The following is a 100,466-nucleotide window of genomic DNA, read 5'->3' as shown; positions in this document are numbered from 1 at the left end:
GCTGCGGAGCGAGCGCCGCCGCGAGCTCGGCCGTCAGCCGCTCGGCCGCGGCCAGCGCCAGCTTGCGGTAGGCCGCCTTTGCTTCAGCGGCAATCTGCTTCGAATACGTCAGCGTGTATTCGCCCCCGAACACCGCCGCTTCGTTCACCTGTGCGGCCAGCCAATCCGGCGCCAGGTCGAACGTCACCTCGTCCGCGACAAGCTGGACGCGCTCCTTCGGCAGCCCTTGCCCGTCCAGGTGCCGCTTCAACGTCAGCTGCACATGGCGTTCGATCTGCGTCTGCACCTGCGAGACGAAGTCCTGATGCAAGGCGGCCAGCCGTTGCTCCCGTTCGGCAGCCGTCTTCGCCGCCGAACCGAGCCAGCCGACCTTGAAGCCGGGCCGGCGGCTCTCCAAATACGCGTGTGCGAGGTCGCGCGTCGCCGCCGGGATGACGTTGGCGTTGTCAAGCAGCGCCGTCACATCCTTGCGGAGTAGAGTGAGCAGCGCATGGGGCAGCCCTTCCAACCGCTGCAGCTCGGCGGCGGCCTCACCGTATTCACGCTGCGCCGATTCCGCTTCTTCGTCTTCAGCCAAACGCGCATGCAGCGCTTCCTTGACCGGCTCGTTCGCCTCGGCCTGCTTGGCCGCATGAGCGAGCGCAAGCGCGCGGGCGGACTTCTCCAAGCTTTGCGCCACGAGTCCCTCACGCCGGCCGATCAATTCGCCGATCAGCCAGTCAAGCTTGCTCCATTCGCTGGCCGGATGATCGGGGACCTTGACGGACGTGTAAACGATCCCGTCCGGCCGTACGCCCCAGCTCGCGAACGCTTCCTGTACGCCGGCTTTATAGGTCTCAAGCTTCACTTCGTGCTCGCGATGTTTATCGATCATATTCACGATCAAATAGAGCGGCTTGCCCCATTCGGTCATTTTTTTCGTAAACGCCAAATTGACTTCCGATTGCACATGATTGTAATCCATCACATAGAAGACGACGTCGGCCAGATGAAGCGCCGATTCCGTCGACATTTGATGCGCGTCATCCGTCGAGTCGATCCCCGGCGTGTCGAGCAGCGCGGCATGATCCTTCAGGAACGGGATCGGGTACGTGATTTCTACCGTTTCAATCTGTTCCCCGTTGCGGCAATGAGCAGCCAGATCTTCCAGCGGCACCCGCTCGGACCGGGACGCATCGGCAGCTCCAGGCTCCGAATCCGTTCCCCCCCGGTACACGACTCGCGCTCCCGCCTCCCCGCTTGCGATGCTGACGATGTTTGCGCTCGTCGGGATGGGACTTGAAGGCAGCAGCGGATGCCCGCATAGCCTGTTGATCAAACTTGATTTTCCTGCGGAAAAATGCCCGCAGAACGCCAAATTCAGCCGTCCGCTCTCGGCTTTCGCCAGCAGCTGCTTCAGCTTGTTCGCGTGCTCGTAGTCGCCCGCTTGTTCCATAATAGCCAGTAACGCGTTAACCGCTTCAACGGGCGAAGCCATGACTGCCGGCTTATCGCCTCCCTGAATCGCGGCCAGGTCCGATGATGTTGTCAGTACGCTTTTCATCCGATTGTCTACCCTGCCCTCTCTCTGATCGAAACGATCCGTACGAAGAAAAAACGAAAAGAAAAAAACCGAATCGCTTCGGTTTTAGTGTATCACATTTTCCGTCTCGGGAATAAATATTTCGAACACGTCGCGGTGTTGTAAAATCGTGATGTCCTTATCCTTCACTTTCATCACTACGACTTCCGGGCGCTGTTTCATGCGGGTCAAATAGTTTTCCGGCACGCTGCCGGATTCGGACACGATAATGCCGTCTACCTGCAGCTCTTCATTTTCTTGAAGCGGTGTCTGGAGCACCTTTTCGTAAATATCTGAAAATACCTCAAAGTCGTTCGTATACACCGAAATGCATTTCATTGTAATCCTATCCTTTCTTCGCTTGAATCTCGCGTTTGGTTTCTCGTTTAGTTTCTCGTTTGGGTCCCTTTGGTATAGGTTTCCTGTTTGAGCCCGTTTTCATACGTTTCTTTCCTTCACGGCATACTTCGACGAGCGGACAAATCTCGCATTTCGGCGTCTGAGCCTTACAGTGGTAACGACCGAAAAAAATGAGCCGGTGGTGCGTCTGCGTCCATTCCTCGCGCGGAACGATCTTCATCAGCTTCTTCTCGACTTCAAGCACCGAGTCGTTCGCGCCCGCCAGTCCAAGCCGCTTCGAGACTCGTTCGACATGCGTGTCCACCGCGATGGCGGGAACGCCGAAAGCGTTCGAAACGACGACGTTAGCCGTCTTGCGTCCAACCCCGGGCAGCTCCACCAGCTGCTCGTGCTCATGCGGCACTTCCCCGCCGTGCTTGTCCAGCAATATGGCGCACAACGCTTGAATATTCTTCGCTTTGTTGCGGAACAACCCGATCCGGCGAATGTCCTGTTCCAATTCCTCCAGCGGCACGGCCAAATAATCTTCCGGTTTCTTGTACTTCTGAAATAACGTCGCGGTCACTTTGTTAACCGTCTCGTCGGTGCACTGTGCTGAAAGCAGGACGGCAATCGTCAACTCGAACGGATTGGAATGAGTAAGCTCGCAGTGGGCGTCGGGAAACATTTCTGCCATCGTGTCCAGGATCGCTCGCACTTGTGTTCGATTCAATGGCATCCCGCCCCCTCCTTCGAAGCTGCTGTCTATTTAGTTTACCGAATCATGGAACCCGAATCAATGAAATCTGATAAGAAAATAAGAATTTTTTACGAAATTCGTGTTAATCAGCGAAAAACCGCCTAACCAGCAGGAAATCCTACTAGCTAGACGGTTCCAATGCGTAAAAAGTTTCAATAAAGTGCGGTTAAGGCTTCTCAATTTCAACAATTTTATCGTCGATCACGAATACGTTCACTTCTTCGCTGTCGGCGAATGCGCCTGGCGTTACGGTTTGGGCGCCTTTATGCAGATAAGCGCGGGCAAACAAGTTATAACGATCTTTGCTGCCGTTTCCGATCGGTTTGAATACGACCTGATTCAAGACGCTGTCGAAGGAGGCGAAGGTTCGTTTCGCTGCGGCTGCAACGCGGAGGATCGTCTTCTCGCTTGCATCTTTCACGATCTCGACACGATCGTTTGCTTTCAACGAGGTCAAGGTCGCCGTGACGGTGCCGTCCGCTTGTTTGACCGTAAAGTTTTGTCCGAGCGGCAGCACGTGTACGCCGCCCTGGAAGTCTTGAACCGTTACCGTGCCGATGGACGCATCAACCGCGTTCACTTTCCCGCGAATCGTATACAATATCGTAAGCTGATCCAGCTTGGCGCCGGTGAAGCTCACCTTCACATACTCATCGGTCAGAATATCTTCGAACGCGGCCGCAGGTTTATACGGGTTGACGATTTTATCGAGACTGTCCACCGTGAACGTCACCAGACCGCCGCCGTTCTCATCTTTTACGCTAACCTGTTTCGTGTTCGCATTCGTCACTTGCGTTTTGTACAGACTCGATTTCTTCACGGCGAATGAACCGATCATATCCTGCGTGAACAGAAGCGTTGCGCGTACGGGATCGCCTACCTTCAGATCGGCCAGCGTGCCGTTTGCTTTATCCTGCATTTCGACGGTAGCGCCCGGCGCTTTAAAGACCAGGCTCTTGCCGCCCGCCGTACGGATCGTCACTTCGAAGGTCGCCGTATTCACTTGCGTGACCGTCGCATCCAGCGTTTGAGTCATTTCGAGGGCTACGATACGTTTTTTCGATACCTTCAAGTTGACTTTCTTGTTACGGTCCGTGTTCGTTGCGCCCGACTGGGTTCCAATAAACGTCGTTTGGAACTGCGAGACCGGCAGCGTCGAACCGGCATACTTGATCGTCGTTTCATCGGTGATCTGGAATGCATCGACCTCATCGTTGCCTTTGGTCACCGTCAGCACTTTAGACGTCGGTTCGTAATTGATAATGCCGGCGAACTCAATCGTTTCAACTTCGCGGCTTGTCACCGACACCTTCACGACCTTGTCGTTCAGCAAATCAAGCGTAAGCTCGTCGCCTTTCTCCAAATCGAACAAGCTTGCGGCCGATAACCCGTTGATGGACACGATCGCGTTATCGTTGACGAAATAAGAAGCGAGCGAGCTTCCTCCCGACTTCGTGATCGTAATGATTCGCGAATCTTTGCTGACATCGGCCGTGAGCGTCCCTTGTACCGTCGTCACCACGTCCGCCTGTTTCTTCACGGAAACGGACACAAGCTTATTCGCTTTCACCTCATACCCGACCGAATCGCCCACATGAAGCCTCGATAAGTCGGCCGGCGTTCCGTCCTGCAGCGTCACGAGAACGGGATCGACCAGGGAATACGTTTCGCTTTGGCCGCTCGTTTTCTCCAGCAGACTGATCACGTTCTGCGTCTTGTCGACGCTGAGCACCGTGCCTTCCGCCGTCTTGCTCAGCGGCACCTGCTTCACGACAATATGCGTAATTTTCGTTTCCTTCAGCAGCGTATTGCGCTTCAACTCGATGACGCTGCCGAGCGGAATGGAGCCAATGCTTTGGCCGCGACCGTCCTTATCCGTAACGGATACATTGGATGAAAGCTCGAACAGCTTCTTCTGATTGCCCTGCTGGACCGATACGATCATCTGATCCAGGAATACGTCGTTCAGGGTCGCTTCGACGATTTCCATTTTTTCCGATTCGTCCGTCAGTTCCACATACAAGGCGTTATTCAAGTTCTGCACCAGATACACTTGATTCGTCAGCTTGATTTGCGAAAGCGGTATGCGGCTGTCGTCTTTCGCATTGTAAATCACCGTATCGGCCGAAAGGTTGTATGTAATCGTTTCGTTTTTATCGTTCAGGACACTGATTTTCTTATCCGTCAGCTCCATCACGTATCCGATCGTAACACGCTCGGAACGCGTCGTCAGCTCTTTGTCCGCCCGGCTCAAGAACGTGGCCATCTGCGCCCGCGTTACTTTCCCGCCCGGTTTAAAGCCCCCGTCCTCGAAGCCTTGCACGATGCCGAGCAGCACAGCCGCATTCACGTAACCTTTAGCCCATGCCGAGAAATCGGCTGCGTCCGTGAACGGCACGGTCGAACTCGCGTGCTGCTTCGCCAAATCCGTTTTGTCGATTGCGCGGATAACCAGCTTGGCCACCCATTCGCGGGACGCATCGCGGGAACCCCAGACCGACTTGGCAGGCGTGCTCTCAAGCTCTTCCGCCGGCAAAATCAAGCCTTTGTCGAAAGCGTACGCGACGTAAGGTTTGGCGTAGTCGCTGACGAGCACCGGAAGCACGGTTTCCGCTTTGTTCGCCAGCGCTTCGTCCTCAAGCCCCATCATGCGGATGGCCATGATGATGACGTCCTGCTGGGAAACCGTATTCTCAGGCCGGTATTCCGCTTTCTCGTACCCTTGTATGATACCGAGCGACGCCAGCTTGGTCACGTGTTTGATCGCCCAGTGACTGGCTTCGACGTCGGAGAAGCGCAGCACGAGGCCGCTGCTGCTCGACGTCGTTGTCGGAACCGGATCCGCCGCGAAAGCGGATCCGCTGAAAGCCAGCGTCAGCGCCAGTACGGCAGCCGTCAGCTTGCGGGTTTGTTTCTTTTTCTTTCTGTTCATGTAAGGGCGAACTCCTCTCGGTCTCTTCGGATGTCAGTTATCGGATGGCTCTTACGGCTATCGTTTGATAGGATGCGGAAGCTCCATATGCCCCATCAAGCTTTCGACTTGTTTGCCGTCGAGCAAAATTTCAATCGTCTTCACTTCGCTGAATTGAAATAACGTTTTCTTCAAAGCGTCCAGCAGCATTTCTTCGCCCGGCGAGCCAAGACGCGCCGCGTCCGGCAGGGAGAGGTCGACGGTGACTTGACCGTCTTTCAGCACGGCCGACTTGAACGAGATCTCTTTGCACAAGGAGATCGTTGTATCGTCCGGCGTTTTTTTCAACTGATTCAACGCGGCCAAATATTGATCGGCCTCGTTCTTGAACTCGATCTTGGCTTGCTGCTCTACGAGCTTCGTGAACTCGGCGTCGCTGTAATACGTTTTAATGACCTTCGATATCTTGGACTGCTCGGACGCTGCGGCAGGCGCTTGTGAGTTCGAACCGCCGCCGGACGTTTGGCCTTGTTCCGTTTGGTGGGCGGGCTGCTTAGCCGTTTGGTTCGATTGTGTTCCGTTTAACGGTTTGGCTTGTCCGCACCCCGACAGCACGACCGAGAGAATGGCTGCGGCAGCTAAGGTATGACGCCAATGGTTTTGCATGGAAAACACTCCTTATTCCAGGTGAAGCTGCTTCTTGATGCCTCGTACGATGGCTGCAGCTACCTGGTTTTGAAAAGCATCTTGAAACATCAGTTCTTCTTCGGTCTTGTTGCTCATAAATCCGATTTCCAGCAGCACCGACGGCATGGTCGTTTCGCGGACGACGTGCAAATCCCCGAACTTCACCTTGCGGTCCGGGAAGCCTGTGGCGTTCAGCAGTTCCTGATGCATAATCTTTGCAAAAGGCAGGCTTTGCTCCGTGTTATAGAACGTTTCCGTTCCGCCGATTGATTCTTTGCTGCCGGAGTTGGCATGGATCGATACGAACAGATCGGCGTCCGCATTGTTCGCCATCGCGACACGGTCCTGCAATTTCACGAACGTATCGTCCGAGCGCGTCATGGCAACCTGAATGTTCGGCTCCTTCTCGAGCAGCGCGGCCACCTTCTTGCCGACCGCAAGGACGAACGTCTTCTCTTGACGTCCCGTCGCTTTAGAGCTCGTGCCCGGATCTCCGTCTCCATGACCCGGATCTACATAGACGAGAAACTTCGAACGCCGCTCCGAGAATTGAATCGAGAACTGACCCGGCTTATCGGAAGGCGTATAGCTGAATGGAACCTTCTTAGCCAAATCTACTACTATTCTAACGATAGAATCTTCTTTTGAAAATAGAGAGTAACGAATTTTTGATACCTTATCGTTCGCAAGCGCCAAGATTCCTTCGGATTGGCCGTTCATTACAGCCGTTAATGCGGTATCGAGCTCTACGCCGGGCACGTCGATAACAAGACGGTCCGGATTTGATAAACGGAAAATTTTCGGGTTTAACACGCTCTCGCTTGACGTGTGTACGACAAGCTCGTCGTTGTTCAGGGCAATCGCATAAACCGCATTCGGCAAAGTCGCGGCGTTACCCGCCCCGACCGGCAGCTCGCCTGCCTTCACCGGCTGTCCGTCCGGTACGGGCAGCACCGCCGTTTGATCTTTGCCTGCTCCGCCGCTCGCCGGGAGCTCTTGCTGCGATCCGCTTCCCCCGCCGTTCGGTTTCGGGTCGTCTTTCGCCGCTGGCGGCTGTCCCGAATTCGGGCTGCCCGGCTTTGAGGCAACGCCTCCGGCGTTAACGTCCGGTTGACCGGCTTCAACAGGCTTGGCGCCGCTGTCTTCTTGCTTGTACATAAAGACCGAGCGCGTCAGCTCGTCCCACGTCACTTTCGTATTCAATTGTTCGACCACAAAACGAAGCGGCAGCATCGTATTCCCGCCAATAATGACCGGCGGCGCTTCCAACTGATGCGTTTTTCCGTTCACCACGGCGGATGTTTTGTCGATAAACAGCTGGATACTCGTTTGTCCTTGATCGACGCTGACCTTCCGCTGCTTGGCATCCCAAGACACCTTGGAACCTAGAGATTCTGCGATAATCCGGACCGGCACGATCGTATTGCCGTTGACGATGCGGGGGGATACTTCGGGGACCAACTGCTTTCCGTTCATAAACAATTGAATCGACGGCGATTCGGCAAAAACGGCCGGAATCAGCAATAACGACAGCAGCAGCAGCGTAAACCAAGACGTTAGAAACTTCATCGTACACCTCGAACCTCAAAAATTTGACAATTTCTATTACTCTATTAGACTATGATTCGCCAAAAAAGTTGCAGGTTCGGTCATTTTTTTTGATTTCGCCGGAAATCATGCGAAAAAGGGGCAATCTCATCGGATTGCCCCTTGTTATTGTCTAAAATCTATGCGGTTTGCTGTGCAGCTTCAATCTTCTTGAGCAGTTCGCGGAACTGATCCCCGGACAACACTTCCTCAGCGGTCAAAATGTCCAGCGATTCCATGAACACCTGGCGATGACGCTCCAGCAATTCGCGCGTCGACTGCGTCAGCTCGTCCAAAATCGCCGCATTCTCCCTCATCAGCTCCTGCTTCGTCACCATATTGCGGTCGATGATCCCGAGCTTCGTCAAACCGGAATCCATCATCGTGCGAACCATCTGCAGCGCCTGCTCGAAATCGTTGCGCGAGCCGGTGCTGCGGCTACCGTAGAACATCTCTTCGGCCACGGAACCGCCAAGCGCGATCATGATCTGCTCTTCAATTTGCTGTTTCGTGTACAAATACTGGTCGGCCTGCGGATTGTGCCGTACGAATCCGAGCGCCTTGCCGCGCGGACTAAGAGACACTTGAGATACCGATCCCGGGCGAACGCATTCGGCCACGATGGCGTGTCCAAGCTCGTGCAGCGCGACCCGGTCCCGTTCCTCCTTCGTCGATTCGCGGTCCGTCTTCTCGCCCAGCATGACTTTATCGACGGCGAGCGACAAATGCCGGGCTTTGATCGTCTCGGATTGTTCGCGCATCGCATAAATCGCGGCTTCGTTCATGACACTCTCAAGCTGCGCGCCGGAGAACTGGAACGTCTCTTTCGCGACCGCCTCCAAATCGACATCCTCGGCGATCGGTTTATTTTTCGCGTGAATCTTCAGTATATGCAGACGCCCCTTCTTATCGGGCAAATCGACCTCAATATGCCGGTCAAATCGGCCGGGACGCAGCAAAGCGCTGTCGAGCATCTCTTTGCGGTTCGTCGCGGCCATAATCAGCACGCGCGGACTTTCAGTCGTATGAATACCGTCCATTTCGGTAAGAAGCTGGTTCAAGGTCTGGTCATATTCGCGTTGTTGACCGCCTTCCCGCTTCCCCCCGATGACGTCAATCTCATCGATAAAGACAATCGCGCTTTCTTTATTTTCCTTTACGGCGCGAGCGCGGGCTTCTTTAAATAAATCGCGAATTCGGCTTGCCCCGACACCGACATACATTTCAACAAACTCACTGCCGGAAGCCGCCATAAACACAGAATTCGTATAGTGCGCGGCCGCTTTCGCCATCAACGTCTTCCCCGTTCCCGGAGGTCCTGTCAGTAATATGCCCTTCAACGGCCGTATGCCGAGCTTCTTAATATCTTCATGCCGAATAATAAAATCAAGCGCTTCTTTCAGTTCCCGCTTCGCCCGCTCTTGTCCGCCAATGTCGTCGAACGTCATAAATACCGGAGATTTCGCTCTTGCCTTCCGGTCCGAGCTGAGCCCCATGCCGCTGCGGGCACGGCTCATATACAGGAAGGTACCCAAAATGACAGACATAAATACAATCGGGATGATGTTCACACCCAGGAAATATAAGAAAAAGATCACGACCGGCACGGCGCCGATCAAAATTTCTTTACCGTACTTACTCACTTGGCCACACCCCCATTTTCGCAGGCGTTCTAGGCAGCATGATATATTTGCTCGATTCACCGTCCGTTAACGTAATATAAACATACCGATCGTCCATTTCAGTCGTCGCGCGGATCCCGTTCGGGTCAGCTTCCGTATGCGCCTGCAGCGTCTTCGGAATTTGCGCGTATTGCTTCGTTTCCATCGCTTGCGCGACCTCGAACAACACCGAAGACCACCAGGCATCAAGCCGCGGCGAAGAACCGTTTTGCACCTTGATCTGAAGCTCGCGGTCGCCGATGACCGGCTTTCCTTCCGTTTGAATGGTGCTGTACACTTCCCGCAAGCTCTTGCCCGCGGCCAGTTTCACGTCAATGGCAGCCTTGTCCGCAGTCAAATGTGTAGATACTAGCTCAACGCCCTCAATCCCGTTGACGATCTTCTGCAGCGGATTTTCCATCGCATAGCTTTGATAGGCGAAATACCCTCCAAACAATAACGTAGAGGAGATTACAACGCTCAATATGACAGGTAAGAGACGTAACTTCATAAGCTGACGTCCCCCTTTCTTTGAATATATTTAATTGGGTGCCGCACAATTCGTATATCAACATTTCTGTATTGAAAGTATATCATATAATATATACGAGTTGTGTATACAAAGTGTGGCAATTCCAAAGCAACGCAAAACCGCCTCGGCTCGTGCATATGCACGAACCGAGGCGGCTGAGACCGGACTTTATTGGATGGACAAACGCCATGTATCGATCCAGGCGCCATCCTGAAACTGATAATAATCGTAAAAATGCTGTTCGCGATCTTGCCCTTCCGGTGTCAGCTTGTAGAACACTTCCCATACCGGCTTGTCGTTCATGATGCCGGGTGTCGCCCTGAGTATAGTCGCCGAAGGGTGCTTGGCCGTTACTTTAGCCGCAGCCTCGGACATCGGGATGCCGCTGGCAGCCATCTCCGTACGTATCTCGTTCTCGCCCACCCATACGTATACCGGCTGACCGAGCTTATTTTCCCCTGTAATGACCGTATACGACTTATCGCTTATAAACCTCTCGACCTTAACTGCTTTCGTCAGTACGGTCTTCTCATAAGCGCTGATTACAGCTGCGCGCTGTACGTTCCACTCATCGGCCGACACCGCGCGGTACAGCCAATTGAAACCGACCGCGGCGACAATCAATATAGCGGCCGCGGATAGCGACCATTTCCATCGTTTACGCACGGACGGCGCTCCTTTCTGGCGTTCGTTACACGCTCGTCAAACGTTCGAAACTGCGCTGCGCCTCAGCTTTGATTTTCTCTTCGTCCAACGTAAGACATTCCCCCTTGCGCACGACCCAGCGACCGTTAATGCAAACATCGGTCACATCGCGCGAACTTGCAGCGTACACCACATGAGAGATGACGTTCGTGCGCGGATAATAGTGCGCTTGGTCCAGATCCAGCGCGATAAAGTCAGCCTTCATCCCCGCGCTTAACGCGCCCACGTCGTTCAGCCAAATCGATCTCGCCCCGTCCAGCGTCCCCATTCTTAACGCTTCCGCAGCGGAAACCGCAACCGGATCACCGGATACCCCTTTATGAATTAACGCTGCAAGACGCACTTCTTCGAGCATGTCCAGATTGTTGTTGCTCGCCGCGCCGTCCGTTCCGAGCGATACCAGTACGCCCGCTTTCATTAAATCCGGCACACGCGCTACCCCGCTCGCCAGCTTAAGATTGCTGCCGGGGTTGTGAGAGACCCGGACGTCGTATCGCTTCAGAACGGCGATCTCCTCATCGGTCAAATGAACGCCGTGCGCAACGAGCGTCGGCCGCGAGAACACGCCGAGCTTCTCCAAGTGAGCAACCGGCCTAGCTCCGTACTGGTCCACATTGTCCTGCACTTCCCGGGCCGTTTCGGACATATGCGTATGAATCGGCAAATCAAGATCGTGCGCCGCCTGCACAATTCGCTCAATATAGTCGGGCGGGCATGTATACGGACCGTGAGGCGACATCATCGCCGTAATGCGTCCTTCGGCTTGTCCGTGCCAATCTTTGGCGAATTGGACGGCTTCAGCTAATTTAGCGTCCTGCACATCGCGCGGACATAAACCGATCACCCCGCGCGTCAGGCAAGCGCGAATTCCGCTTTCCGCGGACGCCTGAGCCACTTCGTTCATATGATCGTACATGTCGACGAAGGTCGTCGTCCCGCCTTTAAGCATCTCCAGTATCGAAAGCAGCGTCCCCGCGCGAACGTCCGCCGCAGTGAACCTGGCTTCCATCGGCCACATTTTTTCCTGAAGCCATACCTGCAGCGCCATATCGTCACCATAGCCGCGAAGCAGGGACATCGCCGCATGACCGTGCGTGTTGACGAATCCGGGCATAAACAGCTTGCGGCTGCCGTCGACCGTTTCGTCGAACGAATCGCTTGGATCCGGCGTGCCTTCCCCAATATGTACAATTCGCTCTCCTTCTACAATCATAAATCCGCGAACGAGCGGCTGCCGTTCATCCATTGTAATAAAAAGTCCGTTCGTAATTACCGTTCTCTTCATCGTTTCCGTTCCTTTCCTCTTCGCTACATTCCCGTTATCAATGTACAATTTCAACGACGCAAAATCAAGCAGCAAGCGGTGCGAGAGCCTTTCGCACCTTCACATGGAAGGATGCACATCATCATAGACGATTCTGGAGAAACTAGGATTGCATTCCGACATTCGAGTGTGTTATTTTTAATTTTGTGTTAATTTACCCCTTATTTCTACATAAACCGTAGTTACAGTATTTATATATTGTAAATTTACGATAAATTTAGGAGGCGAAAGCCATGTTGTTTACAAAAAAGAACGATACCGATTTTTTACTGCTGCTCATTAAGGCTTCTGAAAACACGCTGCAGGCCGCTCAAGTTTTCCGAACCGCCATGATGGGATCGGAGCCGCCGGCGAACTTCTACCCCCAGCTGCGGGATTTGGAGCATGCCGGAGATCAAATCACGCATCAAATTTTCAAGGGCTTGAATAAAGTGTTCATTACGCCTTTGGACCGGGAAGACATTATGGAGCTCGCTTCCAAGGTCGACGACGTGCTCGACGGAATTGAAGCATCGATCGCACGTTTTGACTATATGAACATTACGTTTACCGATAAATATATGAAGGAATTTTCTGCGGTGCTCGTAGCCAGCTGTCAGCATATCCTCGATGCCTTCAAGCTGCTGTCCAAGAAAAAGTATATGCAGCTGACGGAGCATACCGTGCAAATCAACAGCTTGGAAAATGAAGGAGACCGTTTAATGCGCGAGGGCATCCGTGAAATTTTCACCAATCCGAAAGATCCTTACCACGATTTTAAATTGAAAGAAATGTACGAACGCCTTGAGCAAACGACCGATGCCTGTGAAGATGTCGCCAACATCTTGGAGAGCGTTGTGCTGAGATACTCTTAACCTTGCCGGCCAGTCCGGACCGGTTAGTGGTAATATGCACAATGACTTAGGAGGAAATTATGTTAACCATATTGATTGTAGTCGTTGCTTTGGCGCTTCTGTTCGATTTTATCAACGGATTTCACGATACGGCCAATGCTATCGCTACTTCTATTTCAACCAAAGCGCTGTCACCGAGATTCGCCATCATCTACGCGGCCGTTTTGAACTTTCTCGGCGCAATCTACTCGTCAGAAGTCGCTAAAACGGTGGGCGGTAAAGTCGCGAATCCGGCTACCATTGAGAACGGTATTTATATCGTCATCGCCGCCTTGATTACGGCTATACTTTGGAACTTGCTCACCTGGTATTACGGCATTCCGTCCTCTTCTTCCCACACACTTATCGGCTCGCTTGCCGGCGCCGTCATTGCAGGCGCAGGGATGGACGCTTTAAACTGGTCCGGGTTTCGTGAAATCATTCTGATTCTTGTCTTATCGCCAATTGTCGCGTTCGCTACCGGTATCGTGATTATGTGGATTATCCGGTTCTTTATTATGTCGACCGGTAACCAATCGCGTTCCAAGCTCAATCGCACGTTCCGCATTTTCCAAATTTTCTCGGCGGGACTGCTTTCCTTTTCCCACGGCGGGAACGACGCTCAGAAAGCGATGGGGATCATCGTATTCGCCTTGGTTGCGATGAACCAGCAAGACACGCTGGACGTTCCGCTCTGGGTTAAATTAGCCGCTGCAACCGCTATGGGCCTCGGAACCTCAATCGGCGGATGGCGCATTATCAAGACGATGAGCCGTAAGCTGCTGAAGATCGAGCCGATCAACGGCTTCGCTTCCGACTTGAACTCATCGATCGTCATTCAAACGTCGACCCATCTCGGGATGCCGTTATCGACAACCCACGTCATTTCCTCCTCGATCATCGGAACAGGTTCCGTGATGAGATTCCATGATGTCAAATGGGCAACGGTAACACGAATGATCTTGACCTGGATCATCACAATTCCGATCAGTATGGTGATTGCGTTCCTCATCTACAAAATCATTTACGCATTCGTATAATAATAGGACAAGCCCGTGCCGGTTCGGCACGGGCTTGTTGTTATTCATTTATCGGATAAATTAATCCAAATAATAAGCGAGGCTTTGCAGGTCCGTCGTGAAATCCGCATGGTGTACCCGTACATCGCTCGGCACTTTAATAATGAGCGGCGCAAAGTTCAAGATCGCTTCGACGCCCGCTTCGGTGAACTGGTTGGCGACCTGCTGCGCTTCCGGCGCAGGAACGGTAATAATCCCGATCCTGATCTGCAGCTCGCGAATCGTCGTCCCGAGCTCTTCCATCGGCTTTACTTTTAAGTTATTGATCGATTCGCCGATTTTGTTCGGTTGCGCGTCAAAGACAGCGACAATTTTCATGTTGTCTTTTAAATAAGCGTTGTAATTGCATAACGCGCGGCCCAAATTGCCCGCTCCGACCAGCGCGACGGGAATCACTTTATCAAGCTTCAAAATTTGTCTGATTTTCTCGATTAAATAATCGACATCATACCCGATGCCCTTCTTGCCGAATTCACCAAAATAAGCGAGATCTTTACGGATTTGGGCCGGATTCAGATCAAGTTTTTGTCCAAGATCCTGTGAAGATACGGTTGAAATATTTTTCTTGCTCAGCTCATTCAAGAATCGCAAGTAAATCGGCAGCCGTCGGACGACCGCCTCGGAAATTTTCATCGTTTTCATGCTTCGTTCTCCTCCATCCACCGCTTAATACGTGGAACCAACTGATTCGCAGTCATATGCTCGATCTTAGGTCCCGGCAGCGAATACAAGAAGTATTTCCCATAGTTCGTATCGATGACCCGGGTATCGTAAATAATGACGATCCCTTTGTCCGATGCGGTACGAACCAATCTTCCGAATCCCTGCTTGAAGCGAATAACCGCCTGTGGTACCGACAGCTTCATGAACGGATTCATATTCTTGGCCTTAAGCTTTTCCGTCTTCGCTTCCACAAGCGGATGCGTCGGCGGCTGGAACGGCAGCCGGACGATGGCCAGACAGGTGAGCGCGTCGCCCGGAATGTCGACGCCTTCCCAGAAGCTGCTCGTGCCCAGAAGCACGCAAGCAGGACTGCTCTGGAACATGCGCGTCAGCTTGCTTCGATTGCCGCTGTCCACGCCTTGTCCGAGCACGTTCACGCCGAACGGCGCCAGCATTTCCTTCAAACCGGCATGAACCGTCTTCAGCATGCGATTGGAAGTGAAAAGAACCAGCATGCGCCCTTTCGTTTCCAGCGCGACTTCGGCCAGCGACGGAATCAGGCGGTCGATAAACTCTTTGTCGCCCCCGCTTCCGCCGCGCAGCCCCGGAAAGTCCCGGGGGATAGCGACAAGCGCCTGCTCCCGGTAATTGAACGGCGAGGGAAGCTGCACCGTTCTCAATTGTCCGGATGGCTGCGATTCGTTCAGCCCCAGCTGTTCGCAGGTGTAAGCGAACGATTTGCCTACCGAGAGTGTGGCCGAGGTCAGTATTACGCTATCTTTCGGCTCGAAGAAATGCTGCTGCAGCAGCGAGCTGACATCGACCGGCACGCAATGCAGCTGAAGCGAGCGATTTTTGTTGTACAACCCGCCCTCTAACCAATACACATAGTTGTCGTCCGGCATCGTCATAAAGAAATGGAGCGCATCTTTATAACGATGAAGTTCTTTCACGGTGCCGCTTAAGTCGGTTACGACGCTCTGCACTTCGAATTCGTCCTGCACCTCTTTCAGCTCGCTGACGACCTTATCCAGCTTCTTAAGCGCTTCAAGCGCGTGCAGCTGAAAATTCTCTTCAAGCACCGCGAGCTTATCCCACCCGAGGGGCAGCGCGTCCTTCCTCACCCGAAGCACGAGGCCGCCGCCTTCCTGCTGAGCCGCCGACTCCCCGCTGCGCGATGTCAGCAACTGATACAGCAGTTCCGTCAGCTGCTCCCACTCTTCTTTCATCTCCATCACTTTCTCGACCGCGCGGTCGATCTCAGCGCTCCAGCCAGCCACGCGCGGATCTTCGTCCGCCTTCTGCAAACGAAAGCGGAGGCTTGACAATTGCCCGGAACGGCCGTCCTTATACAGCCAATGAAGCGTGTTCATTAACCCGTGATAGTGAAGCTCGATCCCCAGATGCTTGCTCGCCACTTCTTCAAAATGATGAGCCTCATCGATAACAAGATGCTTATAAGCAGGCAGCAGGCGGTTGTCCGCTTTCATATCCGTAAATAAGAGCGAATGATTCGTGATGATGACGTCGGCCGTGTTCGCCTCGTGGCGGGCTCGATGGTAAAAGCATTTTTTAAACCAGGGGCAGGCGCGATTCAGGCAAGAATCGGTGTCGCTTTCCACCGTATGCCAAAACGGCTTTCCTTTGTTGGCAAAGAAAAGCTCCTCGTCGTCGCCGTGTTTCGTTTCCCCGAGCCACACGAGCATCTGCCCGGCGGTAATCCGGTCTTCCTTGCCGTTCTCGAAATCGAGCGTGTTGATTTTGTGCTCGAACTTGCGCAGGCATAAATAGTGGCTTCGCCCTTTCAACAGCGCGGCCCGGAACCCGATCGGGAACAGCTCGTGCAGCAGCGGAATGTCGCGTTCCCGCAGCTGCTCCTGCAAATTGATCGTATGCGTGCTGACGAGCACCTTCTTATCGTGCTTGAGTCCGTAGTACAGCGAAGGAATCAAATAAGCCAGCGATTTGCCGGTACCCGTGCCCGCCTCCACCATCAGATGATGTCCCGCTTCAAAAGCGCTCTCCACCTCGCTGAGCATCGTCACCTGGGCTTCCCGCTCTTCATAAGCGTCAAACCGCCGTTTAAGCACATCCTTCAGCTGCTCGTAAAAGGCGGAGAAAGGCTCCTTCAACGTCTTCGCCTCATCCTCTTCGCGAATCGATTCCTCTTCGCCCCAATCGCCGACGCCCAAAGCGAATTGGCGGAAATACCGGTCCGCATCCGGATCGAGCGGCTGGTGCAGCTCCCGGTATTGCAGCATCTCATGCACGATCCAGCCGAAGTCGTTGGTGGATTCGGCAAAGATCATATCCAGCCGCTGCAGCGTCAACAAAGGAAGCCCCTGCAGCCGCTCCATGCAGCGAATCCAGATAAGCGCCGTTACTTCGGCGTCGCTGTCCGCTTGATGCGGCCGCTCGTGTTCGATGCCGAAAGCGTGAGCCACCATCGACAGCTGCAGGGTCGACAGCCCCGGGTACAGGACGCGCAGCGCATCGAGCGTGTCGAGCACGCGTCCGTCGAACGAGAAATAACCCGTTTCATCGAGCGCCCGCTGCAAGAACCCCAAATCAAACCCGATATTATGGCCGACAAGCGCCGTATCTTGCAGCAGCGGCACCATCTCGGCCATAACCGTGTCGATTGACGGCGCATCCTTCACCATAGCGTCATCAATGCCCGTAAGCGTTGTAATAGAAGAAGGTATACTCATACCCGGATTGACGAGGGAAGTATACCTATCCGTTATTTGCATATCCTCTATAATCATGAGTCCGACTTGGATAATCCGATCGGTTGCCAGACTCCCCGTCGTTTCAAAATCCAAAACCGCAAATTTCATCGGTGCCTTTCTCAATCCCTTCCTCCACTGTTCTCAATAAGCATACCACACAACGTGGAAAAAGGAATAGCAAACTTATTTCCGCAGCACAATCGGATGAGCGTTCTAAAGCGGCTGGCCCGACCTGCGGGACTGCGAGAACGTGAAGTGAAGCCCGCCCTGTTTCTCCCGGCACACGCCCAGGTCGATCAATGGCTCGACACTGGAAGGGTCAGTGCGGTAAGCTAAATTGAACAGCTCGCAAGCTTTTTCCAGATTGTTCTGCTTCACCTGAATACACCCCATCGCGTTTAACGAGATGGCTTTCAGCTTCAGGTTTTCCGTTAACTGCGACAAAAATTGGAAATGGGAATAGCTGTCTTCCGTATGTCCTTGATGAAAATACGACATGGCGAGGTAGATCCGGGCTAGCGTGAAGTCAGGCTGATTGTGCAGCAGCTCGGCAAACTGATCGATCGCTTCGCTATACATGTGCAGCTTGTAAAAGCCTTGCCCGCGCACGAATAGATCTGATCGTTTCGCCGCAAATTCCGGATCGAGCGGATCGGCGCCGCCCAGCAGGGAAACCATGCCGGTCGCCTGCATCATTTGGCCCAGCTTCTCTTCGAACAACAGCCATTCTTCAATACAGCTGTCACTCATTGCCTTCAAAGCCCGCAGCTTTTCCTTCAAATGCTTCCGCTTCACAGCGGTTGAGGACGGGTATTCCGACATCACTTCATCCAGCATTTCATTCATCGATGCAAACAGATGCTTGAACATACGCACATCCCACCTTTACGCCGCTTGGTAACATGGTATCTTCATTGTGCGTCTCCCCGTCCCGTTTCATTCGGCTTAGAGCACGGTGGAATGAATTTCTTCCTTCAATACGCTGACGACCTCGTTGCCTTCGCCCATAATGGCGATGCTCGGGGTATGCTTGCGCGCTTCTTCGTCCGTCATCATGGCATAAGATAAAATAATGACTTTATCCCCCGGCTGCACCAAGCGAGCCGCGGCGCCGTTCAGACAAATAACGCCCGAACCTCTCGAGCCTGGAATAATGTACGTTTCAAACCGGGCGCCGTTATTATTATTCACGATTTGCACTTTCTCGTTCGGGAGCATATCGAGCAAATCCAGCAGGTCTTGATCGATCGTAATGCTCCCGACATAGTTCAGATTCGCTTCCGTCACGGTAGCGCGGTGTATTTTCGCTTTGAGCATCGTGCGAAACACGGCGTTCGCCTCCTTATAGTTGGGTGTCCGCCGGCCTCTCGGGCCGGGACATGGGATAGGTGTAGGTTAAGGAATTCGGACGATACAATTATCGATCAAACGTGTCTTACCGAATTTGACCGCCAGCGCCACAATGATGCGTTCACCTTGTGTGAACGATTCGAGCGGTTCAAGCGAAGGGAACGCGAGAACCTCGGCATAATCGATTTCGGCTAACGGCGACCGGCGGATATGCGTTCGCACGTTCTCGATAAGCTGCTGCGGCGTTAAGCCGACGCCGCTCTCGGCAAGCGCCGTCTCCGCTTCGCGCAGCGCGGCCGACAATACGGTCGCCTGCTTCCGCTCCTCTTCGTTCAAGTAAACGTTCCGCGAGCTCTTGGCCAAGCCGTCCGCTTCGCGAATCGTCGGACACGGGACGATCTCCACCGGCAGGTTGAGGTCGAGCACCATTTGCTCGATGACGGCGACCTGCTGCGCATCCTTCATCCCGAAAAATGCGGCATCCGGCTGTACGATATGGAAGAGCTTGGCGACAACCGTCGCCACCCCGTCAAAGTGACCCGGCCGCGAAGCTCCGCAAAGCCGTGTGGTGACCTCGCGCACCGACACCATCGTCTTGATCGGCTGCGGGTACATTTCGGCGACTTGAGGCAGGAAAACGATATCCGTTCCAGCCTGCTCGGCAACGGCCAAGTCCCGCTCTTCGTCGCGGGGATAACGTTCGAAATCTTCGTTCGGACCGAACTGCAACGGGTTCACGAAGATGCTCAGCACCACGATATCGCAGGAGCGCCGCGCCGCTTCGAGAAGCGAAGCATGTCCTTCGTGCAAAAAGCCCATTGTCGGCACGAAGCCGACGCGAAGGGACGGCTGCTCCGCTCTCCGCGAGCGGATGCTCTGCCGTAAGTCTGTTATATGCTGGATGACTTGCATCGTTATCGGATTCTCCCTCCGCCGTACAGATGGCTCGCTTCCTCTTCCGTCATGCGGAACGAGTGTCCTTCAGCAGGAAACTGTCTGGCCTTCACTTCATGCACGTACTGCTGCAACGCACCTCGTATCGTCTCACCGACGTTCGCGTAAGCCTTGACAAACCGCTTCGGCTGAACGTCCGCTCCGTAACCGAGCACATCGTGAAAGACCAGCACTTGCCCGTCACAGGACGCGCCCGCCCCGATCCCGATCGTCGGTATGGTCAACCGCTCGGTGAGCTGCTCCGCCAACTGGTCGGTCACCAGCTCCAGCACGATGGAGAACGCGCCCGCTTCTTCCAGTGCCCGGGCATCCTCCAGCAGCTTCTGAGCCTGCTCGCTCGTCTTTCCCTGCACCTTGTAACCGCCGATTTGATGAATCGATTGCGGCGTTAAGCCGACATGTGCCATGACCGGAATGCCCGCCTGCACAAGCGCCTTCACGACAGGCGCAATTTCCGCCCCGCCCTCCACCTTGACGGCTTTCGCAAGCCCTTCCTGCATGATGCGGGCGGCGTTGCGCAGCGTCTGGTCCATACTGCCGTGATACGTCATGAACGGCATATCCGTGACGACGAAACTGGATTGAACGGCTCTCGTCACGGCCTTCGTATGATAAATCATGTCATCCAGCGTGACCGGAACGGTCGATTCGTAACCGAGCACAACATTGCCGAGCGAATCGCCAACCAGAATGACATCGACGCCGGCTTGGTCGGCCAGCATCGCGGATGGGTAATCATACGCGGTAATCACACTAATCGGCGTTTTCTCTTGTTTCATTTTCCGCAGCTTGGCGGTAGTAATCGGTTTGCGCGTTTCCATGGGCAGCACCTGCTTTCTTCCGATTTTCGTCCGATGAACATAGTATTGCGATTCTTTGCCGGATTGTTGCGGAAGAACAAAAAAACCTTCCAGCTTGCCCGGGAAACGGGAGCTCAAAGGTTCACATGTCTAATTTCATATGATCCTTCTGTCTCGGTCCAATAGGCTCAGAGCAGAATCCGACATATTGCAAAAAAGTATGAAATTTTCGGTACATCATTCCATCATACCGTGAACACGGAACAAAGTGCAGTTCCTGCGAGGATACCGCCTTCGTTACTGCTCATTATATCAAACTTAACATGAAAAGTCATCTAAATTCAACGTCGCCCGAAAACATTTTGCGCACGCTGCCATCGTTTAGCCGGACGAGCAACGCCCCTTGCTCGTCGATCGCCTCGGCAAACCCTTCAACCGTCTCCTGCGGCATTCGGCACACGATCTCCCGTCCGAGCGAAACCGTCAACGCTTCCCACAGCAGCTTAATGGGCGCGAAGCCTTCCGAGCGATACAGCGCGTACAAGCGCTCCCATTCCGCCAGGAGCTCCACGAACAGCAGCGAACGGTCGATTCGACGACCGGCCGCGATCGCGAGCGATGTGGCAATTGCACGAATGTCGGGAGGATAGTCGTCCTCCGTCAAGTTGACGCTAATGCCGATGCCGGCGACAACGTGCTGCAGGGTGCCGTTCTCCACGTTCGCTTCCAGCAAAATCCCTGCGACCTTGCGGCCGTCGATCAACAAATCGTTCGGCCACTTAATCCCCGCATCGAGTCCGGTCACCTGCCGGACGGCACGGCATAACGACACGGCTGTCAACAGCGTAAGCTGCGGCGTTTGGGAAAGCGGCAACCAGTCCGGACGTAAAATAAGGCTGAACCACAGCCCCTTCCCTTTCGGAGAATGCCAGCGTCTGCCCATGCGGCCGCGGCCGGCCGTTTGCAATTCGGCAAGCACGACGGCTCCCTCCGGCGCTCCGGCTGCCGTAAGCTGCTGGGCGACGATTTGGGTCGAGTCGACTTCATCGCGAAGATGAAGCTGCCTGCCGAACCGCTCCGTACGCAGGCCGGCCAGCAAGGAAGGCAAATCAAACTTCTCCGGCGCCGACAGAAGCCTGTAGCCTTTGCGTGGAATCGCTTCGAATTGAAACCCCTGCTGCTTCAGCCGCTCAATCTGCTTCCAGACGGCCGTGCGGCTAATGTTCAGCTTACCGCTAAGCTCCTCACCCGAGATATAATCGCGGTCCGACTGCTTGAACAGCTCCAATAACCGATCTGTCATCGTATTCCCTTCTCCTGCATTTCGCCGTATAGTTCCCTTGCCGCTTGGATTAACGCTTCCTTCCGATTCGGCAGCGAGCCTAAAGCCGCCTGCCGGAGCAGCGCTTGCAGCAGCTTGCCCGTCCAGGGACCGGCTTTGCCCTGCAGCGCCTCCAGCACCTCTTGCCCAGTTACCGCCAAATCCCGCAGCCGCGCAACGGGCATTTCTGCAAGCCACGCTTCGCCATGCCGAATCCACTCCGTGAATATGGGGTGCGTCACCGTATCCGTACCGGCAGCGTGGCGTATATTCCGGTCCAACTTATAAATAGTTCTTAACGTTTGCAATCCGTCGATCCCATATAGAAGCGCCGCTTCCACCCATAGCTCTCTGGCCTCATGACTCGGTTCTCCAGCATCCCTCACCGTGTATGCAGCCAGTTCATGCATAAGCCAGGCATTCGCCTCCACGATACGGCCGACCTCTTCGATTTGTTTCTTGGCGAACGTCAGCTTCCGCATATCCGTGTCATAGTCGCCTTGACCGGCGCCCAGTTTCAAGTACAGGTAAGCCAGACGATCCTCAAGCCGCGTAAGCTTCCTCAGATCAAGTTCTCCGACGCTATCGATCTCATCCAGTCTTGCCCAGCAAAGCTTTTCTTTGGTATGCGCAAGCAAACGGCAATCCTTCAGCAAGAGCATGGCTCCGCTCGGGTCGCTTCCGGTCAGCATCCGTTCCAATTCGGCTCGAATGCGTTCCATGGCGATATGCCTAAGCAGCGGCGCAGCCCCCAGCAAAGCCAACCAGGTGCCGGACTCCGGCTTCAGGCCGTACTCCGCGGCGAACCGAATACAGCGAAGCATCCGCAGCGCGTCCTCGGAGAACCTTTCTTGCGCCGAACCGACGCAGCGCAGGATGCCTCGCTCCAAATCCGCTTGTCCGCCGAACGGGTCGATCAGACGCCCGTTCAAATCCATCGCCATGGCGTTCATCGTAAAATCGCGCCGCTGCAAATCTTCGTGCAGGCTGTCGATATATTCGACCGAATGCGGGCGACGATAATCGGAATAATCCCCTTCTTTACGGAACGTCGTGACCTCGAACGGCTGCCGATGGACGACAACCGTAACCGTTCCGTGCTGAAGTCCGGTCGGCACGGTGCGCTGGAAAAGCGCCTCCACCTGCTCCGGCCGCGCCGATGTAGCGATGTCGTAATCTTTAACCGGTCGGCCGAGCAGCTCGTCCCGCACACAGCCGCCGACGAAGTAAGCTTCGAAGCCGGCTTCATTCAGCCGGGCCACGATTCCGAGCGCATGTTGTTTTAACGCCTGCCCCTCCGTCTCTTTCATGCCGCACTCATCCCTCTTAGCATTGTAGCGGCTTCTCCTGAAGCTCGCTCGGTACCGGTTTGCCCAAAACCCGGTAATACAGCGCTTCATACTGTCTCGAAATCACATCGTTACAGAACGTATAACGCGCCCGGTGCAAGCAAGCCTCCCTCATCGTACGGTAAGCTGACTCATTCTTCAGCAGGTTGATTGCAAGCTGTGACATCTGCTCTACATCGCCGATTTCGGCGAGATATCCCGTTTCCCCATGCGTAATAAGCTCTGGGATGCCGCCTGCATTGGAAGCAATCGTCGGCACGCCGCACGCCATCGCTTCGAGCGCCACCAGGCCGAAGCTCTCCTTCTCCGAAGGCAGAAGCATCAAATCGGCCAATGACAGCAGCTGCGCGACATCATCCTGTTTGCCGCAAAACGTTACGCGATCCAGCAAGCCGAGCTCCTTCACTTTGCATAACACCTTGGACAGCTCCGGACCTTCTCCGACGAACAACAGCCGCGCAGGCATTTCCTTGCGAACCCGGTCGAAAATTTCAACCACATCGGTCACCCGTTTAACCGGGCGGAAGTTGGAAATATGTATCAATATTTTTTCGTCCGGATGCGCAAACTCCTTGCGTAAGCTCGTCACCTCGCGCGGATAATACACCCGTTTGTCGACAAAGTTGTAAGCGAGCTCAATCGGCTTCTCGATCCCAAGCAGCTGTCTCGTCTCTTGAATCAAATCTTGGGAAACGGCAGTCACCGCATCGCTTTCATTGATCGCGTACCGGATCAGGTCGCTGAGCGATTCATCTTGGGCGAGCACGGTAATATCCGTGCCGTGGAGCGTGGTCACGACCTTCAGCTCCGGCCCTACCATTTGCTTCGCCAATAAAGCGCAAACCGCATGCGGAATCGCATAATGGACATGCAGCAGGTCCAAATCCTCCAGCTTCACGACTTGCGCCAGCTTACTGGCGAGCGATAAGTCGTAAGGCGGGTATTTAAACACGTAGTAATCATTAACCTCGACTTCATGATAAAAAATGTTCTTATCGAATTTACCGAGCCTAAACGGCATGCTGTGGGTAATAAAGTGCACTTCATGCCCTTTTTCCGCAAGCAGCTTGCCGAGCTCTGTCGCGACCACCCCGGAACCTCCGAGCGTAGGGTAACAGGTAATCCCGATCTTCAACCGCTCCATGGGCGCTGCCTCCTTCTGCTAACGCTGCGATTCGCTTGACGTCGTTGGTTATAGTAGCTCCGTCATATAAGGCAGTTTGCTCATAAAGCCTTCGGCATACAACACCGAGCGTTTCTGTCCCAGCAGCAAATCGCGCGCTTCCACGCGTTCCATATAACCTTGATTCAACGGAGTGCTTACATAATCGCCGCCCGGCGCCGCCGTGAACTGCGTGCGGTAAGCTTGTAAAGCCAATCGTTTCGTATCGTAATAAGCGGTTACATCGACCATTACGTCAGGATCGATCGTATCGTTAATGAAATAGAAATAAGTCTCTGCAACTTGATGCGCCGGGAGCTCCGGCATGTAACGGCGAAGCTTGGCATTGAATACCGCCTCCTGCACCAGCTTGCTACAGGCGATATGATCCGGATGCCTGTCCTCCCAGTAAGGCGCAAATACGACGCGCGGCTTGCGCAGCCGTATTTCGGCCACGATCCGATCGATGAAGTCCGAACGTAAAGTAAGACCCCGATCCGGAAGCTTCAGATTGCTGCGGGCGGATAGACCCATAATGCGCGACGCCTCCTCGGCTTCGGCCTGCCGCGTATCGACTGTGCCGTTCGACGACATTTCGGCGAGCGTCAAGTCGCATATTCCGATCCGGTAACCGGCTGCCGCATGCTTGGCGATCGTGCCGCCCATGCCGATTTCCGCATCGTCGGGATGCGCCCCGAATATTAAGAAATCGAGCGTATCCGTCATTCTTCAATACCCGGCTTATATTTATGTACGAGCTCACGCCAGGCGAAATCGCCGCGGTCGAGCGCTTTAACCAATATTTCGCCCGTGGCGATATTGGTTGCGCACGGAATGCCCTGCACGTCGCACAAACGAAGCAGCGCGATAATATCCGGCTCGTGCGGCTGAGCCATTAACGGATCTCGCAGAAAGATGATCAAGTCCATTTCGTTGGTGGCAACCATGGCGCCGATCTGCTGATCTCCCCCAAGCGGACCGGACATGAAACGGTTGATTTGCAGCTTCGTCTTCTCCATAATGCGCGTGCCGGTCGTGCCGGTCGCAAACAGCTTATGATGCTGAAATACATGTTCATAGGCGGTCACGAAATTGACCATTTCGTCTTTTTTGCGGTCATGCGCAATGAGCGCGATATTCATTGTCATACGGATTTAGCTCCCCCTTAGGCTGTTGCAAACGGTGTTTTCGCGGTTCAAAAACGATTGGCATCGGGGCGAAACCGCAAAGATCGGCCTTGTCCCCGACTTCCGTCAATCGATGAAATGCTCGAAGCCGTAAACCATGCCTGCATATGTCATCACTTTCTTCACCGCAACGTTCACGCCGGGCATGTAACCCGCCCGGTCGTACGAATCGTGCCGGATTTTCAGGGTTTGGCCGAAAGCGCCGAACACCACTTCCTGCTGCGCAAAAATCCCTGGAAGCCTCACGCTATGTATCCGAAATCCGTCGTAGTAGCCGCCTCTCGCCCCTTCGATCGTTTCTTCCTCTTTCGGGTTGCCTTGTCTCAACTCGCCCCGCACTTGCGCAATCATCTCCGCGGTCTTGACGGACGTGCCTGAAGGAGCGTCAAGCTTCTGATCCCCGTGGTATTCGATAATTTCCACATGTGGCATATATTTGGCCGCTTGCGCCGCGAATTTCATCATCAGAATCGCGCCAATCGAGAAGTTCGGCGCAATCAGCCCTCCGATCCCGGCAGCTTTACACTGCTTGTCCAGCGCTTCGATGTCTTCCGGGGTGAAGCCTGTCGTGCCCATGACCGGACGAACCTTGTGTTTAATGGCGAGCGCCGTATTAACGACGGCCGATTGCGGCGTCGTGAAGTCGACCATGACATCCGGGTTCGTTTCCACAAGCGTTAATTCCAAGTCGTTCGTCACCATGACGCCGCACGGATCGAGCCCGACAAGCCGGCCCGCATCCGTGTTCTTCGTCGATCGGTCCATCGCCGCTACGAGCTCGAGTTCCGGATCGGCAAGAACCATTTTTACAACCTCTCGTCCCATACGGCCGCTTGCGCCGGCAACCGCTACTTTAATCTTCGTTTGTCCCATAATCTCTTGTGTCCTCTCCTTCTGCACTCCCTAGGATGAAGTACGCCTCATATATTGTTTCCATTTGTGTTCATATTCCGAGAGCAGCCGGTTCCCGATCGAGTGCCCGGGATCAAGCTTCAGCAGCTCTTTCACGGCCCCGATCGCCAAGCTGTATTCGTCAAGCCGCGCATAAGCGATCCCTAGCAGCAGGTAAGCTTCTAACGACAGCGGGTCTTTCTCTACCGCTTGTTTCACTAAAGCAACGGCCAGCCAGAGCCGCTCATCCGATTCTTCGAACAATTTTTCCGCCTCAACCAACAACGCTTTTGCGCGCAGATGCTGCAAATGAAACGTATAGTGCTCATCCGTCGGCTCGAGCTTCACCGCTTGTTCCGCATGCCGGATCGCCTTCGACAATTTATTGCTGCGCGCGTAGGTAATCGACAGCTTGTAATGGTAAGAAGCGTTATTGGGATTCAAGGCGATGGCCCGTTCGAACCAACCGATAGCCTGTTCGAAATCGTGATTTAAGATCGATTCGTACGCTTTTTTAATTGCAAGTTCGCCATCCATTCCCCCATCTCCTTCCTACGTGCATACGAGCCGGCGCATGGTACGACCGTACGGAAAAAAGGGTGATGGTACAGCATTATGTAAGACGTTACGAATCGGTGTCCACTTTAGTCCAACGGTCGGCGTCCCGCGTACGGAATTTATGCATGACTTGATCATGCGCCTTCGTTAGATCGATGCCAAGCGAATTGGCAAAGCAAATCGTTATGAAAAGAATGTCGCCGAGCTCCAGCTCGATTGAATTGTCCGCTTCCGTCGGCTTTTTCGGTTTCTCGCCGAACCGGTGATTCACTTCCCGCGCCAGCTCGCCGACTTCTTCCGACATCCTTGCCAGCATCGTCATCGGACGGAAGTAACCTTCCTTAAATTGAGATATGTATGCATCCACCTCCTCCTGGAGGTCTTTAAGCGAGCGTTCCTTGTCCATGGTTCGATCCGTCACCAGCCTTACTTTGGGTTCTGATGCTTGCATCACCGCAGAACATCAATACCATGTTAACGCAAATGGAGGTTCCGTGACAAATTATTTTTGTCGCGAAGCATACCGCCATGAACGGCGAGCCATATTAGGGAGGAACAGGAGGTGTTTCCGCCATGCTCTCCCCCCTATGGACGCCGCTTCGAAACCTTTTGCCTATCGCCATGGGGACTGCCGTTTATGCATTCGGTCTCCACTATTTCGTCATTTCCAACGAGTTCATGGAAGGCGGCATCACCGGTATCGCCCTATTGCTGAACTATATATTCGGCTTTCCCCCTTCCCTGACAACCCTTGTCATCAATATCCCGTTATTTGTTCTGGGCTGGCGTATCCTGGGCAAATCATCGATGTTCTATACGATTGCCGGTACGCTGCTGCTTTCATTTTTTCTTTGGTTAATGGAGCATTCCATTCGTGCGGGATGGATTGAACCGTTCCGGACGGAACATGATTTTTTTCTCGTATCCGCCTATGCCGGATTTACGTTAGGCATCGGACTCGGACTAGTGTTTCGGTACGGGGGAACGACCGGCGGCTCCGATATTGTGGCGCGCATCGCTCATAAGCTGAGGGGGTGGAGCGTCGGACGCATTATTTTATTCTCCGACGCGATCGTGCTTGCGCTTTCGTTGTTTTTTTTGCCGAAGGAAAAAATTATGTATACGCTTGTAGCCGTGTTCATTACGACCAAAATGATCGATATCTTCATCGAAGGTGCCTACGCGGCCAGGGCATTCACGATAATCAGCGAGCGCGCCGACCGGTTGGCCGACGAAATTACGAACAGCTTGGACCGCGGGGTTACGCTGATTCCGGCGATCGGCGCCTTCTCCAAGCAAAGCAAGAACGTCGTCTACTGCGTCGTTGCCCGCAGTGAAATGAGAAGGCTTAAAGACCTCGTCCGAGCCGTCGATCCCCGTGCGTTTATTATCATCACAGAGGTGCACGACGTCGTCGGCGAAGGCTTTAAGCCTCTTTCCTAGCATCACAAGCTTATATGTAGCCGTCTTCGTTGCGGCGTACCGTAACAATCCCGTCGTTCTTCTTCGATAAACGCCAACCGGCGAAGCACAGGGCGGCCAAGATGACCGAACCGAAGGCAAGCGTCCATAGAATCGGATTTTGTGGCTCCGGATACGGCAAGTAAGCCGTCGCTTCGCGCTTCATAAACAATTTGTCCAACATTTGCCGCATTGGCGGGACCGCGTTTAACACGTTACGGAACGGCATGCCTTGACTCATCGATTGCGATTTCACAAAAGCGACAAGCGAATCCATTCGCTCGACATCTTCGGCGGGCCGGCTGATCAGCAAGCTCGGGTGAATGATGCTGTAATGCTGCTCGAAGTGTGCGCTGGCATGCTGCAGGGACGTTTTATCGCTAGCTTTGGCCGTCTGTTCGATCACATTCACGTCATCCTGCAGCTGCTTGTAATATTGCAGCCAGAGCGGTTGGCTCGCGTGCGTAAGGGAATCGGTCGCCAAGCGAACTTTGGCCGCGGATATTTTCCCTGCATCCGGGTTAAATTTAACCGCTTGAAAGACGCGTTTAGCTTCGGTGATCGTATCAGTCAGCGCGTTCAGACCTTCCACCGACGTGATGCCCTCGAACCGTATTTGCGTGACCTGGTCGCTAATCTGCTGCAGCACCGCGCGGCTTCCCGGAATATCGCCCTGCTGGACCTTCTGGTACATCGTTTCCGCCGTTTCATTCAACAGCTTCACCTTCTGGAGCTGCTCTGGCGTCGGCTTAACGGCTGCCGCAGCATCCTGCTTGGCGGATAATGCGCAGCCCGCCAATAGCGGCAAAAACAATATGAGCGCCATACTTACCCCGATCCACTTCATTTTCCCGAATCCGATCATCGGACATCCCCTCCTAAGTACAATTTATGGAGGGGTTGTCTCATTTAGACCGATTTGTGCTGTAAAATCCGTCCGTGCTTCCTATAGCGGATCAGCCAGATGATGATCGCGATTGCAATGCCGATGAAGCTAAGTCCCATTGTAAACAGTCGAATGGCGCCAAGATCGTCCAGCAAGGTTTCCGGCAGCCACGGAAATACCCCGGCGCCGTAATCCATCGCATCGTTCCAAAGCGTCCAGGCGGCGACGATCAACACCGCCCAAGGCGTATACCGGTAAAATCTCGCATAGAGTAACGCTTCGGCGGCCATCCCCAGATGAGAAATCGTCAGCATCCAATCCTGCCAAACGATGCCGTCCCCTTGATAAGCGCCCGCCCAAATCATCGCTACGGCCCATACGCCGTATTTGAACGAAGTAATGAGCGCGAACGCTTCTATACATCCGCGCAGCCATCCGGCCCGTTCGGGCGGCACCGCTATACCGGTCTGCTTATCGACATTCCACAGCAGGAACCCAATAAAACAAGTAAAGAACAGGCTGGCCGTAGGACTATCCGGCACGAAGGGCAAGTACGCGTTGCCGAAATTTTCGGATGTAAAGAGGAGCTGCTTCCAATACCATTCATACCCGTAGACCGTGCCGAGGAGATTGATCACAAACAAGCTCCAAAGCATCAGCCTACTGCCCAAGAACGGCGTTGAAACATAGTACGACAAACGCCAATTGGTCAACGATAACCCTCCCAGCTTACTAAAAAACCTGACCGCTGCAAGCGATCAGGTTTTGTTCATGGTTATTTCTTCTGTTTGGCCAACCAATCGGCCAATTTGTCCATATCGTCTGCGGAAAGGCCTTTGGCGATGTTGGCGTCGTATTGCGCCGTCATATTGCCCTGGCCATTCTTGATGATACCGATGATTTCATCTTTACTATGCTTGTCGCCGATGCCGCGAAGGGCAGGAATTCCAGCGGAAGGCATTCCTTTCAACTCGCCGCCATGGCATTGCAAGCAAGTTGACTTCTGATAAATCGCTGCTGCCGGGTCATCCGGAGCGACGATTGCCGCAGCCTGCGCAGCGGGCTTCTTCGCCCCTCCGCCGCCAGCACCGCCGGCACCCTTGGACGCATGCATCTCTTCCTCGCGCTTAATGTGCTCCGGAACGAGATTTTTCTCTTTCAGCTCATGCTGATAGTGCTGCCAGGAATAAACCGTCAAGTAGGTGCATGCAATCAAGCTTACGAACATCAACGTCGAGGCGATTGGACGTTTGTAGAAACGTCTTTCTTTACCGGTATCGAGGAATGGTGCGAGCAACAAAGCACCGAACAAGATACCCGGAACGCCGACCGTACCGAGTACGACGTAATCGCCGGACGTGTATGGATATTTCAACAATTGGTACATAAACAGGAAGTACCAGTCCGGCATCGGAATGATTTGCGTGTTGGTCGGATCCGCCGGATAACCAAGCGGCGCCGCTTCGGACATAACCAGTACCAGAATGCCGAGCAAGACGACAACCCCTACCATCCACTCTTTCAACAGGAAGTTAGGAATGAACACTTCCGATTTACCGGGATAAGCGGAGAAGTCTTGCGGAATCAAGCGCGTATCTTTCGCCCGTACGCGAGAGTCTCCCACGTAAACGATTTTTTCGTCAGATTTAGGTCCGTGAGCCACGTATCGCCCCTCCTTCTATTTTTTTCATGAACCGTAAACGGTGATCGTTCCTCCCCATCTTAGAGCGGCCCGGAAATCCCTTGCTTACGGATCATCAAGAAGTGTCCGGCGAGCAGACCAAGCAGGGCAGCCGGCAGGAAGAACACGTGTAAGGCGAAGAATCTCGTCAACGTTTGAGCTCCTACGATCTCGCCGCCTTGCAAGAACGACTTGGCGTAAGGTCCAATATACGGAGCGGATTCCACAATCTTCAACGTAACGCTTGTCGCGAAATAGGCTTTGTTATCCCAAGGAAGGAGATAGCCTGTCAACCCGAGACCCAACATAACGAAGAAAATCAACATACCTACAACCCAGTTCATCTCGCGAGGAGCTTTATACGAACCAGTGAAAAAGACGCGGAGCGTATGTAAGAACATCATCACGATAACCAAGCTCGCACCCCAGTGGTGCATCCCGCGAACGATAACGCCGAACGCCACTTTATGCTGCAGATAGTCAACGCTTGCATAGGCGTTGATAATATCCGGCACGTAATACATCGTTAAGAACATACCGGACAAAATTTGTATAACTGTGATAAAGAACGTCAATCCGCCGAAACAATAAACGAAAGCAGAGAAGTGATGAGCCGGGTTAACGTGCTCAGGCACCTCGTGATCCGCTACGTCCCGCCACAGCGGCGTGATATCCAGGCGTTCATCGATCCAGTTATAGACACTTTTAAACATCTGATGTTACGCCTCCTTATTACACCCGTTTGTTCGGACCAAGCTGACCGAGGTACACAAAGCCTTGCTCCACTTTCACTTCATACTCATCCAGCGGCGCCGATGCGACAGCCAGCTGTTTGCCGTCCGGCGTGTAGTGCGCACCGTGACAAGGACAATAATATTGATCCTTGTATTCCGGATTCGCATTCCAGTTTACGGTGCAACCTAAATGTTTACAGGTCGGATTCAACGCAAAAACTTTGCCGTCCTTGCCTTTCGATATCCACGCTTCCAGCTCGGGGTCGCTTTCAAACCAACCGTCGACCTGATGCACCGCGAATTTGAAAGATTTCGGCTCGTTCGTAATCTTGGATTCTTCCACAACCTTCACCCAATCGGCTTTCTTCTTAGGTTGAAGGACCGGATCCACCGCAAACCGAACCATCGGTACCAGCATCCCGGCACCCATGAAAGCTCCTGCGCCGCCAAGGGTGTAGGAAAGAAACTGGCGTCTGGACATTTCCCGACGTTTCACCGGTTTCTCGCCATGATGCTGCGAATCGTGATTCGTGTGATCGTTCATTCTCGTTCTACCCCCTTTTGCAACATATATCAGTCGTTCGACATAACTTTACACCATATACTAGGACATAACTAATAATAGCTTACGTCACTGGGTGCGTCAAGAATGGAGACATGACTATGCGCCTTGGAAAACGAGGCGGATCAAGCAGTTTTAACATAATTGTCACAACTGCTGCCGGCCGCCTCCAGCGTGCTCTTACATAGAATTTACACCCTTGGCGCAGAACATACATCGTTTACACCGATTGCCTGTCCCGCCAAAGCTCCGTCAGCTTGTCAGCGACCGAACGCCTCGCTTCTGCGCCTAACGCCGTCAGTTCTTCCTTCGTCATGGCTATGATCAGATCCGCCCCTTCCGCACCCACCGGCAGTCCGGCTTCCGCATGCCGCGATGCGGACACAAGCACGACATATCGGAACCCCGCGTCCTTTAGCCTTGCGCAGACGTCCTCAATCAGCTTTCGTGCCGAAGCAGCCGCTTGTCCCGTACCGATATAATGCATCGCCGGAAACGTCACGATCCGTCCTTTGAAAGGAATTTCGATCAGGTCCAGCACATCGCGCAAATCTTCCAGCGCCGCCGCGGCTTCCCAGGGAGATTCGGAACCGTCAAGTCCCGTAACAGGCAGCACGCACGTGTCCAGATAGGGCTGAAGCTCCGACCAGTTTCCCGATTCGATTTCACTGAATTTCATCCGTTTCACCTTCTTTCCCGTTCCTTACTTTAACACAAAAAAAAGACATATGAAGGGGTTTCATATGCCTTTCGATAAAATGTCACGATTTGCCTTCTCTAGCAAGCCTGTATGAAGAGATCATATGCCCTGGGAGCGCAGCGTGTTTAGTTCGGTCGTTAGGGCAATAAAGGATTGTTCGTCACCCGCAGCCAAGGCCTGATCGATTTCGTTGTACAGCTTCTTTTCTCGATAGTCGCGTATAGCTTCATCAAGCATCATTTCAGCAAACAAACTTAGCATCATGTCGTTTGTCACGTTCATTTTGCCCATGAGTACCTACCTCCAAACCGGGTCATAATGAAATTTCATCTTTTTCCGAAAGCGGACGGGCCGCCTGCATTCCATTCAGGCGGACAACGGATTACGCCTGCAGGTTGCGATATTCCTCGCGCTTGAGGCAGTAGCTTTCCATCGTTCGTTTCATCCTGGCCAAGTCCGGTTCTGCAAGCTCGCGGACAACTTTGGCCGGCGAACCGAGGGATAGCGTGTACGAGGGGATCGATTTGTTTTCCGTAATTAGCGACCCCGCTCCTATTAAAGCATATTCACCGATCGAGGCACCGTTAAGTACAATAGCTCCCATCCCGATTAATGTGCCTTTGCCTATCCGGCAGCCGTGGATAATGGCGCCGTGTCCGACGGACACCTCCTCCTCGACAATAAGCGGTTCATCCTTGTTCACATGGCCGATACAGCCGTCCTGAATATTGCTCCGCTTGCCGATCCGTATGGGGGCCAAATCGCCCCGGAGCACCGTGTTGTACCAGATGCTCGCCCCTTCTTCAATCACCACATCGCCGATTACCTGAACGCCTGCGGCCAAAAACACGCTCTCGTGCACTTGCGGAAAAATCCCGTTGTAACTATGCAGCATTCCAACCACTCCATTTCATATATAAATTGGAGTGATTGTAGCAAGCCGATACCCGCTTGTCAAACATCCAGCACGAGGGGGTTCTCATCCGGCACATACGTGCCTTCAATGATACGGGATCCAAGTTTGGATATTTGGATCACCGTGCCCTTATGCTCGTCTTCCCCGATCCGTAGAAGCCCGAGATGCATCATCATCTGCAAGATACGCTGTTCCAGAATAGCGTCCGCTGAATCGTAGTAAAACGGCCGGATCAACGGACCCAGCGTCTCTTTCAGCGACGATAGCGTCACCCACGAGCCGCCTAGCCGGTTCAGCCACTGGACGATGGACTGCAGCTGGGGAATAGGCCCTTTATAGAGCCTTAACCAGAATCGGTACACGTGAACCGGATCTTCCTTCCGATTCTCGATTACGGCCGCTTTCCCGCGCTCGGTCAACGCCAGCACCTGATGATGCTCGGTAATGAGATCGCTGAAATAGCAGTAATCGTAAATAAACGAGAAGCGGTTCGGATAATCCCGAAACATGCGTCCGTACCCGAAACGCCATGCCGTTTTGCCGACAGGCTCCTCCCGAACGGCCAAACGCTCGAGAATCTGCTGCAAATTGCGCTTGTACATAACCAGCTCCGAGGTTAACATCACCTCTTGATCTTGCAAATAATGCAGGAAATGCCAAATGTCGTCCAAAATCAGCTTCTGTTCGTCACGATAGACGGACGGCTCATCCGTCAGCAGCATCCTCTCCTCGAACCGCTTCGAGAGCGCGGTAATAAATCTTCTCTTCAAATCCGCAGGAATCTGAAACAAATAGCGGGTTTGCTGCGAGTGCCCGTTGAACAACCAGCCGCGATGCTTAAACCTTGTAATCATCTCTCGCGGATTCCAATCGGTGTCCGCCTCATCTTTAACAAATTTGCTTTGCTGCACCCTCGCGAGCAATTCTTCCAAGCTGAATGAGCCTCGTTGATCGAACAGCAGCGAGTTCAGGAACCGGATGTCCTCGATGGTCAATTCATCAACGTACCGCTCGAACACGTCGCTTCGTCCCACTCGGGATAAAATCGACTGGATCAGCTCATGTTTGGAATGGTCGTTACATTCGCAATCATACGTGCCGGCTATGCGGCTCAGATCATGAATGTCCGCGTAACTCAACATGTCGGCTAAATTCATGCTTGAATTCCCCCTAAACCCTCCTCCTGCACCTGCTGGAGTCGTTTCAACCTTACTATCCATTATGGGAATTTGTGCCGTTTTTAAACGTAGAAAAACAAACAAAGCTTTCACCTGCTTCATAAAGAAGCTGGTGAAAGCTTGAGTAGTCGTTATTTACGCGGGTTTACGGGCTAGTTTTAAGCGATGCGAGGTGTGCCGTACAATTAAGAAGACGGAGCCGCCATCCGTCGTCAATCCGTTCCATGACCGTCAACGACGTATTCATGAGATGGCTTTCAAGCGTCAGTCGCCCGATCGATTCGATCACCGGTACGATATAACCGCCATGGCTGACGATTAAGATCCGTTTCCCGCCATGATCGCGTTCCAAATCGCTCAAGAACGACTGCCACCGCATCAGTAAAAGCTCGTCGCTTTCCAATCCAAGATCAAGCTGACGCCATTGTTCGCCCCAACGCGCCAATCGCTCATCCAGCGTCGTTCCTTCGAGCTGCCCGAAAGCCCGCTCTCGCAGCCGCGCATCGACGCCCAGCACCGGAGTACCTGTCGCTTGCGCAATTCGTTCCGCCGTTTCTCTTGCTCTCATTAAATCGCTGGTTACGATGCCATCCCAGGGCTCGCCTCTCAGCCGTTCGCCCAGCAGCCCGGCTTGAACCCGTCCGACCTCCGCCAGCGGCGTGTCCATCTGCCCCTGCATCCGTCCCGCCAAGTTCCATTCCGTCGTTCCGTGACGAATAAATCCGATGGTCGTCATGAATTACACTCCTTCTTTCAGTAACGGGTCCGGGATAACCAGTTCATAATGAGCAGCGTACACGTCAACCCGAGCAACGACAGAAAGAGCATATAATCCTGAAACGTATGAATCGGTCCGACCTGGTACATGAACGGTTTGTTGAACCCCTTCAGGCTGGCTACCGCCGTCGGCATCGCGTGGACATTCAACGACTCCGCTTGGCTGGATGCGACTACGACCGGATCGCCGATGCGTCCGAACACGGACGACTCCGGAGCGGCTGCTGTATCGTAGTGATGCTGCTCGTTGTTCAGGGATATCCAGAACGTAAACATAAACACGGTCACGCAAACGATAATGGCTGCCGTCAAATTCCGGCGAAGCTTCGCGGAAAAGTGATACAACCGTTCATTAACCGGAGTGCGCCAGCCTTCCTCTTCGAAAATCCGGCTCATAACGGCTGACGAGACGGTGCGTTCGCTCGCTCCGGCGGATTCCTCCACCGCAACGGATCGGATCAGCATCGTGCTTTCCTTCCATATGATATACTCTTCAGAGCAGCATTCGCAGTGCCTCATATGCGCATCCGCCGCCAGCCGTTTCGGATCGTCCTCGTGCAAATCCCAATACACGCCGAACAGCTCTTGAATGTCTTCGCATTTCATCGTCGATTCATCCCCTCATACTCCTCAAAGAGCGGTTCAAGAAAGTATGGCTCCAACTGGAGCTTGACGCTAGCTCTCGCCCTAAACAACAAAGATTTGACCGAACTGACCGTCTGCCCCAAAATATTCGCGATCTCCTGATAATCGAGCTGATCGTATTCCCGCAATATAAGGGCCGATCTTTGCTTCTCAGGTAAATTGTTGATCGCATCTCGAACCATCGTTACTTTTTCGTTCCGCAGCACCGTTTGCTCGGGCAGCGCTTCAGCCGCCGTCTGGGGAACGTAGCCGCTTTGCTCGAGCGAAACCTTGATGTTTTTATGTTTACGCAGCTCGCTTAGAACCGTATTGCGTGCAATGGTATACAACCAGGTGGAGAAGGTCGCCTCGACTTCCCGAAACGAATGCAGGCTGCGATAAGCCTTGTAGAACGTTTCGTTGCAAAGATCCTCTGCCAATGATTCCAATTGCGCGCTTTTCAGCATGTGAAAGATGAATGCCAATATTTTACGTTCATAGCGGCGCATCAATTCGTTATATAGTTCGACGTTTCCGTCTTTAATTTCTCGGATCAACTGGGAATCGGTCATGCCCTCGGCGACCCTCCTTGTGATTCCCCGCCTGCTCCCTTCGTCGCCACATGTTTGTACCGTCCGGGGAGCCAAAAAGTTGCGGTGATTCTTAAAAAAAATTTAGAATTCGTACTTCTATTCCGTATTCATTCGAGATCGGCAGTTAAAAATCCTGCTTTATCGACAGAAACAAGTATTTCTCATAAAAAAAGACCGCCTGAATATCAGGCGGTTGCACACAGTGCCATTATTCGGATAGGAGTGGAGAGAAACCATACTGTACTTTTATTATATGTATCCGTTTTCATTTTGTCAACGTTTTTTTTGAAAACGTTTCCTTCCCAGGTGTAACGGGTTGTTCCGGCCAGCCGGACCTCCGGGTTCCATGGCAAAAGCCAAGAAGAAAGACTACACGTGAACCGCGTAGTCTTTCTTCAACAGCTCGAGCGCCTTGTCCATATCGGCTTCCTCGCGGAAGGATAAACGCAGTACGCCCGGCACGTCTTCCCGGCTTTCAATGATTTGAATATTGCTCAGGTTTACCCGATGACTGCCGAGCTGCGTTGTGATTTGACCGATCACGCCCGGATGGTCGGGGACGTCGACATAAATCTCGTAGAAGGAATGAATAACGCCTTTACGCCGCTCCGGAAGCCCGTTACGGAATGCCCCCGCACGCTGGAACTCCCGTTCGATTCCCGGCCCGTCCTCCTGCTCGATGAGCCGTATGAACCCAGCGATCTCCTTGTTCCAATCCTTCAGCAGCTGCAGCACGACTCCTTTATTATTGAGCAAAATGTCGCGCCAAATGATCGGATCGCTCGAAGCGATCCGCGTAATGTCGCGAAATCCGCCTGCCGCCAAAATTTGGTACAGCTCGTTCGATTCGTTGTAACGCGCAATCTGATTGACCAGCGCCACCGCTATAATATGCGGCAGATGACTGATCGCGCCGACGATCTCGTCATGCAGCACCGGATCCACCTTAACCAAATGCGCGCGCGTATGCTGCAGCAGCTCGGCCAGCCGATCGTAGGCGGCTTCCGGTGTAGAAGGATCCGGCGTCAGCACGTAGAATGCGTTCTCGAACAAGCGGGAGCTCGCCGCCTCGACGCCGGACTTTTCTTTACCTGCCATCGGGTGGCCGCCGATAAAGTGGGCGCCGCTGAATTGCAGCGCGGCCGCGCATGACGCAACCGACGCTTTGGTGCTGCCGACGTCGGTGATGATGCAGCCCGGCTTCAGCGGAAGCTTCGCAAGCCGGTGCAAATATTCTTCCAGCTTGCCGACGGGGACGCACAAAAAGATGAAATCGGCGTCCAACGCCGCCTCTTCCAGCGAGGTCGTCGCATAATCGACAACCTCGCGTTTTAAATATTTCTCGATAGAGCCAGGGTTGTTGGAATGACCCACGACTTGCAGTCCGGGCTTCCCTTTGAAGGAAAGCGCCAAAGAGCCGCCGATCAAGCCTACCCCGAATATGGCGATTCTCGTCATGAAACCGCCACTTCACGGAGCGCCAGCTTAAGCGCGTCTACAAACTTGTCGTTCTGTTCTTCGCTGCCTACCGTTACCCGAATCATGGTCGGATAACCCCAGCTCGGGTCATGGCGGACAATGATACCTTGGCGCAGAAGGCTTTGGAATACGTCATTCCCCGGACGCTTGACATCAACCATAATGAAGTTGCCGTTCGCGTCGAAATACGGCAGGCCCATTTCATCGAAGGCAGCGGTCAGCTGCGCAATGCCCTTGGCGTTTGCGTCACGGCAAAATTCGATGAACGCTTTATCTTTCACCGCAGCCAGCGCCGCTTTCTGCGCGTAACTCGTCGTATTGAACGGCTCGCGCACTTGATTGACGGAACGGATGACGTCCGGGTGACCGACGCCATATCCGATCCGCAGCGAAGCCAGGCCGAATATTTTGGAGAACGTGCGCAGCACGACGATGTTTTTATACTTATTCAGCAGCGCGATGCTGTCCGGAAATTGTCCGTTTACCGTGTATTCGACGTATGCTTCATCGAGCACAACCATCACATGATCCGGAACGGCATCCAAGAACGAAACGATTTCTTGCTCGTTCAGTATCGTCCCTGTCGGATTGTTCGGATTACAAATCCAGACGATCTTCGTACGCTCGTTCACCTTCGCCAGCATCGCTCCGAGGTCGTGCTTCCCGTCCGCATCGACGGAAACCTCGATCACGGTCGCCCCCTCCACCTCGGCATTATGCTTGTACTGCGGGAATGTAGGGAAAGCGGCAATGGTCTCGTCCTGCGGCGTCAGGAACGCACGGGCGATCATCAGAATAACTTCGTCCGAGCCTGCGCCGAAAATAATTTGGTTCGGCTGCACGCCGAGCTCGGCCGCTACCGCTTGAGTCAACTCGACGGCTCCGCCGTCGGGATAAATGCTCGTTTGTTCGACGGCGGCAATAATCGCTTCCTTCGCTTTCGGCGAGCAGCCGAACGGATTTTCGTTGGACGCGAGCTTAATGACCTCGGTCAGACCGAGCTCCCGCTTCACTTCGTCAATCGGTTTGCCCGGTTGATAGACGGGAAGATGCATAATATTTTGTTTAGGCTTCACTTCGTAAGTCACCTCATCGATCATAATCCGAACTGGGACCAGTTCCCTATCAATTCTCTCATAACTGCGGCTAAATGTTAAGCATTATATAAAGGCTCACCGGCATTGCCGTTTACGAAGCAGGCCCATCGGGTTTCGTTTATTCGATCAAGGCTTTGACGAAATTGCGAATTTGCAAGAGTCCTTCCGATTTGGCGTTCGGATCGGTAAGCTGAGGCAGCGCCTCTTCGATCTGCCGGACCAACGCGCTGCCGACGACGATACCGTCGCAAACCCCTGAGAAACGCTTAAACTGCTCGTTGTTCGAAATGCCGAAGCCGATGGCGACCGGCAAATCGGTCGAAGCCTTCACCGTGCTCAGGAACTCGTCGATCCCCGTATGGAACTCCGTGCGCGTGCCCGTCACCCCAAGCGACGATACGCAGTAGACGAAGCCGCTTGCGCGGGAAACGATTCGCTGTACGCGTTCTTTGGACGTCGGGGCGACAAGCGGTATCAAGTGGATGCCATACTGCGCGGCCATCGCACGCACCTCCTCGTCCTCCTCCATCGGCAGGTCGGGGATGATCAAACCGCTGATATCGCTCTCCTGCAGCAGCGGGAATATGCGTTCGAGCCCGGTTTGCAATACCGGATTAAAATAGGTGAACAAGATGAACGGCAGCTCGCAGCCTTCGCTGCGCGCCTGTTTCGCCACCTGAATGCAGTCGAGAATGGAGATGCGGCCGCCTTGCAGCGCGCGCAGCGAGGAGCGTTGAATGACAGGTCCGTCCGCTAGCGGATCGGAATACGGAACGCCCAGCTCCACCATGGCCGCTCCCGCTTCCTCCAATGTTTTGACGATATCGACGGACGTCCGCAAATCCGGATCGCCGACCGAGATGAACGGAATAAACCCGGACTGCTTCTTCTCACGCAATTCGGCAAACTTCTGGTCAATGCGATTCATGCGCGTTCCCTCCCAAATAGGACATGATCGCCTCAACGTCCTTGTCACCGCGTCCGGACAAGCTTACGACAATGATCTGATCTTTGCCGAGCTGCGGTGCGCGTTTGATCGTCTCGGCAATGGCGTGCGCGCTCTCAAGCGCCGGGATGATGCCTTCCGTACGGCTGAGCAGCTGCAAGGCGTCCAGCGCTTCCTGATCGGAAATCGGTACGTACTCGGCGCGCCCGGTATCCTTCAAGTGCGAATGCTCCGGACCGATGCCCGGATAATCGAGACCCGCGGAGATCGAATGCGCTTCCTGCACCTGACCATACTCGTCCTGCAGCAAATAACTGTACGAGCCTTGGAAGACCCCCTTCGTCCCGCGCGTCATCGTTGCGGCATGCTTCTCCGTCTCCACCCCGTGCCCGGCGGCTTCCACGCCGACCAAACGCACGTTCTCATCTCCGATGAACGGATAGAACATACCGATTGCGTTGCTGCCTCCGCCTACCGCGGCAATGACCATATCCGGCAGACGTCCTTCCAGCTCAAGAATTTGTTTGCGCGATTCGTCTCCGATGATCCGTTGGAAATCGCGCACCATAAGCGGATAAGGATGAGGTCCAGTGGCCGAGCCCAAAATGTAGTACGTATCGTCAACGTGGCTTACCCAGTAACGCAGTGTTTCGTTGCAAGCGTCCTTCAGGGTGCGCGTCCCCGAAGTGACGGGCACGACTTCAGTGCCCAGCAGGTTCATCCGGAACACGTTGAGCTGCTGACGCTTAATGTCCTCTTCGCCCATGAACACCTTGCATTCGAAGCCGAATAAGGCGGCAACCGTTGCCGTCGCGACGCCGTGCTGGCCTGCGCCCGTCTCGGCGATAATTTTCGTTTTGCCCATCCATTTGGCGAGCAGCCCTTGTCCTAGGGCGTTGTTGATTTTGTGCGCGCCCGTATGGTTCAAATCTTCGCGCTTCAAATAAATTTTGGCGCCGCCAAGCTGCTCGGACAAGCGTCCGGCATAATAAAGCGACGTCGGACGGCCGGAATAACGATGCAGCCAGTAGTGAAGCTCTTCTTTGAACTTGTCTTCCTTCGTATACGTTTTGAAGGCTTGCTCCAGCTCGATCAACGCATTCATCAGCGTTTCCGGGACGTAGCGTCCCCCGAATTTACCGAAGCGGCCATGCTCATCAGGACCGTTAAACAATCGATTTCACCCTTTCGACGAACGTCTTTATTTTCATCAGATCTTTGGCCCCGTCGGTTTCCACCCCGCTGGAAACGTCAACCCCGTCGGGATGGTAAGCGTCCAGCAGGCTGCCCACGTTATCCGGCCGCAAGCCTCCGGCCACGAGCAGCGGAATTCCCGCTTCGCGGCTCCACGCCAGATAGGACGGAATGACATGCCAGGCGAACGTCTTGCCCGAACCGCCGCCGTATAAGGGATCGAGCGTATCGAGCAAAATCCCGTCTATCGTCCCGAGATAAGGGTTAAAGCGATCGGCTATCGCCGAAACATCCGGCCCTGCCCCGGACGGTCCGTCCCCCGCTGCCGCGGCTTCATGCGGCAAAGAGAAGGCCTTTATCACTTCCACGCCGGGGTAGCGCTCCTTCACCGTGTGGCAGTAGTCGGGCGTTTCTTGCCCGTGCAGCTGCAGCACGTCAAGCGGCGCCTCCCGGAGTACGGCATCCAATTCCTCCAGCGCCGGATTGACGAACACGCCGGCCGCTTTCACGCGCCTCTCCGGGCTGGCTTCCCGCATCGCGGCGATCATCGCGCCCGCCTGCGCCGCGCTCACCTGCCGTTTGCTTCGGGCAAACACGAAGCCGACGTAGTCGACGGGGAGCCTGGCCACCTCGGCAGCCAAATCCGGCGTTTGCAGCCCGCATATTTTCACCAAGGCCATCTTCCGCTCACTCCTTGGACAACGCAGCGCCGCTCAGCGGGCCCATCAAGCCGTGCACCGCTTCCGTTACGTCGGGCTGACGCATGAAATATTCACCGACCAGCACCGCATGGGCGCCTGCCGATTGCAGCCGGCCGATTTCGGCCGCCTGCATAATGCCGCTTTCGCTGACGACCGTCACACCGCTCGGAATATAGCGAACGAGCTCTTCCGTCGTCACAAGGTCGGTGACGAACGTTTGCAAGTTCCGGTTGTTGATGCCGACCATCGATGGCCCAAGCGTCAGCACGCGATCCAGCTCCTCGCGGTCGTGCACCTCAATCAAGACATCCAGTCCGATCGAACGGGCAATCGCCTGGAAGTCGCGCAATTGCTCCGTCGTCAGAATGGCCGCAATCAATAAGATCGCGTCCGCTCCGATGCAGCGGGCTTCGTAAATTTGCAGCGGATCGATCGTAAAATCCTTGCGCAGCAGCGGTACGTTCACCGCCTGCCGAACGCGGCTCAAATAATCGTTTGCGCCTTGAAAGTACGGCGCGTCGGTCAATACGGAGATGCAATCCGCTCCCGCCGCTTCATAGGCTTGCGCCAAACCGACAGGATCGAAGTCCTCGCGGATCAACCCCTTGGAAGGCGAGGCCTTCTTCACTTCCGCGATAAGCCCCATCGGGCGTCTCCGGCCCGTACTTAACGCGCGCTCGAACCCGGCGCACGGCGCCAGACCGGCGATCTGCTTCTCCATTTCGGCGATCGTTACCGATTCCTTTAATAAAGCGACCTCTTCGCGTTTCGTCGCAACGATTCGATCAAGAAACATGGCTCACGTCTCCCGTAAATTGAACTAGTTGGTCCAGCTTCAGCTTGGCCGCGCCGCTGTCTATCGCCGCTGCAGCCAGCTCTACCCCATGGCGGAGCGAGTCGGCTTTGCCGGTTACATAGAAGCAAGCTCCGGCGTTAGCCAGCACGATATCCCGGCATGCGCCCCGGCTGCCGGATACGATATCGCGGATAATGCCCGCATTCGTCTTCGCGTCTCCGCCGACAACATCTTTCATCTTATAACGAGACAGCCCCAGCTCTTCAGGCGTCACTTCAAACGTGCGAATGTCGCCGTCTTTCAACTCGGTCACCTGTGTCGCGTCGGAGACGCTGATTTCATCGAGACCGTCCAGGCTGGCGACGACCAAAGCGCGCTTCACGCCAAGCGCCTGCATGACGTGGGCAATCGTTTCCGTCTTGCCGCGGTCGAATATCCCAAGCACCTGCCGGTCCGCCCCGGCCGGGTTCGTCAGGGGCCCGAGCAGATTGAAGACGGTACGGAAGCCCAGCTCCCGGCGCGGTCCGGCAACATGCTTCATCGATTGGTGATAAAGCTGCGCGAACATAAAGCAAATACCGACGCGCTCCAGGCACAAAGCCGCCTGCTCCTGATTCAATTGAATGTTGACGCCGAGCGCCTCCAGCACGTCCGCGCTGCCGCTCTTGCTGGACATCGCACGATTGCCGTGTTTCGCTACGCGGATGCCGCCGGCCGCCGCTACGATCGCCGCTGTCGTCGAGATGTTGAACGTATCGGCACCATCCCCGCCTGTCCCGCACGTATCGAGCAGATTCGTCTGCCCGGTTTGCACGCGGTTCGATTTGGCGCGCATCGTCTCGGCAAAGCCGGCAATTTCCTCGATCGTTTCGCCTTTTATCCGCAGTGCGGTCAGCAGCGCCCCGATCTGTGTCGCCGTGGCTTCGCCTTCCATGATGACGTCCATCACATCGCGCGCTTCCGCTCTCGTCAAATGCTGCAAGCCGATCATCTTTTGGATCGCTTGCTGCACCGTCAATGTCGCCGTTTCCATCCTCGTATCCGCTCCTCTCAGCTTCGCTCGCCTTACTCGTAATAATCGTGATTGATCCATGCAAACTCTCGCGCTTCCGGCGCAAATACCGCTTCCGCCACACGAATCGATTTCAGCATGCCCATCGCTTTATTGACCGTCTCCTGGTATTCGCTCTCCGGTACGGAATCCCACACGATTCCCGCACCCGTCTGCACGTAAGCTTTGCCGTTCTTGAAAATAATCGTGCGAATCGTAATGCACGTATCCAAATTGCCGGAAAAGCCAAGATACCCGATCGCTCCGGCGTAAGCTCCGCGGGCTTCATTCTCCAGCTCGGCGATGATTTCCATCGCGCGCAGCTTCGGCGCGCCGGAGACGGTACCGGCCGGCAGGCAGGAGATGAACGCGTCGTAGAAATCTTTATCCTTGGCCATTTTCCCGGTAACGTTCGAAACGATATGCATAACGTGCGAGTAACGCTCAATTTGCATGAAGGTATCGCATGTGACCGAACCGAACTCGGACACGCGTCCGATGTCGTTCCGACCGAGATCGACCAGCATCAAGTGCTCCGCGCGTTCCTTCTCGTCGGCAAGCAGCTCTTGTTCGAGCGCCAGGTCCTGCTCCGGCGTCTTGCCGCGCGGCCGCGTGCCGGCAATCGGCCGCGTCTCCACCTTGTCATCTTCGACGCGGACGAGAAGCTCGGGGGAGGTGCCGACGATCACCTCGTCGTCCATTTTCAACACGTACATGTAGGGCGACGGATTCATCGTCCGCAGAATGCGATACACTTGAAGAGGCGATACTTTCGTTTCGATTTCGAACCGCTGGGACAGCACCACCTGGAAAATGTCGCCGGCGCGAATGTATTCTTTCGCCTGGTTCACGTTCGAGATGAACTGTTCCTTCGTCAAGTTCGACTTGATTTCGCCAAGCTCGACTTCGTCGGGAATCGCCCGGTGCGACATCGAGAGCGCCGGCAGCGGCCGGCGAAGCCGCTCGATCGTTGCCTCGATTTTCGCGCAGGTCGCTTCATACGCGGCCATAATATCGGCATCGGTGCCATGCTGCGGCACGTGAACGTTGGCGATAACCTTCAGCTGTTGTTTGAAGTGATCGAATACGATAACCTGATCGCAGAACATGAATTCGATGTCGTTCATCTGCATATCGTCGTGACGATGCTTCGGCAGCTTCTCATAATACTGCAGCAGATCGTAACCGAAGAAGCCGACCGCACCGCCGGTGAAGCGCGGCAAATCCGGCAGCGAAGGGCTGCGGAAGCCGCGAAGATAGCCTTTCAGCACTTCGAGCGGCTTCTCCTGCACGGTTTTCGTCCCTTCCGGCCCTTCGATCACCGTTTCGCCGTGCTTCGCACGAATCATCATGAACGGATCCGTTCCGATGAACGAATAACGCGCCCACTTCACACCGCCCTCCACGCTTTCCAGAAGGAATGAACGCCGTTCTTCGTAAAAGTGCTGGAACACGCGGATCGGCGTCTCCGTGTCGGCCATTAACGTGCGGGCCACAGGGATCAAGTTATACTCTTTCGCGAGACGGATGACCTCTTTGGCTTCCGGTGTGTACATCGCTTCATCTCTCCTCTACTCGTCTTCCACTCATCTTGGACAAAACTTGTGCCGTTAGATGCAAAATAAAAAGCCTCTACGCGAACGTAGAGGCGGTATTCAGCAGGTTTCGATGCATAAAAAGCGAACCACGGTACGCGAACGAAAACAAGCAAGGAAAGAGCCTAATGAAAACTCATCAGGTCTGTCTGCAACTGGGCGCTCCGCTTCGGTCGCATGATTCATTACGCTAGGACTCGACTCATCTCTGCTAAACTCGGCTATACTCTACTCGGCTCGTCTGCACCCGGCGACTCTCACCGGCTGATTACTTTCAACTATACTACCTCAATTATGATTTTGTCAATTTGGATAAGTCCGGACGCAAACGCATCGCATTTTTCAAATAAACGTGTTTCACTTCATCCTGTTTCTTGTCCGTGTTGATCATCACCATCAAGCGGATACATTTGGGCAGGGCGCCCTCCACCGGAATTTCCACCGAGCACATCAACGGAACAAGCTCCCAGCCTTCCATTTGACGTATCGTGCGCGCCGGGAACGTAGCTGTCAAGTCTTGCGTAACGGTGACGAACACGCTGGCAATCTCATCCGGAACGATGCCGTTCTCGAGGATGATTTGATTCAGCAACTCGTTCGTTGCCGACAAAATTTCTTTCTCATCGTTATGCTCCACCGTAATCGCACCGCGAACTCCCCGTACAAACATGCCGTCAAGCCTCCTGTTTTAGGCGATCCACGATGTCTCGAACGAGATCCGCAGATACGTTTTTGTTAATTTCCACTTTGCCGATTTCGGTTGGGACAATATAGACCATCTTGCCTTCGTTAAACTTTTTATCGTGCATCATTGCGCGCATAATGGCATCCGTATCGAAATGCGCCGGAATCCGCGTCGGCAAGCCGAATTTGCGGAAAATGCGCTCGGTCGTCGTATACACGGACTCGGGGTTGCCGAGCCGCACGGATAACATGGCCGCGCCGACCATCCCGATCGAGATCGCCTCCCCGTGTAGCAGCTCATTGTATCCGGCTACCGCTTCCAGCGCATGTCCGATCGTATGGCCAAGGTTCAAAATCGCCCGCAGGTCGTTCTCCCGCTCGTCCTGGGACACGACCGCGGCTTTGACGCTGCATCCCTTGTACAAGCCGTATTGCAGCGCTTCCGGGTCTAAGCCGACGAGACGATCGGCATTGTCCTCGCACCATGCGGTAAACTCGGCATCCCAGATCAAGCCGTGCTTGATCATCTCGGACAAACCCGAACGAACGTCGCGATCCGGAAGCGTTCCCAACGTTGTCGTATCGTATAATACGAGCTCCGGCTGGTGGAACGCACCGATAATATTTTTGGCGAGCGGATGGTTGACCGCCACTTTACCGCCGACGCTGCTGTCATGGGCCAGAATAGTCGTCGGGATTTGCACGAAGCGAATGCCGCGCATATAACTGGCCGCCACAAATCCGGCCAAATCGCCGACGACGCCTCCGCCCAGCGCGATGATCGTCGACTTGCGGTCCAAACCCGCCTGCAGACAAGTCGTCACAACGTCTTCGAGCACTCGCAGCGACTTCGACTTCTCGCCGGAAGCGACGGTATGAACAGCCGTTCGAAAGCCGTCCTGCTCCAGACGTTGTTGAACCGCAGCCAAATGATGCTTGGCTACATGAGAGTCCGTAACGACTAACAGCGGAGACGCTTTGGAAATCCCGTGTTTCGTTAAATAAACGGCAATATCATGGAGCAGCCCTTGCCCGATATAGATCGGATACGATCTGTCTCCGAGGTCCACTGTAAGCTCTCTGATCATTCTCCGACTCACCTGCTTAGTAGCTCTTGATCTGCGCCAAGTAGCTGTTATAGTTGTTGCGGATTTCCTCCAGCGAATCACCGCCGAATTTCTCCATGAACGCGCTCGCCACTTCCCAGGCGACGACGTTCTCCAGAATCACGCCGGCCGCCGGCACCGCGCACGTATCCGAGCGCTCGACCTGCGCCGTGAACGCTTCTTTCGAATCGATGTCGACACTCTGCAGCGCCTTGTACAACGTGGAGATCGGCTTCATCACGGCGCGTACGACGATCGGTTCGCCGGTTGTCATCCCGCCTTCGAAACCTCCGGCGCGGTTGGTTGCGCGGTAAAAGCCGCGGCCTTCCTCGAACATGATTTCGTCATGCACCGTGGAACCCCGACGTTCGGCCGCTTTAAAGCCGATGCCGAATTCGACGCCTTTGAACGCTTGTATCGAAAGCACAGCCTGCGCAATCCGGCCGTCCAGCTTGCGGTCCCATTGCACGTGGCTGCCGAGACCGGCAGGTACTCCCTCGATGATGCACTCGATCACACCGCCGAGCGTGTCCCCATCATTCTTGGCCGCATCGATCGCGGCGATCATCCGCGCTTCCGCTTCCTTGTCGGTGACGCGAACCGGCGACTCCTCGGTGATGCGGATCAGCTCGTCAATCGGCAGTTCCTGGCGTTTCACTTCGACTTCGCCGATGCGGATCACTTGTCCGGCCACCTTAATGCCGAACTCCTTCAGCAGCTCGCGGGCCATCCCGCCTACCGCCACGCGCATCGTCGTTTCGCGCGCGCTGGAGCGCTCCAGGATGTTGCGCAAATCGCGCTGGTTGTATTTCAGGCCGCCGTTCAAATCGGCGTGACCCGGGCGCGGGCGGTTCACGCGGCGTTTCGTTTCATCGTTGCCTTCGATCGGCTCTATGTTCATCACGGACGTCCAATGCTTCCAATCGTTGTTCTCGACGACAAGGGCAATCGGCGCTCCGGTCGTTTTGCCGTGGCGTACGCCGCCGACGATGTTCGCCGTATCCTTCTCGATTTGCATTCGGCGACCGCGGCCGTACCCCTTCTGCCTGCGGGCCAATTGGAAGTTGACCGCTTCAAAATCGATATTGATGTTGCTCGGAAATCCTTCAATGATAGCCGTCAGCTGCGGCCCATGCGTTTCTCCTGCTGTTAAATATCTCACGTGCTTTTCCCCTTTCGTTCCACGAAAAAGCGCTAAAGTGCGCATATCGGACGCTTTAGCGCTTTTATGTACTCCATTCCTTTGCCTAATTATAGTATAGGCTTGTCCCTTTGACAAGGAAATGCGGATACAAAAAATGCGCCGCCTGCGAGGAATCTCCCCCGGGCTAGCGCATGATGCCGCCTGCTTGTCCTGCCTTCTCAGCCGTTAACCGATTTCTTGCGAAGCGGCCGGCCGCCTTCCTTGCTTTTCGGATCGTCGACCATACCCATAATTTGCGGCGAATCGATTCCGAGAATTTGCGCGCATTCCTGCATGGTAATAATCCCCCGCCTATAGGCGGTGATCACTTTTCGCTTGTCCATTCGAGTCCTCCTGTTGCCGCCAGGCAATCCGCCTCAGACGCATTATATTCCTAGTATGGGATCGAATGGAAAGCTTTATTCACGTACGGGTTACACTTTGCGATAAAAGAACGTTTCCGCCGACTCCATCCCGTATTGACCCGGGTTGAAAATTTGCTCCGTACTGCCGACGAACAAGATGCCCCCCGGTTTCAGCGCGTTCGCAAATTTCTGATACAACAAATGCTTCGCTTCTTCCGTGAAATAAATCATGACGTTGCGGCAGATGATCAAATCGAAATTCGTCTCGAACGGATCGGTCAGCAAATTCCCCTTTTGAAACCTAATGCCTCGTTTCAAGGAATCGACGATATGGAACGTCAGGTTGTCCTGTTTGTAATATTGCTGCAAATATTTCGCCGGCACGTCGCGAACCGAGCGGTCGGAATAAACCGCCTGCTTCGCTTTGTCCAGCGCGCCTTCGTCGATATCGGTGGCGATGACGGTGCTGTCCGACAAAGCGTTCTGCATATCCAGAATCATCGCCAGCGTATAAGGCTCCTCGCCGGTCGAGCAGGCGGCGCTCCAGCATTTCAGCCTGCGCGTTTTCTTCAGCATCTCCGGCAAGAAGCGCTGCTCGAGCACTTCCCAGCGGTTCGGATTGCGCCAAAACTCCGACACGTTGATCGTCATCCGATCCAAAAACTCGTAAAACAACGCCTTGTCCTTCGTCATAGCATCGAAGAAAGCCGCGAACGTAGGGTAGCCCTTTTTCATCCGCAGGGTAGTGAGACGGCGCTTCATCTGGGCTTCCTTATACTGCGCCAAGTCGATGGATGTATAATCCTTCACTTTTTTGATGAATAAAAGGAAATCTTGGTCTTCCATCCCGTCAACTCCACCTCGTGTTTAAATCCACTTCTGAACGGCTTTCGTATAAGCTACGATTTCATCCGGGCGGAAGAAGTTGCCGATCTCGCGCTCCGCGCTTTCCGGAGAGTCCGAGCCATGAATTAAGTTTAATCGCGTATGTACGGAATAATCGGCGCGAATCGTGCCCGGCGCCGCTTCCAGCGCATCGGTTTTGCCGATCAGGCTGCGGGACAACGCGATCGCGCGGTCGCCCTGCCATACCATCGCAAACACCGGCCCGGACGTGATGAATTGAATTAACGGTTCGTAAAAGTCTTTCCCGCGATGCTCCGCGTAATGCGTCGCCGCTTGCTCCGGGCTCACCTGCAGCAGCTTCGCGGCTATCAGTTGAAGCCCTTTTTGCTCAAAGCGCTTCACAATTTCCCCAATCAATCCGCGCTCGATTCCGTCCGGCTTGATCATCAAAAACGTTCTCTCCATCCTAACCCTCTCCTCTCGATTGTTAAGCTGCGTCCTACCGGAGCTTCGCCCTTCCTTCGGTCCTTTGCTTCAATAGGTGCGGTTTCCTACGAAATGCGCAATGCCGACTAAATCCTTCTTCGCCTGAATGTCGGGCAATTCCTGCAAAACCCCGATCGCTTTATCGATATATTTCGAAGCGAGCGCTTCCGCGCGTGAAATGCCTTCGCTCTGCCGAATCATATCGAGAAAACGGCTGACATCCGTCTGACCGTCGCAAGCTTGAATTCTCGCCAACTCCTGCAGAAGATCAGGCCGGAGCTCCGGATTTTGCAGCGCGAAAATGACCGGGATCGTAATGTTGCCCTGCTTAATGTCGCTGCCCGGCGGCTTGCCGAGTTCTTTCTCGGTGCCGCACAAATCGAGCAGATCGTCGCGCACCTGGTAGGCCATGCCGGTGAAATAGCCGAACTTGTACAACAGTTTCGCCGTACGATCGGGCGCTTCCGCAGCCATCGCGCCAAGCTGGCAGCTGATCGCCAGCAATAAGGCCGTCTTCCGCTTGATGCGCAGCAAATAGTCGCGTACCGTCTGCTCGGTGTGATAGAAAAACCGGATTTGTTCCATTTCGCCGATGCTCATCTCGACAAGCGCCTTGGACATAATCTGATGGATAGCCGGATTGGCCAGCTTCGTCACGATGCTGAGCGCTTTGGCGAATATATAGTCGCCGGTGTACATCGCAATCCGGTTGTCCCATTTGGAACGAACGGTCAATTGACCGCGCCGCGTGCTGGCGTCGTCGATCACATCGTCATGGACGAGCGAGGCCATATGAATCAGCTCAAGCGGGACTGCGACATGCTTGATCCGTTCCAGATCGTACGTGCCGAACTTGCCGCCGAGAAGCACGAAGACGGGCCGTATCCGCTTTCCGCCCGCTTTGAGCAAGTGCAGCGATGCGTCGCGCAGCAGCGGATGATCGACGTCGATACTTCGTTCCAGCTCTTTTTCAATAACGTTGATATCTTTTTTTAATTTAGCGTATAAATCCAACAGTTTCATTCCGTCACCCGTGCTACCGAAGTATCTTCCCATAATTGCAGCGGAACTTCGTGATCCAGAAATCCGAGCTCCGCCGCATATTGAAAGTAAAGCTGCAGCCCGGCCCACTGCTTGGGTCCGAACTCATAACTAAGATTGGAGAAATAGTGATGCCAGTACTCGGAAGTGCCCCCGATCGCAAGCTGGGCTTCCCGAACGAGCGGAGTTAAGTCGGCGAGCGACTTGCGCTTGCTTTCCAGGAATGCTTCATAGATGGAACGCACCAGTTCCGGCTGTTCTTCCACCGTCTTCTTACGGATGGCACACACGGCGAACGACATCCATTGTCCCGTAAGGCGAGTCCACTCGGCTCCCAGGTCGGTCACGTAATAGCCGCAGTCTTCCCAACTCGAACGAATCGCATGATCCCCGATCAAGAGGCCCGCGTCGGCCATGTTCATCATCGTTTCCAAGATCGGAGCCTCATACACGTACACGGGTTCCACTTGATAAAACTTCTTAAGGATGATTTTCAACAAATTCACCGAAGAAGCCGAGGTTGTGGGCAGCGCAACGGTCACGCCGTCCAGCTGTTCGAGCGGCTTGCGGTGGAACAGCAGGATCGAATGCACGTGGCTGTACGCGCTGACCGACATGTCCGGAAACAGCAAACAATCGGCTGCCTGCTGGCCGTAGGCGAACGACGAAATCGGGCCGATGTCGATCTCACCTCTAGCCATCGCCTGGTTCAGCTGCGTCGGCACCTGCTGCATCACTTCCACTTGATTCCCGAAAGCGTCCAAAGGAAAATAATGAAATAACGGCCAAACGTTCGTGAAATCAATTCGGCCGATCCGGATCGGCCTGCGGTTTATCGTCATGTGGCATACCCCATCTTTTGTACAATTGATGTTCGATCTCCATGCCGTCCAGCACTTTGCCTACAATAAAGTCGACCATATCGTCCATGCTCTGAGGGCCCTGATAAAAAGCGGGCATCGCCGGCAATATGCGTACCCCGAGGCGGGCCAGCTTCAGCATATTTTCCAAGTGAATGGCATGCAGCGGCGTTTCGCGAGGAACCAGAATCAGCTTTCGCCCTTCTTTCAACATGACGTCTGCCGTCCGTTCCAGCAGGTTGTCCGATGCTCCGCTTGCAATCCCTGCCAAGGTGCCCATCGAGCAGGGGACGACCACCATCCCTTTCGTCAGGAAGGAACCGCTGGCCGTCTTCCCGCCGATATCCTGGTTGGGCGCATATTCAAGCGTTCCGGGCAGCTCCGCGAATTGCCGGTTCAGCGTGTCCAGCCGTTTCGAAGCATCCCAGCCGAGTTCTTCCTTCAATACCCGCCAACCGGCATCGGTTACGATCAAATGCACCGTTTCCCCTTGCGAAAGCAGAAAACGGCATAACCGTACGCCGTAAATCGCACCGCTGGCGCCCGTGATGCCGATAACCCAAGGCTTGCTCATGCCGTATGCACCACCAAATCAATGAACGTAAAGGCGAACATAACCATGCTTAAAGCGCTGTTCATCGTGAAGAATGCCGTGTTCACGCGGGTTAAATCGTTCGGTTTGACAATGAAATGTTCATAGAACAATAACCCGAACGAAACCACGACGCCGAGTAAATAAACCCATGTCAGCTCGGTTAAGAAAAACAGGCTTAACAAGCCTACGGCGGTAATGACATGGAACAAGCGCGCCAAAACCAATGCTTTCGGTATGCCGAACCGGCTCGGAATCGAATGAAGTCCTTCTTTCCGGTCGAACTCCGTATCCTGGCAAGCGTAGATCACGTCAAATCCGGCCAGCCAAAACATGATGGCGATGTAGAAGACGATAGCCGTCAGCGTGATCTCACCGGTGACCGCCACCCAGCCCCCGAGCGGCGCCAGCGCAATCGCCATGCCCAGAAACAAGTGACAAGCCCACGTAAAGCGCTTCGTATACGAATAAAACACCAGGAAGAATACGGCAACCGGAAGCAGCTTCATACAAATCGGGTTTAACTGTGCGGCCGCTATGAACAACAGGACGAACGAGAGAATAATAAAAATGATGGCTTCTTTCGAAGAGATCAGTCCTGCCGGAATGGCCCGCATGGCCGTACGCGGGTTGCGTGCGTCAAACACTTTGTCGATCACTCGGTTTAATCCCATCGCAGCGCTTCGCGCTCCGACCATCGCCAGCAAAATCCAGCCGATTTGGCCCCACGACGGAAGCTGCTGAAATTTCACGACCGAGCCGAGCAGCGCGCCCATGAATGCAAAGGGCAGTGCGAACAGCGTATGCTCGATCTTGATCATATCCATAAATATTCGGGTCTTTCTCCACATGTTGTTCAATCTCCCTCGGATCGTGCTGCCCCCTGCGGTTTCAGGCCGATATGCAGAGCCGCAATTCCCCCCGTAAGGGGATAGGCTTGAACGTCGGTTAACCCGGTTGAGCGGAAAATTTCCGCGAGCCGCTTATGATCCGGAAAGTGGATAAGCGATTCGGGCAGCCACTTGTATTGGTCGTAACGCTTGGCAATCAGCTTGCCGAGCAGGGGGAGAACCTGCTGAAAGTAAAAATAATAAATCGATTTAAACGGTTGCCATGTCGGCTTGGACAGCTCCAAAGAAACGACCATACCGCCCGGCTTGACGACCCGCCGCATCTCCTCGATCACTTTCACCAGATCAGGTACGTTGCGCAGCGCAAAGCCGATCGTCGCATAATCGAACGTATTGTCCTCGAAAGGCAGCTCCATGGCATTGCCCCGAACCAAGCGAATTTGCTTGTCCAAACCGATCCGCTTGATTTTGTCCGCGCCGACGTCGAGCATATTTTGACTGAAGTCGAGTCCGACTATCGAGCCGGTATCGCTCGCTTCCGCCAGACTGATCGTCCAGTCGCATGTCCCGCAGCATAAGTCGATCGCCGTGCTTCCCGGCTTTACGTTCATCTTGCGCATCGTAAAATTCCGCCAAGCCTTATGCCGGCGAAAGCTTAAGATGTCGTTCATCAAATCGTACTTGGGCGCAATGCTTTCAAATACGGAATGAACGAATTGTTCTTTCGTTTTGCCTTCCATCCTTGTCACCTCAAACTTCTTGTGTCGCCCTAGGCGCGTTCAAGAACGAACGGAATGTCTCGCCGATCGCTTGCAATTCCTTGCCCCACTTGTCGGGTTCTACCGTTTGCAGTTTGTCCTGCAGCTCCTTCATACAGCCTTCCAGCAGTTGATAGAGCTGTGGCGTCACCTTGTATTTGATCCAAATCGATCGCAGCTTCGCGGGATCCGGCTCGTCCGTCTGCAGCAATTTCTTCTCTTCCTTCGTCCCCCATTGCAGCACATGCCAAAAACCCCAGCTCTCCCGGTATTGCTGGGATGATTCGGAACGAATAATTTCCTGAAGCAGCACTTCGCAGCGCGTAAACAATCGCAGCAGATCGGCCCACATCGGATAGACGCCTTCGGCAAATAAAGCCTTGAACGATAAGAACAACTGGGTCTTCACATCGACCGATTGCTCGATGTAATCGTCGGCCGACAATTTAAACTGCTTCATAAGCAGGTAGGAATTCATCTTTAACCGGTTCGCTTCGCAGATCGCGCGCGAGATAATGCCGATTAAATCAATATGCCCCGCGTGAGAAAGCAAGTAATAAAAACGGCTGCTGAAATAGTCGCCGGCCAGCACCTTCAATTGACGCGACCTGGCCGACTTTATTTCTTTGTCGTCGTTGGTGATACTGACCGTATCGTGAGTGTCCAAGCCTAGCTGCACGAGACTTGTCACTAGCGTATAGAGCTCGCTGTAACCGGCAAGCGAGCTATGATTGTTCAAGAATGCGTACAACAGCCGCGCGCGCAATTCCGGAAAAACCGGCAAATCCGTATGCTGCCGGATCATGTCGTGCTCGATGTATGGTTTGGCGATTTCCGGTATCCGGTATGAATTCATATGTAAGCCTCCGAACCTTGCGTTAAATCCAGTTCCTTTAATCCAAATTATTATAGCATAAACGGAATCGTTTCGCATATTCACAACCGGCCGAAAAAATGACGGCTTCAGCTCTTCTGAAAAACGCGTTCCTGCCACTTCGGCGTATAGGTCATCCGGTAATGCGAATCGAGATAAGACTGAATCTCCTCGGCTCCCCTCGGGACGATTCTCGGCTCGCCTGCCAGCCATTTATCGCGGCGCGCGTCCGTGGCAACCAGCAGCTGCGGACTTCCCTGCGTTATCGATCCGTCGAGGACGCGGACAAGCACCTGATTGACGTTGTTCGAAGCCGAGAACATTGTTCTTGGAATTTCATATAAATCCTGCATCAAATCGGCGGAAGCCGTCGACTTCACGGCGAGCAGATCGATCGATACGATGCTGTGGCTCACTTCAACACGCCGGATACGCAAGTGCAGCGGCATCTTGGCGACGACATCTACGATATTCGACTCCGAGACGTTCACCGGTTTCTCCGTACGAAATACGCCAGCGCTTTCGTCCAGCTTCATGACGTATGATAAACCGACGGCAACAGCTGCAGCAACGATAGTCATCATAACAAAACGGGGGATCCATTTCATCACGGCTCGTTCCTCCTTAGGAAGGTTGACGACCGGCTGACGCTGCGCGCCTATAGGACGCTTACAACGGAGTCCAGCTGCCGCTTGACTCATGGCCTGTCTGTTATCATTGTACAACGAAAAAAAGCAGGCTATGCCTGCGCCTTCGAAGAAAAATTATTCCTGCGTGTCGATCGTGCCGTATTTCGTGAGAACGACCGCCTTGCCGCGGATCTTGACGGCTGACGTATGATCGGTAAATTGGGCGATCATCACCTCGCCTTTGTCCAGCTTTTCCGTATGATGAAACCGGGTATCCTGCCCGCGTGTCAACCCGATCACCTGCACACCGTTCTCTTTCGCTTTCACGATGAAATAGTCGTTTTGGTTCGTTTCCATCCCGCACGCTCCTTCAGCCCCACTATAGATAAGTTTAATCATGCAAAAAAAAAGCGGCGCTGTCAACCGCCGTTGTCCGCGGCCCGCTATGAGAACCGCCCGATCAGGCGGCTGCGGACTCGCTCACGTACGCTTTGGCTTTACGGTTGTAAGATCGCTTGATTCGCTCCGGCACGAGCTTAATCGCGAGCTTGATGAAGAAGTCGGCCAGCTTCACGGTGCCGTAAGCAAACGCCATCCCGGCGAGAACGTCAAGCACCCAATGAATTTGCAGGTACATCGTCGAGAAGATGATGGCGGAGCAGTACGTCACCATCATATATTTGAAGATGCGATCCTTCTCCCGAAGCGCAAGCAGGAGCATCGCAAACGAGATCGATGTGTGCATGCTCGGAAAGCAGTTCATAACATTGACCAGCAGATCGTTTTCGGTTGCGAACTGGCGGCCCAGCAAATCCGGTTGTCCCTTCACCCACCATACCTCGCGAAGCAAGATCAGGTTGTAGAACGGCAGGATCAGCGGGAACTGCAGCAGATGGCCCGATAATGCGTACGACATCATCTTCTTCACGCTCTTGGTCCAGTAGCTGCGAACGATGCAGATCCATAGCGACAGCACAAACCCGTAATTATAAACCCATACCATCGCCCGATCCAACAACGGATGGGTGAACGTGCGGGCCCAGCCTCCGCTGTTCAGCGGTATCGCGTTCATCTCGTCGTCCCAATTCCAGGGATGACGGTTATTCTCGAACATCCAGTTGGCGATTTTCCACCACAATCCGTTTCCGGAGCCGTAAAAGTAATATAAGATGCCAAGCAGCGGAATGCCGATCACGAAAAATCGTTTCCAATCGACATCGATTTGGTCTTTGCGCACCCCCATCAAACAAATGAGAAGCAGGATCCAGCATTCCGTGGTCCAATTGCCGACGACACCGATCCGCCAGACAAGAAAGATGGAAGCTAATATCCCGTACATCGTCCAATCGTTGGACCGGAGCCATCTTGTCCATAGATTCGTCTCTTTCAACTCTATAACCCCTTTTCCGTGAACAAATCCAGATCAGTATAGCAAATCTGCTGCGGGAATGCGTCATCAAATTATTGCATCATAAAAAACAGTTAAAGAAGACCGCCAGCCCCGGCGTATGCGCTCATACGTCAAAGCTGGCGGTCTTCTTTCGCTTGCTTTATCGGAGTAGCGGGATTCGAACCCACGGCCTCACCCACCCCAAGGGTGCGCGCTACCGGACTGCGCCATACCCCGTTCTACACACAGCACGCACGTTCCACTCGTGCATCACGATTATACTATGACCATAGCCATTCTTGCAACACTTTACCATCGATTCAGGCGGTCCCGTTGTTCGCCGATTTTCAGCAAAAAGGCGCTCGAATCGATTCGATTCAAACGCCTCGGGCATTGTGTTACGATGATGACTGAGGGTCGTCTTATGTAGAAGACGCAAGCTTTCGTCCGGAACTCTTATTGAATACCGTCACGAAGCGCCTTGCCTGGCTTGAATGCCGGGATTTTGCTCGAAGGAATATCGATTTCTTCACCGGTTTGCGGGTTGCGGCCTTTACGGGCGGAACGCTCACGAACTTCGAAGTTGCCGAAACCTACGAGCTGTACTTTGTCACCGTTTTGCAGCGCTTCGGAGATAGCTTCGAATACCGCTTCAACAGCTTTGGTAGCGTCCTTCTTGGACAACTCGCTGGATTCAGACACTTTATTGATCAAATCGGATTTATTCATGCGATTCACCTCCCCCCAAAAATAAGCGATCATCCTTTATTTCCTTTGTTAACCGTTTACCCGAAAAATATACATCAGATGTTAGTTTCTCCCTAACAAATCAACCTTATAGTAATACAGGAGTAGCGCTTTTTCAAGTAAAATTGCAAAAAATGCACCGTGAGGGTGCATTTTCGCTAGTTTTTTATGCGTTTTCGTTACAAAATGATGGCGATCAAGCCGCCGGAACCTTCATTGATGATGCGCCCAAGCGTTTCTTGCAGCTTGTAGCGGGCATTATCCGGCATCATCGCCAATTTGCCCTGAATTCCTTCGCGTACGATGGAATGCAGCGAACGACCGAAGATGTCCGACTCCCAAATTTTAAGCGGATTGTCTTCGAAATCCTGCATCAAATAACGAACAAGCTCCTCGCTTTGCTTCTCCGTGCCGATAATCGGGGAGAACTCGGACTCCACGTCGACCCGAATCATATGAATCGAAGGCGCCGTCGCTTTCAGGCGAACGCCGAAGCGCGAGCCTTGACGGATCAGCTCCGGCTCGTCGAGCGCCATCTCGGCTAGCGTCGGCGGCGCTATACCGTATCCGGTCGTCTTGACCATCTCAAGCGCTTCGGCAAAGTGATCGTACTCGCGTTTCGCATGCGTGAACTCCTGCATCAGCTGCAGCAGGTGGTCTTTGCCGCGAATTTCGACGCCAACCACCTCCTGCAAAATTCGATCGTACAGCTCATCCGGCGCATAGAGATCGATCTCCGCCACGCCCTGACCCATATTCATGCCGGCTAACGCCGCTTTATCGATAAATTCGTACGCTTCGAAGTGCCCGACTACCCGGTCGACATCGCGTAATCGGCGTATGTCCTGCACCGTGTCGCGAACGGAATTTTCGAAGTTGGAACGGAGCCAGTGATTTTCCTCCAGCACCATGACCCAGCTCGGCAGATTCACGTTCACCTCATGAACCGGGAACTCGTATAACACCTCGCGCAGCACGGATGTAAAGTCGTCCTCTTGCATACTTGCGACGCTGACCGTTACGACGGGAACGTCGTGCTTGGCCTGCAGATCGCTGCGGAGCTGCAAAGCGCTGTCGCTTTGCGGTTTCGTCGAGTTTACAATGACGATGAACGGCTTGCCGACTTCCTTCAGTTCGTTGATGATGCGGTCTTCCGCGTCGATGTACGACGAGCGCGGTATTTCCGCGATTGTACCGTCGGTGGTAATCACTACGCCTAACGTGGCGTGCTCTTGGATAACTTTGCGCGTACCGATTTCCGCAGCTTCCTGGAACGGAATCGCTTCATCGAACCAAGGCGTGTTGATCATGCGCGGTCCGCTCTCATCCTCATACCCTTTGGCGCCCTCAACGACATATCCGACGCAGTCAACCAAGCGCACGTTGACGTTCAGCCCCTCCGCGACGTGAAGCTGCACCGCATTATTCGGTACGAATTTCGGCTCCGTCGTCATAATGGTACGTCCCGCTGCGCTTTGCGGCAGCTCGTCGGTCGCCCGAATACGGTCGGCTTCGTTCTGTATGTTCGGAAGCACGATCGATTCCATAAAGCGTTTAATGAACGTTGATTTTCCCGTACGGACCGCTCCAACGACCCCCAGGTAAATATCCCCGCCAGTACGCTCTGCAATGTCCTTAAAGATATCCACTTTTTCCAATGAGAATCCCTCCTACAGGTTGTTTAAGACGAAACTCGTACACGATTCGGACTAGTACAACTATATGTTTGGCAGCTAAAAATATGATGACAGGCTCTATAAAATATTTCGATCACTCCCTGCTGTCCTTTAAATTCGCCCGCATATGCGGCTTATGGTTCATCCCTGACAAATATATGTTCAGTTTCAGACCGTTATTCTAGCTCCGCGAAAAAGAAAAACCCCTATCACCCGAATGTCAGGTTAATAGAGGTTTGCGATTTACGGCGCCGTAATCGGCGTCGGTTGTCCGTTTATCCAGCGGTAGGCGAGCGATCGTGCCGGCACGAAGTAAGATTCCTGAACGAGCAGGGCCCTGAGGTCTTCCTCCTTGGTCAGCTTCGTCTGCAGCTGCTTTTTGTCGATCAGACGCATGATTTCCGGGGCATAGTCGATCGTCACCGTACCGGAATCGTGCAGCAAGTACGAAAGTCGCACATTCGGCGAATAGACGCTGTGCACATCGGCAGGCTTACGATTCAACTTAGCGAAATCGATCGAATGGAAGCCCGGGGCCGCCGCATCGCCAAGAGGCAGTTCGCCCCCGTTTTTCGCTTTGTAATCGTCGACAGCCTTTTGCAGCTCGACCGTTTGCTGGAACGATATCAAGTCCATCATTTTCACAGTAGGTTTCGTTTCCACATCGACGAGCACGTACAAGGCGGTCCCCCCGTTCTCAAACGCATTCGCCGGAACCGAGCTTAAGTACGGACCTTTCAGCTTCTTGAAGTCGATCGGATATTTCTCATACAGCGGCGTCGTTTCTTCGCTGTTTTTGATCGGAAGCACGCCGGTCTTCGCTTTATATTGATCGATGGCATTTTGCACGACGAGCACGTACTCCCCGCTGGCCAATTGATTTTCTTTCCGCAATTCGTTCGGGTACATACAGCCGCTGATCCATAGCAGCAAGAACAGCAAGCCGCCGGCCCGCATCCAACCTTTCATCACCAGTCCTCCTCTTGTTGCTGATCCAGCAGCTTGCGGACCGCACTCTTCAACGGATCTTCCGGCACGGTCACGATCACCGGCGCTTGTCCATTCGCTTTCGCTTGGCAGGCGAGGCGGTATCCTTGCTCCTGAAGGCCGCCGAGTTTGTTGCGCTCGTTCGCATTCATCGGCTGCAGCCCGGTTTGCGCATCCGGATCAATGCAGACCTTGCACATCAAACAGGCCGCTTTGCCTGCGCAGCGTGTCCGTATGTGGACTTTCGCTCGCCGGGCCGCTTCGAGCAGCGTTGTGCCGGCCCTGGCAGGCGTCGACTTGCCGTCCGGCATAAACTTGATTTCAACGCTCACGGGTCCAGCCTCCTTCCCACTATCAAGATTCAAGCAGCGCAAATAGACGCCGGCGAAGCCGCTCGTCGAACCGATTGCGGTTCATCAAATCCGCCAACCCTGCAAGCTGCGCCTCGCGGCCCTCCCTGCGGCATGCCGCCGCAATCGCTTCATAGCGATCCGGACGTTCGCGGAGCACGTTGAATATAAGTTCGTGCACGAGGGGCATTAACCGCACGATGCGTCCGTTCCCAAGCGTATAGGTCCGTTCGAAGCGAGACGCCAAGTATTGCGCCTCGACCCGGTATTCGCTATCGTACGCGCGCACTTCAAACCCGCCGACAAGCTCGACATGAACGCCGTCCATGTCGTAGTGACTTAAGACGGAACGATAGATCGCCGTTTCGCTTTCTGCCTGCTCGTCCTTCGCATAAGCCGTCAACGCGCTGTGAACACCGCACGCGTCGTTGCGGTCGACGTATATGTCGAGGTCGCGCGGTTGCGCCGAGAGCGCAACACCCTGCAGCAGCAGCCCTGTACTGCCTCCAACGAGCCAAAGCGCGTCAAGCGGCCGAAGCGCGGCTTCCAGCGCTTCCAGCGCCGGTATCAACGGCCTGGCCATTACTTTCGGTTGTTCCCCATTTGATTTCAACGTCTCATCATCTTCCTGCTTAAAAATAAGGTTTGTGCGTGACGACAACCGTTCCGGCCTGCTTCAACTTTGCCTGGCAGCCGAGCCGGTACCCTTCCTCGAACTCCTCTGGCTCGAGATTATCAAGTTCTTCATCTGTCGGTGCGTTCAGCTGGTCCAGCCCCTCGCTTACGAGACAACGGCAGCGCGAGCATGTTCCGCGCACGCAAGAGAAGCCCCAATCGACTTCGTGCTTCAGGGCCATATCCAGTATCGTATAGCCAAGCTCAGGCTCAACCGTTTTTTTCACGCGACGTCCGTTCAGCGTAATCATCCCGTTCTCCTCCTATAACATCGATGCCATCATATAAACGAGGATCGGAATAAACAGCAAAAAGGAGATTACGGAAAGGATCACCCGCAATGCCCCGGTCGTTCGGGTGCGCGCATACGTAATCAGCAGCGAAGCGACGATCATCAACCCGATGGCGATGAACGAAGCCCACATTTTGTCCAAAGAAGACATAACGTAAATTCTACCTCCAACCCAACAGCAGTAATATAGTTTCATCATATCATAAAAAAGGCACGAGCGCTCCGCATTCGCCGCTCATGCCATGAATCTGTAAAATATTCCGCTATTTTTTCATGATCATTTTCATCAGCTGTTCCATGTTGCTCTCGTTCATTTTGCTGCTTTTGATCGCCTGGATCAATTCATTCATCGTTTGTTCGGACACCGGCACGTTCACCAAATTGGAAACTTGCTGGATCAACTGCTTCAGCTGGGCATCGCTTTGCATCGTAGACGGCTTCACGCCGCTTGCCAGCTTGTAAATATCTTTCTCCGAAACGTTTTTGCCGGTTTTTTTCTTCACAACGCCGAGCACTTCTTTCGACATGTTTTTATTGGCCACGGTACAACCTCCTCAGACTGGAATAACGCCTTAGCCCTTATACACGCTAAAGAGAAAGTCTGAGTTATTATATGTTGGCGCGCTTCGGTCGGTGTAGGCGGAAGTCCTACCTGAACCAGGGCGTTTGCGAAGAATCGGCCACTTCTTCGATTTCGTGCGTCCGTCCGCGCCCCATCAAATCCTCGACGGCGGCACGCGGTTCCTTGCCGTCGAACAATACGTGATGCAGCTCCGTCGTGATCGGCATCGCAATGCCAAACCGCTCCGACAATCGGTAAGCCGCCTGTGTCGTCTTGACGCCTTCCACGACCATCCCCATGCTCTGCAGCACTTCGTCCAGGCTTAAGCCCTGAGCGAGCAGCGAGCCGGCGCGCCAGTTGCGGCTGTGCTTGCTGGTGCAGGTTACGACCAGGTCGCCGATGCCGGCAAGCCCTGCGAACGTAAGCGGATTCGCTCCCATAGCGGTGCCAAGCCGGGCAATTTCCGCAAGACCGCGTGTCATCAGCGCAGCCTTGGCGTTGTCGCCGAAGCCGAGACCGTCGGACAACCCGGCCCCGAGAGCGATAATGTTTTTTAGAGCGCCGCCAACTTCGACTCCGACGACATCCGGGTTCGTATAGACGCGGAAATAAGAATTAATGAGAACGTCCTGCGCCTGTTCCGCCGCTTCCTTATCGATCGATGCGACAACCACCGTCGTCGGACATTGCTTGATGACTTCTTCGGCATGGCTCGGGCCGGACAAGACTACGATCCGGTTCGCATCGTAGTGCGGAAGCTCGTCGGCGAGTACCTCGCTCATCCGCTTCAACGAGCCGGCTTCGAACCCTTTCGTCGCATGGACGAGCAGCGTATCCGGTTGGAGAAACGGATTCAACTGCTTGGCGATTTCTCTCATCGCCGACGAGGGCGAAACGATGATAACCGCTTCCGCACCGGTCACCGCCTCTTCCATGGATTCGGTTGCGCAAATGTTCGGCGACAAAGCCGCATCGCTCAGAAAGCGGCGGTTCCGATGGTTCGTATTGATCTCGCGCACTTGTTCCGTGTTCCGAGACCATAACACGACGTCACGTCCGTTCTCCGCCAGTACGGAAGCGATTGCGGTTCCCCAGCTGCCGGCTACCAGAACGGCCGTTTTCGATGCTTGAGCCATCATTTATGCACCTCCGGTGTTGAGATTAGAGCTGTCTTCGGCCGCCGAGCTTGTTTTCTTGACCTTTTAACAGCTTCACAATATTGCTGCGGTGCCGGAACCAAGCAAATGCAAATAACAGCAGACTGAGCGCCAAAATTTCAACCGGTTTTCCCATCACGGCTAATAAAATCGGTAATAGTGCGGTAAACAGAAGCGAACCGAGTGAAACGTAACGCGTGATTGCGATAGCCGCTATCGCGGCAATGCCGGCGTACAGCGACGGCAGGAACGCAAGCGTTGCCATAACGCCGATCGTCGTTGCAATTCCTTTGCCGCCGCGGAAGCCGAAAAATACCGGCCAATTGTGACCGACGATGACGCTCATACCCGCAAGCACTTGCACAAGCGGATCTCCGCCGCCAAGCGCGTATCCGATCCAAACGGCGGCGATTCCCTTCAGCATATCGAGCAGCAGCACCGCGATGCCCGGACCTTTGCCGAGAACCCGCAGCGTATTCGTCGCCCCGGCGTTCCCGCTGCCGTGCTGCCGGATATCGATGCCCTTCAACCATTTGCCTGCCAAGAAGCTAAAGCTGATCGACCCGAGCAAATAACCGATCACTATCGAAACCCATCCCCACACTGGAGTCACTCCCGTCAATCCTCCTCTGACTTGCGTCTGCTGAAGATGCGCAGAGGCGTGCCCTCAAAGCCGAACGCGGCACGGATCTTATTCTCCAGGTAACGCTCGTAAGAGAAATGCTTCAGCTCCGGATCGTTGACGAACAAAATGATTGTCGGAGGCTTGACGGACACCTGCGTCGCATAGTTGATGCGCAAACGTCTGCCCTTATCCGTCGGAGGTGAGTTGATGGCCACCGCATCCGATATAACGTCGTTTAACACATGGGTCGGGATGCGCAGAGCGTGCTGCTCGGCGACCTGATCAACGACCGGAAGCAGCTTGTGCAGCTTTTGCTTCGTTTTGGCGGACAAATAAACGACCGGCGCATAGGTCATAAAGAGGAAATGATCGCGAATTTTTTGCGTGAATTGGTGCATCGTCTTATCGTCCTTCTCCACGACATCCCATTTGTTCACGACGAAAATCGCCGCTTTGCCCGCTTCATGCGCATAACCGGCAATATGCTTATCCTGTTCGATAATTCCTTCTTCGCCATTGAACACGACAAGCACGACATCGGCTCTTTCGATCGCCTTCATCGCCCGCATGACGCTGTATTTCTCCGTCGTTTCGTACACCTTGCCGCGCTTGCGCATACCGGCCGTGTCGATAATGACGTACTTTTGACCGTCTTTCTCGAACGGGGTGTCGATCGCGTCACGGGTCGTGCCGGCGACATCGCTGACGATAACCCGTTCTTCGCCAAGAATCGCATTCACGAGCGACGATTTACCGACATTCGGGCGGCCGATCAGCGCAACCTTAATGACGTCTTCCCCGTATTCCTCGTCTTGCGAATCCGGAAAGTGTTTGGTCACAGCCTCCAGCAAGTCGCCGATCCCGGTGCCGTGAGAGCCGGAGATCCCGATGATTTCACCGAAGCCGAGGCTGTAAAACTCATAAATATCGTCGACGCGCTGCAAATTGTCCACTTTGTTGACGGCGACGACAACGGGTTTCTTCGCCCGGTACAACAGTTCGGCCACCTCGCTGTCAGCCGCTGTCATACCCGTTTTGGCGTCTACCATAAAGACGATGACGTCCGCTTCCTCGATCGCCAGCTCCGCTTGCATCCGGACGGACCGCAGAATCTCGTCCTCGCCTTCGATCTCGATCCCCCCGGTATCAATGATGCTGAACTCTTTATCTAACCATTCCCCGCGTCCGTACAAACGGTCGCGTGTGACACCCGGCTTATCTTCTACGATAGCTATTTTGTCTCCGATAATCCGATTGAAGATCGTCGATTTGCCGACATTCGGTCGGCCGACGATCGCAACGACTGGCCTTGCCATGAACTTCATTCCCTTCGTAACCACACACTGAATATGTCTAAAGCGATGCAAATCTGCCGTTTTCGCGCACGCAATTGAGCATTTTGGGCTTTGATATTATATCAAAATATAGGATACAAGTAAAACATGGAAAGGACGGGCTATTCCTTCCCTCCGCTATGCTTGACGATAATCATCGTGCCGTTCTGTAGATCGTGCGCCGATGCATCCAATATTTTTTCCAGCTTAAATGCCGTTTGCTGCTGATCCTGTTCATTCTCGGCTACGAAAATCGGAGCGCCCCCGCCGACTTTCTCCTTATGCAGCGTGACAACCGCCATGATTTGCCCCATCACACCCCCGCCTTTCCGTTATGTTCCTGCACATCCGCTTCGCTCGGCATGCGAACCGCGCTTTCCAGAATCGGAGAGCGCAATGCGACGCGGCGGGCTTTCTCGGCATCTTGCTCCTGCGGCAATATGAGCACCGCCAGCCTGCCGTCCTTCATGTCCAGCTTGGCGAGAGGCACCAAAGAAGGTTCGCCTTCGTCTCGATATACGCCCATAATCGTGGAGACGTCATGCAATATCGCCTGCCTTTGCCCCGGATTGGCGAGCGTCACTCGCGCATTTTTGTTTTTCGGCGTAAATACGAGTCCAAGCGCGCGTTCGCGTATGACGTTCTGGGTGTCTTGGAGCCCAACGTTCATGATGTAGATGTCGTCGACGAATAAATTCGGGCCGTCCAAACGCACGTGACCTAGCGACACATCCGCGATGTGTGCAAGATTTTTACCCGTCTTGAAATATTGGGTGATCGTCATGGCGGCTGCACCCGCGACAAATCCCCAATACCAGGGCACGATGATGCTGAAGAACGCGGTCGTAAACGCCGTGAAGATCACTAAATAGTTGCGCCCCTCGAACACCATTGCGATCCCTTCAATATAAGTGGATCCGCGGGGGACAAGCTCCATGCTGTCGATTTTGCTGAGGGTTTGCCGTTCCATGTTGCGGACGTCGCGGAATTGCTGTGCCGCCATGGCCAGGAACGTGATGGCCGTGTAGTTTTTTTCAAGCAGCGAGGGAACGGCCACAGCTCCCAGCCCGGCGGCAATGACGCCAAGCGAGAGGTGAATGATTTTGCCGTGCGGGTAAGTCGGATATTGCCGGTAATCGGTTCGCAGCATCGTCAACCGGGCCGCTATGCCGAATACCACCCCCATCACGATCCCCACCGTAAACTTCTGGTCTGCAATCCATGTCCACATGTCGCTGCCTCCTGCGCTCTAGCGATGATGTTGGTGTCGGCTCCCCCGTCTCAAGGCCGTCTGTCATTCCCGGCTAAGGCTTGCGGGTTCGCAACGTATCCGTGACGAGCCGCAACGTTTTTTTGCCTGCGGCGAGCAGCGACTCTAGGCCCAGGGAATAACCGCGGGCCGCAAACGCCGTTAACCACCAAAAGTCTAACAATGACGGCGTTCCGAACACCAGCTCTCCCTGATCCCGATGTGCGTACAAGTACATGCCTTCGCCGATCAGCAGCGCGGCTGCGAGCGCCGCCAGCTGCAAGGCCGCCGACCGAAGCAAAACCGCGTCGATGATCCCGATGAACAGCGCCATCGTCGCCTGGACGTTCCAGACAATCAGCGAAGGCATTAAGTGAAGCGTCTCCCTAAGAAAAAAGTAAACGGAGCCCATCAGCAGGGCCACCGAAAACACGTGGAGCTTCAGCATCATTCCCTTCGTACGCAGCACCGTCACCACCCCTGTCAAGATCAGGACGCCGATCGCGCCATTCACGGTGACAGGGCCCCAAGCGAAGCTTACCCTGGAAGCCAGGATCCATGAAACAAAAAAAAGAAGTAGACTCGTAGGAGTAATACCTCTTAATATGATGTCCTTCCAGCCACTGGCGAATAAAATCAAAGAAACGACAACGAGCAATAAGGACAAATAACCCGCATTCATTCGCGTTCACCCGCAGAAAAAGCTTATTCCTCTCTTTTTCCTTAGTATGGCTGGTTGTATGAAATTTTATCAATGCTGGAAGTAGCCTTGCCGTGAAGCGTACTGGCGAATATCGATGTCTCTCGCTTGACACCATACGGCGTTTTCGCCCGTTATGACGACCGGCACGCGATGCAGCGCCGTTACAGTTCCGGCGCCAAGCGCCGTCATCAATAACCGCAGGTCGTCATGAAGCGTCTCGATGTGTCGGATCAAGGCTTCGGTGCCCTGCGTACGAAGCGTCCTGAGCAGAGCACCCGCCATCCCTACGCCGGAAGCCCCCAATACAAGCGCTTTGCAGACGTCAAGCGCGTTAGAGATGCCTCCGGTTGCGATCACATCCACGCGGTCTGTCCCTGTTCGGCGCGCCGCCTCCAGCACTTCTAGAAGGGCTATGCTCGTTTTCATACCCCAGTCGTTCAGCCAGTCAAGTGCCGAATCCCGCCGGGCGTTCTCAATCGCAGCAAAATTTGTGCCGCCCGTTCCTCCAATATCAATCATCTGAACGCCAGCTGCGATTAACGCTTCCGCACTTTCCCGTGCCATGCCAAAGCCGACTTCCTTCACCATAACGGGAACGCCGACTTCGCTCACGATCCGACTGATCCGCTCCAGCATACCGGTAAATACGCGGTCCCCCTCCGGCATAATCAGCTCCTGCATGACATTCAGATGAATTTGCAGCCCATCCGCCCGCAGCATGTCGACCGCCTGCAGCGCTTGCTCGAGCGTCGCCTCGCTGCCCAAATTGCCAAACACGATACCATTGGGGTTCATCTCTCGTACAATGCGGTAACTGGCAGCGACCTCCGGGTTTTTGATCGCTGCCATTTGCGAGCCGACGGCCATGGCAAGTCCCTGTTCCCTGGCCGCAATAGCGAGCTCGCGGTTGATTTCTTCCGTTTCCCGTGCTCCACCGGTCATCGCATTAATAATAATCGGCGAACTCAAGGTGAGTTCGCCGATCCGTGTTTGCAATGCGATGCGTTCAAGCGAAGTATCCGGGAGACAATTGTGGATCAGCTTGATGTCGTCAAAGCCGTTCAATCCGCTTTGACCAAGCTGCAAAGCATGATGGACATGCTCCATTTTCCGCGGTATGCGCACCCTAGACTCCTCTTTTCCATCAATCGCTAGCTTATTTAAATTTGCTCAGTTTGTCGCCGAAACGCTCGCCGAGCGTCAAGTTCAAACCGTTCATTTCTTCATGGGAGACCGATTCTCTTTCGCGTTTCGGTCCGCGCTCGCCGCGTTCGCGCTCCGGTTTCGCCTCACGGGCCGGCGCCTCTTCCGTTTCCTTGATGCTTAAGGAGATGCGCTTATCGTCCGGGTTCATGTCAAGCACCTTAACCTGAACCTGCTGGCCTTCTTTCAATACTTCATGAGGAGTCCCGATATGACGGTGCGAGATTTGAGAAATGTGAACCAAACCTTCAACGCCTGGTGCCACTTCGATGAATGCGCCGAATTGTACGAGTCGTTTCACGGTACCGGTCACGATGTCGCCGATCTTGATGGTGTTCTTCACTTGCTGCCAAGGGCCAGGCTGCGTGGCCTTGATACTGAGGGAAATCCGCTCGTTCTCAGGATCGACCTTCAGCACCTGTACTTTGACCTGATCGCCTTCTTTCACAACTTCGGAAGGTGTCTCGACGTGATGCCAAGCCATTTCGGAAATATGAACCAGACCGTCAACGCCGCCGATATCCACGAATGCGCCAAACTGCGTCAAGCGTTGTACGGTTCCGTTCAATTCTTGTCCGACCGTAAGCTTAGACAGCGTTTCTTTCTTCACCGCTTCGAATTCTTCATCCAACACGTCTTTTTGCGAAAGGATGACCTTGTTTTTCTCACGGTCCATCTCTTTGACGCGCAGGCGCAAAGAACGTCCTTTGTAGTCGCTGAAGTCTTCGACGAAGTTGCGCTCCACCATGGATGCCGGTACGAAGCCGCGCAAGCCGACGTCTACGACCAGACCGCCCTTGACCACTTCCGCGACCTTCGCTTCAAGGATCGTTTTGTTCTCCATGTCGGCAGCAAGCTTCTCCCAAGCTTTCTCCCCTTCGATCGCGCGTTTGGACAGCACAAGCGTTTCCTTATTATCGTTAATCGTGATGACTTTCAATTCAATTTCCTGACCCACTTCAACGACTTGCGTCGCGTCGTCCACTTGTACGGACGATAATTCGCGTACGGGAACGATGCCGTCGTACTTATAGCCGACATCTACAACCGCTTGCTCGGAATCGACTTTAATGACTTTGCCTGTGACGATATCGCCCTTCTTCAGAATGTTGACGTTCGCCATCGATTCCTCTTGGGATACCTCGGCAGCTTGCACTTCTTGATCAACTTTGGTTTCTTCAGACATGATCAAATACCCTCCTTAACAACCTAACGACATGTAATGGTTTATTTTTAGAAAAAATTACTTCTTTTATCATTTCTTAAGTATACCACGAATTCTCATTTCGATTCGTGACGACGAACCATCTCGCGAATGACCGTCATAATTTTGTCGGTTGCTTGCTCCAAACCTTCGGAACCCGCATCCGCAAACTCGCTGATATCGACCGCTGGGCCGTACACCACTTTCATCGGACGAAATAACGAATAATTGCCGATAATGGCCGCCGGAATAACGGTAGCGCCCGATTTAAGCGCCAGGCTTGCCGCTCCCTTCTTGCCCATGCCTCCCGCATTGCTTCGAGTCCCTTCCGGGAATACGCCGATAATCTCGCCATTCTTCAACAATTGCAGCGACAATCGGATCGAATCCTTACTGACTCCGCCACGCTTAACCGGAAACGCTCCGATGCGCGGCAGCACCTGCTTGAGCACGGGAAGCTCGAACAGTTCGGCTTTCGCCATGTAGTGCACCTTACGTTCAAGCAGGCTCCCAAGAACGGGGGGGTCCCAATTGCTCGTATGATTGGCGCACAATACGACGGCGCCTTCCTTCGGAATGTTCTCTCTCCCTTCCGCCTTCAAACGGAACATGACCGAGAACATCAAGCGAAACACACCGCGTAAAAAACGATACAGCATCCTACTTCCCTCCACCGATACGGCTCTTGCACAGCTCCAAAATGCGATCCACCACTTCCGGAATCGTCATCTCGGTAGTATCGATCAACACGGCATCCGGCGCCCTCTTCAAGGGCGAAACTTCGCGCTGCTCGTCCATTCGATCCCTTTCGGCAATATCCTGCATCAGCTGCTCCAGCGAAACGTCCGGCTGCGTATCGGCGATTTCTCTCAATCGACGCTCCGCTCGAATCCGCACGCTTGCCGTCAAAAACACTTTTACTTCCGCATTCGGCAGTACATGGCTTCCGATGTCCCGGCCGTCCATGACGACTCCCTTGCCCGCCGCCATTTCCTTCTGCTTACGTGTCAGCACCTCTCGGATTTCCCCAATGGAGGAAACTCTCGAAACATTGCCCGTCACTTCTGCGGTTCGAATGAGGCCCGTTACATCCCGTCCGTCTACAAAGACGGTCTGGCCGTTCTCACCCGGAGTCAAGCGGATATCGGTTCGCTTCGTAAGGGCGATCATCTCCGCCGTTTGTTCGTCACCCAGGCCTTCATCTAGAATCTTCCATGTCACAGCGCGGTACATCGCACCGGTATCGACATAAACAAAACCTAGGTTACCCGCCACCAGCCTTGCAATGGTGCTTTTGCCAGCGCCGGCCGGACCGTCGATTGCGATGTTAAACTTCTCCAAGTTGCGGCCTCCTAACCCGTTAAAGCGGACGAGCGATCTGAAAAAAAAACAGGCCGAAGCCTCGAGCGTAGAAAATTATACCATAGTTTTCTTCAGAAATGCAAAACAGGGCCTCCATGCCTACCCCTTATCGAATTATTTCGTCCGGGAAGATACGTACGGATTCCCCTCCAGCCGTTCCACTTTCACGAGCAAATGCCGAAAGTACGGGATTTGCAGAATGGCCTGAGCACATATGGTAGCGGAGAGCAGCACGATCAGCACGATCGCCAAAACTCTCTCCACCCGTTTTGAGAACAACAAGAAAAGGTCTTCGTACCTACGGCTTGCAAGTTTATCATGCTTTCGGCTCATTCGAATCACTCCGCCTCTGGGATGCGGCTAGTTTCCCCGGCGTTTGGAAAATTATGCATTTATTTTTTGCGGCAATCGAGCTGCCGCTCAAAGCAATAACGAATGACTTTCTGACGATCGCGGTCCGAAATCTCCGAGTATCGCATCATGACTTGCTGCCTGCCGGTTTCGAGCTTTTTCACGCGAACAATCTCGCTTTTGAATGGGACGTGTTCAGTTTGACCGTTCTTGAACGGCACCAGCAGCCAGCAGCTCACCATCTGTCCCGACCCGACCGGAATATAACCGTCGCACAAGAATGAAATCCCGCCGCCGCCGACATCGTCCGTCATCGAGACGAATTGAAACTGATCGGAGTACTTAACAGCGATCTCAAGCTCGGCCGGCACGCGCAGAAAGTTGCGGCGCTGCACCTTCGTGATCGATTCCGGCTCGGGCTTCTTAATGTGCACAAGACGTATGACGTCATCGGAGAAACCGAGCACCGATGAGTTGAAATAATTTTTCACCCCGCCGTCCGTCAAGTAATAAATCGACATCTCGTCTCCTGAATACAACCGCTTCAACCGTCCTGACTGCTCGCTGATCGGCACTTCCATGCTAATATAGGCGTCCGTGATGTCGGCGATTCTGGATTTATATTCCTGCTTCGCCTCTTCTTCGTCGATGGAATTGACTTGTATATGTAAAGTCTGATTGACTTTCGGAAGCAACGTTGCACACCTCCTGAAGGATGGTTGGCGGTTCTTTGGAACTAGTACCACCTTACTATTATATCACGCCAGGAAAATATGGGAAGCATGAATATCCAGGGACTTGTACCCTGGCGGCAGCGCTCGCGGCGCTTGGCTTGCATAAAGAAAACCCGGATTGGATTCCGGGTTTTCTTCCCTGTTATTGCCGGGCTACCTGCGCTTCTTCAGTGCGAATTTGATCGATCTTCTCTTCGACGCCCGAGTCCGCATTTATGTAGATCCGGTATAAGCCTCCGTTGACCCGACCGATGAATTGGTAGCATAGCACTTCTTCGTCGAGATCGTTACGAATGAGCGCCTGGCGGACGCTTTCCGCCTTAAAGCTCGGACTTAACGTCTTCCTCGCTTCCTCTGGAGTCAGTTTCGGGGCGGCGAGCTGGCGTTCTTTCTTGCCAAACACGTAATCGGTCGCCTCAAGTCCCGTCACATCTCCATTGTCGAGCGCCACTTTAACGGCAACCTTCTCCAGATAATTGATAACGTCACCGTTGCGCGAAGCGAAGGTGATGTTGGCCAGATTGCCGTACTCGTCATAACTGACCGCGGTCATATTCCCATAGCCGTGCTCGTCCAGAAATTGCGCCGCGATATCGCGGGCTTGCCGAAGGTCCAGGCTCTTGGTCGCCACGTCGCGCGAAGCGTTATACCATAGCAGCTGCCCTCCGATTTTGGAATAGTCCATGTGTACGCCGTCGTTTGTGCCCGGCTTGGCTACAGAGGCGCTGAACGATTCGTATTCGGTTCCTGTCCCGTTCTCCACCACCTGAACGGCGTTCGGGTCCTGCACGCCCACAAATTGTGCAGCCTTCTGTTTGATATCTTCAGCCGTCACGACCGAACCGGACAACATCTTCATATCCCGCTTCTGATACATGCTCATGACGGCGGGACTCCAATTGATCTCCGGGTACTCGCTCACTTTTTTGTCCATGGTGGCGAAACCGTCGATAATCGCATTATCTTGCGGTTCTTTCTCCGAGGCCAGCGCCAGCTCAACATCCATCCAGCGCAGGTTTTTCGCCATAACGGTCGACTGCACCTCGCGAAGATCCTTGGAGATTTGCGTCGCATGCTCGTAGAGCGTATTCAGCGTTTTCAGCTCGTCATCCGTCAAAGGCTGCTTGCTTAAGTCGCGAACCGCCGCACGATAGGAGAAATTGGACATCTTAGCCAGAAAATCCTCGGTTTTGTTGAAAGGAAGCAGGGTAAGCGGCAGCTGGCTGATCTCGTTTTGCGCCTGGCTCGTAATGCGCCATACGTTGATCAACCCTTTTTTATACGCGTCCTGAGAGGTGGAATTAACGGCCAACGTATTGCCGATCTCCGTATGCAGCTTATCCACATGGAACGAAAGATCGTGAAACGCACGCTGATATTGATTTTCCGCCTTGATCAGGACGGAGTTTTTCTCCTGATGCTCCAAGTACCCCCAGAAACCCGTTCCGATAAGAGCCACGAGCAAAATCGGAAACATCACGATGCTTAGCCTTTTGTACATGTGCGAACAATCTCCCTTCTTCAGCCAAACTTGGGCTTAGTTTTCGCCTGAAGGCAGTTGCTTTATGCAAGATGCGGTGCATGCAAAAAAACCGGCCATCGCGGCCGGCTTTTTCTACCGATTAAAAATCGTTCATTTCGATTTCGAAATCATGATCGTTGCTGCAAATGCACTGTTTGAAACCCGTATCGATTTTCCCTTTTTCTTTACGGCCTCTCAAAATAAATTTCTCGCCGCACAAATTGCAGCGAATAATGACTTTAACACGCGAATTTAGGGCGTTCATGGGGCGTCCTCCGGGTCTCTTTATATAATAGGCTGCTACCTATTATTGACAATCGACCTAAATTTTAACCCGCTCCTCACGCGTCGCCATCCGCAGCGGCGATTTGGCGTTGGCTCGTTTCACCTTCAACAAGCTGCGCAGCCATAAGAACGTCATTAACGGGATCATGAACCAGACCCAGTAATTTTTGGAGACGAATAACGTATAGTCAAACACGCCGTGCCAGAAGAACGGCAGCCAAAATGCCATCGCCAAATGCCTGCTCGTTCGGTCGGAAGAAAATTTGGCTCTGCCGAAATGATACCCCATCATCACGCCGAACATGGCGTGTCCCGATACCGGCAGGAAGGCGCGCATCAGAAGCGCCGTGAAGTCGTAATCATTCAAAAAAGCGTACAATACGTTCTCCAAGGTGGCAAACCCTAAAGATACGGCGACCGCATACACGATACCGTCATACGGCTCATCGAAATTCGTATGTTTATAAATAATAAAATAGACGATAAACCACTTGAAAAATTCCTCAGGCAGCGATGAGGTAAGGAACGAAAACACGAACGGATGATCGCCTAAGCCTTGCACCAGGGTGCGCTGCAGCACCATAACCGGAAAGACGAGCAGCACGCCGAAGAAAAACAGCTTCAGCACGAACGAGATCGGCTCCGGATCGTACCGGTCCTTCAAATAAAAATAGGACAGCAGGGCGACACCCGGCGCAACGGCTGCAATCAGAAGTGACAGTATGCTCAGGTGCGATCCCTCCTATCCTCGGTTTCCTTCATGAGTTCATTATAGTCATTTTCGTTGTATAATGCCATCACCTCTTAGCGGATCGAAAGCCTTTACGCACCCTCCGGTGCGACGGGGCCAGCCTTACCGGCCTCCGTTACGGCTTCAAACCTCGCCTCTCGCTGGTTAAAGCGAAGCGGTACCCGGGCAAGCGGGCCGTTGCGATGCTTAAGCAGCTCCAGCGCGCAATTTACGACGCAGCCGTCCGTTTCTTCCGGCTCGCCGTGCTTCAAGCCGAGGATGACATCCGCAGATGCTTCTACGCCTTCCGGCAGCTTCTCGGAGCCCAGGTTGGACGGAATCGCGGCCAGCACCGGCCCTCCCCACTCCCTGGACCATTGCTTCAGCACATAGGCCAGCATCGTTTGATGCTCCGCGACCGATTGCGGCTGCCGCTGCAAGCCGGTCGTAGGCACGCGGTTCAAGTGGTCGATGAAGACGACAGGCGTCCGGCCGGCGATGCTTGCGATCCTCTCGATCGTAGCGAACACCCGGTCCATCGATGTTTCCAGCGAACACTCGATCGTCCACATCCATTTGCTGATGAATGCGTACTTCTTGTTCGCACGGCTCACTTCGTCCGGCGAAGCTTTGCCGCTCAGCACGCGATGCGGCTCTGTACCGATAATCCGGGCGATGCTGCGGGCCCACAGCTCGAAAGCCGTCATGTCCCATGACACGTATACGACAGGGATTTGCGAGAAAGCGATCTCGTCGGCAATTTGCTTCATCAGCATCGTTTTGCCGGAAGACGCCCCTCCTGCGATAAAATACAGCCCGGCACGAAGTCCGCCGATCAAGGCTTCATCCAGATTCGCGATTCCCGTCGTAATACCGGACACTTGGCCGCGGTAACGTTTCATATATTCTTCCGTATAGGCGGTAATGTTCTTCACATCGGGCGCAATCGGCAGCAGCAGCGCTTCCTCCATCGTTTCGTTCAGCAACTGCATGAAGGTGTCGAGCGGATTTTGCACCCGTACAAAGAAATCGTTCACATCCCGAATGGACTCGGGCAAATTGACGATAAACGTTTGCTTGCTGATCCCTTGCAGCTGACCTTCGATTTTCGCGCTTTCCCTTCGCCCCAGCTCGTCGTTGCCCAAGCAAATAAAAACCCGCTTATCCCGCAGCTTCTCCAGATGAGCATCCTTGAAGCTCATCCATGCCGAAGCGCAGACGGCCGGCAGTCGGGACTGCGCCAAGCTCAGCACATCGAAGATGCCGCCGCATAATATGACATCTTCCGCCTGCTCGAGCACCGGTTCATTAAACAAATAATCTTCGATCCCGAGCAGCGTCTTATATTTGGGTTCGCGGTTATCGATCGTACGTCCGATCAAATCGACGGGAACGCCTTCTTTATTCACGATCGGGATAATGATCCGATTCTCAAAGTAATCCCCCAGTTTCCCGGATTGGACGTAAAATCCGATCTTGCCCGGCTCGAAGCCGATTCGGTACTGCTCGACGGTTTCATTCTCGATGCCTCTGCGCCGCAAATAATGGTTCGCATCATCGCGAAGCTGTTTTTGATAATGGGACACCAGCTCTTCCAAGTCGAAAGTTGGCTTCGCCGCGCTCATGTTCGTTCCGCTCACCTGTCTAGTTCCTCCCCGCAAAAAAAGCATTCCTCAAAAACAGATCGTTTTTGCGAATGCTTTACCATGTATCTTATGCATGGAAACGGTAATTCCCGATAAAGCTTTATTGAAATTTAGCGCAAAGCGTTCCGACGGCGTCCTCGGCGATAACCGTCTTGCCGTATTCTTCCAGCACCGCTTGCGTAACTGAAGTCGCTTCCCCGTATTCCGACAACACGGCCACGACGGACTGCAGCTTCTTCTCGTCCATCGGTTCTGCATCAAGCAGCAGGATCCACTTGTTCTTGTAAGCGTACAACGTTCCTCCGTCAGTCAGCATCGGTCCGATGACTTTGGCGAGCCTCAACAAATCTTCGAAGTCATGAAACGCATACGTTACTTGATCCGTCTCATCCAACGTTAATTCCAGCTCGTACACTTCTTCTTCAAGTTCGTCTTCCAGCGTATCGTCAGATGAATTGAAGTTCATTTTCCCCCGCGTTACGATGACCATCATTCCTTGCGCCGGCATAGCGAGAACTTCCACGGCAAGCGGCCCGGTTGCGTCAAATCCTAGCTCCATATAAGCTTGATCCATCATTTCGCTGAACAGCTCATGAACCTTCGGGATTTCTCGCCACATGTCATCCTTCTGAATGCCGCGCTCCGTTAAGTCATCGAATGTGAGGAATATCCGTATCTTGTCCTGACTTAAACGCTCCATTTTCATACTGGATTCCTCCCTTGCCGACTTTAATAACAGCTTATGAAGTTTAGTTTATAAAGGTGTGCCGTGGGTCATACGACAACCGCATCTGAATTAGGGCAGGCCCGATTTCTGCGGTCCTTGGACATGGATAAGAAAAGCTTGTATTCCATGCTACGACTATTATATCACAAACCCGCAAGAAAAGAACGGTTACCCTCTGAAAAATAGGCAAAAACATAAAAAGACACGGAGCACGTCCCGCTTGGGAACGACTCCGCGTCGATTGCAATCGAAAATGTGTGAGTGATTACCGTATTAGTGCGCGCGCTGCTCGCTTTTCTGCGAATTGCCCGCCATAATTTCGTCTACCGCCGCTCTCAGCTTCGGATCCTGGTTGACGATATCTCCGACCTTGTTCAGGCCGTCGGCCTTGAACAAATCTTCATCGATCGCCGTCTCTTTTTTATTCGATTTTGCCGCACTCGCGGTAGTCGTCGAAGCTTGTTTGAAAGAAGGCTGCGCTTCTGCCGTATTCTTCTTGGAGTTGCCCGATTGATTGCCGGTCGCGTTCAAGAAGCTGCTGGCCAAATCGCTGCCAGTCCATGCCGACCACGCAAAAGGTTTCGTCTTGTTCGCCACATAAATCGCCGCAGCAGCCCCAACGAGCCCGCCGAACAAAAATGCTCCCAGTCTCATAGCCATCCCTCCATTGTTGTGGTGTACGATTATATTTTCCGCTAGGAGCAGGGTAACCATGCATGATAAAATCAGGAAGTCAGTTAACTATTACGAAGACGGGAGTTTGAAAACGACAATGACTCACAAGATCCGGTTCACCTTCTCAGCAGCGGTCGCGCTGAGCGCCCTGCTCGTCGTGTCCTGCTCGAATTCGCAGCCGGCAGCGGCGCCTGTGCAAACTCCAGCCCCGGCGGCTACGGACTCTAAGCGGAACGCTGATTTGACCGCGCCGACAACCCCGGCCGCTTCCGACACACCGAACGTCCCGGGCGGCAGCCGCTCCGGGGAGACTGCCGCAACGAGCAACCTCGACAAGCCGGACCCTGCCGCCCCTCAGCCCGCGGCTAAAACTTACAGAATGAACCCGAAAACGTACGATATCGTTCCGATAGACGCGGCCGCGCACACGAAACAAGTCGTGCTTCTTACGTTCGATGACGGGCCCAAAGATTTGGAGCTTAACCGCTCGCTGCTGGATACGCTCGACAAGCATAAAGCGAAAGCGATTTTTTTCCTGAACGGGTACCGGATTAAACAGCATCCGGATATTGTCAAGCTCCTTGACGAGCGCGGACAAACGATAGGCAATCACTCTTGGGATCATATCGACCTGAAGAAGGAAAGCAAAGAGAAGGTCGATCGGCAAATCGGAGATGTGCAGCAAGCGGTAAAAGCGATTACGGGGAAAGCCCCGGCTTTCTTCCGTCCGCCGTTCGGCTCGGGAAGCGAGGAAGTCAGGGCTAAAGCCAAAGAGGAGGGGCTGCTGTACATGACGTGGTCCAACGGCTCCAAGGACTGGGAAATGACGGTAAAAAATAACAGTCCCGAGCAGGTTGTCGCAAACGTTCTCGAGCAGCTTCGACCCGGCAGCAATATTTTGATGCACGAGCTGCCCTGGACCGCGGAAGCGCTGGATACGCTATTAACCCGCTTGGAAGAACGCGGATACGCATTCGTCGATCCGCAGTCCATCGATACGGCTATGCATTGATCCGCTGCCAGCCCCACACCAGCAGTCCGGCGACAAGCAGTACAAAAATCCAGAGCAGCGACCGATAAAAGAAACGCAGCCATTTTTCTTTCTCTGTCGGATGGACCACTTTGCGCGGCGGCAAATAATGATCCTCGGGAACATCGGACCCCGCCCTTGTTCCCGATTCCGGCTGTGTATGAGGCCGGTCGGCTAGGATGCGTTTGACGCTCATTTATGACTCTCTCCTGTACCTTAGAATGCACCCCATCGTGAAATCGATGAGAAAGTGGGCGACGATCGGCGTCCAAAGCGATCCGGTTTGGATATAAATCCAGCCAAGTCCGTAACTGATGCTGAAGACGAGACCCGTCATCAGCCAGTGCTGCAAGTATCGGACGTGTATGGCCGCGAACAGAATGCTTGTCCAGTAAGGACCCCAGGAAGCCTGAATGGCGCCGCGAAACAGCAGTTCTTCACAAAGCGATACGACGAGCGATATGAGGGCGATGTGCCACAACGGCCGGTTGCGGAACAGCATCTCGTTAATGCCCCCGTCGTCCGTAACTTCCGGCGGCACCCATTGTGACACGAACAAATCGACGGCAAGCACGGCCAAGGCGAATAACACGCCCCACACGGCGATGCTCACCCCCGGAGCGGTGGAGAACATCGATAGCAGGTCCGGCTTCTGAAAAAACATGACGATAGCCGCGATCAGCAAAACGATCAATTGGGTAATATACAAATTGATCAGCAGCAGACGGTCGTTCATCTCCTGGATGTTGACCCGGTGAAACTTTAGTTGCTTAAAGTTGAATTTTTTCATGATGATTCCCTTTTTCGACAAATTATCCTATACTATTCAGCAGAGGAAAAGATTAGAGGTGCATATGATATGGAAAAACGGTTGAACCGAACGGACTACTTATTCGCCATCACCTTCATCTTTATGCTGGTCGTGGCTCTCGGGGCGTTTTTTTACGGGATAAAAATGGGACAAGATCGCGCCACGACCCAATATGAACAATTCATCGCGAAGCAAAATGAAGAAAAAAACGGATTCACCGCGTACCATCAGCAATACTTGGTGTCCTTCTATCATACCATTTATCAGCCTTACAGGGAATTTCATAAAACGTGGTTTGAAAAAATGGATGATTTGCAGACCAATCAATCCGCGGACGCTTCGCTGATCCTTAAAGATTTAGCTAAACAAGCGCAAGCCGCCTACGACGGGCTCGGCTCCAAGTCGTCGCCGGACTCCTCTCCTCTTCTGAAGGAAGCGCATACCGATTACATGAAAAGCTTGAAGCTGTTCAGTGAAGCGCTGCGCAATTATACGTCCAAGGCCAACGCCGTGTCCGGGCCGGACCTGGTCGCCCAGCTGCAGGCCGACGCCTACCTCGGCGAAGCGAAAAACTTCGCGCTTAAAGCCGAGAAGGAATATTACGACGCGATCGTCAAATGGAACGAAACCGTGAACCCGCAGTTTAAAGCGATTGACGTGACGAAGCCGTTGAACGTCAAAGAATGGGGAGCGTTATCGCTCAATGTGAAGAACGATTATTTGGCCGGCTTCATGATGAGCGGCAAACAATTTCGTGCGTTTACGCCTCAAGATTTGAGCGCAAGAATCGACGATATGATCGCTTCCGGGCAAGCCAATAAAATGAACTTGACTGAAGTCTCCCAAATCGTCGACATGCTGCTTGCCACAGACGCCGTTCGGGCCGGCGACTACCTCCGCTTACGCAACAAATATTACGGAAATGAAACGCTGCCGCAGCTTCCGTTCTTTACAACAAATTAAACGTGTCCGAACCATAAACAACCTGCTGCAAGCTTATGAGCAGGTTGTTTTTTTGTCGTATTCAATCGTATTGAAACCCTTTCAATGCAGCGAGCGCAGCCATTCCGCCTTCCACATTGATCATATGCTCGAATCCCCGCTCGCTCAAATAATGACAAACGTTCGCACTGCGCACGCCATGCGCGCAAACGACGTAAATCGGACGATCCTTCGGCAAACTTTCCACCTGCTCCGGGATCGACATCATCGGCATCAATTGCAGCTCATCCCAATGATAAAACTCCCATTCCATCGGCTCGCGGACATCGATGGCAAGCGCACCTTCCAGCTCACCGCGCTCCAGCTTCCGTTTAAACGCGTCCGGACCAATTCTATCGAACGACATGTCAGCGCTCCTCCTCTGCTCTTTTGCTTAGGTACAGCTAACATTTTACTTCGGAATACGGATCGCGGCAACCGCAGCCCAGTTGCCGGCAATGAATGTGGACAACAATTTTTTCACAAAATTTTCGAAATTACAAATCGGCCTCCCTCCTATTGACAAGGCTAAAAATGACATGGTAAGGTAGGATTAACTTTAAGAGACATATTTCAACAAACGATGACGGAGCCAAGCATAAAGCGGAACGTACAGAGAGCCGGTGGTCGGTGCAAACCGGACGTTAACGATATGCGGAGCACTCCTGAGTTGCTGCCTCGAACGATCAGTAGTTGCAGCCGGTTAGAAGCCGTTACCATTCTCGGTCTGTTGCATGATAGACCTATGAAGGTCGCGCGTGTGAACGTGCGGCGAATTAGGGTGGTACCACGAGAATCAGCTCCTCGTCCCTTGTATACGCTAGACGTATCGGGATGAGGAGTTTTTGGTTTTTACAGAAAAGGAAAAACGGAGGGAAATGTAATGTTTAAAGTATTAGTCATGGATGGAATCAGCGACATGGGGATTCAACTGCTGTACGATGCGCCGGATGTGGAGGTAGATAAGAAGGTCGGGTTGTCCGAGGACGAGCTTGTCGCCATTATCCCGGATTACGATGCGATTCTCGTGCGCAGCGCCACGAAGGTGACCGAACGCATCATGAACGCAAGCAGCCGGTTGAAAGTCGTCGGCCGTGCCGGCGTCGGCGTCGACAACATCGACCTCGAAGCCGCTACGAAACGCGGGATTGTCGTCATCAACGCACCGGACGGCAACACGATCGCCACTTGCGAACTCACCTTCGCCATGATGATGTCGGTCGCCCGTTCCATTCCGCAAGCGTACAAGAAAACCGTCAGCGGCGAGTGGGACCGCAAAACGTTCGTCGGCGTCGAGCTTCGCAATAAAGTGCTGGGCGTGCTCGGTATGGGCCGAATCGGAAGCGAAGTAGCGAAACGCGCGAAAGCATTCGGAATGGAAGTGCTCGGCTACGACCCGTTCCTGACCGAAGAGCGCGCGGAGAAAATCGGCGTGAAGCTCGGTTCGGTCAACGACATTTGCGCCAAAGCCGACTTCATCACGGTACACACGCCGTTGACGAACGAAACCCGCCACATGATCAGCCGCCCGCAATTTGAAATTATGAAAAAAGGCGCGCGCATCATCAACTGCGCACGCGGCGGCATCATCGACGAAATGGCGCTTATCGAAGCGATCGAGACCGGCATCGTAGCCGGCGCCGCCTTCGACGTATTCGAATCGGAGCCGCCAGCCGCCGATCACCCGTTCCTGAATAATCCGAAAGTCATCGTAACTCCGCACCTTGGCGCCTCCACTGTAGAAGCACAAGAGAACGTGGCGATCGACGTATCCGAAGAAGTGCTGCACATCCTGCGTGACGAGCCGTTCAAAAACGCGGTGAACATGCCGCCGGTACCGGCAAACGTGCTGAACGCCCTGCAGCCTTACTTCAATCTGGGCGAGAAGCTCGGCGTGTTCCTCGGTCAGACGATCGACGGCGCCGTCAGCGAAATTACGGTCAACTTCGCGGGCGATTTAACGGACGTCGATACGTCCCCGCTCACCCGCTATATTGTAAAAGGCGTGCTCCAGAACCAGCTGGAAGGCGTCAATATCGTCAATGCGATGCATTTGGCCAAGACGCGCGACATCAGCATCGTCGTTCAAAAATCGTCCTCGTCCAAAACGTTTACGAATCTCTTGTCCGTCACGTTAAAAACGAAAAACGAACAACGCACGGTGGCCGGTACGCTCCTGTCCGGTTACGGCGAACGGATCGTGCAAATCGGCCAATATCCGGTCGATATCGCGCCGGAAGGCAACCTGCTGTTGATCTCCCATAACGACAAGCCGGGAATTATCGGTAAAGTCGGTACGCTGCTCGGCAACAACGACGTGAATATCGCTACCATGCAGGTCGGCCGTAAAGTGATCGGCGGATCGGCGATCATGGTCTTGACGACGGATAAGCAAACACCGCCGGACGTACTCGAACAGCTGGCGAAGCTGCCGGAATTAACCCATATTCACGAGCTTTCCCTGTAAGTCCCGATTGTTCCACGAACAACAAGAATATGTACGGTTTTTCAACAATAACAAAAACCCCTGCGGAAGCGAACCGGAGGGGTTTTTGTTATGTTTTACCGCTTTTGCAAGGTAAGATGATAGAAAATGTCGTTCCCTGGCCTGGCTGACTCTTCGCTTGTACCGTGCCCTGATGGGCTTCTACGATGTTTTTGACGATCGACAAGCCCAGACCCGTTCCGCCCGATGCGCCGCGTGTACGGGCTTTGTCCGCCTTGTAGAAGCGTTCGAAAATAAAAGGCAGATCCTCGGCCGGAATGCCGATGCCCTGGTCGGATACCTCGATGAGCACCGCTTCTTCCCCGCGCAGCTGTGTCTCCGAAGCGCGGATTTGAATCTCCGCCCGGGATGGCGTATGGCGCAGCGCGTTGTCGAGCAAGTTCGTCAGCACCTGCTCCAGGCGATCCTCGTCGGCTTGTGCCAGGGTCAGCGGCAGCTCGGGCAGCGCATACGTCATGGAGACGCCCTTTTCTTTGGACAAAGCGGCAAATTTGCGATGCACCCGCTTGATGAAGGCATGCACATCGAGCTCCCGGAGATGCAGCTCCATGTTGCCGGTTTCCATCTTCGCCAAGTCGAGCAAATCGCGTACGAGCCGACCCATCCGGAGCGATTCGTCATAGATCACCTGAGCGAGCTCCTGACGCTCCTCCGGCGTGGCCGCGATGTCGTCAAGCAGCGCTTCGCTGTAGCCCTGCAGCATCGACAACGGCGTCCGCAGCTCGTGCGACACGTTGGCCACGAAGTCCTTGCGCAGCTTGTCAAGCCGGTGCTCCTCCGTGACGTCGCGCATGACGGCCACGACGCCGCGCACGAGATCCTGCGAATACAGCGGCGCCATGACGACCGACCACACTTCGCTCTTCACGAGCAGCTTCGAAGTCATCTCACCAGGCTGCGCGATGACCCTCTTGAACAGCGGCTGCATCGGGCCCGGGATCCGGTTCCATTCGCCGCGGGGATACGACTGGGCTCCCGAGGTTTCCCCGCCGTCATCCAGCCAATCGATCTCGTTCCACTCCCGGATGATCCTCTCTCCCTGCGGATTCGTCAGGATGACGCGTCCCTCCGCATCGAAGGTGACGACGGCGTCGGCCATACTGCGCAGAACGCTTGCCAGATGCTCCTTCTCGTGGCTCAACGCTTTAATCGTATCCTGAAGCTGCTCGCCCATATGGTTGAAGGTCTTGCCCAGTTCGCCGATCTCGTCGGACGACGTGATCGGGACCCGGCTGCCGTATTCGCCCTCGGAGATCAGGTCGGCCGCTTTCTTCAAATTCAAGAGCGGCCGCGTAATGCGCGACAGAAGGAAGAAAGCGAAGAACGTCGTCATGAGAAAACCGGCGACCCCGACCACGACGAACAGCCTCTTCACATAGGCCTGGGTTTCTTCGGAAGACTGTGTCAGCTGGTACATGATCAGCGCGCCGGCCACGTTCGTTTGCGATTCATCCATGAACGGAACGGCGACCGCCGTATACGTGCTGCTCAGCGGAGTACGGGCCGCCACGTTTGATTTCCGGTTGTCGACCACTTCGCCGGCAAACACTTTTTGCAAATCGCTTTTGGTGAAAAAGTCGTCATACCGAACCAGCCTGTTGTTCGGCTGGCCGACCGGCGTCTCTTCCTGAAAATCTTTGGACACGACCAGCACGCTGGCCTCCTGCGCGTTCAGCAGCTCGTTCACGACTTGCAAATAGCGGCGTTCCTCTTTATGCAGCGATATTTCGCTCGCCACTTTAACGGCCAGCCGGTTTAACGTCTCCACCTGATCCTTCGACTTCGGGAACGACGTTTCAATAAATTTGAACAAAAAGACGCTGAGCGTCAACAGCACGACGACAACGAGTCCGATGATGGTCAACCACAGTTTGCCGACAACGCTTTTGAATATAAACACGTTACTTCGGCACCTCGAGCTTGTAGCCTACGCCCCAAACGGTCGTAATCATGGAGGCGGCCTCCGGCGACACTTTGTTCAGCTTCTCGCGAAGCCGCTTCACATGGGTATCGACCGTGCGCAAATCGCCGAAAAACTCGTAATTCCATACGTCCTTCAGCAATTCCTCGCGCGAGAACACTTTATCCGGCGAGACGGCAAGGTAATGAAGCAGCTCGTATTCCTTAGGCGTCAACGCCACCTCCTGCCCGCCTGCAGTAACCCGGTGCGCATCGTGCTCGATCACCAAATTCGGGAACACGATGTTGTTGCTGGAATTGACTTCCTTCGATAAATAGGCCGTTACCGACGAACGCCGCAAAATGGCCTTCACCCGGTAAATGACCTCCCGCGGACTGAACGGCTTGACGACGTAATCGTCCGCGCCCGATTCGAACCCCTGGACGCGGTTCGTCTCTTCGCCCTTCGCGGTTAACATAATGACCGGCGTCGATTTGACCTGCCGGAGACGGGCGCATACTTCGTTGCCGTCCATGCCGGGGAGCATCACGTCCAGCAGAATGAGATCGTAGTCGGATTCAACCGCTTTGCGCAGTGCCGTCTCCCCGTCCTCCGCCTCGTCGATGCGGTAGTTTTCTTTTTCCAAGTACATCCGCAGCAGCCGCCGAATCCGTTCTTCATCGTCAACGACCAGGATGTGCGTTTTCATATCCGTCATGGCCTATCTCCTCTTCAACTGGAATTAAAGGCAAACCCGTTTAAACGCCGGAATAGGAATGTAAACCGGCAATGACCAGATTGACGCCGATCAACGTAAACATGACGACGAGGAATCCGATCACCGAGAGCCAGGCCGAACGTTTCCCCTGCCAGCCTCGGGATAGCCGGAAGTGCAGGTAGGCTGCGTAGAACAGCCAGACGATGAGCGCCCACACTTCTTTCGGGTCCCAGCCCCAAAAGCGCCCCCATGCCTCATGCGCCCAAATCATGGCGAATATCAAGGCGCCCAGCGTAAAGATCGGATAACCGATGGCAATCGAGCGGTAGCCGATTTCATCGATATCGTCCGCATCGATCCCTTTCATCATCGGATGAAGCGCGGCGCCCAGCGGCTTACGAGCGATAAGCCGGAGCAGCCCGTACAGAATCGCTCCGCTTAGCAGCGACCAGATCACCGTGTTCAGCTTCCTGCCTGCGTTCGCGCCCTTCATCCAGGACGGCGCTTCGAACAGCGGCTCCGACATCCCGAAGAACGGTGTCATCTGCACCGTTTCGGCTTGATGAGGTCCGACCAGCGGCGGCAGCACGTACGTCGTTTCCTGTTTCACGGTTTGTTCCACGTTGTTTACGTCCGTCACGATGACGTTGCTGGAGAACACCGCCTTGTAGCCGGAGCCGTTAAAGCTGAAGATAGCCGCGACGAAGGCGATGACTACCACCAAGATGAACAGCGTGAATTCCACACCGCGCTGCTCACGCCTGTCCTTTCGCTCCGAGCTGCTGAAATTGACGTTCTGGACCAGATACATCAGTCCGGCGGCAAAACCGACGGCGAAGAACGCTTCGCCCAGCGCCGCCGTCGTCACGTGGATTTTCAGCCAGTAGCTTTGCAGCGCCGGAATAAGCGGCTGCACCTCGTGCGGAAATACCGACGCATAGGCGATGATAATGATGGCAACCGGCAGGGCGAACACGCCGAGTACCGTAGTCCGATAAATCAGGAATACGACAATGAACGCCAGTACGACCATCATGCCTAGAAACGTCATAAACTCATACATGTTGCTCGTCGGAATATGTCCGGCCTCGGCCCAACGGGTAAAGAAAAACGTGGCATGACACAGAAAACCGACGATTGTGAGCGTCAGTCCGATGCTGCCCCATTTCTTGACGTACGTTTCCGGGTCCGTCACTTGAACCGATTTTTTACCTGTAATGCCGATGACGAATCCCAGCAATGCAAGCGAATACACTATGAAAGCTATCAGCAATGATGCGCTGCTCACGCTTGTTCCACCCTTCTTTCGAGCGCATTCGGATCGACCTCGATCCCCGTTTTGGCGAGGACCTGCGAAACTTCCTTGCGCAACCCGTACCAGTTTTTATTCGTATGCGCGCCGAGCGCCAGCTTGCCGTCGTCAATGCGCAGCCAAACCCGGCGATGATTCCAATAAAAGCCCATAATCAAACCAATCATCGAAATGGCGGTGCCGATCCAAATGAACGGCATCGCCCGGTCAACCCGGATATTCAAGTAGCTGATGTACTCGGATATTTTAACGTTCTCCATCGAACCGACCGCAAGCTCCAGCTTCGCGCCGAGCGCTCCGTTAATTTCATCCTGCCGGAAATTGACTTTGTCGACTTGACGCGGGAAGTACATGTAAGGCTCCCCTTGCGGCTGCAGTCCAGGACCTGTTATCGTGAAGACGAAAGCCGGCATCAGCGGGTCTTTCGATTTCGTTATCGGCATGCCTTTGCTATCCAGCGCGAATTCCGGAAAATACGCTTTGAGCTTTAATTCGTACGGGCCGACCTTGTACTGTTCCTTCGGATTGTCCATCGAGAGTTCAAAGCTGCCATACGTTTCGCCGGTTTCTTTATTCTTCAACGATGGCTTGACCGAGATTAGCATCGGCGATGGCTTGAAGTCGAATTGATAAGCGAGCAGACCTTGATACTCAAGCGGCTTGTTCACGATGATGTCTTGCTTATGCACTTCCTTGAGCACCGGTTCCTTCGTCGGATCGTCGCAATCCGCCAGACAGGCGTATAACGTCGCTTTCGTTTCGTATACTTTCGGGACATCGAGTCCCTTGGAACGAAACTCGGCTGACATTTCCTCCGGCTTGTAATACTCCAGAGTAAACTTCTCGTTCTTCAAATAATAATTCGTCTCGGGAATTTTCACCAGCTTGCCTTCGGGAAACCCGATGTGCTGATCCATATGCCAGCCTGGAATGCTTCGCATCAGCACCGCACCAAGAAAGATAATAAGTCCGATATGATTGATGTAGGGCCCCCACCGGCTGAACCGGTATTTCTCCGCAAGCAGCGCCGTACCGTCGGTATACACGCGGTAACGGGCTTTCCGAAGCGCCTTGGCGGCCGTTTCCGTCCATACCTGCTCCGGCGCTGCTTCAGGCTGTCCGCCCGGTACCGCGCCAACAGGAATCGGGCCGGAATACGTCAATTTCTGACGGGTAATGAAGCTCAGATGCTTGCGGATTTGCTGCTTGCTTAACGCGCGATACAGCGGCAGCACACGGTCGAGGCTGCACACGATAAGCGACGTGCCAATCATGAGAAGCAATGTGATGAACCACCACGACTCGAACGTATGCGATAACCCGAGTAAATAATAAATGTAGCCCAATGTCCCGTAGGTTTGCTCGTAATAAACGGACGGGTCGATGTTGAGGAACGTGTTTTCCTGCGGATAAATGGTACCGAGCGCAGAGCCCAGCAGCGTGATGACAATTAAATAAATGGCGATTTTAACCGAGGAAAAAAAGTTCCATACCCGGTCCAACAGCCCGGGATTCGCCCGCTGCGAGCGTCTGGCCATGCCGTCGTATTTCATCTCGAGCGGCTCGGCCCCTCCTTCGTCCTCCAGCGGCTTGCCGCACGATTCGCATAGCAGCGTGGCGACGGGATTTTGGTGTCCGCATTCGCATTTGGTGTTGTGAATCATGTGTCCTCCTCGATTTATTGGAATGGGAGGCCGCTGCGGTTAGGATGGGCCTGCGGCTTTTGTTGAAATCGATGTTCTTGGAATCATCAACCCAAGCAGGGTAGAACGTCGATTTCAAAGGCAGCACGTAAACTCTCCGGCCTCACCCTAACCTCCGCTAAACCCGTTCAAATAAATCGCTCGTTAAGAATAGTAAAAATAATCGTGCTTGCTTCGCTCCGGATCCGGTTAGCGGTGTAGCCTTACCTAAGACGGAAGCAAGGAAGAGATCGTTTGATCGATAAAGGCTTCGTCCATTTGCCCAACCCGGATGGCTCCGATTTTGCCGTCGGGCTTAATGAAGAACGTCGTCGGATATTGCGATACGCCGTAACGCTTTCGTGTTTCTTCATTTTTGTCGAGCAAGATCGGGAAGGTCACCTTATATTGGTTAACAAAGTTCTCGACGGCCACCCGCGGCTCATTCAGGTTCAGGCCGAGAATTTCCACATTTTTTCCGGCCCATTTCTCCTTCTGACGTTCAAGCGCCGGCATTTCGTCCCGGCACGGCTCGCAGAACGTCCCCCAAAAATTAACGACTACGACTTTTCCCTTGAGCTCCGCAAGCTCCTTCATATTCCCGTCCAGGCCGACCAGCTTAAAGTTCGGGGCCGAAGCGCCTTCCGTCGGCTTCTTGTCGCTGAAGAACAAATTGTTCGTCAACGTCCAACCGCCCACGAGAATGACAACGGCAAAAATGGCAATTTGTATCCAAGTTCTATGTTTCCCCATCATCCCACACCTTCAAACCCGACTGTTTGTCCGTTCCTAACTTTATTATAGCGAAAATTGTCAAGCGTCGGATTCACCTTTTTGAATATTATGTGACTTGCCTTTCCCCATTTCGAGCGCTGCGGTGCGCAATTCGTCCACTTCGTGCGGCGTTAAGCTCCGCGACTTGCCCCGGGGCACGCCGGTAAGCTGAAGCGGTCCGAACTGCACCCGTTTCAGCTTGACGACCGGATGATGAATGGCCTCGAACATGCGCCGCACCTGGCGGTTGCGGCCCTCGTAAATCGTAATCTTGACGACCGTTTCATTCTTCTCCGGATTCACGTCCTGATATTCCACTTCGGCCGGAGAAGTCATCCCGTCCTCTAACTTGATGCCGTCCCTCAGCTTGTCCAGCAATGAACCGTGCGGCACCCCTTTGACCGTCGCCAAGTACGTGCGGGGCACGTGATGCTTGGGGTGGGTCAACAGATGCGCAAACTCTCCGTCGTTCGTCAGCAAGAGCAATCCCTCGGTGTCGTAATCGAGCCGTCCGATCGGGTAAATCCGCTCCTTCAAATGTTTAAAGAAATCCGTCACCGTCTTCCGGCCTTCCGGATCCTCGGCACTCGTGATAACGCCCTTCGGTTTGTTGAACATCACGTAAACCTTGGACTGCTTGCGGATCGGCCTTCCGTCTACTTTAATCAAGTCTTGGCTCGCATCCACTTTGACCCCCAAGGTTGTTACCACTTGATCGTTCACCTGCACCCGGCCGGCGGTTATTAATTCCTCACATTTTCTTCTCGATGCGATGCCGGCTTCGGCAAGCACTTTTTGCAAACGTTCCATTTCTCTAGTCACCTCAAGCTAATGATACCTATCCTCGGGTGAAATCACAAGCTGAGACCAAGGAAAAGCAGCTCCGGGGCACGAGACGGAGTGCGGAAAGAGATCTTTCGGCCCAAAACCGTACGTTTCGGATAAACGCAAAACAAGCTTGTTCAGCACAAACCATTGCTCTTTCTCTTCGGGCGTCCGGATGCTGCGCGGTTCCGTATAGTCGCCTTCCAAGCAAATATGAATGTACAGCGGGTCCGTTTGGGCGGAAGAAGGGATGATGACGCCGTTCCTGGCGATAAACAGGTCATACCCTTTTCCGTTAATGGCGGGACAAGCGGAATGATGAATGATAATGCCGTAATACACCATACAGGTCACCTCTTCCGGGATCGCTGCCTTAGTATATGTACGGACAAAGGAGGGGGTGAAACGAAGGAAGCCATTACGCGGTAAACACCAAATAACAAATGAAGATCGAGGCGATAAAGCCGACGGCGTCGGAGATCAGGCCGACCTTCAGGGCGTATCCCGCTTTACGGATGCCGATCGCGCCGAAATATACGGTAATGACGTACAGCGTCGTATCCGTACTGCCTTGAATCGTGGAGGCGATGCGCCCGACCATCGAATCCGGCCCGAACTGCGAGATGAGATCGGTCGTGAAAGCGAGCGATCCTGCGCCGGTAATCGGACGCAAGAAAGCAAGCGGGATGATTTCGCTCGGCACCCCGAATCGTTCACAAATCGGCTTCAGCCAGCCGATGAATAAATCCATCGCGCCGGACGCGCGAAATACGCTGATCGCCACCATCATGCCGACGAGGTGAGGAATGATGCGGATCGCCGTATCGAAGCCGTCTTTCGCCCCGTCCACGAACGATTCGTAGACGGGGATTTTCCGGTAAGCGGCATATAAAGGGATAAACACGATGATAACGGGAATCGCCCAGGCGGATATTAAGTTGACCCATTCATACACGGCGCCTCATCCTTTCCTCAAATCGCTCGGCGAATTTCGACTTCTGTACCATCGGTCGACCACGATCGCCGCCAGCGTCGAAATGAAGGTGGCCATTAAGGTCGTGCCGACGATTTCCGCGGGATTGGCCGAGTTGTAGCTCATGCGAATGGCGATCAGCGTCGTCGGGATCAAGGTAATGCTCGCCGTGTTCAGCGCAAGCAAGGTACACATGGCGGGACTTGCGATTTCCTTGTGCGGATTCAGCTTCTGCAGCTCCTGCATCGCTTTGATGCCCATCGGCGTAGCCGCATTCCCGAGTCCGAAAATGTTCGCGCTCATGTTCGACATGATGTATCCGAGCGCCGGATGATCCTTCGGGACACCGGGAAACAGCATGCGGACGACGGGGCTGAGCAGTCTGGCCATCGTTCGCAGCAGGCCTGCATCCTCGGCGATCCGCATCATCCCGAGCCAGAACACCATGATGCTGATCAGGCCGAAACAAACGGTGACGCCGCTTTTCGCGCCTTCAAAAACGGCCTCGGTCACCAAATCGATTCTTCCCTGAAATGCGGCGACGATGAATCCGGCAACGATAAAGAACAACCAAATAAAGTTGACCATAACTAGGCATGCCCCTTCCCTCCCATGATCGGACTGGAACCCTTGTCGTACGATTAATCGGTTTGTCCTGTGAACATCACCCGGGTGAATGCGCTTAAAATGTATAACCATCTATCCGAAAGCCGCCAACCGTCCGCATCCGACTCGGAGAATGCGAACGTTGACCGGTCCGTTGCGGAAAGCCGGGGACTATCCTTGGCTACAAGCGGTACGTTACCGATGGCTCTGCCGTTCAACGTAAACTCGATCCGTCCCTTCAAGCCCAGCTTGTAATCAGTGGAAGTGACGTCGTTCAATATCAGCTTGCGCTCGAATTTTCCGTTCTCCGCCTGCTCGGCCGGATATCGGAAAGGTGCCCCAGCCACGAATTCCGTGCCTTCAACCGGCTCCGCTTTGCCGATCAGCGTCGTGAGCGGGTAGTGCTCGAAGCCGTAATCGAGCAGCTGCGTATGATCGATCCAGTCATTCGGATCGTTCAGCGTGACAACGGCTAATTGTTGTCCGCCCCGCGTCGCGGAAGAGACCAGGCAGCGCTTGGCCAGCTTCGTGTACCCGGTCTTCACGCCGTCCGCCCCGTCGTACAGCGACAGCATTTTATTTTTATTGACCCAAGAGTAATCCCAGGATTCATTCGGATTCGGCACTTTTTTGACTTTCGTTTTGACGATTTCCTGGAAGACCGGGTTTTTCAATGCATAAGCAGTCAGTTTGGCCATATCGCTCGCCGTAGAGTAATGGCCTTCTTCATCCAAGCCGGACGGGTTTTTGAAGCTGGAGCGCGTCATTCCGATCATTCTCGCCTTCTCATTCATCATATAGGCGAAGCCCTCGACGCTGCCCCCCACATGCTCCGCTATCGTGGTTGCGGCGTCGTTGCCGGAACGAAGCATAAGTCCGTACAGCAAGTCTTTCAAATTCATCTCTTCATTCAGCTTTAAATAAATCGAGGAGCCTTCTTTGCCGAAGGCGTTCTTGCTGACTTTCGCCAAATCCGTCAGCTTGCCGTTCTCGATGGCCACGATCGCCGTCATGATCTTCGTCAAGCTGGCGATACGCATCTGTTTGTCCCCTTTGACGCTGTACAGCAGCCTGCCTGAGGTGACGTCGATCAGCGCCGCGCCTTCCGCGCTGGTGCTTATTCCCGGAGCCGCCTGCGCGGTCGGAATACCGCCGAAGCCGGCGGCGACAAGCCATAAGGCCAACAACAGAAACCATAGTCTTCTCATCATGATCCTCCCACCAAAACGTTCCTGTATCACCGGCGGACGAATTGCCCCGACACAAACAAACGATCGAAGGACAAGTTCGGCCTACTTGTACATGTATATGCGAATCGGACCTGGTTATGTATGCATGCGGACGGTACACAAAAAACCGGCAAGGCGCAAATTCACCTTGACGGTCTTCGTTCTTGCAAGCTTTTAGGCTAATGGCCGGATGCAGTCCGGCTCGTCATAGGCAACGCGCCCGACTTCGGGCCGCACCTCGTAATAATCCATCCGCTCCGCCGGGAACGGTTCGAGCAGCGGCAGCAGCTCCGCCTGTTCGCGGACGCTGCGGTCGAGCCACACCTTCTCCCGCTCCCGGGTCAAAATGACCGGCATCCGTTCGTGGACTTCCGCAACTAATCCGTTGGCCGCAGTCGTCACAATCGTGCACGTATGCAGCTTGTCGCCGTCCTCCCCGACCCACGTATCGTAAAGCGCCGCCATCCCGAATAAGCCTCCGTCTTTCAGCACGAATCGCACCGGCTGTTTCCCCCCGCCGGTCTTCTTCCATTCGTAGAAGCCATCGGCAGGAATGAGGCAGCGCTTACGCGACAGCAGCGTTCGGAACGACGGCTTCTCCGCAACCGTTTCGGCTCTTGCGTTCATCATGCGCGCACCCGACTTGGCGTCTTGCGCCCATGAAGGTACAAGCCCCCAGCGGAGCTCCCCGAGACGGTTCGCCGCACGTTCGCCAAAGCCCGGTTCGCCGCCGAGAATCGCGGGGATCCACTGGCCGGGGGCGGCATTGTACCGCGGCTGGTATTTACCCGGTCTTCCATCCAGCAAAAAGCGCATCATCAGCTCATCCCACGAAACCGTAATCGTATACCGTCCGCACACGAGGCATAACTCCTTACTTATTGTTCCATTCGTCGCCTTTGCCGCAAAGCAAGCAAAAGCAGTCTACATCAACTATATTCCTTAGACCCGGAAAGAGCAATACCGCTTGATGGAACATGCAGCGGGGGTTATCCTTTCTCGAGCGGACAGCGGAATCGCATAAAGAAAGCTGCCCTGGACCGGGCAGCTTCTCGATAAAGTTAAACGATGAAATTTTGGTTCTCGATGTTGTTCGTTACGGATGTCGACTCTGTCTCCATAGTGGAGCCGGCTTTGCCGCCGTTTTTGATCATCGATTGAATGCGGTCGACCACTTGCGGCGCTGAATCGATAATTCGTTCCAGCAAGTGCGTTTGATTGTCGAGCGGCACGATCTTGACCCCTTGTTTGCCGACAACCAAAAATGCGATCGGGGTAATCGACACCCCGCCGCCGCTGCCTCCGCCGAACGGAAGCGCAACCGAAGCGTTCATCGCATCATGGCGGTTACCGCCGTTCCCATTCGCATGCTCTTCCGCCGTGACGAACTCGCTGCCCCCTGCCGCGAAGCCAAAACCGACTTTGCTGATCGGCATAATGATGCTGCCGTCCGGCGTTTCGACCGGGTCGCCTACAATCGTATTGACGTCGACCATTTCTTTAATATTTTCCATGGCCGTCTTCATTAACCCTTGAATCGGATGCTCTGCCAACGTGGAAACCTCCTGTCTGAAGTCGGATTAAAGAACAGTTTTAGCTTAACCGGAGTACCTCCAGACTATGTAGGGGAAACAGAATCCGAAGTCGCGTCGCTTCGTTATTCAGGACGTCGGCATCAGCACACGGCGCCAAGCTTGCAGGCCGCCTTCCGTCTTGCGGATGCGCATCAGGAGCTGAACGCCTCCGGAAAGCAAATGCCAGATCCGGATACGAATCGTACAATCCCCTTCGGTCAAGAACATCATTTGATTAAAAACCGGCGTCACCTGCAGCTGCGGCTGGGTTTCCAAACGAATGTACCGGCATACAAACCCGAGCAGCGACGACTTCACCCCCCAGAGCGTCCCGACCAGAAAGGCTGTCTCAGGCGCATCCCCAATGCCGACCGACGTTTTCCAATTCAGCTTCGTACAATGGACATGCCGAAGCATCCGGCTCAGCCACTCGTTGAAATCGAAACAATGCGTCAGCAGTATCCGTACATCCTCGAACATCTGCTTGATTTTATCCGCGTTGATCGTTTCTTTCCGATCGGCAATCAAGCGCCCTGCCCCGGCGTTGACTTGTTCGGATTTCACTTCCAGCCCGGCGCGAAGACCCTTGAAACGGAGGGTCGGCACTTCATAGCGAAAACGGACGAGACCTAGCAGCGCCCTGACTTCAACGGAAATCTCGTCGTTCTTATCCTGATGGGTGAAGGCGAGTCGAATGTTCACCCGGCTTCCCAAGAGGAGAAGCAGCACGAAGAGCAGTCCCGCGGCCATCCAAACCCAAACCATGCTAATCTCCTCCCGCACGGCAAAATTCTGGGGAAAACACAAAAAACTCCCGGTACCGGAAGCTTGCCGCTTCATTTCCTCAGGAGTTAGTATGGCTTTACCTTGGTAAAACATGCACGTTTCAGAAGTCGTTCGACTTCGAAGACACGTCTTCGAACGTCATTTGCTCCCCTTCCAGCTTCTCGAACAACAAGCGCGTTTCCTCTTCCAGGTTGTCGTCGTTCTCGAACAAACTCGTTTCCGGCAAATCGGTCAAACTGCCCAATCCAAAATAGTCGAGAAACGATTTGGTCGTCCCGTATAAAATCGGTCTTCCCGGCGCATCCGCCCGGTCCACCTCTTGAATCAAATCCTTGGCCACCAGCGTCTGCAGCGCCCGGTCCGCCTTCACGCCGCGGATTTCCTCGATCTCGATACGCGTAATCGGCTGCCGATACGCAACAATCGCGAGCGTCTCCAGAGCCGCTTGCGAAAGCGACGTTCGAGAAGGGGAATACGCCAAGCGTTCGAAGAACGGCGCATGCTCCGGCACCGTGGACAACTGATACGTCCCCGCCAGCTCCACGATTTGAATGCCCCGCCCTTGCCGCTTCAATTCGCTTTGCAGGTCCAGCACGAGGTCGGTGACAAAAGCGGCATCTTGCTCCAGCACTTCGGCCAGCTGCTTGGCGTCGAGCCCTTCGTCTCCCGCCACGAACAGCAAACCCTCAATAACTGATTTCATCTGCCCAGAATCCATCTGCCGTTCCATCCTCCCGCACCTTTATCACGATATCGTCGAATAATTGATGTTGAAAACATACGATCTTCTTCACCTTCATCAGTTCCAGCAATGCCAGGAAGGTGACCACGATTGAATCCCTTGTCCGCTCCTGATCCAGGAGTTTGGAGAACAGAAGCTTCCCTCCGTGCTGCTCGAGCGCGCCAATGACCTGAAACATCCGATCCTTGACGGAAATTTCGTCTTTGCGGATTTTGGAAACCGCATTGCGGCTCTGCATCCGGCGCATCGCTTTGCGGAACGCCTGAACCAGATCGGAGACATGCAGACCTTTGACCGGATTATCCACAACGACGGGGACATAAGGCGTCAAGTCCTCGGGTTCGCGCGTATAAATCAAGCTGCGCTCCACTTCCTTGTCACGCAGATGATCGGCGATCGCTTTGTATTTGCGGTATTCGATCAGTTTGGCCACAAGCTCGGCACGCGGATCGTATTCTTCGTCCATCAAATAATCGTCGAAATCCAGATCAAGGACCGGAGGTTTCGGCAGCAGCATCTTGCTTTTGATCGAAAGCAGCGTCGCCGCCATCACCAAAAACTCGCTCGTGAATTCGAGCTCCAGCTCCGTCATGGCGTCCAGGTATTCCATGTATTGATCCGTAATGTCTTTAATCGGAATATCATAGATATCGACTTCCGCTTTATCGATCAAGTGAAGCAGCAAATCAAGGGGGCCTTCAAACGTTTCGAGCTTTACCGTGACCTTCATGTCGCTTGTTCCCCCTTGTTCCCCACTTCCCGCTAGTTTCTGCCCGCCCGCTGTAGATCTTATCTGTATGGTTCGTTATTGTTTATTTAAACTGCTTAACCAGATTGGCCATCTCGATCGCTGTAACCGCGGCTTCCCAGCCTTTGTTGCCCGCCTTCGTGCCTGCCCGCTCGACCGCTTGCTCGATCGAATCGGTCGTCAGAACGCCGAACACCGTCGGCACGCCCGTTTTCAGCCCGACTGCAGCCACTCCTTTGGCCGCTTCGTTGCACACGTAGTCGAAATGCGGCGTTGATCCGCGGATGACCGCCCCCAGCGTAATGACTGCGTCGTAACGGCCGCTCTCTGCCATTTTCTGGGCGATCAATGAAATTTCAAAAGCGCCCGGCACCCAAGCCAGCTCGATCTCGTCTTCTTCCACGCCGTGACGTTTCAACGCATCCAGTGCGCCTCCGACCAGCTTGCTCGTAATAAATTCATTAAAACGGCCTGCTACGATCCCGTATTTCAGACCTTTCGACACTAAATGACCTTCGTATACTTTCGCCATAATCTCACAACTTCCTTCCGAATTCAATATTTTTTTTGATGCGGCCAAGCCCGCCATGCTTAATCTTGTGCAAAATTGAGCAAATGACCGAGCTTCGCTTGTTTCGTATGCAAATAGTGGGTGTTGTCTTCGTTCTCATCCATCTGAATCGGTATGCGTTCGATGACCTCCAGCCCGTAGCCTTCGAGTCCGCGAATTTTACGCGGATTGTTCGTGAGCAAACGGATTTTCCTGATGCCGAGATCCTTCAATATTTGCGCTCCAATGCCGTAGTCGCGCAGATCCGCGTCGAAGCCGAGCTTCAGGTTCGCATCGACCGTATCGAATCCCTCTTCCTGCAGCTTATACGCCTTCAGCTTGTTGATCAAGCCGATGCCGCGGCCTTCCTGACGCATATAGAGCAGCACGCCGGAGCCCGCTTCATCGATCTGCTTCAGCGCCGCGGCGAGCTGCGGACCGCAATCGCAGCGGTGCGAATGAAACACGTCGCCGGTCAAGCATTCCGAGTGAACGCGCACCAGCGTCGGCGTGTCGGTGTCGATGTTCCCTTTGACAAGCGCCACATGCTCCTTCTGGTCGACGACATTCGAATACGCAATGGCCGTGAAGCTGCCGAAGTCGGTCGGCATCCGCACTTCCACTTCGCGGTTAATGAGTTTTTCTTTATAATTGCGGTATTTGATCATATCTTGAATCGTGATAATTTTCAAATCATGCTTTTGCGCGATTTCCATCAGGTCCGGCACACGCGCCATTTCCCCGTCTTCCTTAATGACCTCGCAGATGACGGCAGCCGGATACGCGCCGCACATCCGGGCTAAATCGACGGCCGCTTCCGTATGGCCCGCTCTGCGGAGCACGCCGCCCTTTTTCGCGATCAACGGAAAAATGTGGCCCGGCCGGCGGAATTGATGCGCCCTCGTCTTCGGATCAATCAACGCCTGAACCGTGCGGGAGCGCTCCGAAGCCGAGATGCCGGTCGTCGTTTCCGCATGATCGACGGAAACCGTGAAGGCCGTGCCGTGATAATCGGTGTTGCGCACGACCATCGGCGGTAAATCGAGCTCCTGAGCCCGCTCCTCGGTAATCGGTACGCATACGAGTCCGCGCCCTTCCTTGATCATGAAATTGATGATCTCCGGCGTCGCTTTCTCCGCCAAGGCAATGAAGTCGCCTTCGTTCTCCCGGTCCTCGTCATCAACGGCGATGATCACTTTGCCCAGCATCAGGTCGTAAATCGCCTCTTCGATCGAATGAAATTGAATCGGTGCCGTCATGTTCTCTCGCCTCCCACTAGTTTGGGTTACATAAACCCGTGCTCCGTCAAAAATGAAGCTGTCAGCCGGCTCTGCGGCTTGCCTTGTCCTTCCGGACCCGCGCCGCGGAAGCCCAGCAATCGCTCGATATATTTACCCAGCACATCGGCCTCGAGGTTTACTTCGTCTCCGGCCTTCTTGTGCTCCAGTATCGTCTCTGCCAGCGTATGCGGAATGATCGAAACGGTAAAATGCGCTTCCCCCGACTCGACGACCGTTAAGCTGATGCCGTCGATCGTAATCGAGCCGTGCGGAATGACGTATTTCATCATCCCCGCATCTCTCGGCTCCACCCGGAACACGACGGCGTTCTCTTCCGGCGTTCGACTCGTGATGATGCCCGTCGAGTCGACATGACCTTGTACGATATGACCGCCGAAGCGGCCGTTCGCCGCCATCGCCCGCTCCAGATTCACCCGAGCGCCGGTTTGCAGCCGTTCCAGGTTCGTTCGGCGGAAGGTCTCCGGCATCACATCGACGGTAAAACTTGACTCGTCGTAAGCGACGACGGTTAAGCACACGCCGTTCACCGCAATGCTGTCCCCCAGCTTCACGTCTTCCAGTATACGTTTCGCGCCGATGGTGAGCACCATGGCTTGGCCTTGTTTGGCGATGCGGCGCATCGTGCCGATTTCTTCGATAATGCCCGTAAACATCTTGTCATTCCTCGCTTTCGTACCGCGGATAACCGGACAAGCACACGTCCTCGCCGCAGCGTTCCACCTGAAGCCGTTCGAGCTTGATCGCCCGGCTCATCGTCTCGAAGCCGGGAAAATCGAAGTTGCCGGGTGCCAATGCTCCGCCGCCGATGATTTTCGGCGCCAGGAACAGCACCAGCTTATCGACGAGCCCGGCCGCCAGCAGGGCTCCGCTCAGCTTGCCGCCGCCTTCGACGAGCAGCGAGCCGATCTCGAGCTCGCCGAGCCGCCTCATGGCGGCGTTCAGGTCGACGGCCGGCCCCGGGCCGCAGTCGACCATGCGCACGCCGCGCGCTTCGAGAGCGC

113 protein-coding genes, 1 tRNA gene and 1 other annotated feature are annotated in these 100,466 nt (G+C 54.0%); of the genes, 7 read left to right on the top strand and 107 right to left on the bottom strand.

The window, feature by feature from the left end:
• From PVA01S_RS13170 to PVA01S_RS13125, 10 genes are all read right to left on the bottom strand, one after another.
• On the bottom strand, nucleotides 1–1,543 hold a 1,543-nt coding region (locus PVA01S_RS13170; protein WP_174817582.1), incomplete at its 3' end, for a dynamin family protein.
• 84 nt (nucleotides 1,544–1,627) lie between these two features.
• A complete protein-coding gene (locus PVA01S_RS13165) occupies nucleotides 1,628–1,900 on the bottom strand; it encodes a hypothetical protein (protein ID WP_054797738.1) in 273 nt (90 codons plus the stop codon).
• 7 nt (nucleotides 1,901–1,907) lie between these two features.
• On the bottom strand, nucleotides 1,908–2,639 hold the full coding sequence (nth, locus tag PVA01S_RS13160; protein WP_412760994.1) for an endonuclease III: 732 nt from the start codon (nucleotides 2,637–2,639) through the stop codon (nucleotides 1,908–1,910).
• 187 nt (nucleotides 2,640–2,826) lie between these two features.
• Nucleotides 2,827–5,592, bottom strand: coding sequence for an S-layer homology domain-containing protein (locus tag PVA01S_RS13155; protein ID WP_127607991.1), 2,766 nt, complete (start codon nucleotides 5,590–5,592; stop codon nucleotides 2,827–2,829).
• Between the two features lie 57 nt (nucleotides 5,593–5,649).
• Complete coding sequence (locus tag PVA01S_RS13150) at nucleotides 5,650–6,237, bottom strand: GerMN domain-containing protein (protein ID WP_127607990.1); 588 nt, start codon at nucleotides 6,235–6,237, stop codon at nucleotides 5,650–5,652.
• Between the two features lie 12 nt (nucleotides 6,238–6,249).
• Complete coding sequence (locus PVA01S_RS13145; RefSeq protein WP_127607989.1) at nucleotides 6,250–7,827, bottom strand: N-acetylmuramoyl-L-alanine amidase family protein; 1,578 nt, start codon at nucleotides 7,825–7,827, stop codon at nucleotides 6,250–6,252.
• Between the two features lie 158 nt (nucleotides 7,828–7,985).
• Entirely contained in the window at nucleotides 7,986–9,341 is a 1,356-nt protein-coding gene (locus tag PVA01S_RS13140; protein WP_372814461.1) for an AAA family ATPase, read from the bottom strand.
• 139 nt (nucleotides 9,342–9,480) lie between these two features.
• Nucleotides 9,481–10,017, bottom strand: coding sequence for a hypothetical protein (locus tag PVA01S_RS13135; protein WP_127607988.1), 537 nt, complete (start codon nucleotides 10,015–10,017; stop codon nucleotides 9,481–9,483).
• Between the two features lie 189 nt (nucleotides 10,018–10,206).
• On the bottom strand, nucleotides 10,207–10,704 hold the full coding sequence (locus PVA01S_RS13130; RefSeq protein WP_127607987.1) for a cell wall elongation regulator TseB-like domain-containing protein: 498 nt from the start codon (nucleotides 10,702–10,704) through the stop codon (nucleotides 10,207–10,209).
• Between the two features lie 25 nt (nucleotides 10,705–10,729).
• Nucleotides 10,730–12,028, bottom strand: a complete 1,299-nt coding sequence (locus PVA01S_RS13125; protein WP_127607986.1) for an amidohydrolase — start codon at nucleotides 12,026–12,028, stop codon at nucleotides 10,730–10,732.
• Nucleotides 12,029–12,300: 272 nt separating this feature from the next.
• Between PVA01S_RS13125 and PVA01S_RS13120 the strand changes: the two genes are divergently transcribed.
• A complete protein-coding gene (locus PVA01S_RS13120; RefSeq protein WP_127607985.1) occupies nucleotides 12,301–12,921 on the top strand; it encodes a DUF47 domain-containing protein in 621 nt (206 codons plus the stop codon).
• 59 nt (nucleotides 12,922–12,980) lie between these two features.
• Entirely contained in the window at nucleotides 12,981–13,979 is a 999-nt protein-coding gene (locus PVA01S_RS13115; protein WP_054797743.1) for an inorganic phosphate transporter, read from the top strand.
• A gap of 60 nt (nucleotides 13,980–14,039) precedes the next feature.
• Here PVA01S_RS13115 and PVA01S_RS13110 read toward each other — a convergent pair whose 3' ends face one another.
• The 14 genes from PVA01S_RS13110 to PVA01S_RS13045 form a co-directional block, all read right to left on the bottom strand.
• On the bottom strand, nucleotides 14,040–14,660 hold the full coding sequence (locus PVA01S_RS13110) for a redox-sensing transcriptional repressor Rex (protein ID WP_054797744.1): 621 nt from the start codon (nucleotides 14,658–14,660) through the stop codon (nucleotides 14,040–14,042).
• Nucleotides 14,657–17,521, bottom strand: coding sequence for an ATP-dependent DNA helicase DinG (gene dinG / locus PVA01S_RS13105; protein ID WP_127608000.1), 2,865 nt, complete (start codon nucleotides 17,519–17,521; stop codon nucleotides 14,657–14,659). Before dinG ends, PVA01S_RS13110 begins: the two co-directional genes overlap by 4 nt.
• Nucleotides 17,522–17,626: 105 nt before the next feature.
• Nucleotides 17,627–18,283 carry a tetratricopeptide repeat protein gene (locus PVA01S_RS13100; protein WP_127607984.1) on the bottom strand — a complete coding sequence of 219 codons (657 nt, stop codon included), beginning with the start codon at nucleotides 18,281–18,283 and terminating at the stop codon, nucleotides 17,627–17,629.
• Nucleotides 18,284–18,358: 75 nt separating this feature from the next.
• On the bottom strand, nucleotides 18,359–18,742 hold the full coding sequence (gene panD / locus PVA01S_RS13095; protein ID WP_054797745.1) for an aspartate 1-decarboxylase: 384 nt from the start codon (nucleotides 18,740–18,742) through the stop codon (nucleotides 18,359–18,361).
• Between the two features lie 66 nt (nucleotides 18,743–18,808).
• Nucleotides 18,809–19,675, bottom strand: coding sequence for a pantoate--beta-alanine ligase (panC, locus tag PVA01S_RS13090; protein ID WP_054797746.1), 867 nt, complete (start codon nucleotides 19,673–19,675; stop codon nucleotides 18,809–18,811).
• Nucleotides 19,676–19,677: 2 nt separating this feature from the next.
• Entirely contained in the window at nucleotides 19,678–20,538 is an 861-nt protein-coding gene (gene panB, locus PVA01S_RS13085; protein ID WP_127607983.1) for a 3-methyl-2-oxobutanoate hydroxymethyltransferase, read from the bottom strand.
• A 310-nt stretch (nucleotides 20,539–20,848) separates the two neighbouring features.
• A complete protein-coding gene (locus PVA01S_RS13080; RefSeq protein WP_054800082.1) occupies nucleotides 20,849–21,820 on the bottom strand; it encodes a biotin--[acetyl-CoA-carboxylase] ligase in 972 nt (323 codons plus the stop codon).
• Nucleotides 21,817–23,148: a CCA tRNA nucleotidyltransferase gene (locus PVA01S_RS13075; RefSeq protein WP_127607982.1), complete on the bottom strand. Its 1,332-nt coding sequence runs from the start codon at nucleotides 23,146–23,148 to the stop codon at nucleotides 21,817–21,819. The genes PVA01S_RS13080 and PVA01S_RS13075 overlap by 4 nt, the downstream gene beginning before the upstream one ends.
• Nucleotides 23,149–23,164: 16 nt before the next feature.
• Entirely contained in the window at nucleotides 23,165–24,331 is a 1,167-nt protein-coding gene (bshA, locus tag PVA01S_RS13070) for an N-acetyl-alpha-D-glucosaminyl L-malate synthase BshA (protein ID WP_127607981.1), read from the bottom strand.
• Nucleotides 24,332–24,379: 48 nt separating this feature from the next.
• Nucleotides 24,380–25,075, bottom strand: coding sequence for a bacillithiol biosynthesis deacetylase BshB1 (gene bshB1, locus PVA01S_RS13065; RefSeq protein WP_127607980.1), 696 nt, complete (start codon nucleotides 25,073–25,075; stop codon nucleotides 24,380–24,382).
• Nucleotides 25,072–25,491: a methylglyoxal synthase gene (locus PVA01S_RS13060; RefSeq protein ID WP_174817584.1), complete on the bottom strand. Its 420-nt coding sequence runs from the start codon at nucleotides 25,489–25,491 to the stop codon at nucleotides 25,072–25,074. The genes bshB1 and PVA01S_RS13060 overlap by 4 nt, the downstream gene beginning before the upstream one ends.
• Before the next feature lie 111 nt (nucleotides 25,492–25,602).
• A complete protein-coding gene (dapB, locus tag PVA01S_RS13055; protein ID WP_127607978.1) occupies nucleotides 25,603–26,409 on the bottom strand; it encodes a 4-hydroxy-tetrahydrodipicolinate reductase in 807 nt (268 codons plus the stop codon).
• Between the two features lie 30 nt (nucleotides 26,410–26,439).
• Nucleotides 26,440–26,964, bottom strand: a complete 525-nt coding sequence (locus PVA01S_RS13050) for a tetratricopeptide repeat protein (RefSeq protein ID WP_127607977.1) — start codon at nucleotides 26,962–26,964, stop codon at nucleotides 26,440–26,442.
• 88 nt (nucleotides 26,965–27,052) lie between these two features.
• Nucleotides 27,053–27,391 carry a nucleotide pyrophosphohydrolase gene (locus PVA01S_RS13045; RefSeq protein ID WP_127607999.1) on the bottom strand — a complete coding sequence of 113 codons (339 nt, stop codon included), beginning with the start codon at nucleotides 27,389–27,391 and terminating at the stop codon, nucleotides 27,053–27,055.
• Between the two features lie 167 nt (nucleotides 27,392–27,558).
• Between PVA01S_RS13045 and PVA01S_RS13040 the strand changes: the two genes are divergently transcribed.
• Nucleotides 27,559–28,428, top strand: a complete 870-nt coding sequence (locus tag PVA01S_RS13040; protein WP_127607976.1) for a YitT family protein — start codon at nucleotides 27,559–27,561, stop codon at nucleotides 28,426–28,428.
• Nucleotides 28,429–28,438: 10 nt separating this feature from the next.
• Here PVA01S_RS13040 and PVA01S_RS13035 read toward each other — a convergent pair whose 3' ends face one another.
• The 57 genes from PVA01S_RS13035 to ypeB form a co-directional block, all read right to left on the bottom strand.
• Entirely contained in the window at nucleotides 28,439–29,311 is an 873-nt protein-coding gene (locus PVA01S_RS13035; protein WP_127607975.1) for a sporulation protein YpjB, read from the bottom strand.
• Nucleotides 29,312–29,355: 44 nt separating this feature from the next.
• The gene (locus PVA01S_RS13030) at nucleotides 29,356–30,045 is read right to left on the bottom strand and encodes a DUF1405 domain-containing protein (RefSeq protein WP_127607974.1); all 690 of its coding nucleotides are present in this window, start codon (nucleotides 30,043–30,045) and stop codon (nucleotides 29,356–29,358) included.
• Nucleotides 30,046–30,107: 62 nt separating this feature from the next.
• Entirely contained in the window at nucleotides 30,108–30,995 is an 888-nt protein-coding gene (locus PVA01S_RS13025; RefSeq protein ID WP_127607973.1) for a c-type cytochrome, read from the bottom strand.
• A gap of 59 nt (nucleotides 30,996–31,054) precedes the next feature.
• Nucleotides 31,055–31,726: a menaquinol-cytochrome c reductase cytochrome b subunit gene (qcrB, locus tag PVA01S_RS13020; RefSeq protein WP_127607972.1), complete on the bottom strand. Its 672-nt coding sequence runs from the start codon at nucleotides 31,724–31,726 to the stop codon at nucleotides 31,055–31,057.
• A gap of 19 nt (nucleotides 31,727–31,745) precedes the next feature.
• Entirely contained in the window at nucleotides 31,746–32,291 is a 546-nt protein-coding gene (locus tag PVA01S_RS13015) for a QcrA and Rieske domain-containing protein (RefSeq protein WP_054797750.1), read from the bottom strand.
• Between the two features lie 238 nt (nucleotides 32,292–32,529).
• Nucleotides 32,530–32,988 carry a DUF2487 family protein gene (locus PVA01S_RS13010; RefSeq protein WP_054797755.1) on the bottom strand — a complete coding sequence of 153 codons (459 nt, stop codon included), beginning with the start codon at nucleotides 32,986–32,988 and terminating at the stop codon, nucleotides 32,530–32,532.
• Nucleotides 32,989–33,108: 120 nt separating this feature from the next.
• Nucleotides 33,109–33,300, bottom strand: coding sequence for an IDEAL domain-containing protein (locus PVA01S_RS13005; RefSeq protein WP_054797751.1), 192 nt, complete (start codon nucleotides 33,298–33,300; stop codon nucleotides 33,109–33,111).
• A gap of 91 nt (nucleotides 33,301–33,391) precedes the next feature.
• Nucleotides 33,392–33,904, bottom strand: coding sequence for a gamma carbonic anhydrase family protein (locus tag PVA01S_RS13000; protein ID WP_127607971.1), 513 nt, complete (start codon nucleotides 33,902–33,904; stop codon nucleotides 33,392–33,394).
• A gap of 59 nt (nucleotides 33,905–33,963) precedes the next feature.
• Nucleotides 33,964–35,082: a hypothetical protein gene (locus PVA01S_RS12995; RefSeq protein WP_127607970.1), complete on the bottom strand. Its 1,119-nt coding sequence runs from the start codon at nucleotides 35,080–35,082 to the stop codon at nucleotides 33,964–33,966.
• Nucleotides 35,083–35,248: 166 nt separating this feature from the next.
• Nucleotides 35,249–35,839, bottom strand: a complete 591-nt coding sequence (locus PVA01S_RS12990) for a histidine phosphatase family protein (protein WP_054797753.1) — start codon at nucleotides 35,837–35,839, stop codon at nucleotides 35,249–35,251.
• A 17-nt stretch (nucleotides 35,840–35,856) separates the two neighbouring features.
• Nucleotides 35,857–36,486 carry an anti-sigma factor gene (locus PVA01S_RS12985; protein ID WP_054797754.1) on the bottom strand — a complete coding sequence of 210 codons (630 nt, stop codon included), beginning with the start codon at nucleotides 36,484–36,486 and terminating at the stop codon, nucleotides 35,857–35,859.
• On the bottom strand, nucleotides 36,483–37,076 hold the full coding sequence (locus PVA01S_RS12980; RefSeq protein WP_127607969.1) for an RNA polymerase sigma factor: 594 nt from the start codon (nucleotides 37,074–37,076) through the stop codon (nucleotides 36,483–36,485). The genes PVA01S_RS12985 and PVA01S_RS12980 overlap by 4 nt, the downstream gene beginning before the upstream one ends.
• A gap of 390 nt (nucleotides 37,077–37,466) precedes the next feature.
• On the bottom strand, nucleotides 37,467–38,555 hold the full coding sequence (locus tag PVA01S_RS12975; protein WP_054799571.1) for a prephenate dehydrogenase: 1,089 nt from the start codon (nucleotides 38,553–38,555) through the stop codon (nucleotides 37,467–37,469).
• Nucleotides 38,552–39,652, bottom strand: a complete 1,101-nt coding sequence (gene hisC, locus PVA01S_RS12970) for a histidinol-phosphate transaminase (protein ID WP_054797288.1) — start codon at nucleotides 39,650–39,652, stop codon at nucleotides 38,552–38,554. Before hisC ends, PVA01S_RS12975 begins: the two co-directional genes overlap by 4 nt.
• A 139-nt stretch (nucleotides 39,653–39,791) precedes the next feature.
• Nucleotides 39,792–40,601 (bottom strand): tryptophan synthase subunit alpha, encoded by an 810-nt coding sequence (trpA, locus tag PVA01S_RS12965; RefSeq protein WP_127607968.1) that lies wholly within the window; start codon nucleotides 40,599–40,601, stop codon nucleotides 39,792–39,794.
• On the bottom strand, nucleotides 40,588–41,793 hold the full coding sequence (gene trpB / locus PVA01S_RS12960; protein WP_054797266.1) for a tryptophan synthase subunit beta: 1,206 nt from the start codon (nucleotides 41,791–41,793) through the stop codon (nucleotides 40,588–40,590). The genes trpA and trpB overlap by 14 nt, the downstream gene beginning before the upstream one ends.
• Nucleotides 41,786–42,493 (bottom strand): phosphoribosylanthranilate isomerase, encoded by a 708-nt coding sequence (locus tag PVA01S_RS12955; RefSeq protein ID WP_127607967.1) that lies wholly within the window; start codon nucleotides 42,491–42,493, stop codon nucleotides 41,786–41,788. The genes trpB and PVA01S_RS12955 overlap by 8 nt, the downstream gene beginning before the upstream one ends.
• A gap of 7 nt (nucleotides 42,494–42,500) precedes the next feature.
• Nucleotides 42,501–43,310, bottom strand: coding sequence for an indole-3-glycerol phosphate synthase TrpC (gene trpC / locus PVA01S_RS12950; protein WP_127607966.1), 810 nt, complete (start codon nucleotides 43,308–43,310; stop codon nucleotides 42,501–42,503).
• Nucleotides 43,300–44,343 carry an anthranilate phosphoribosyltransferase gene (gene trpD, locus PVA01S_RS12945; RefSeq protein ID WP_054797267.1) on the bottom strand — a complete coding sequence of 348 codons (1,044 nt, stop codon included), beginning with the start codon at nucleotides 44,341–44,343 and terminating at the stop codon, nucleotides 43,300–43,302. The genes trpC and trpD overlap by 11 nt, the downstream gene beginning before the upstream one ends.
• A 32-nt stretch (nucleotides 44,344–44,375) precedes the next feature.
• Nucleotides 44,376–45,917 carry an anthranilate synthase component I gene (trpE, locus tag PVA01S_RS12940; RefSeq protein ID WP_127607965.1) on the bottom strand — a complete coding sequence of 514 codons (1,542 nt, stop codon included), beginning with the start codon at nucleotides 45,915–45,917 and terminating at the stop codon, nucleotides 44,376–44,378.
• 331 nt (nucleotides 45,918–46,248) lie between these two features.
• Nucleotides 46,249–46,626: a chorismate mutase gene (gene aroH, locus PVA01S_RS12935; RefSeq protein WP_127607964.1), complete on the bottom strand. Its 378-nt coding sequence runs from the start codon at nucleotides 46,624–46,626 to the stop codon at nucleotides 46,249–46,251.
• Nucleotides 46,627–46,630: 4 nt separating this feature from the next.
• Entirely contained in the window at nucleotides 46,631–47,728 is a 1,098-nt protein-coding gene (gene aroB, locus PVA01S_RS12930) for a 3-dehydroquinate synthase (protein WP_127607963.1), read from the bottom strand.
• 16 nt (nucleotides 47,729–47,744) lie between these two features.
• Entirely contained in the window at nucleotides 47,745–48,908 is a 1,164-nt protein-coding gene (gene aroC, locus PVA01S_RS12925) for a chorismate synthase (RefSeq protein ID WP_054797289.1), read from the bottom strand.
• 200 nt (nucleotides 48,909–49,108) lie between these two features.
• Nucleotides 49,109–49,273 carry a hypothetical protein gene (locus PVA01S_RS26610; RefSeq protein ID WP_164751817.1) on the bottom strand — a complete coding sequence of 55 codons (165 nt, stop codon included), beginning with the start codon at nucleotides 49,271–49,273 and terminating at the stop codon, nucleotides 49,109–49,111.
• 90 nt (nucleotides 49,274–49,363) lie between these two features.
• Nucleotides 49,364–50,140 (bottom strand): CheR family methyltransferase, encoded by a 777-nt coding sequence (locus PVA01S_RS12920; protein ID WP_127607962.1) that lies wholly within the window; start codon nucleotides 50,138–50,140, stop codon nucleotides 49,364–49,366.
• Between the two features lie 21 nt (nucleotides 50,141–50,161).
• Nucleotides 50,162–50,605, bottom strand: coding sequence for a nucleoside-diphosphate kinase (ndk, locus tag PVA01S_RS12915; RefSeq protein WP_054797271.1), 444 nt, complete (start codon nucleotides 50,603–50,605; stop codon nucleotides 50,162–50,164).
• 69 nt (nucleotides 50,606–50,674) lie between these two features.
• On the bottom strand, nucleotides 50,675–51,649 hold the full coding sequence (gene hepT, locus PVA01S_RS12910) for a heptaprenyl diphosphate synthase component II (RefSeq protein ID WP_127607961.1): 975 nt from the start codon (nucleotides 51,647–51,649) through the stop codon (nucleotides 50,675–50,677).
• Nucleotides 51,646–52,509 carry a menaquinone biosynthesis protein gene (locus PVA01S_RS12905; protein ID WP_127607960.1) on the bottom strand — a complete coding sequence of 288 codons (864 nt, stop codon included), beginning with the start codon at nucleotides 52,507–52,509 and terminating at the stop codon, nucleotides 51,646–51,648. The genes hepT and PVA01S_RS12905 overlap by 4 nt, the downstream gene beginning before the upstream one ends.
• A complete protein-coding gene (locus PVA01S_RS12900; protein ID WP_054799574.1) occupies nucleotides 52,469–53,101 on the bottom strand; it encodes a UbiX family flavin prenyltransferase in 633 nt (210 codons plus the stop codon). The genes PVA01S_RS12905 and PVA01S_RS12900 overlap by 41 nt, the downstream gene beginning before the upstream one ends.
• Nucleotides 53,098–53,970 carry a UbiA-like polyprenyltransferase gene (locus tag PVA01S_RS12895; RefSeq protein ID WP_127607959.1) on the bottom strand — a complete coding sequence of 291 codons (873 nt, stop codon included), beginning with the start codon at nucleotides 53,968–53,970 and terminating at the stop codon, nucleotides 53,098–53,100. Before PVA01S_RS12895 ends, PVA01S_RS12900 begins: the two co-directional genes overlap by 4 nt.
• A 5-nt stretch (nucleotides 53,971–53,975) precedes the next feature.
• On the bottom strand, nucleotides 53,976–54,710 hold the full coding sequence (locus tag PVA01S_RS12890) for a demethylmenaquinone methyltransferase (protein ID WP_127607958.1): 735 nt from the start codon (nucleotides 54,708–54,710) through the stop codon (nucleotides 53,976–53,978).
• A 10-nt stretch (nucleotides 54,711–54,720) separates the two neighbouring features.
• Nucleotides 54,721–55,584, bottom strand: coding sequence for a heptaprenyl diphosphate synthase component 1 (locus PVA01S_RS12885; protein WP_127607957.1), 864 nt, complete (start codon nucleotides 55,582–55,584; stop codon nucleotides 54,721–54,723).
• Nucleotides 55,585–55,691: 107 nt separating this feature from the next.
• On the bottom strand, nucleotides 55,692–56,210 hold the full coding sequence (locus PVA01S_RS12880; RefSeq protein ID WP_127607998.1) for a hypothetical protein: 519 nt from the start codon (nucleotides 56,208–56,210) through the stop codon (nucleotides 55,692–55,694).
• A gap of 156 nt (nucleotides 56,211–56,366) precedes the next feature.
• A complete protein-coding gene (mtrB, locus tag PVA01S_RS12875) occupies nucleotides 56,367–56,588 on the bottom strand; it encodes a trp RNA-binding attenuation protein MtrB (protein ID WP_054799575.1) in 222 nt (73 codons plus the stop codon).
• Between the two features lie 103 nt (nucleotides 56,589–56,691).
• A complete protein-coding gene (locus PVA01S_RS12870; protein ID WP_054799576.1) occupies nucleotides 56,692–57,621 on the bottom strand; it encodes a phosphatase PAP2 family protein in 930 nt (309 codons plus the stop codon).
• A 163-nt stretch (nucleotides 57,622–57,784) separates the two neighbouring features.
• A tRNA-Pro gene (locus PVA01S_RS12865) sits at nucleotides 57,785–57,858 on the bottom strand.
• A gap of 219 nt (nucleotides 57,859–58,077) precedes the next feature.
• Nucleotides 58,078–58,350, bottom strand: a complete 273-nt coding sequence (locus PVA01S_RS12860) for an HU family DNA-binding protein (protein ID WP_054797290.1) — start codon at nucleotides 58,348–58,350, stop codon at nucleotides 58,078–58,080.
• Nucleotides 58,351–58,547: 197 nt separating this feature from the next.
• Nucleotides 58,548–60,026, bottom strand: coding sequence for a stage IV sporulation protein A (gene spoIVA / locus PVA01S_RS12855; protein WP_054799577.1), 1,479 nt, complete (start codon nucleotides 60,024–60,026; stop codon nucleotides 58,548–58,550).
• Between the two features lie 261 nt (nucleotides 60,027–60,287).
• The gene (locus PVA01S_RS12850) at nucleotides 60,288–61,013 is read right to left on the bottom strand and encodes a hypothetical protein (protein WP_127607956.1); all 726 of its coding nucleotides are present in this window, start codon (nucleotides 61,011–61,013) and stop codon (nucleotides 60,288–60,290) included.
• Nucleotides 61,013–61,363, bottom strand: a complete 351-nt coding sequence (locus PVA01S_RS12845) for a 2Fe-2S iron-sulfur cluster-binding protein (RefSeq protein ID WP_244932946.1) — start codon at nucleotides 61,361–61,363, stop codon at nucleotides 61,013–61,015. Before PVA01S_RS12845 ends, PVA01S_RS12850 begins: the two co-directional genes overlap by 1 nt.
• Before the next feature lie 22 nt (nucleotides 61,364–61,385).
• Nucleotides 61,386–61,994 (bottom strand): nucleotidyltransferase family protein, encoded by a 609-nt coding sequence (locus tag PVA01S_RS12840; RefSeq protein WP_230876147.1) that lies wholly within the window; start codon nucleotides 61,992–61,994, stop codon nucleotides 61,386–61,388.
• Nucleotides 61,995–62,013: 19 nt separating this feature from the next.
• Nucleotides 62,014–62,307, bottom strand: coding sequence for a 2Fe-2S iron-sulfur cluster-binding protein (locus PVA01S_RS12835; protein WP_127607955.1), 294 nt, complete (start codon nucleotides 62,305–62,307; stop codon nucleotides 62,014–62,016).
• 12 nt (nucleotides 62,308–62,319) lie between these two features.
• Nucleotides 62,320–62,499: a DUF2768 family protein gene (locus tag PVA01S_RS12830; RefSeq protein WP_127607954.1), complete on the bottom strand. Its 180-nt coding sequence runs from the start codon at nucleotides 62,497–62,499 to the stop codon at nucleotides 62,320–62,322.
• Between the two features lie 112 nt (nucleotides 62,500–62,611).
• Nucleotides 62,612–62,875: a stage VI sporulation protein F gene (locus tag PVA01S_RS12825; RefSeq protein ID WP_127607995.1), complete on the bottom strand. Its 264-nt coding sequence runs from the start codon at nucleotides 62,873–62,875 to the stop codon at nucleotides 62,612–62,614.
• Between the two features lie 121 nt (nucleotides 62,876–62,996).
• Nucleotides 62,997–64,046 (bottom strand): NAD(P)H-dependent glycerol-3-phosphate dehydrogenase, encoded by a 1,050-nt coding sequence (locus PVA01S_RS12820; RefSeq protein WP_127607994.1) that lies wholly within the window; start codon nucleotides 64,044–64,046, stop codon nucleotides 62,997–62,999.
• 25 nt (nucleotides 64,047–64,071) lie between these two features.
• Nucleotides 64,072–64,680, bottom strand: coding sequence for a glycerol-3-phosphate 1-O-acyltransferase PlsY (gene plsY / locus PVA01S_RS12815; protein ID WP_372812979.1), 609 nt, complete (start codon nucleotides 64,678–64,680; stop codon nucleotides 64,072–64,074).
• 5 nt (nucleotides 64,681–64,685) lie between these two features.
• Nucleotides 64,686–66,008, bottom strand: a complete 1,323-nt coding sequence (gene der, locus PVA01S_RS12810; RefSeq protein ID WP_127607953.1) for a ribosome biogenesis GTPase Der — start codon at nucleotides 66,006–66,008, stop codon at nucleotides 64,686–64,688.
• 140 nt (nucleotides 66,009–66,148) lie between these two features.
• Nucleotides 66,149–66,340, bottom strand: a complete 192-nt coding sequence (locus tag PVA01S_RS12805; RefSeq protein ID WP_127607952.1) for a capping complex subunit for YIEGIA — start codon at nucleotides 66,338–66,340, stop codon at nucleotides 66,149–66,151.
• Nucleotides 66,340–67,257 carry a YIEGIA family protein gene (locus PVA01S_RS12800; RefSeq protein ID WP_127607951.1) on the bottom strand — a complete coding sequence of 306 codons (918 nt, stop codon included), beginning with the start codon at nucleotides 67,255–67,257 and terminating at the stop codon, nucleotides 66,340–66,342. The genes PVA01S_RS12805 and PVA01S_RS12800 overlap by 1 nt, the downstream gene beginning before the upstream one ends.
• Nucleotides 67,258–67,330: 73 nt before the next feature.
• Nucleotides 67,331–67,957: a YphA family membrane protein gene (locus PVA01S_RS12795; protein ID WP_155614845.1), complete on the bottom strand. Its 627-nt coding sequence runs from the start codon at nucleotides 67,955–67,957 to the stop codon at nucleotides 67,331–67,333.
• A 69-nt stretch (nucleotides 67,958–68,026) separates the two neighbouring features.
• Entirely contained in the window at nucleotides 68,027–69,103 is a 1,077-nt protein-coding gene (fni, locus tag PVA01S_RS12790) for a type 2 isopentenyl-diphosphate Delta-isomerase (protein WP_127607949.1), read from the bottom strand.
• Between the two features lie 31 nt (nucleotides 69,104–69,134).
• Nucleotides 69,135–70,367 carry a 30S ribosomal protein S1 gene (gene rpsA, locus PVA01S_RS12785; RefSeq protein ID WP_054799580.1) on the bottom strand — a complete coding sequence of 411 codons (1,233 nt, stop codon included), beginning with the start codon at nucleotides 70,365–70,367 and terminating at the stop codon, nucleotides 69,135–69,137.
• 95 nt (nucleotides 70,368–70,462) lie between these two features.
• Nucleotides 70,463–71,044 carry a lysophospholipid acyltransferase family protein gene (locus PVA01S_RS12780; RefSeq protein ID WP_127607948.1) on the bottom strand — a complete coding sequence of 194 codons (582 nt, stop codon included), beginning with the start codon at nucleotides 71,042–71,044 and terminating at the stop codon, nucleotides 70,463–70,465.
• 1 nt (nucleotide 71,045) lies between these two features.
• A complete protein-coding gene (cmk, locus tag PVA01S_RS12775; protein WP_127607947.1) occupies nucleotides 71,046–71,726 on the bottom strand; it encodes a (d)CMP kinase in 681 nt (226 codons plus the stop codon).
• Between the two features lie 135 nt (nucleotides 71,727–71,861).
• Nucleotides 71,862–72,080, bottom strand: coding sequence for a hypothetical protein (locus PVA01S_RS12770; protein ID WP_054797279.1), 219 nt, complete (start codon nucleotides 72,078–72,080; stop codon nucleotides 71,862–71,864).
• A 59-nt stretch (nucleotides 72,081–72,139) separates the two neighbouring features.
• Nucleotides 72,140–72,793, bottom strand: a complete 654-nt coding sequence (locus PVA01S_RS12765; RefSeq protein ID WP_127607946.1) for a flagellar brake protein — start codon at nucleotides 72,791–72,793, stop codon at nucleotides 72,140–72,142.
• Nucleotides 72,794–72,974: 181 nt separating this feature from the next.
• On the bottom strand, nucleotides 72,975–74,333 hold the full coding sequence (ypeB, locus tag PVA01S_RS12760) for a germination protein YpeB (RefSeq protein WP_127607945.1): 1,359 nt from the start codon (nucleotides 74,331–74,333) through the stop codon (nucleotides 72,975–72,977).
• Nucleotides 74,334–74,397: 64 nt separating this feature from the next.
• Between ypeB and PVA01S_RS26605 the strand changes: the two genes are divergently transcribed.
• Nucleotides 74,398–74,610 (top strand): hypothetical protein, encoded by a 213-nt coding sequence (locus PVA01S_RS26605; protein WP_155614842.1) that lies wholly within the window; start codon nucleotides 74,398–74,400, stop codon nucleotides 74,608–74,610.
• A 66-nt stretch (nucleotides 74,611–74,676) separates the two neighbouring features.
• Here PVA01S_RS26605 and prsW read toward each other — a convergent pair whose 3' ends face one another.
• The 4 genes from prsW to PVA01S_RS12740 form a co-directional block, all read right to left on the bottom strand.
• Complete coding sequence (gene prsW / locus PVA01S_RS12755) at nucleotides 74,677–75,369, bottom strand: glutamic-type intramembrane protease PrsW (protein ID WP_127607944.1); 693 nt, start codon at nucleotides 75,367–75,369, stop codon at nucleotides 74,677–74,679.
• 92 nt (nucleotides 75,370–75,461) lie between these two features.
• Nucleotides 75,462–77,009: a DnaB-like helicase C-terminal domain-containing protein gene (locus tag PVA01S_RS12750; protein WP_236595932.1), complete on the bottom strand. Its 1,548-nt coding sequence runs from the start codon at nucleotides 77,007–77,009 to the stop codon at nucleotides 75,462–75,464.
• A 106-nt stretch (nucleotides 77,010–77,115) separates the two neighbouring features.
• Nucleotides 77,116–77,721: a genetic competence negative regulator gene (locus tag PVA01S_RS12745; RefSeq protein WP_054797281.1), complete on the bottom strand. Its 606-nt coding sequence runs from the start codon at nucleotides 77,719–77,721 to the stop codon at nucleotides 77,116–77,118.
• A gap of 294 nt (nucleotides 77,722–78,015) precedes the next feature.
• On the bottom strand, nucleotides 78,016–78,396 hold the full coding sequence (locus tag PVA01S_RS12740) for a hypothetical protein (RefSeq protein WP_127607943.1): 381 nt from the start codon (nucleotides 78,394–78,396) through the stop codon (nucleotides 78,016–78,018).
• A gap of 118 nt (nucleotides 78,397–78,514) precedes the next feature.
• On the opposite strand from PVA01S_RS12740, the gene PVA01S_RS12735 reads away from it, so the two are divergent.
• Nucleotides 78,515–79,429, top strand: coding sequence for a polysaccharide deacetylase family protein (locus PVA01S_RS12735; protein WP_127607993.1), 915 nt, complete (start codon nucleotides 78,515–78,517; stop codon nucleotides 79,427–79,429).
• On the opposite strand, the gene PVA01S_RS12730 is transcribed toward PVA01S_RS12735, so the two are convergent.
• Both PVA01S_RS12730 and PVA01S_RS12725 read right to left on the bottom strand, forming a co-directional pair.
• Nucleotides 79,419–79,643 (bottom strand): hypothetical protein, encoded by a 225-nt coding sequence (locus tag PVA01S_RS12730; protein ID WP_127607942.1) that lies wholly within the window; start codon nucleotides 79,641–79,643, stop codon nucleotides 79,419–79,421. The two genes, PVA01S_RS12735 and PVA01S_RS12730, sit on opposite strands and share 11 nt — an antisense overlap.
• Nucleotides 79,644–80,237, bottom strand: coding sequence for a type II CAAX endopeptidase family protein (locus PVA01S_RS12725; RefSeq protein ID WP_127607941.1), 594 nt, complete (start codon nucleotides 80,235–80,237; stop codon nucleotides 79,644–79,646).
• 69 nt (nucleotides 80,238–80,306) lie between these two features.
• Here PVA01S_RS12725 and PVA01S_RS12720 point away from each other — a divergent pair, with 69 nt between their 5' ends.
• Nucleotides 80,307–81,221, top strand: coding sequence for a hypothetical protein (locus tag PVA01S_RS12720; protein ID WP_127607940.1), 915 nt, complete (start codon nucleotides 80,307–80,309; stop codon nucleotides 81,219–81,221).
• A 61-nt stretch (nucleotides 81,222–81,282) separates the two neighbouring features.
• Here the strand turns inward: PVA01S_RS12720 and PVA01S_RS12715 are convergent, their stop codons facing one another.
• The gene (locus PVA01S_RS12715) at nucleotides 81,283–81,606 is read right to left on the bottom strand and encodes a rhodanese-like domain-containing protein (protein ID WP_054797283.1); all 324 of its coding nucleotides are present in this window, start codon (nucleotides 81,604–81,606) and stop codon (nucleotides 81,283–81,285) included.
• Nucleotides 81,607–81,813: 207 nt separating this feature from the next.
• Nucleotides 81,814–82,054 (top strand) — a binding site (T-box leader).
• 68 nt (nucleotides 82,055–82,122) lie between these two features.
• Here PVA01S_RS12715 and serA point away from each other — a divergent pair.
• On the top strand, nucleotides 82,123–83,706 hold the full coding sequence (serA, locus tag PVA01S_RS12710; protein ID WP_127607939.1) for a phosphoglycerate dehydrogenase: 1,584 nt from the start codon (nucleotides 82,123–82,125) through the stop codon (nucleotides 83,704–83,706).
• Nucleotides 83,707–83,794: 88 nt separating this feature from the next.
• Here the strand turns inward: serA and PVA01S_RS12705 are convergent, their stop codons facing one another.
• From PVA01S_RS12705 to PVA01S_RS12615, 19 genes are all read right to left on the bottom strand, one after another.
• Nucleotides 83,795–85,645: a HAMP domain-containing sensor histidine kinase gene (locus PVA01S_RS12705; RefSeq protein WP_127607938.1), complete on the bottom strand. Its 1,851-nt coding sequence runs from the start codon at nucleotides 85,643–85,645 to the stop codon at nucleotides 83,795–83,797.
• Nucleotide 85,646: 1 nt separating this feature from the next.
• A complete protein-coding gene (locus PVA01S_RS12700; RefSeq protein ID WP_054797284.1) occupies nucleotides 85,647–86,363 on the bottom strand; it encodes a response regulator transcription factor in 717 nt (238 codons plus the stop codon).
• A gap of 40 nt (nucleotides 86,364–86,403) precedes the next feature.
• A complete protein-coding gene (gene ccsA, locus PVA01S_RS12695) occupies nucleotides 86,404–87,651 on the bottom strand; it encodes a cytochrome c biogenesis protein CcsA (protein WP_127607937.1) in 1,248 nt (415 codons plus the stop codon).
• Entirely contained in the window at nucleotides 87,648–89,339 is a 1,692-nt protein-coding gene (gene resB, locus PVA01S_RS12690) for a cytochrome c biogenesis protein ResB (RefSeq protein WP_127607936.1), read from the bottom strand. The genes ccsA and resB overlap by 4 nt, the downstream gene beginning before the upstream one ends.
• 246 nt (nucleotides 89,340–89,585) lie before the next feature.
• Nucleotides 89,586–90,110 carry a thiol-disulfide oxidoreductase ResA gene (gene resA / locus PVA01S_RS12685; protein WP_127607935.1) on the bottom strand — a complete coding sequence of 175 codons (525 nt, stop codon included), beginning with the start codon at nucleotides 90,108–90,110 and terminating at the stop codon, nucleotides 89,586–89,588.
• Nucleotides 90,111–90,170: 60 nt separating this feature from the next.
• Complete coding sequence (locus PVA01S_RS12680; protein ID WP_127607934.1) at nucleotides 90,171–90,941, bottom strand: pseudouridine synthase; 771 nt, start codon at nucleotides 90,939–90,941, stop codon at nucleotides 90,171–90,173.
• Between the two features lie 18 nt (nucleotides 90,942–90,959).
• Nucleotides 90,960–91,301, bottom strand: coding sequence for an N-acetylmuramoyl-L-alanine amidase (locus tag PVA01S_RS12675; protein ID WP_054797286.1), 342 nt, complete (start codon nucleotides 91,299–91,301; stop codon nucleotides 90,960–90,962).
• 73 nt (nucleotides 91,302–91,374) lie between these two features.
• Entirely contained in the window at nucleotides 91,375–91,911 is a 537-nt protein-coding gene (locus tag PVA01S_RS12670; RefSeq protein WP_127607933.1) for a spore maturation protein, read from the bottom strand.
• A gap of 6 nt (nucleotides 91,912–91,917) precedes the next feature.
• Nucleotides 91,918–92,517, bottom strand: a complete 600-nt coding sequence (locus PVA01S_RS12665; RefSeq protein ID WP_127607932.1) for a nucleoside recognition domain-containing protein — start codon at nucleotides 92,515–92,517, stop codon at nucleotides 91,918–91,920.
• Nucleotides 92,518–92,570: 53 nt separating this feature from the next.
• Nucleotides 92,571–93,746, bottom strand: coding sequence for a D-alanyl-D-alanine carboxypeptidase family protein (locus tag PVA01S_RS12660; RefSeq protein ID WP_372812969.1), 1,176 nt, complete (start codon nucleotides 93,744–93,746; stop codon nucleotides 92,571–92,573).
• 192 nt (nucleotides 93,747–93,938) lie between these two features.
• On the bottom strand, nucleotides 93,939–94,625 hold the full coding sequence (locus PVA01S_RS12655) for an SOS response-associated peptidase (protein WP_054798541.1): 687 nt from the start codon (nucleotides 94,623–94,625) through the stop codon (nucleotides 93,939–93,941).
• Nucleotides 94,626–94,825: 200 nt separating this feature from the next.
• Nucleotides 94,826–95,317 carry a GerW family sporulation protein gene (gene ytfJ, locus PVA01S_RS12650; RefSeq protein WP_127607931.1) on the bottom strand — a complete coding sequence of 164 codons (492 nt, stop codon included), beginning with the start codon at nucleotides 95,315–95,317 and terminating at the stop codon, nucleotides 94,826–94,828.
• A 108-nt stretch (nucleotides 95,318–95,425) separates the two neighbouring features.
• Nucleotides 95,426–96,103: a DUF2953 domain-containing protein gene (locus PVA01S_RS12645; RefSeq protein WP_164751816.1), complete on the bottom strand. Its 678-nt coding sequence runs from the start codon at nucleotides 96,101–96,103 to the stop codon at nucleotides 95,426–95,428.
• Between the two features lie 121 nt (nucleotides 96,104–96,224).
• A complete protein-coding gene (gene scpB / locus PVA01S_RS12640) occupies nucleotides 96,225–96,842 on the bottom strand; it encodes an SMC-Scp complex subunit ScpB (protein WP_054798543.1) in 618 nt (205 codons plus the stop codon).
• Nucleotides 96,811–97,596: a segregation and condensation protein A gene (locus tag PVA01S_RS12635; RefSeq protein WP_127607929.1), complete on the bottom strand. Its 786-nt coding sequence runs from the start codon at nucleotides 97,594–97,596 to the stop codon at nucleotides 96,811–96,813. The genes scpB and PVA01S_RS12635 overlap by 32 nt, the downstream gene beginning before the upstream one ends.
• A gap of 82 nt (nucleotides 97,597–97,678) precedes the next feature.
• The gene (gene ribH, locus PVA01S_RS12630) at nucleotides 97,679–98,146 is read right to left on the bottom strand and encodes a 6,7-dimethyl-8-ribityllumazine synthase (protein ID WP_054798535.1); all 468 of its coding nucleotides are present in this window, start codon (nucleotides 98,144–98,146) and stop codon (nucleotides 97,679–97,681) included.
• A 59-nt stretch (nucleotides 98,147–98,205) separates the two neighbouring features.
• Complete coding sequence (locus PVA01S_RS12625; protein ID WP_127607928.1) at nucleotides 98,206–99,423, bottom strand: bifunctional 3,4-dihydroxy-2-butanone-4-phosphate synthase/GTP cyclohydrolase II; 1,218 nt, start codon at nucleotides 99,421–99,423, stop codon at nucleotides 98,206–98,208.
• A 26-nt stretch (nucleotides 99,424–99,449) separates the two neighbouring features.
• Nucleotides 99,450–100,118 (bottom strand): riboflavin synthase, encoded by a 669-nt coding sequence (gene ribE / locus PVA01S_RS12620; protein ID WP_127607927.1) that lies wholly within the window; start codon nucleotides 100,116–100,118, stop codon nucleotides 99,450–99,452.
• 4 nt (nucleotides 100,119–100,122) lie between these two features.
• A partial coding sequence (locus PVA01S_RS12615; protein WP_164751815.1) for a RibD family protein occupies nucleotides 100,123–100,466 on the bottom strand: 344 nt, incomplete at its 5' end.

This window comes from Paenibacillus validus NBRC 15382 (assembly GCF_004000985.1).
In the GTDB taxonomy this organism is placed as follows: domain Bacteria; phylum Bacillota; class Bacilli; order Paenibacillales; family NBRC-103111; genus Paenibacillus_G; species Paenibacillus_G validus.
Note: the sequence above shows the minus strand (reverse complement) of the source record. Positions and strands in the feature narration are given on the sequence as shown.

Coding starts and splice junctions, on each gene's coding strand:
- PVA01S_RS13165 (WP_054797738.1), bottom strand. CDS start 1,900: ATGAAATGCATTTCGGTGTATACGAACGACTTTGAGGTATTTTCAGAT.
- nth (WP_412760994.1), bottom strand. CDS start 2,639: ATGCCATTGAATCGAACACAAGTGCGAGCGATCCTGGACACGATGGCA.
- PVA01S_RS13155 (WP_127607991.1), bottom strand. CDS start 5,592: ATGAACAGAAAGAAAAAGAAACAAACCCGCAAGCTGACGGCTGCCGTA.
- PVA01S_RS13150 (WP_127607990.1), bottom strand. CDS start 6,237: ATGCAAAACCATTGGCGTCATACCTTAGCTGCCGCAGCCATTCTCTCG.
- PVA01S_RS13145 (WP_127607989.1), bottom strand. CDS start 7,827: ATGAAGTTTCTAACGTCTTGGTTTACGCTGCTGCTGCTGTCGTTATTG.
- PVA01S_RS13140 (WP_372814461.1), bottom strand. CDS start 9,341: ATGGGGCTCAGCTCGGACCGGAAGGCAAGAGCGAAATCTCCGGTATTT.
- PVA01S_RS13135 (WP_127607988.1), bottom strand. CDS start 10,017: ATGAAGTTACGTCTCTTACCTGTCATATTGAGCGTTGTAATCTCCTCT.
- PVA01S_RS13125 (WP_127607986.1), bottom strand. CDS start 12,028: ATGAAGAGAACGGTAATTACGAACGGACTTTTTATTACAATGGATGAA.
- PVA01S_RS13120 (WP_127607985.1), top strand. CDS start 12,301: ATGTTGTTTACAAAAAAGAACGATACCGATTTTTTACTGCTGCTCATT.
- PVA01S_RS13115 (WP_054797743.1), top strand. CDS start 12,981: ATGTTAACCATATTGATTGTAGTCGTTGCTTTGGCGCTTCTGTTCGAT.
- PVA01S_RS13110 (WP_054797744.1), bottom strand. CDS start 14,660: ATGAAAACGATGAAAATTTCCGAGGCGGTCGTCCGACGGCTGCCGATT.
- dinG (WP_127608000.1), bottom strand. CDS start 17,521: ATGAAATTTGCGGTTTTGGATTTTGAAACGACGGGGAGTCTGGCAACC.
- PVA01S_RS13100 (WP_127607984.1), bottom strand. CDS start 18,283: ATGTTCAAGCATCTGTTTGCATCGATGAATGAAATGCTGGATGAAGTG.
- panC (WP_054797746.1), bottom strand. CDS start 19,675: ATGCAAGTCATCCAGCATATAACAGACTTACGGCAGAGCATCCGCTCG.
- panB (WP_127607983.1), bottom strand. CDS start 20,538: ATGGAAACGCGCAAACCGATTACTACCGCCAAGCTGCGGAAAATGAAA.
- PVA01S_RS13080 (WP_054800082.1), bottom strand. CDS start 21,820: ATGACAGATCGGTTATTGGAGCTGTTCAAGCAGTCGGACCGCGATTAT.
- PVA01S_RS13075 (WP_127607982.1), bottom strand. CDS start 23,148: ATGAAAGAGACGGAGGGGCAGGCGTTAAAACAACATGCGCTCGGAATC.
- bshA (WP_127607981.1), bottom strand. CDS start 24,331: ATGGAGCGGTTGAAGATCGGGATTACCTGTTACCCTACGCTCGGAGGT.
- bshB1 (WP_127607980.1), bottom strand. CDS start 25,075: ATGACGGATACGCTCGATTTCTTAATATTCGGGGCGCATCCCGACGAT.
- PVA01S_RS13060 (WP_174817584.1), bottom strand. CDS start 25,491: ATGAATATCGCGCTCATTGCGCATGACCGCAAAAAAGACGAAATGGTC.
- dapB (WP_127607978.1), bottom strand. CDS start 26,409: ATGGGACAAACGAAGATTAAAGTAGCGGTTGCCGGCGCAAGCGGCCGT.
- PVA01S_RS13050 (WP_127607977.1), bottom strand. CDS start 26,964: ATGGATGGCGAACTTGCAATTAAAAAAGCGTACGAATCGATCTTAAAT.
- PVA01S_RS13045 (WP_127607999.1), bottom strand. CDS start 27,391: ATGGACAAGGAACGCTCGCTTAAAGACCTCCAGGAGGAGGTGGATGCA.
- PVA01S_RS13040 (WP_127607976.1), top strand. CDS start 27,559: ATGCTCTCCCCCCTATGGACGCCGCTTCGAAACCTTTTGCCTATCGCC.
- PVA01S_RS13035 (WP_127607975.1), bottom strand. CDS start 29,311: ATGATCGGATTCGGGAAAATGAAGTGGATCGGGGTAAGTATGGCGCTC.
- qcrB (WP_127607972.1), bottom strand. CDS start 31,726: ATGTTTAAAAGTGTCTATAACTGGATCGATGAACGCCTGGATATCACG.
- PVA01S_RS13015 (WP_054797750.1), bottom strand. CDS start 32,291: ATGAACGATCACACGAATCACGATTCGCAGCATCATGGCGAGAAACCG.
- PVA01S_RS13010 (WP_054797755.1), bottom strand. CDS start 32,988: ATGAAATTCAGTGAAATCGAATCGGGAAACTGGTCGGAGCTTCAGCCC.
- PVA01S_RS13005 (WP_054797751.1), bottom strand. CDS start 33,300: ATGGGCAAAATGAACGTGACAAACGACATGATGCTAAGTTTGTTTGCT.
- PVA01S_RS13000 (WP_127607971.1), bottom strand. CDS start 33,904: ATGCTGCATAGTTACAACGGGATTTTTCCGCAAGTGCACGAGAGCGTG.
- PVA01S_RS12995 (WP_127607970.1), bottom strand. CDS start 35,082: ATGAATTTAGCCGACATGTTGAGTTACGCGGACATTCATGATCTGAGC.
- PVA01S_RS12990 (WP_054797753.1), bottom strand. CDS start 35,839: ATGACGACCATCGGATTTATTCGTCACGGAACGACGGAATGGAACTTG.
- PVA01S_RS12985 (WP_054797754.1), bottom strand. CDS start 36,486: ATGAAATGCGAAGACATTCAAGAGCTGTTCGGCGTGTATTGGGATTTG.
- PVA01S_RS12980 (WP_127607969.1), bottom strand. CDS start 37,076: ATGACCGATTCCCAGTTGATCCGAGAAATTAAAGACGGAAACGTCGAA.
- PVA01S_RS12975 (WP_054799571.1), bottom strand. CDS start 38,555: ATGACGAGAATCGCCATATTCGGGGTAGGCTTGATCGGCGGCTCTTTG.
- trpA (WP_127607968.1), bottom strand. CDS start 40,601: ATGAATCGCATTGACCAGAAGTTTGCCGAATTGCGTGAGAAGAAGCAG.
- PVA01S_RS12955 (WP_127607967.1), bottom strand. CDS start 42,493: ATGGCCTTGGTGAAAATATGCGGGCTGCAAACGCCGGATTTGGCTGCC.
- trpC (WP_127607966.1), bottom strand. CDS start 43,310: ATGTTTCTTGATCGAATCGTTGCGACGAAACGCGAAGAGGTCGCTTTA.
- trpD (WP_054797267.1), bottom strand. CDS start 44,343: ATGGAAACGGCGACATTGACGGTGCAGCAAGCGATCCAAAAGATGATC.
- trpE (WP_127607965.1), bottom strand. CDS start 45,917: ATGTACACACCGGAAGCCAAAGAGGTCATCCGTCTCGCGAAAGAGTAT.
- aroH (WP_127607964.1), bottom strand. CDS start 46,626: ATGTTTGTACGGGGAGTTCGCGGTGCGATTACGGTGGAGCATAACGAT.
- aroB (WP_127607963.1), bottom strand. CDS start 47,728: ATGATCAGAGAGCTTACAGTGGACCTCGGAGACAGATCGTATCCGATC.
- PVA01S_RS26610 (WP_164751817.1), bottom strand. CDS start 49,273: ATGGACAAGCGAAAAGTGATCACCGCCTATAGGCGGGGGATTATTACC.
- PVA01S_RS12920 (WP_127607962.1), bottom strand. CDS start 50,140: ATGGAAGACCAAGATTTCCTTTTATTCATCAAAAAAGTGAAGGATTAT.
- ndk (WP_054797271.1), bottom strand. CDS start 50,605: ATGGAGAGAACGTTTTTGATGATCAAGCCGGACGGAATCGAGCGCGGA.
- hepT (WP_127607961.1), bottom strand. CDS start 51,649: ATGAAACTGTTGGATTTATACGCTAAATTAAAAAAAGATATCAACGTT.
- PVA01S_RS12905 (WP_127607960.1), bottom strand. CDS start 52,509: ATGACGATAAACCGCAGGCCGATCCGGATCGGCCGAATTGATTTCACG.
- PVA01S_RS12900 (WP_054799574.1), bottom strand. CDS start 53,101: ATGAGCAAGCCTTGGGTTATCGGCATCACGGGCGCCAGCGGTGCGATT.
- PVA01S_RS12895 (WP_127607959.1), bottom strand. CDS start 53,970: ATGTGGAGAAAGACCCGAATATTTATGGATATGATCAAGATCGAGCAT.
- PVA01S_RS12890 (WP_127607958.1), bottom strand. CDS start 54,710: ATGGAAGGCAAAACGAAAGAACAATTCGTTCATTCCGTATTTGAAAGC.
- PVA01S_RS12885 (WP_127607957.1), bottom strand. CDS start 55,584: ATGAATTCATACCGGATACCGGAAATCGCCAAACCATACATCGAGCAC.
- PVA01S_RS12880 (WP_127607998.1), bottom strand. CDS start 56,210: ATGAAATGGATCCCCCGTTTTGTTATGATGACTATCGTTGCTGCAGCT.
- mtrB (WP_054799575.1), bottom strand. CDS start 56,588: ATGGAAACGAACCAAAACGACTATTTCATCGTGAAAGCGAAAGAGAAC.
- PVA01S_RS12860 (WP_054797290.1), bottom strand. CDS start 58,350: ATGAATAAATCCGATTTGATCAATAAAGTGTCTGAATCCAGCGAGTTG.
- PVA01S_RS12850 (WP_127607956.1), bottom strand. CDS start 61,013: ATGAAAGGTTGGATGCGGGCCGGCGGCTTGCTGTTCTTGCTGCTATGG.
- PVA01S_RS12835 (WP_127607955.1), bottom strand. CDS start 62,307: ATGATTACGCTGAACGGACGTCGCGTGAAAAAAACGGTTGAGCCTGAG.
- PVA01S_RS12830 (WP_127607954.1), bottom strand. CDS start 62,499: ATGTCTTCTTTGGACAAAATGTGGGCTTCGTTCATCGCCATCGGGTTG.
- PVA01S_RS12825 (WP_127607995.1), bottom strand. CDS start 62,875: ATGTCGAAAGAAGTGCTCGGCGTTGTGAAGAAAAAAACCGGCAAAAAC.
- PVA01S_RS12820 (WP_127607994.1), bottom strand. CDS start 64,046: ATGGCTCAAGCATCGAAAACGGCCGTTCTGGTAGCCGGCAGCTGGGGA.
- der (WP_127607953.1), bottom strand. CDS start 66,008: ATGGCAAGGCCAGTCGTTGCGATCGTCGGCCGACCGAATGTCGGCAAA.
- PVA01S_RS12805 (WP_127607952.1), bottom strand. CDS start 66,340: ATGGGGCAAATCATGGCGGTTGTCACGCTGCATAAGGAGAAAGTCGGC.
- PVA01S_RS12800 (WP_127607951.1), bottom strand. CDS start 67,257: ATGTGGACATGGATTGCAGACCAGAAGTTTACGGTGGGGATCGTGATG.
- PVA01S_RS12795 (WP_155614845.1), bottom strand. CDS start 67,957: ATGAATGCGGGTTATTTGTCCTTATTGCTCGTTGTCGTTTCTTTGATT.
- rpsA (WP_054799580.1), bottom strand. CDS start 70,367: ATGTCTGAAGAAACCAAAGTTGATCAAGAAGTGCAAGCTGCCGAGGTA.
- PVA01S_RS12780 (WP_127607948.1), bottom strand. CDS start 71,044: ATGCTGTATCGTTTTTTACGCGGTGTGTTTCGCTTGATGTTCTCGGTC.
- PVA01S_RS12770 (WP_054797279.1), bottom strand. CDS start 72,080: ATGAGCCGAAAGCATGATAAACTTGCAAGCCGTAGGTACGAAGACCTT.
- ypeB (WP_127607945.1), bottom strand. CDS start 74,333: ATGTACAAAAGGCTAAGCATCGTGATGTTTCCGATTTTGCTCGTGGCT.
- PVA01S_RS26605 (WP_155614842.1), top strand. CDS start 74,398: ATGCAAGATGCGGTGCATGCAAAAAAACCGGCCATCGCGGCCGGCTTT.
- PVA01S_RS12745 (WP_054797281.1), bottom strand. CDS start 77,721: ATGAAAATGGAGCGTTTAAGTCAGGACAAGATACGGATATTCCTCACA.
- PVA01S_RS12740 (WP_127607943.1), bottom strand. CDS start 78,396: ATGAGACTGGGAGCATTTTTGTTCGGCGGGCTCGTTGGGGCTGCTGCG.
- PVA01S_RS12735 (WP_127607993.1), top strand. CDS start 78,515: ATGACTCACAAGATCCGGTTCACCTTCTCAGCAGCGGTCGCGCTGAGC.
- PVA01S_RS12730 (WP_127607942.1), bottom strand. CDS start 79,643: ATGAGCGTCAAACGCATCCTAGCCGACCGGCCTCATACACAGCCGGAA.
- PVA01S_RS12725 (WP_127607941.1), bottom strand. CDS start 80,237: ATGAAAAAATTCAACTTTAAGCAACTAAAGTTTCACCGGGTCAACATC.
- PVA01S_RS12720 (WP_127607940.1), top strand. CDS start 80,307: ATGGAAAAACGGTTGAACCGAACGGACTACTTATTCGCCATCACCTTC.
- PVA01S_RS12715 (WP_054797283.1), bottom strand. CDS start 81,606: ATGTCGTTCGATAGAATTGGTCCGGACGCGTTTAAACGGAAGCTGGAG.
- serA (WP_127607939.1), top strand. CDS start 82,123: ATGTTTAAAGTATTAGTCATGGATGGAATCAGCGACATGGGGATTCAA.
- PVA01S_RS12700 (WP_054797284.1), bottom strand. CDS start 86,363: ATGACGGATATGAAAACGCACATCCTGGTCGTTGACGATGAAGAACGG.
- resB (WP_127607936.1), bottom strand. CDS start 89,339: ATGATTCACAACACCAAATGCGAATGCGGACACCAAAATCCCGTCGCC.
- resA (WP_127607935.1), bottom strand. CDS start 90,110: ATGGGGAAACATAGAACTTGGATACAAATTGCCATTTTTGCCGTTGTC.
- PVA01S_RS12680 (WP_127607934.1), bottom strand. CDS start 90,941: ATGGAACGTTTGCAAAAAGTGCTTGCCGAAGCCGGCATCGCATCGAGA.
- PVA01S_RS12675 (WP_054797286.1), bottom strand. CDS start 91,301: ATGGTGTATTACGGCATTATCATTCATCATTCCGCTTGTCCCGCCATT.
- PVA01S_RS12665 (WP_127607932.1), bottom strand. CDS start 92,517: ATGGTCAACTTTATTTGGTTGTTCTTTATCGTTGCCGGATTCATCGTC.
- PVA01S_RS12660 (WP_372812969.1), bottom strand. CDS start 93,746: ATGATGAGAAGACTATGGTTTCTGTTGTTGGCCTTATGGCTTGTCGCC.
- PVA01S_RS12645 (WP_164751816.1), bottom strand. CDS start 96,103: ATGGTTTGGGTTTGGATGGCCGCGGGACTGCTCTTCGTGCTGCTTCTC.
- scpB (WP_054798543.1), bottom strand. CDS start 96,842: ATGGATTCTGGGCAGATGAAATCAGTTATTGAGGGTTTGCTGTTCGTG.
- PVA01S_RS12635 (WP_127607929.1), bottom strand. CDS start 97,596: ATGAAGGTCACGGTAAAGCTCGAAACGTTTGAAGGCCCCCTTGATTTG.
- ribH (WP_054798535.1), bottom strand. CDS start 98,146: ATGGCGAAAGTATACGAAGGTCATTTAGTGTCGAAAGGTCTGAAATAC.
- PVA01S_RS12625 (WP_127607928.1), bottom strand. CDS start 99,423: ATGACGGCACCGATTCAATTTCATTCGATCGAAGAGGCGATTTACGAC.
- ribE (WP_127607927.1), bottom strand. CDS start 100,118: ATGTTTACGGGCATTATCGAAGAAATCGGCACGATGCGCCGCATCGCC.